This window comes from Arthrobacter sp. zg-Y1171 (assembly GCF_025244845.1).
GTDB lineage: Bacteria > Actinomycetota > Actinomycetes > Actinomycetales > Micrococcaceae > Arthrobacter_B.
Genome location: NZ_CP104264.1, coordinates 1,422,636 through 1,532,264, shown reverse-complemented (window position 1 = coordinate 1,532,264; position 109,629 = coordinate 1,422,636). Strand labels below are relative to the sequence as shown.

The following is a 109,629-nucleotide window of genomic DNA, read 5'->3' as shown; positions in this document are numbered from 1 at the left end:
GCCGAAGACCAGGCAAGGAGCGCTGCGGGGCCGGAGGGAAGAGCGGGAACCGTAGCCGTCAGTGTTGTGTAGTGCGCTGTCACTCCGGCCGTCAGCCCGTCCACACTCTGGTCCTGTGCGCTGACCGGAAGATCCAGCGTCACCGGGCCCGTGAAGTACCCGACGATTTCGGAGATTGAAAAGGCAGTGCTGACCACCGCGGCCAATGCCGCCACAATCATGAATACGGTCGCGTCCGTTCGCGAAACGATTCTCTTTTCGTCTGCCGGCGCGCCGGTGTTTTTCATCAGCTTCATGGTTCCCCCCATATCGACTTTCGTTATTAACGATTGTCGATAACCTACGGCGCTGCGGTGTCGGCGTCAATGGCGCCCTCCGACAACCGTCTCACTCTGGCGGCCCAGCCCGGCCGGCGCTAGGCTCCTGCGCCCTGGGCCCGGCGGATCCGGCAGCCCGCCATCTTCGGAAGGATCGGCATGCGCATTGTGCGGACGTGGCGCGGCGTAGTCCGCAGCGACGACCTCGAGACATACGTCGAATACGTTCAGGAGACCGGGATCGACGAGTACCGCGCCACGGCCGGCAACCTCGGCGCCTGGATTCTCACCCGGAGTCTGGACGAGGGGCGTAGCGAGATTGTCACGGCTTCCCTATGGGTTTCCTTGGAGGCGATTCGCGCTTTCGCGGGCGACGACGTCGGCGCAGCCGTCTTCTATCCCGAGGACGATCGGTACCTGCTGGAGCGTGACCGCACCGTCTCGCACTATGAGCTCGCCGATTAGTCCGCCCTAATGCATTTCGTAGGGATGGTTTGCCGCTGGAGTGGGATGTTCCTCGCAGATGGAGGCGACCACTTTGGTACCCGTTTCATCCGGGCTGATTCGGATATTGACCGCCCGCCCGTAAGTGTCGGTCGCCGGTATGTCGAAGGGATTCAGCCGGATGGTGGAATTGCCGGTCAGGATCAAAGTTTTCGGGCGGTCAACGGTGAACCCGTATTGCCACCGCAGGGATTCGGCGATGTTCCGGTTGGCTGCTGATATTGCCTTCCTGAGTTTCACGATAAGCGGGATCGCGACCACAAGACCCACAAGCGCAGCGAGGAGAAAAACCAGGAGTAATACGAACCAAAACTCTTCTGCCGGACTGCCCTCAGTCTCGTCCATAGCCACACCTGCGAGGATGAGCCCAATGCCCGGGCCACCCAGCATGCCCATCAGCAACCACGAACTGGTCACCTTCGGAACGAGGCTCTCGCTCGGCTGCACACCGGGGATTTCTTTCGCTTTTGACACTTTGAGACCTATCGATAACGGGCGGACCGGCGGATCAGCAGTAGCAGTCTCCCGGGTGGGAGACGCGATCTGAATTAGACCCGGCGTTCGCGACGGTAGCCGGCAGCCTGAAGCATCAGCAGCGCAAGGGCACCGGCCAGGCCGAAGGGCAGCAGATACACACCCATCATCTGGAAGTTCATCATCGCTACGTCCTGGGCACTCGTGACTGCACTGCCGCCGCCGTAAATGGCCGACGTGATTTGGAGGTTGCCGGAGAGCCAGATCAGTCCAAGGACAAGCATCATCGCCACAACCGCCCACGCGGCACAGAGATAGGGGTTGAACCGGCTCCTGGGGGCAGCAGCCACTCCGAGGGGCCCTTGAGCAGCGGCGCCGTCAACGTCCGCGTCACTGAACTCCGCTTCGGTATGGGTAGTACGACTGGACACCCGCGGAGGTTCCCCGCCGTCATCCACCACTTCCACCCAGTCCCCGCTTTCGCCAGGCACCGGGCGGGAGTACATCCGGTAATCCGATTCACTGGTGCTTCGCCGATTTCCCATGGCCCGAAGCCTACTACGGGGCGGCTCCGGCCTGAGGAGCGGATGGGCACAAAGGTTAAAAGCCGATGCCCGTGTTCCGGTGATGGAACACGGGCATCGACCCGAGACGGATAAGAATCAAGGCGGGCAAACCGTGCGCCGCCTAGCTCTCTTCCACCTCCGAAAACAGGGCGATGAAGGTGGTCCCGGTGGCCTTCAGCTGACCGAAGAGGTCCGCGGCCGCAGGTGTTGTTACGGCAGCGGAGGCGTCCTCATAGGTGTCGAAGTACAGGTCCAGTGTCCGGTGGGCAGGCGTGGGCGAGCCGTTTTCCTTCGGCCATACCTTTCCTGCCTCGTAGCGGAGCAGCTTCGGGAGCTGCTTGGCGCTGTCCGCGATGCCTTTGTAGGCCGCCTCAAAGGCGTCGGGGTCCGCGGGGTTATCAATGACGAAGGTGATCTTGGTGGGCATGGTGTTCTTTCCTTTCGGGGGTGGGGATGGTTGAAGTGTCCGGGCACGTGGGACGGTTGTCTACCGTGCGGCGGTCTCCAGGAGCCGGAGCCAGACTTCACTGATCGTGGGATAGGCCGGAACCGCATGCCAGAGCCGGTCGATCGGCACTTCCCCGGCGATTGCGATGGTTGCGGCGTGCACCAGCTCGGTCACGTCAGGTCCGACGGCGGTGAACCCGACAATCGTGTTGGTGTCCTCCTTGATGACGATGCTTGCCCGGCCGGTATAGCCGTCGGCATGCAGGGAGGCACCGGCAACCGATCCAAGGTCGTATTCCACGGAACGGACCCGGAGCCCGGCGTCGACGGCGCCGGCCAGCGTGAGGCCGGCGGAGGCAATCTCGGGGTCAGTGAAGATGACCTGCGGAACTGCCCGGACGTCGGCGGTCGCCGCATGACGCCCCCACGGGAAGTCCTCCACAGGAGCGCCGGTTGCCCGTGCCACGATCGAGTCCCCCGCAGCCCGGGCCTGGTACTTGCCCTGGTGGGTGAGCAGCGCCCGTCCGTTGACGTCGCCCGCGGCGTAAAGCCAGCCGCCGTCGGGCACGGTCCCGTCGGGGCCGACCACCCGGAGCGTCTCGTCCACGTTCAGCCAGCCGGAGGCCGCGAGCCCGAGGCGTTCAAGCCCGAGGTCGCCGGTATTCGGCCTGCGTCCCGTCGCAACCAGGACCTCGTCGGCGTCGATAATCCCGCCGTCGGCCAACGCTATGTGCACGGTGCCGCGGGCATCGCGGGTGACCTCGCCAGGGCTTGCACCGATCAGCACCCGCACGCCGCTGCTCCCGAGGGACGCGACAACGTGCTCGGCAGCGTACGGCTCGACCCTCGGCAGGACGCCGTCGCGCGCAATCAACGTCACCGCAGCGCCCAGCGCGCTGAAGGCCGATGCCATTTCCGTGCCGACGACGCCGCCGCCGATGATCGCGAGCCGCTCCGGGATTTTCTTCGCGGACACCGCTTCACGGCTGGTCCACGGGGCGGCGTCCGCCAGTCCGGGGATCGGCGGAAGCGCCGCGCTGGTGCCGGTGGCGACGACGACGGCGTGACGCGCCTTGATCGTGCTGACCGTGCCGTCCCGGCCCGTGACCTCCACGGTCCGCGGGGCACTGATCCGCCCGTGCCCGCGCTTCAGGGTGATGCCGGCCTGTTGCAGCCACGCGACCTGGCCCTCGTCGTTCCAGTTCGAGGCGAACCGGTCCCGGCGGGCCAGCACCGCGTCGACGTCGAGCCTGCCGGTTACCGCCGCGGCGGCCCCGGGCAGCTGCCGGACGGCGCGGAGGGCGGCGGCGTCCCGCAGCAGCGCTTTGGTCGGCATGCATGCCCAGTAGGAGCATTCGCCGCCCACCAGCTCGGATTCGACAATCACCGCGCTCAGGCCGCCGGCAACTATCCGGTCCGCAACGTTCTCCCCCACCGGACCGGCGCCGATAACAATTACGTCCGTAACTGTCCCGGTCATCGCGTGCCTGCCTTGGCGAGACGCTGCAGCCGGATCGCGGAGAGCAGGAAGAACACGCCGCCGAGGGTGGCGTATCCCGCGACGCCGGTGAGGGCCGCCGAGGAGCTGCCGGACATCAGGATGAATCCGGTGCCGGCGAGGGTGGAGATGCCGCCGCTGAGAATCATCGGCCACTGCCCGCCCAGCCGCAGGCGGGAAACGGCAACGGCGAGCTGGACGGCGCCCGCAGTAATAGCCCACACACCCCAGACGACCAGTACTGCGGACACTCCCGAGGTGACGGCCACGCCGAGGGCGACGGCGGTCAGCAGGCTGAGCGCCATATTCACCAGGAGCAACGGGCCGGGACGGGTGGCGCGGGAGGCGCGGTGGTCGACGACGGCGGCCGCGACGTCGAACAGCGGGTAGAGGATGAGCAGGGCGATGCTGAAGGGTCCGAGGGTGGAAGCGGTCAGGGCAATAAGGACTGCCCAGACGATGGCGAATCCGAAGCGGACGAAGTACAGCTTCCGGAGGACCGGCGAGATCGCCGGTGGGGTTTGGATGGTTGATGCAGTCATGACGTTCCGTTCTGTTTGAAGTGTTTGAAAGCGGGAAGGGGGCCTGTGAGGGGTCATCGGACGGTTACAGCCGACGTCGCGGCTTGGAGGATGAGGCCCGCGACGGTCGAGGGATGGCTGACCATGACGGCATGGGAGGCCTCGACCTCGATGACGGCCGCGCCGGTACGATGCGCCATCATCCCCTGCAGGTCCGGGTCGATGGCCCGATCCGCAGTGGTGACGAGTACATAGGCGGGCACGGTACGGAAGGCCTCCCGGGTGATCGGTTCCGCGACCGCCCGGACGTTGGCGGGACGCTGGACGATGCCGAGGACACCTGCCGTGCGCTGGTCGACGTCGGCGGCGAACGCTTCGCGGAAGCCCTCCGGGCTGATGTGCACCTCAGGCCCGCTTGGTGTCTCGACTGTCGCCAAGGGCAGCGGGGTCGAAGACTGAGCGGCCAGCTGGCCGACCGTCTCCCCCGCAACCGGGATAAATGCCGCGACGTACACGAGGGCTCGCACATCGAAGGCACTCGTATCGACGTTCGTGATGATTGCACCGCCGTACGAATGGCCCACCAGCACCACGGGACCCTCGACCGCCGCTAGGCAGCTGGCCAGGTAGGCCGTGTCATGTTCCACGCCCCGCAGCGGGTTCGCAACGGCCCGGACCGGGAATCCTGCGTGCAGGAGTTCGTTGATCACCGGCTCCCAGCTGGAGGAATCGGCCCACGCGCCGTGCACAAGCACTATGGTCGGCAGGCCCTGGTTTTCGCCCTGGTTTTCGGCGGCGGCGGAATCGGTGGCGGACCCCAATCGGGGTGAATTGTTGAACATCTGGGTTGTCCTTTCATCGGAGGTGAAGCCGCCCGGCGTCCATACGGAAGGCCGTTTGCGGCTGGTAGAATGACCAGTCACTCTACCTAGAAGGAGCGTAATGTGGATCACGGGGACACGCAAGGGCAACGGGAAGGAAAACCATGGCGGAGGCTGTGAAGGTATCGATGAGGGAACGACTCGTCGAAGCCGCGACTGAGCTGTTCTATGCCGAGGGGCTACGAGCGGTCAGTGTTGACAAGGTGATCGACCGTGCCGGCACGACGAAAGTGACCTTCTACCGGCATTTCAAAAGCAAGGACGACCTGGTGGTGGCCCACCTGGAACGCCGGGCAAAGATTGAGCGCGAGGGAATCGGCGCTGCAATGGAACACGCAGGCGGAGATGCCGATAAGACGTTCCAACTCATTGCCGAACACTTAGGCACGATGTCGTGCGAACCCGGATTCCGCGGGTGCCCCTTTATCAACGCCGCGGCAGAATATCCGGATCCCGCCAGTGCGGTCCGTAAAACCATCAAGGACCACCGCGAATGGTGCAAGGCTGCGTACACGGAAATTGTCCGTCCCCTGGCTCCTGCCGACCCGAGCGCTGTGGCCCAGGATCTGATGCTTCTTCACGGCGGTGCGATGGTTGCCGGCTACCTTGACGCCGACGGCGAGGACCTCGCCGCGTCCTTCCTGCGCAGCTGCCGTGCGGTCATCAAGGCCGGCTGACTGCGGACAGATTCATGAGCGCCGAAGGCGGCCAGCCGCGAACGTGTGCGGCAGCTTGCTGCCCGCCTAGATCGCCGGAAGTGTCGCCGTGTCGATGACGAACCGGTACCGAACATCGGATGCGAGAACACGTTCGTAGGCATCGTTGATGGCGTCGGCGGCTATGAGTTCAATTTCGGGTGCGATGCCGTGCTCTGCGCAGAAGTCGAGCATGTCCTGGGTCTCACGGATACTGCCGATACCAGTGCCCGCGAACGAGCGCCGGTTGCTGCACAGCGTGTACACCTGTACCGGCAATACCTCGGTCGGCGCACCGATGTTCACCATGGTTCCGTCGAGGCCGAGCAGTAAGAGGTAGGCATCCACGTCGATCTTCGCGCTCACCGTGTTGATGATGAGGTCAAAGGTGTTGGCGAGGGTTTCGAATGTAGCCGGGTCACTCGTGGCGTAGTAGTAGTCAGCACCGAACCGCAGCCCGTCCTCCTGCTTACTAAGCGGGTGCGAGAGAACCGTGGTTTCCGCTCCCATGGCATGCGAAATCTTTACGGCCATGTGACCGAGCCCGCCCATCCCAATGACGGCTACCTTCTTGCCTGGGCCGGCATTCCAGTGCGCCAGTGGTGAATAGGTTGTAATGCCGGCGCACAAGAGGGGCGCGGCCGCTTCGTACGGGATGCTCTGCGGAATACTCAGCACGAAGTCCTCCACCACGACGATATGCGTGGAGTACCCGCCCTGGGTGATAGTGCCGTCGCGGTCCACGGCGCCGTAGGTAGCGGTGTTGCCGTTGAGGCAGTACTGCTCGGCACCCGCGCGGCAATTGGCGCATTCACGGCAGGAGTTGACGAGGCACCCCACGCCGACGCGGTCGCCGACTTGGTGCTGTGTGACGTCCGCACCAATCTCGCTGACGACCCCGACGATCTCGTGACCCACCGTCAACGGGTACTGGACCGGCCCCCAGTCACCCCGGACAGTGTGGATGTCTGAGTGGCAGATCCCCACGTAGGCGATCTCGATAAGTACGTCTTTCGCGCCAACGCTGCGTCGTTCAATCGTGGTAGCGACTAGCGGATCAGTGGGCGATATCGCGGCGTAGGCACTCACGGTCCGAGTCGGACGAGTCGCGATCTGAACTGGTGAAACCATGGTGGACTCCTAGAAACAGACTAGTTTGCTAAGTTGCGTGCCGACGCTTTTCGCCGGTCCTGCACGAGGCAACCGGATTTGTGAGTCGTGAATCTACTTAGCCCTCAGAGAGTTAGCCAGTGCCCCCGCGGGCCGAGGCACTGGCAGCCCCCCTTTGCCCGCAGGTCCACGCTTTTGCCGTTCCACAACAGGTAAAGGCCCTTATCCGGGCCCGCATGGTCAGCGGCCGGAATAGCGGTTGGCCTGACGGCGACGGTCGATGCCGAGCACGGCTGTGAGCTGTGGGATCGGGTGAGCCCGGCACCTTAGTATTTCGTTCATGACCAGCGCGGCCAGCAGACCCTCCGGCAACACCCGGCTGCTGGCCGTCGCCATTCTCGCCACTTTCGTGGCCTTCCTCGATGGGTCCGTCGTCACCGTGGCGTTGCCGGCCATCAGCGGAGAACTCGGCGGCGGACTGCCCACCCAGCAGTGGACCGTGAACGCCTATCTGCTCACCCTGGGGGCGTTCATCCTGCTGGCCGGCTCACTCTCGGACTCCTTCGGCCGGCTGCGGATCCTGCGGATCGGCATCCTGGGCTTCGGGGTCTCCTCCCTCGCCTGCGCCTTGGCCTGGGCACCCGGCGTCCTGATCCTCGCCCGCGGCATCCAGGGCATCACCGCCGCACTGCTGGTGCCCGGCTCGCTGGCGCTCATTACGACGGCGTACCGCGACGCCGCGCGGGCCGCCGCGATCGGCAGGTGGACGGCGTGGACCGGCACGGCCGCGATCATCGGCCCGCTTCTGGGCGGAGTGCTCGTGGACGTGGGAAGCTGGCGGCTGATCTTCGCCGTAAACGTCCTGCCGGTGGCCGCCTGCCTGCTGCTGATGACCGGCCTGCAGGAGAGCAGCGGACCGAGGCGGGCCGCGTTCGACCTGCCCGGCGTTGTGCTGGCCGTTGCCGGACTGGCAGGTCCTGTCTATGCACTGATCGAACAGGAGCGGCTCGGCTGGGGGCATCCCGCCGTCGTCGTTCCCCTGGCCGCAGGGCTGCTGGCCCTAGTGCTGTTCCTGCTGCGCGAGGCCCGAGCACCGGCACCGATGATGCCGCTGTCCCTGTTCCGGGCGCGGAACTTCCGCTACGGCAACGTGGTCACTGCGGGCGCTTACGCCGGGCTCTCGCTGGGGACCTTCGCCGTGACCGTTTTCGTGCAGGAGACCGCGGGGTTCTCCGCGACGGCGGCCGGCTTCACTGCCCTGGCGCTGCCGGTGGCCATGCTGCTGCTGTCCGCCCGCGTCGGCAGACTGGCCGGGACTTACGGGCCGCGCCTATTTATGACCGCCGGGCCGGTGATCTGCGGGACCGGGTTCCTCCTTATGCTCATGGTCCAGCCGCCGCTGGACTTTCTTACCGAGCTGCTGCCCGGGCTGCTGCTGTGCGGGCTGGGCCTGGCGCTGATGGTGGCGCCGCTGACCTCCGCGGTGCTCGGCGCACTGAGCGAGGACGACGCCGGCATCGGCTCCGCGGTCAACAATGCCGTGTCGCGGGTGGCCGGGCTCATTGCCATCGCGCTGGCCGGCACCGTGTCCGGCGGCGCCCTGGACTTTCCGGGCTTCCAGCAGACGGTGCTGGTGACCGCGGTCCTGTTCCTGGCGGCCGGGGCGGTCGCGTTCCTGGGGATCCGGAATCCGGCGACGTCGGCCCCGCACTCCCCTGACGGTTGAGGAGGAGCGGATACGCCGTCGTCGTGCTCCCCTTCACCGGGCCATGGTGCAGGCGGGCTAGCCTATTCGCGGGACCAACGCTGCGGCATTTTCGGGCGGCATTTCCTCGCCGCTGCGGACCAGAAGCAGTGCCAACCCGGTGCAGGCAACGAAGACGGCGCCGCCTGCAGCGACCGGGAGGGCCACGTCGATGGTGGCCAGTGCTCCACCGGCAAGGGAACCGGCCATCGGGCCCAGCAGTTCCAGGGTGCGTGTTCCGGCATTCACCCTTCCGCGGAGGTTGTCCGGTACCAGCCGGGCGGTATTCCTCGTTTCAACAGCCTGAGTTCGATGCCGCTTTCCGCGGTCTGGGAAACGGCACCGGTCGCAGTGCTGGTAACGGTGGCCTATCTGGTCTTGATGCTGACATCGGTGCTGCTTTGCGCCATCCTCGTCACCGTCTCCCTCACCGCTGGCTCAACTTCCCGACGGCTCGGGACCCACCACCAGGCAGGTGCTTGACGCGGTAGCGAGAACCCGGCCGGCGGCGTCGCGCAGGTCCGCTTCGACAAACGCTGCGTTGCGTCCGGCCTTGGTCACCCATCCGTGGGCGGTGACGGTGCCCGTGTTCGCGGTGGCGGGCCGCAGGAAGGACACTTTGAGTTCGAGGCTGGTGTAGCCGGCGCCGGCCGGCAGCGTGGAGTGCACGGCGCAGCCGCAGGCGGAGTCCAGGACGGTGGCGAAAAAGCCGCCGTGGACGGACCCGATCGGGTTGTAGTGCGATTCGTCCGGTTCCGCCGTCATCACCACATCCCCCTCGCTCACGCTGACGAGGCGCAGCCCCACGTGGCTGCTGATCGGCGGGCCGGGAACCTCACCGGCGGCAAGCGCCTGCAGGTGCTCGAGTCCGGTCCGCGAGAATATGCGTGCGACGTCCCGTTCGGCAGGGGAGTATTCAAGCGTTTTCGAACGCATTTCGGAAGCGGGCATCGGAGCTCCTTCAGGGTTGGTGAGTGCTGGGACTCATAGACACAGCAATGCAGGCCATCTTGTCATGCCGGGTTCATGGCCGCAGATCCCAGCCCGCACAGCAGCCGACCAACGCCGGCGACCGCGTCCTCGACGGTCCGTTCTCAAGGCCCTCGCCCACCCGCAGCAGCGCGAGAACAGGACCGGCGGTAGCTTCTCATGGTTCTTTCCCCGGGAATCGTAGACGGTGGGGCTCTCCGACGACGGCCGCCCGGCCCCGCCGTCGTCGTTTTGCCGCGGCGCTGCCGGCTAGAACCCGGACCGCCAGTCGAGAATGATGTCCGCAACCTCGTCGAGGTGTGACTCGAGGAGGAAGTGGCCGCCGTCGAGAAGTTCCACGCGCGCCTTGGGGACATCCTGGCGGAACGCTTCGGCTCCGGCCGGACCGAAGATTTCGTCATTCCGCCCCCATACGGCAAGCACAGGAACCTGGGTGGAACGCAGCAATTCGTGGAGCGCCGGATACAGTGCCCGGTTGGTGTGGTAGTCGCCGAAGAGCGCCAGTTGGGCCTCGTCGACGCCGGGGCGGGCCAGGAGCGCCAGATCGTGCTCCCAGGCGTCCGGGTCCACTGTGGTGGGATCCGGAACGCCGTGCTTGTACTGCCACTCGACTGCCTCCCGGCCCAAGGCCGGACGCAGGACCGCCTTGTTTTCCGGCGAAGGGTCCGCACCGTAGGCCCAGATGGGCGCCCAGAAGTCGTGCACAAAACCCTCTTCGTAGGCGTTGCCGTTCTGCGAAATCACGCCTTCCACCGCTGCCGGGTTGGCCAGCGCCAGCCGCCAGGCGATGGGGGCGCCGTAGTCCTGGGTGTAGACCGTATAGGCGTCCACGCCGAGTTCCACCAGGAAAGCACGCGTCACCTCGGCCAGCCCGTCGAAAGTGTACGTAAACTCCTCCACCGACGGCGCTGACGAGCGGCCAAAGCCGATGGAGTCCGGGGCGATCACCCGGTATTGTTCGGCGAGCCTGGGGATGAGGTGGCGGAACATGTGCGAGCTGGTGGGATATCCGTGCAGGAGCAGCAGCACCGGGGCGTCCACGGGGCCGGCTTCGCGGTAAAACACGTCTAGGCCGTTGACGGAAACGGTGCGGTGATGGACGGCGACCATGGACTAACCCCTAACAATCGTTTTACTGGTTATGGGACGGTAGCATGGAACTCGTTCAGCGCACCCGCGTAACCCCTGGAAAGTGTGCCGTCCTCCGAGAAAGGAACCCGATGGTCGAGGATGAAGACCTGCTGCTGGCGCTGCTGAACAGCACACCCGTTGTCGCGGGCCGTCCCACGGATGGACTCGCGGGCGCCTCCTGCGTCGAGTTCGTTGCACGCTACGGAGGCACGGGCTCTCCAGCCGAGCTTGAACATCTTCGACGGATGCGGGAGTGCCTGCAGGACGCCGTCCGGGAATCCAATGACGCACTGTCCCGCCTTTCAACAGCGCTGGGCGACGGCGCCCTGGTCCCCCGGGTCACTCCGCAGGGACTCCACTGGGAAGTGCGTGCGCCGGAGGACGAGCGGATAGCCTTCCGTGCGGCGCTTGCCTGGTCCCGTGTTGTCCGGGAATTACCAGGCCGTCTTCGTCCTTGTGCCAACAACGAGTGCAACCTCTTCCTCATCGACAGGAGCAGGCCGGGCACCGCCAAGTGGTGTTCCATGGCAGTGTGCGGCAACCGGATGAAGGCCCGCACGCATGCCGGCCGCCAGCGGGCGGCAGCAGAGCGGCCGTAACGGGGCTGATTGTGAGTCGGCCGGGGCCCGGATCAGAGTAGCGTCCTACGACCGTTTGACCATCCTGTTAGGTTCTGACCATGGGGACAATCGAGAGCCGCACACTCCATGCCCTCGTGGATGCCGCCATTGAAGGGCTGCCGCCCGCTGCCCAAGCATCACCCGCTCAATTGTGGACATAGGGTCAGCCCACACCGTGGTCCTGCTGGACGGCACCGCCGCCGTTCGAATTGCACGGGACTCGGACACGGCGGCCGCCATGCGGAAGCGGCAGAAGCTGGTGGACAGCATCCCGGACTCGATCGGCTTCCCCGGCGGACCGTGCCCTGCAGGGGAAGGCGAACCCGGCCAGCTTCGAGACCTCGGAGGGCACAACGTGTTCTGGGAAGGGAACCGCATAGTCGGGGTACTGGATTGGGATCTGGCGTCCCGGAGCGACCGCTCCACGGATCTTGCCTGCATCGGTGTCTGGAACGGGTGGGACAAGCTGCCGCTGATCGCCGGCTCCGCGGAAGTGCGCCGTGCTGCCATCCGGCGGAACACCTTCCGGCTGCAGCAAGTCGCGTTCGCGTTATTGAACGGCCGGCCCACGGACGAGATCGGGCAAGCGGTCGCCCGGGCAAACGCGTGGCTCCGGGAAAGCTTGTAACCGGTGGACTCCAACGAACCTCGCTACCGGACAGTTGCGCTGCGGGTTGTTGTGCCCGGTGCCTGCCTGCTGCTTGGGCTCGCGTTAGTCCTGTCATCTGCCACCGGCTGGATCCTCGTGATCGGCTCCCACGTCGTCAGCCCCTGGCCGGCGGCCGCCGCGCTGCTGCTGGCCTCCGTGGCGATTCGGTGGCTCGGCTCTCGGAACCGCGTCGGCGACCGCAAAAATCCACGGTTGCACTCCCCCGTTCCGGCACTGCTGGCGGCCGCCGTCGCGGGAGTCGGAATCGCCGTCGGATCGCTGCTCGACGCAGGGACCGAGAGCTTCATTCTGGATCCCCAGGGACCGGAGGGCTGCCGCGCCGCAGTGCGTGAGTCCGCTTTCCTCATGTCAGGAAGCGGCAAGGTTTACGCGGTCGGCAGCCACGGAATCGGCAGGCTGGCCGGTGAGTGGAACAGCGACGACGGCTACCGGCCGATCGAGGCCGGCAACTACACCCTGGAATGGACCGCGTCCGGCGGGCTGCTCACCGTCGGCGGCGCCTCCACCCCCAACGGGTATCGGCTGGTTGAAGACAGTGAATACACGGTGCAGGTCGACGCCGACGGCAACGAGCTCAGCGGTTACGTGCCCGTGGGGCCCACCAGGTTTGAGCAGCAGCCGGTCGCCTGCCATTGAGCCAGGTTTCCGCTAGTCCACCGGCAGCGCGAAATAGGTCGGCAGGTCCTCGTACTTGAACATTGCCAGGCCCTCACTGGTGATCGCCGTGGGGAGGTCACGCTTCGCCTCGTCGAACTGCGGCGCCATCTGCTCCGGGAACTTCAGGTACCCGGTTCTATCCCCGGCGTTGTTCCTGCCGTACACCTCGCCCGCGTCGGAGACCATGGCGGGGTAAAAGTCTGACGCCGGGTCGATCCGCTTCTGCTCCCCCGTCCTCAGATTCACCACCCACTGCGCGTCAACGCCCTGTTCGTTCTGCCAGTGCATCAGATGCAGCTCACCATTCGGGCTGGCCGCTGTTGCGTATCCGGGCAGCCGGGCCGCCGGGAAGGCGCATCCCTGTGCCGCGCCCTCGAAGACAACCGGTTGCCCGGTGTGCACGTCGACGGACTCGCACGTCTCGTCCACTTTGCGGACGGAAACGAACGTGGAGCCGAAGACGATGGACCCGGACGGATGGTCCGCGAACGTCGTCGACCATTCGCCAATGCTGAGCGTTGCCTCCGGCAGACCCTGCTGCGGGTTCGCTGCCCGGGGTGAGCGGTACACGTCCACCCCGTCGATCCGGGCCAGCCAGGACTGCCCCTCAAGTTCCGGAATCGGTTCCAGCAGTCCTGTCTCGGCATTGAGCACCCGGACAAAACCGGCGCTGTCCGGGCCGGCTGCGACGCCGCTTTGCATGCCGAGGCCGCCGTCGGTGGCGGTGAAGGCCAGCGCACCGTTACCGTCATGCGTCGACGTCGGACGGTAGCCGGTCATATCCTCTTCGACGGCCGTTGCTTTCCCCGCCGCGTCGACGACGATCAGCTGGGCAACGGGTGCAGCACCTTGACCGGCGCCTGGCTGGAGCGGCACGCCGATCTGGTAAAACGTGAAGGACTCCTGCCCGTTCTGCCGCACCCGGTCCAGGGACGGCTCGACGCGCTGTTCCGGGTCCAGTCCGAGGGACGGCGACCGATACAGGATGTCGCCGGCGCTGTCGGTCACCACGAGGGTCTGGTCCCGGGTCTGCATATCCTGCTCAACGAAGGCAGTCAGGTCACCGATGACCTCCGCCCCGGCCCCTTTTTGGGCGTACCAACCGGCTTGGCTCAGCCACCGCGCCGGTAGGGCACCGGTCGCGTAGGGAAAGCCTTCCTCGTAGGAGGCGGGCTTGCCCAGCGTTGGCCGCTCAGTCGCGGTGGGCTCGGGTGTCCGGGAGGGGCTCGCCGGAACAGGGGCGGAGGTCCGGGACGGGGACGCATCGGCCCCGTCGGTTGAAGAGGCTGGATCCTGCGACGACGGAGCACAGGCCGTAACGAGCAGCAGCGCTGCAAGACAAGGTGCGACGACGTGCTTGTTCATGCTGATTCCCCCACGGTGGTACCCGAAAACCGGAGTGTGCCGACCACTGTCACGTTGTGCCCGTGGGACGGCCTTACTTTAGACACCCTAACGAATGGCGCAACCGTCCAATCACGGGCCCGGGGCAATATCCCCCTGTGCGCCAAAGAAAGTCCTAGCGCAAATAGCCTTCTCATTGTTGACTAATGCCCATGCCAGCCGTTGAAATCCGCCGAGCCATCGAAAATGACGCCCACAACCTCGCTCGCGTCCATGTCCACGCATGGCAATGGGCCTATCGCGGATTGATGCCCGATTCCCTCCTCGATGCACTGGACATTGAGCGGAGAGCTGCGGGCTGGAAGCGAATGATCCATGAAGGGCAGGTGCCGCAACCACATTTGGCCGTGATCGGCTCGAACGTCGTGGGGTTTTCCCATGCGGACAGCAGCAGCGACGACGACGCCGACCCGCAGGTCGGAGAGGTCACCGCCCTCTACCTCCTGGAGGAATTTGTCGGCACGGGAGTCGGGCGCCGCTTGTGGGAAGCAGCGCTGAACCAACTGCGCGAAAGCGGACACACCGCTTTGTCCGTGTGGGTGCTGGATTCCAACCAGCGGGGAAGGAAATTCTACGAACGAAGGGGAATGTCCTTGGACGGAGCAACCAAAGAAGAGTCCTTCTCCGGCTCCACCCTGACGGAGGTGCGGTACCGCTCTTCGTTGCACGATGCGGCGGGGAAGAGACAAGGGGCTATCGGCGTCGAGGGCCAGGCCCGTTAGTCGTCAGGGCGATCGATAGTCCAGTAGCTCACCTCGTCGTCGGGAAACGGCCGCTCCGCCATTCCGATCTTGCGCGCTACCCGTTTCGACTGCTCGTTGCCGGCATCGATCGTCGCGGAGATGAACTCCAGATTAGAGACCTCAAAGACGTAGGCGAGCATCGACCGGCCAATTTCGGTGGCATAACCTTTGCCCCAGAACCTTTGATGGAAAACGTATATCAGTTCGTCGAAGTCCTGGCCGGGCGCACGGATGACGCCGCAATAGCCGACAAATTCGCCGCTGTCCCGTTCAAAGACGGGTGAGGTGCCATAGCCGCGCTTCGCATACTTTTCTTTGCAGACCTGAATCCATCCTGCGACTTCGAACCGGTCCAATGTCGTCCCGTCACCGACGAACCGCATGACCGCAGGATCCGCGCAGAGCGCTGCAAAGTCCTCCAGATCCTCTCCACAAAGTGGCGGGCTTCAAGGCGGTCGGTTTCAAACATCATCCGGGAACGATAACCCACGGCAGCCCCGCATAACTCATTCCCTGTCTCCGGGGGCTTCTCCACTGCCCGGCCGTTCCGAAAGGGCACAATGACCAGTCCGAGGTGCCGTTGGTGGCCACTGTACTGGGAGAGCAGACGTTCCTCCCGCGCCATGGATTCGTCGCAGTTGTCTCTGATTCCATCGCTCGTGAGACGCTCTCAATCTCTCCGCGAGGATCTCGGTAACGGCTTTTGCCGCTCCTGCATCTTACTGTCAAGCTGATCAAATGACTGTTCAGCTCGTCCCTCTCCGCGCCCAACAATTCCCTGCCTGGATGGAACGAAGCCGCACTGAATACGCATCTGATCTCATTACGACAGGCGAATCCCCGCAAGAGGCACATCGGCGCGCTTATGAGAGCCTAGATGCCGCGTTTCCTGAGAACATTCCAACCACAGATAATGCCGTGTTCGATGTTCTTGACGGTACCGGCACAACCATTGGCTACCTTTGGGTTGGAACTGACAGTTCTGAAGATCATCGCTCTTGGTGGGTGTGGGACATAGTCGTTGATGAGGAGCATCGCGGCAAAGGGCTAGGCAGGAAGGCAATGAAGCTGGCCGAAGACTACGCGCGTTCCCAAGGCGCCCACACCCTTGGACTCAGCGTCTTCGGATTCAACCACGGCGCCCGAGGACTCTACGAATCGATGGGTTACGAAATAGTGACCACGAAAATGAAGAAGCACCTCTAAACCTTGAATCTGTGCCCCATCGAAGGATTCTTTAGCGGCCGCCCAAGGTGGGGTGGATAGTTCAGAGTCCGAGCGCTCCAGTCGGCCGAAGGAAATGGAATCGCCGTACCCGGTCGACTGGCCCTAACGGGCTGGGACGCATCCGCTGCCGGTGGGGAACGGCGACTGTCGTCAGCCGGCCCGGACGGATTCATCCTGGCCGGAGTCCGCCAGGGTCACTCCGGCGACCGACCAATTCTCACGGGGCAGCTCGTGAAGAACAACCCGAATAGTGTCCGGCCGAATCTCCATAACCCGGGCATAAGTTTCCGTAAGCGCTGCCAGCAGCTGGCGCTTCTTCTCGGTGGTGGACGGCGAGGCGTTAAGTACCTGAATAAGTGGCATTCGCAGAGTCTGCCATATTGCCGATGTCATTCCCGGAGGAAAGCTCGGTAGGGCGGTGATGCTCCGGTGGGGAGCGACTGCCTTCCCGTCATGGTTATCCTTAGCCGCATGCGCAACCTACCAACCACACAATCATGAAGATCGGAATCGTCGGCGCCGGCGGAGTCGGCGCCTACTTCGCCGCCGCCCTGTCCCGGGCAGGCCACGACGTCCACCTCCTGGTTACGCCCCGCCATGTCGATCCCCTTTCCGACCATGGGATTCACCTCACCTCGGGCGACGGACGGGATGAATTCATCGCGCTGGCCGGTGTTTCAACGGACGCTGCAGCCATCGGGGTGTGCGACGCCGTCGTCCTAGGCTGCAAAGCCGGCCAGGTCCGCGACGTCATGCAAACCGCGCTGCCGCTCCTCGGCCCCGATACCCCGGTGCTGCCGCTGCAGAACGGGGTCACCGCATCCGAACAGATCACAGCAGCCGTTGGCGGCGGGCATGCTCTGGGCGGTCTGTGCATGATCATCTCCTATCTAGTCGAGCCCGGGCACGTCCATCATGTTGGCGGGAATCCCGCTGTCACCCTCGGAGAGCTCGACGGCACACCAACAGCCCGCGTACAGGCCCTCGCCGCCGCTTTGATTTCAGCCGGCATCAGCACCCGTATCTCTGACGACATCACCACCGAGCTGTGGCGGAAGTTCATGCTCATTGCTTCCTACGGCGGCGTCGGAGCGCTGTGCCGTAAAAACGTGGGTGAAACGCGGACCCACCCGGGCACGCGGGCATTAGTTGAAGACGCCATGCGTGAAGTCGCCACGATCGCCGCAGCGGTTGGAGTGAACCTCACCGAGGATGACGTGAAAACGACAATGGCCCAGTACGACGCATTCACGCCCGACAGCACCGCTTCCATGCAGCGCGACCTCATCGCGGGTCGCCCTTCCGAACTCGAAGAACAAAACGGCGCCCTCGCCCGTATCGCCGCGAAGCACAATACCCCTGCACCTATCCACACAACCATCTATCGGGCACTGAGCATCCTGGACCGTCCCAGCTAGCCGATGCGTACGAAGGGCCCGGTACCCGTACGACGGTACCCCTCAGGGGCTGGTCGGTTCGGCGTCGTCCAGGACCGTCCCGTCACGAAGGGTGATGGTGTAGGCGAGGTCAGGTGCGGGGCCGCCGTTGCCCTCAAGCTCGGAACCGAACGCGGTTCCCGGCCACCAGGCAACGTACCGGCCGTCTTCGAGGGAGGCCTGGACCTGCTGCCCATCGGCCGTGTGAATGGTTACGGCGACAACGTTGTCCCCGATATGGCCCTGGGTGAGGGAAACCGTAGGCCGCGGCCGGCTGATCAGCGTCCTGCGGTCGTTGTATTCGGTGATGGGACCCTGCGTGAACTGATCCCCGACGGGCACTGCACCTTTTCCGCCGTTGCCCGAGGTTGCGACGTCGTCCGCCCGGCCGCTGCCTACCGGCACATGCGCCAGACAGTCCGCGGAGGTATCGTTCGCTCCGGCGTAAAGGAGCACCACCCACTCCCCCCTGCGCTCGGCGATGTCGAGTGACGGAGAGTCGATGTTCAGGCCCTGCTCGCGGCATGCCTTTTCCGTGGTGGCCAGGTCTGCGTCGGTCAGGGTCTCAGGGACGGGTGTCCAGGAAGCGTAAGCATTTTCCGCGCTAAGCAGGTTCGGGGCCAGTGCGACGGCGGCCGCCAGGACCGCCGCGACGGCCGGTACCGCTATCCAGCGGGTGCGCCGGTGCTGCCGACGCGGGGCCAGCTCGATCCGTTCGGCTGTTGTGCCCGCCCCGGCTGTGGGATCGGTGGCAAGGATCTGCTGCAGTCCCGTCTCGTACCGCCGTCGGGATTCGCCGTCCGGTGCGGAACGCGGTGCCGGGTCCAGCGTGCGCAGGGCCCTGAGATAGGTATCGGGTTTCATATCAATTCCTCCAAGGTCGAGTAGTCCGGCGCCCGGTGCCGAAGGGCACGGTGCAGGGACTGGCGTGCGCGGTGGAGACGGATACGGTAGGCGGCCGCAGAGATTCCCAGTACGCGGCCGGCCTGCGGAGAGGTCAGGTTTTCCCACACTGCGAGCGACAGCACTTCCCGGTCCTCGGGCCGGACCCTGCTCCAAGCGGCCGCCAGGTCCACTTGAAGGGCAACCAAGTCGTCCTCCGGATCAATGAATTCCGGGATATGGGAGGCTATCCGAACCTCAAGGGCACCTTGGCGCGCACGGGAACGCTGATCGTTGAGCAGACAGTTGCGGGCCGTGCCGTACAGCCATGCCCGCGCGTCCCCTGGCTCCCGAGGCAGCTCATCCAGCCGGCGCCATGCTGCCATGAAGGCTTCATGGGTTACGTCTTCGGCCCGGTGCGATTCCGTCCGGCGCTGCACAAAGCGCAGGACGTCACCGTATGTTGTCGCGTAGAGCGCGGCGAAGCGGGCCTCGCGTTCCTTAGAGCTTCGTGTTGTCCCCATACCTCTACATGTCCGGCTCGGTGCCAAGTGTTACTAACCAGAGAAGATCACTGGATCGTACAGTGCCGGTGACGGATGGCAGTCTCTGCCACACGCCAGGTTAAGTCCGAGATCCGGGGCCGCCTCAACACTCTTGACAGCGGCAAACCTGTAAAGCTAACTAGACGTGTAAAGCGAGCTGTACATCCGAGGAGGCCGGCAATGTCCGTTGAGCAAACCCGCACAAAGTGGGGATATGCCAAGTTTGGAACCGGCCGCGTACCGGCCGCAGCCATCGCTGTTCCCTGTGGATTAGCACTGGGAGCAGCAGGAGGTTGGTTGTCCGTCCTGGCCGGAATCAGCGGATCGAATCCTGCGCTCAGCTTCTGTGTCTTTGCCGCCTGCATCGCGATGCCGGCTGTGGCCCTGGTCTATGTCCTGGTCGTGGACCGGAACACGCTGATAGGAGCAACCGAACGTCCTGACGACTCCGTCGAATCCGGGTGGATCGACAAGGCTGCTGCGGCTTCCTTCATGGATTTGATCCTGGTGCTTGGGGTCGCGGCTACCGTTCTGGCCTTCATTCCCAAGGACTTTTCCGTAGATCTGAAGCTCATCCTTCCCGCTGTGATCGCTCTGGGCTTCGCCTCCTTCGGCATCCGGTACCTGGTGCTCCGGCGGAAAGGCTGACGTGAAGAACCTGGTGCATGAGTCGCGCCAGCGCCTGGCCTGGTCCCAACAGCGGCTCGCTGACGCGTTGGGCGTATCCCGCCAGACCGTCATCTCCATCGAACGCGGACGTTTTGACCCGTCGCTGCCGCTGGCCTTTCGGATCGCCGGCGTCTTCAACTGCACCATCGAGGACCTTTTCTTTCCCGACGAGCCGCAATGAGGGGCGGCGGTGCCAAAGAGGTAGAGCCGACCCTGCGTCGCTATCCGGCATTCGTCCGGTTTTGGCTCGCGTCGACGGTTTCCGACTTCGGAACTTATACGACCACTTTGGCTTTGTCCGTACTGGTACTGGTAACCATGAACGGGACGGCGCTGTCGTCGTCGATAATGAGCCTTGAGCCCGGCCAGCGTTTGTGAAGTTCCCATGTGGTGATGACGAGGCATGTCCAGTCCAGAATTGCCGCCAACAGGCAGGCAGGCAGAGGAAAACATTGGTCACCATGGTGGATGTACCAGCACACTAACTGTAGGGACGGCTAGGGAACGGGGAGGCTATGAGCGCGGAGTTGGCCATCAGTGTTCAGGGGCTCGAGAAATCTTTCGGGAAATTCCAGGCTCTGAACGGGCTGAACCTCCAAGTTCAGCGTGGGCAGGTGCACGGTTTCCTGGGGCCAAACGGCGCCGGGAAGTCAACAACTATCCGTGTGCTCCTAGGACTGTTGAAGGCCGACGCCGGAGCCCTGCAGGTCCTGGGAAAGGATCCGTGGCGAGAGGCCGTGCCGCTGCATCGCCGGCTTGCCTATGTGCCGGGCGATGTCGCGTTGTGGCCGGGCATGACCGGCGGCGAGGCCATCGACCTGCTGGGATCGCTCCGCGGCGGCCTGGACGAGGGGCGGCGGGCGGAACTGATCCAGCGGTTTGAGCTGGATCCCGCGAAGCGGGGCCGCCAGTACTCCAAGGGTAACCGGCAAAAGGTGGCCATCGTCGCCGCCCTGGCCTCCGACGTCGAGCTCCTAATCCTTGACGAGCCAACCAGCGGTCTGGACCCGCTGATGGAGAACGTCTTCCAGGAAGTGATCGGCGAGGCAAAGCAACGCGGCACCACGGTGCTGCTCAGCAGCCATATTCTCGCCGAAGTCGAAACCCTCGCGGACCGGGTGAGCATTATCCGGGACGGACGGATCGTGGAGGAAGGGACACTGGCCCAGCTTCGCGGGCATACCACCGCCGCCGTCCACGCCACTCTGGAACGTGACCCACAGCCCGGCCAGCTGGCCGCATTCGAGGACGTGCACCTGGACGGCGGCAAACTCACGGCTGTGGTGGAGTCCGCACGGGTGGGTGAGGCAATGGCAGCACTCACCCCGTTCGGCATCACATCGCTGACCGTCGAACCGCCCTCGCTGGAGAGCCTCTTCCTGCGGCTGTACGAGGACGACGCCCCCTCCACACGGGCGCGCCCATGAGCAACGCCCTGACGGGTACCGGACCGCTGCTGCGTGCTACTGTCCGGTTCGACGGACGTAGCTTTGTGCCGTGGATCCTGATCGCGACGGCACTCTCTGCGTCCTCCGTACTCGTCTACCCATGGGTCTTTCCCACCCAGCAGGACCGCCTCGGACTAGCGCTTGCCATTGGCTCCAACCCGGCACTGGGCCTGATCTTCGGACCGGCCTACGATCTGAGCACCGACGACGGTTTCAATGCCTGGCGCAGCCTCGCCCTGGGCGGTTTCCTCGCCGCACTCGGATCGATTTTCACCGTCACCCGGTCCAGCCGGGGCCAGGAGGACTCCGGACAGGCCGAGCTTCTGGCATCCGGTGTGCTGGGCCGGGGCAGCCGCCTGCTGGCGGGAGTCAGCCTGGCCCTGATCGGCTCGGCGGCTCTCGGAGCCGTCGCCGGGGTTGTCACTGCCTGGTGCGGCGGCGGCTGGAATGCCTCCCTGCTGCTGGGAGCAACGTTCGCTGCCACCGGTTGGATGTTTGCTGCGGTCGCCGCTGTGACCGCGCAGCTAGGATCCGATGCGCGGACGGCCAACTCGCTGGCCGTGGGCACCTTCGGCGCGTTGTTCCTGCTGCGCGGATTCCTGTATTCGGTGGAGGCACCGGACTGGATGTCCTGGACCAATCCGTTAAGTTGGATGACCGGAACCCGGCCGGCCAGCGGCAACCACTGGTGGCCGCTGCTTCCCGCAGTGGCCCTCGCCCTGGTCCTGCTCGGTGTAGCCTTCCTGCTGCAGTCGCGGCGCGACTTCGGGCAGGGGGCCATCGTTCCCGATCCCGGCCCGGCCCGGGGCAGAGTTGGAACTCCATGGAGCCTGGCGGTCCGGCTGAACCGCGCCCCGATCCTGACATGGACCATTGCATTCATGATTATCGGGGTGGTCTTCGGATTTTTTGCCCGCTCCTTTAAGGACATCCTGAGCGGTGACAGTGCTGCCGCCTCGGTTCTCGCCTCCGGTGCCGCCACGCCGGAGGCTCTCGCGCCGGCCTTCCTGGTGACGATTCTGAGCCTTGCCGGAATCATTGCGGCCATTCCCGGCGTGCAGATCCTGCAGAAGGTGCGGACCGAGGAGCTCGCGGGCCGGCTGGAGCCCGTTCTGGCCGCCGCCGTTCCGCGCTCCCGTTACTTCACGGCAAACGTCATGCTCGCATTGGCCACACCAACCATCTACCTGCTTCTCGCTGGAGCCATCATCACGGTGCTGGCCTCCGGAGACCTGGGCATCGACGCCGGCAAGGTTCTCCTGCAGGCCGTGGTGACCGTTCCGGCCATGTGGACGGCCACCGCCGTTTCGGTGGCGGTCATCGGTGCACGGCCGCAGGTGGTAATCGCGTCCTGGGCCGGTGTTTTTATTTCCTTCGTGCTCACGTTGCTGGGCCCGACGTTCAGGCTCTGGGACTGGGTACTGGCGATCAGTCCGTTCTGGCACGTTCCCAACGTTTCCGTCGACGACGAAGGATGGGCCGGTTTGACGGGAATTTCCGCCGTCACCGCTGTGTTCCTACTGATCGGTTTCACTGGTTTTCGCCGTCGGGACCTCGATGGGTAGCCATTCGTCGCCGGCTCAACGGCGCACCAGCCCTTCCGGCGCCGCTCGATCCACGAAAGAGGAGACATCATGCAGACACGCACTCTGGGCAGCCAAGGCCTGACCACTTCCGCCATTGGTTACGGCTCAATGGGCATCTCGCTTGCCTACGGTCCCGGTGATGAGCAGGAAGGCATTTCTGCGATCCAGAAAGCGCATGAGCTGGGCGTGACGTTCTTTGATACAGCCGAGCTGTACGGCTGGGGTGCGAACGAGGAGATCGTTGGCCGGGCCGTGAAGAGCTTCCGTGACGAGGTTGTCATCGCCACGAAGTTCGGCTTCACGCGCGACGGCGGTTTCGATAGCCGCCCGGAACACATCCGCGACGTCGTCGAGAACAGCTTGAGTCGTCTCGGCGTAGACCACATCGATGTGCTCTACCAGCACAGGGTGGACCCCAGCGTTCCCATCGAGGATGTCGCCGGGACCGTGAAGGAGTTTATCGATGCCGGCAAGGTGAAGTACTTCGGTCTCAGCGAAGCTGGCCCGGAGACCTTGCGCCGCGCCCATGCCGTGCAGCCCGTCTCGGTCCTTCAGACCGAGTACTCCCTCTTCGAGCGCGACGTGGAGGTGCTGTTCCCCGTCCTGAACGAGCTCGGCATCGGGTTCGTGCCCTACTCACCCCTCGGGCGCGGGTTCCTCACCGGCACCGCGAAGCCGGCAGCCGAGTATGACGAGACCGACATGCGCAGCTGGGACGCCCGATGGCAGCCCGGCAACTTCGAGAAGAACGTCGACGCCACCCGTAAGCTGACTGAACTCGCCGCATCCAAGGACGCCACCGTGGCGCAGCTCGCCCTTGCCTGGCTGCTCGCACAGGGTGAACACATCGTCCCGATCCCCGGCACCCGCAGTGCCAAGCGCGTCGAGGAGAACGTCGGCGCCGTTGACCTCAGTCTCACTGATGCCGACCTGGCCCGCATCAAAGAGATCCTTCCGACCGGCGGATTCGGTGCCCGCTATCCGGAAGGCATGAGCCCGACCTGGCAGTAATCAGCTAAGGGAACACCGAGGCGCGGGACCCGCAATGGGCCCCGCGCCTTCGTCTGGGACAACTGATCCTGCTGTCGTCAGTGCACAGCGCCCAGTTCGATGAGCAGCACACCGCCGGCAATAAGGACTATTCCCAGGCCCATCAGCCAGGTGAAGGGTTCCTTGAATAAGACCCTGCCGATAACCGCAGTCAGTGCAACGCCGGCGGCCGCCCAGATCCCGTAGGCGATGCCCAGCGGCAGGCCGTGGGCGAGGGTGAGGGTGAGCATGCCGAACGCCACCAGATAGCCGACGGCGACTCCTGCGTACCAGCGCTTGTCGTCGACGGCGAGACGGAGGGAAACTGTGCCGGCTACTTCGAAGAGGATCGCGCCGATCAGGAAGAGGTAGGCCATTACGCGGTTTCGGTTTTCTCATGTGCCGCTTGGGACCCGAGTTCGACGCAGAGCACCCCGGCGATGACAACGGTGATACCAATGCCCATCAGCAGGGTGAGCGGTTCGCCGAAGAAGACCAGGGAGCCGATGGCGGTCAGGGCGACGCCGCTCGCACCCCAGACGCCGTACGCGACACCCAAGGCCATGCCGGCGCGCAGGACGCCGGCGAGCAGGATGAATGAGCCTAGATAGCCGGCCGCGACCACGGCATAGAGACCGGCATGCTCCAGCGCACCTTTGAGCGAGAGCGACGCCGTCACTTCAGCCAGGATGGCGGCGGACAGGAGCAGCCACCCTTTTGCGGCGTTGTTCATCGGCCGGTTCCTTCCGGGACGTAGTAGCGGGTGGACTGCCGCATCGTATCCCGGAACTAGTTCCCCTGTTCTCCGGAGCGGCCGTGTTCCAGTCCGGTAGGAATACCGAGGAATGCAGGTTCCGGCGTCCCACAGCAGGACTCAGCAGCGGGCGTAGCAGCTGCCGGCTCCGGCACACCGCAGCAGGACTCAGCGGCAGGCGCAGCAGCTGCCGGCTCCGGCACACCGCAGCAGGACTCAGCGGCAGGCGCAGCGGTGGCGTCGGTATTGCAGCCGGCCACGGTATCGCAGCTGCCGCCCAGATCCGTGGAGCAGACCCCGGTTTCGGGCAGGACGAGTTCGACGTCGTCGGCCGCCTTCTGATCCCCGGCAAGGGCCGCGGCAATGGAACGGACCTGCTCATAGCCGGTGGCCATCAGGAACGTCGGTGCCCGGCCGTAGGACTTCATTCCGGTGATGTAGAAGTCCTTCTCGGGGTGGGACAGCAGCCGGGCGCCGTGCGGCGTCACGGTGCCGCAGCTGTGGAATTCCGGATCGATGAGCGGCCCGAGCGCCCGCGGAGCTTCCACGGCGGGATCCAGATCCAGCCGGATTTCACGGAGCATGTCCAGGTTCGGCCGGAAGCCGGTGGCCGGAACCAGCAGGTCGACGTCCAACTGCGTCTCCCCGCATGGAGTGGTCCCGATGACGGCGAGGCTGCCGGAGCTCTTGAAGCCGGTAATGGTGAACGAGGTGTGCAGTTCGATGCGGCCTTCCTCGACCAGGGTCCGCAGCCGACTGCCCAACGCGCCGCGGGCCGGCAGTCCGTCCAGGTCGCCGCCGCCGTACACGCTGGCCGCCGAGGACCGGCGGATGGCCCAGCTGATCCGGGTGTCCGGTTCCTGCTCGGCCAGCTCCCCCAGCGCCAGCAGCGTGTTGGCCGCCGAATGGCCTGCACCGACCACCAGGATGTGCTTGCCGGCGAACCGGTCGCGGTCCCGGCCGGTGACATCCGGCAGCGGCGCCGTGATGAAGCCCTCTGCATAGGCGGCGGCCTCCCCCGGTGCTGCGAGTCCGGCCGAGCCCAGCGGGTTCGGGGAGTTCCAGGTGCCGGAAGCGTCGATGACGGCGCGGACCCGGTTATCGGCGGTTGTGCCGTCGGCGTTCCGGACACGGACCAGGAACGGAGTGGCATCGCGTCCGCCGGTGCGGGTTTTGTCCAGGCCTTCCCGACTGACGGCAACTACCTCACTGTTGGTGTGCAGCACATCGCGGATGGCGGGCACGGCAGCCAGCGGCTGCAGGTACTGCTCGAGCAGTTCCGCGCCGGTCGGCAGGGTCTCGGCGTCCGGTTCCTGCCAGCCGGTGCCGGCGAGCAGGCGGCGGGCGGCGGCGTCGACGTCGTACTGCCACGGCGAGAACAGCCGAATGTGCCGCCAGGCGCGCACGGCCGAGGCGGGTGAGTCGCCGGCTTCAAAGATGACCGGAGTCAGTCCGCGTTCGAGCAGGTGCGCGGCGGCCGCCAGGCCCACGGGGCCGGACCCGATGACGGCGACGGGAAGCTGGGACAGTTCAGTGTTCATTAGTGCTTTTCCTCAATGAGTACGAAGGTTTTGCTAAGCCGGCAGGAGGTCGGCGATGAGTGCGGTGATCCGGGTCTTGATGTCGTCGCGGATGGGGCGGACCGCGGCCACACCCTGGCCGGCGGGGTCGTCGAGTTTCCAGTCCTCGTAGCGCTTGCCGGGGAAGATCGGGCAGGCGTCGCCGCAGCCCATGGTGATCACGACGTCGGACTCCTTCACTGCCTCGGTGGTCAGCACCTTGGGCAGCTCGGCAGACATGTCGATGCCCTCTTCGGCCATGGCTTCGACGGCTGCAGGGTTGACCGAGTCGGCGGGCGCGGATCCGGCGGACCGGACTTCGATCCGTCCCTCGCCGAGGTGTCGCAGGTACGCGGCGGCCATCTGCGACCGTCCGGCGTTGTGCACGCAGACGAACAGGACGGAGGGCTTGGCTGCGGTTTCGGTGCTCATCGGTTCGTCTTTTCTGTGGAGGCGTTTGGAGAGGTCGCAAGGGCTGGGGTGGCGGCGGGCCAGTATTTCTTCTGCGCCCAAAGGGCGACGTAGACCAGGGCGACCAGGACGGGGACTTCGATCAGGGGGCCGACGACGCCGGCCAGCGCCTGCCCGGAGGTCACGCCGTAGGTGCCGATCGCCACGGCGATGGCGAGTTCGAAGTTGTTTCCCGCGGCGGTGAAGGCCAGCGTGGTGGTGCGGGCGTAGCCCAAGTCCAGGAGCTTGCCCAGCAGCATGCCGGCACCGAAGACCACGAGGAAGTAGACCAGCAGCGGCAGGGCGATGCGGGCGACGTCGAGCGGGTTCGAGGTGATTTCATCCCCCTGCAGGGCGAACAGCAGCACGATGGTGAACAGCAGGCCGTAGAGCGCCCACGGGCCAAGCTTCGGCAGGAAGGTGCCCTCGTACCAGTCGCGGCCCTTCGCCTTTTCACCGAGGGTGCGGGTGAGGAAACCGGCCAGCAACGGGACGCCCAGGAAAACGAGGACGCTGGCGGTGATGGCCCAGAAGGAGAAGCCGGCGCTGGTGGTTTCCAGGCCGAGCCAGCCGGGCAGGACCTGCAGGTAGAACCAGCCCAAGGCGCCGAAGGCGAGGACCTGGAAGACGGAGTTGATGGCGACCAGCACGGCGGCGGCTTCGCGGTCACCGCAGGCCAGGTCGTTCCAGATCATCACCATGGCGATGCAGCGGGCCAGCCCCACGATGATCAGCCCGGTGCGGTATTCGGGCAGGTCCGGCAGGAAGATCCAGGCCAGGGCGAACATAAACGCCGGTGCGGCCACCCAGTTCAGTACCAGCGAGGTGATCATCAGTTTCCGGTCGGCAATCACCCGCGAGGTTTCGTCGTAGCGGACCTTGGCCAGCACCGGATACATCATCACCAGCAGGCCGACGGCGATGGGCAGCGACACATTGGACACCTTCACCGAGTCCAGCGCGGGACCGATGCCCGGGACCAACCGGCCCAGCAACAGCCCGACGGCCATTGCGGCGAGGATCCACACCGGCAGGAAGCGGTCAAGCGTCGAAAGCCGGCCGGTGACCTGACCGGTCTGGGGTGGTGCGGTGGACGTGCTCACAAAGCTCCTCGGCGGGACATCGGTACGGGACATCGACAGGGCGAACTGCATTGAAGAATATCGATATCCTTCGATGTCGAGTATCCCGGGATATATCGATACCTGTCAATCTGTGCATAATGGGCAGGTGACCTCTGCACTGACAGTTCCCGCTCCCGCCGTCGAGACCTGCTGCACGCCGCTGACTTCTGAAGCGCTGAGCATCGAAGACGCCCAGCGCTTCGCCCAGCTGCTCAAGGCCGTGGCCGAGCCGACCCGACTGCGCCTGGTCTCACTGATCGCCGCCCAGGAGAACAAAGAAGCCTGCGTGTGCGACCTCACCGAGCCGATCGGGCTGGGCCAGCCCACGGTGTCCCACCATTTGAAGATCCTGGTTGACGCCGGCATTCTGCACCGTGAGAAGCGCGGTGTCTGGGCCTACTACTCCATCGTGCCGGGCGCACTGGAACGCGCGGCTGCTGTTTTGTCGCCCCGGTGAGCCTGCAGCGCCTGGTGGTTTTGTAGATCGCTCGGTCTTCGGGTGTCGATATAACTCCCGCTTAGACTGCATCCATGTCAGCTTCCGCACAGTCCTCCTTGGTAACCCTCATCCGCTCCACCCAGCTGTCCGACGCCGCGGAGTATGCCTACGCCGCCACGGCACCCGCGGACGCCAGGCTCATCTTCCTCGCCGGGTCCTGCCCGCTGGAGGAAGACGGTTCGACGGCGGCCATCGGCGACTATGCCGGCCAGGCGGCCAAGTGCATGGCGAACCTGGAGCTTGCGCTGAAGGCCGCCGGGGCTGCACTCGAGGACGTCCTCAGCACACGGGTGCTGGTTGCCTCCAGCTCCCAGGCGGACCTGGTCACCGCCTGGGAAGTAGTCCGGGATGCCTTCGGCAGCCACGACGCCCCCAGCACTCTTCTGGGAGTCACGGTGTTGGGTTACGACCACCAACTCGTCGAAATTGAAGCCGTAGCCGCTGTCCGCAACTAGTACCTTTCCACTGCCTTGCTACGCCGGGCCCAGAACAGCACCGGGATCAGCAGCAAGGCCAGGATGCCGCCCGAGAGGGCGAGTGCGGCGTAGCTGGTGCCTGCCATCACAACGCCGGACAAGGTTCCCCCGCCGGCCCCGGCCAAGGCAACGAACACGTCGATTTTGCCTTGAACGCGTGGGCGGATCTCCGGTGACGTGTTGTCCACTACCAGCGCGGTCCCTGCGATCAGGCCGAAGTTCCAGCCCATGCCGAGCAGGGCGAGGGCCAGGATCAGCAGGCCCAGGGATTCCCCCGGCGCGAAGGCTGCAGTGACTCCGGCCAAGAGCAGGGTGACCCCGGAGGCGATAGCCATTGGAGTACGTCCGAGTTTGTCCACCAATATCCCCGTGACGAGCGACGGCAGATACATCGCGCCGATGTGCACCCCGATAACCATTCCGACCGCGGCAAGGTCATGGTGATGGGCCCGCATATGCACCGGCGTCATGGTCATGATCGCCACCATCGCGATCTGGGTCAGCACCATCACGGCGGCACCCACGTAGACTCCGGTCCCCGGACGTACCGCTGCTTCGCCGACGGTGCTCGGCATCGGATCCGCTGCCTGGTTCCGGAACCGGCGTGCCAGCAAGAACGGGTCCGGGCGCAAAAGCACCAGCAGTACGACGCCGGCGGCCAGGAACGCTGTTCCGGCAAGGAGGAAGGGGCCGGCCAGGGCGGGAATACCCAAGCCCTCGGCGAAGCGGCCCATGGGCGTCACCAGATTGGGTCCGGCAACCGCCCCGAACGTCGTCGAGACCATCGCAATGCTGATGGCCTGTCCCCTGCGGTCCGGCAGCGCCAGGTCCGTTCCGGCATATCGAGCCTGCAAATTGGTGGCCGTTCCCGCCCCATATAGGAACAAGGCCGTAAACAGCAGAACAGGGCTGTCCACCACAGCAGCCAGGACCACGCCCAGCGCACCGAGACCGCCGGCCAGGAACCCGGACCCGAGTCCGATCCGCCGTCCGGCCCGCTGGGTAACCCTTCCCACGAGGTAGGCCGCCAGCGCGGAACCCAGGGTAATCAGCCCCGCCGGCAGGCCGGCCAACCCCTCCGACCCAAGCATGTCCTGCGCCAGGAGTGCCCCCACCGTGACGCCCGCGGCCAAGCCCGCCCCACCGAGAATCTGGCTGAGGACAACCGCGGTGAGGGTACGCCGCTGCACTGCGGCACGGCGCGCCTCATCCAGCACGATGGTCTTCATCCCCCGGGTTCCTGGCCGGCATCAACGACAGCCTCGTCGGTTTCTCCCCGCCGCGCAGCGGGGAGGGTGCCGGCGCCTAGAGCACCAGATCAAACTCCAGCCGGCCGTGCCGGACCCCGTTCACCTGCACCTCCAGGGCATGAGTGCCGGCGTAATGCCGCCGGGTGGTCATCTGCCGGAAGCCGTGCCGGCCGCTCAGCTGCCGGGACTCCCCCGGTTCCAGGGACACGGTCGCCAGCTTGAAGACCTTCTCGGCCGTGGACCTGTTCGCCTTGACGTAGTGCACTGCGTAATCAACTGACAGGCGGGCCGGAGCGTCGCCGGTGTTGCTCAAGACAAAGTCGAAGGTTAGTTCGCCCGGCAGCTGCAGGACGGTTGTCTCCGTCTGCAGCCCGGTAATGCTCACCTCCGCTGGGGTGAAACCCATCAGCTCAAGCGCGCCGGGGTTTCCCTTTTTCACCAGGGTGCGCAGGCTGCGCCGCACCACCCAGATGGCACCGGGCGTGCCGGTCTGCTGCCAGCGTGCGGCCGCCTCAAGCACGAGCTCGGGCGCGTGCCGCGCGAGGTCGTTGGTGTGGTTGGCGACGGACCGGCGCACGTATTCCGACTCGTCATTGTGCATCGCATCCAGCAGCGGCAGCGTGGCTCCCGATGTAGCGAGCAGCGACGGTACCCGGACGGCCCACGGCAGGTAGGGCCGGGTTCCCTCGCTGGCCAGCCGGCGTACGTGTTCATTGGGGTGGTCCGTCCAGGTCCGGATGATCGCCAGAGCCCGCTCGTGATCGGCCTTCAGCAGCCGCCGGATGGCGAACTCGCTGGTCAGCCCCGGGGTAAGTTCCGCAAGCAGGACCAGCGCGTCGTCGAAGGCCGGGGTGCCGCCGTCGGCCAGTGCCAAAGTTACGGCAGCCTCGGTGACGGGCCACAGCACCCAACCGGTGAAGGTCGGATCGTCCAGCACGGCGCGGAACGCAGCCGCGGCGGCCGGATAGGTGCCCAGTGCGCTAACGAGGGCGTGCGCGACGGCGTCCGTCCGGCCGCGCAGCGACAACGGTTCCAGCCGGGTACGGGTGGCCAGCACCCCGCCCCAATCGACACCGGGTGCCGCGCCGGCCAGCGCATCGTGCAGGGTCTTGACCTCGTTCGGCCCCAGCAAGTCATCCATCGCACCCATGGTGGTCCCCCGTTTTCCATTGCCTCTGATATCCGACGGGCAGCCAAACTGGATCCGATTGTCCCTTTGCTCGAGCCGGGTAAGCCTATCCCTAACCTACTGGTTATCGGATTCAGCCGCCGCTGCCGAAATCATCTGCGCTGACGCGACGGTAGGACTCGGCGATGATTCCTCCGAGGATCTCGAGGTCCACCTTCGCCAAGTCCTTGATGTACAGGCAGCCCGCACCCGTCGTGTGGTCGCCGAGCCGGGACAGTTGCTCCGTGTACGCGTCCACGCCGTCAGGAAGGTAAACCGTGGTGGCGCCCTTGCGCGGAGAAAATGCCGCCGCGCCGGCGTCCCCCTCCCGGCCGCTGGCATATTTGTAGTGGTAGCTGCCGAAGCCGACGATCGACGGCCCCCACATAGCCGGCTGCTCCCCGGTGATCCGCGTCATCAGCGCGACCAGGGTTTGGGCGTCGCGGCGGCGAACGGGAGATGCCACACCGTCGATGAAGCTGCTGACGCTGGTGCTGGCTGGTTCCATGGTGCGCCTCCTCGTTTAGGTCACGGCTACCGGGTCCGCGGGTCCGGCATCATCACTTCCACCTGCGGCTTCTCGTCCCGCTTGGCCTTCCACCAGACAAAGAAACCGGCAAGGGTGAAGCCGCCGTAGAAGAGGTACATAAACGCTGTGGCGTAGTAACCGGCGCTGAAGAGCAGCGGCACGCCCACTATGTCCACGGCCACCCAGATGAGCCAGAACTCGACCCAACCCTTGGCCATGCCGTAAGTGGCCAGCAGCGAGCCGACGAAGGTCCAGGCGTCGGCCCACACCGGTTCGTAGGAACCGAGCCGGGCGAAGACCGGGGTCAGGGCAACGGTGCCCAGCAGCATGATCGTCACCAGCCCGATGCGTTCCCGGCCCGAAGCCCACTGCGGGGTCACCGCGCTCTCGCCGTGGGACTTGCTCTGCTGCCAGCGACGCCAGCCGTAGATGGACACGGCGATAAACATGATCTGCCGGCCGGCCTGGCCCAGCAGCGTGGCCGTATCGGCGCCGCCGAACATGGAGCCAAGGAAGACGGTCAGCAGGAGCAGGTTGCCCAGGATGCCGACGGGCCAGGCCCAGACTTTACGGCGCATACCGCCGAAGGCGCTGAGCAGCCCGAAGATGTTGCCCACAAGTTCGCGCACCAGCAGTGAGCTTGAGCCCACCGGAATCTGTGCCTCGAAGAGCCACCGTAGAAAATCCATGTCGTCCTATCCCTAAGCGGGTGCTCCGGGGGTACGACAGTACGATGCGTCGCCGGGGTACAACCGGTTCGAGGGGTCACCCCTGCAAAAGGGGACCTCGAAGGGTCGGCAAAGCCGGCGGAACAACAAACTGCACGTGCTTCTCCCATCCAGACTTTAACTGTCGGTATCGGAATTTCACCGATTCAACCGAACCGCTGCCCCGATTTCTCGGATCAGCAGTGCGGGTCGCGGACTATAACCGCCGGTTCGGAATTACACCGACCCCGGAGCACGTTTGTTGCTAACTATTCTTGCACAGCAGCCTCGGCAGATGCGCGCAGTTTGCGGATAGCGTCATTGGGATCACCAGCGCCGTACACTGCCGAGCCGGCCACGAACACGTTCGCTCCGGCCTCCGCGGCCCGTTCGATGGTCTCCGGGGAGATCCCGCCGTCCACCTGGATGGCCAGCGGCAGCCCGGAGCCGCGGACGGCCTCGGCAGCCCGGCGGATCTTGGGCAGCGTCACGTCCAGGAACTTCTGTCCGCCGAAGCCCGGCTCCACCGTCATGATCAGCAGCATGTCCAGTTCGGACAGCATGTCCAGGTACGGTTCCACCGGGGTGGCCGGGCGCAGGGCCATGCCGGCCTTGGCGCCGCGCTCCCGCAGGTCGCGGGCGAGCTTGATCGGGGCCGTCGATGCTTCTACGTGGAACGTGACCGAGGCGAGGCCGGCTTCGGCGTACAACGGCGCCCAGCGGTCGACGTCGGCGATCATCAGGTGCGCGTCCAGCGGCAGCGCGGACACCTGCTGGATCCGTTCCACCACGGGCAGGCCAATGGTCAGGTTCGGTACGAAGTGGTTGTCCATAACGTCCACGTGCACGGCGTCCGCGGCGCTGATCCGCTGCAGCTCGGCTTCGAGGTTCACGAAGTCGGCCGAGAGGATGCTCGGGTTGATGCAGCACTTGCTCACGAAGGGTCTCCTAGATTTTGCGGCGGATCAGTGCCAGGAACATAGCGTCGGTGGCGTGGATGTGCGGCCACAGCTGGGCGGTGGATTCGTGGCCGGCCTCCAGCGCGCCGGGCAGGCTGACGGCGTCCAGCGCGGCGCCGGCGTCGAGCAGCTCCAGGTCGTTGCGCTTGCGCATCACGTCGGCGACGACGGCGGTGGTTTCCGCGGGGTGCGGGGAGCACGTTACATAGGCCACCACTCCCCCGGGCTTAACCGCGTCCACAGCGGTGGTGAGCAGCTCGCGCTGCAGGATGCCGAGTTCGCCGACGTCGGTAGGCTTGCGCCGCCAGCGGGACTCCGGACGGCGGCGCAGGGCGCCCAGGCCGGTGCAGGGTGCGTCGACGAGAATCCGGTCGAAGGTTTCCGGGTAGTCCTCGGCGATGGTGCGGCCGTCTCCGGTACGCACGTTCCAGGTTTCCCCGGGCACGGCGTCCAGGGCCTGGCGGACCAGCTGTGCGCGGTGCGGAGCGGGCTCGTTGGCCAGCAGCACGGCCCCGGATTCGTGGGCGAGGGCGGCGAGCAGTGCGGCCTTGCCGCCGGGGCCGGCACACATGTCCAGCCACTTTTCCACGCCGTCCTCATCGACGGACGCGCCGCCGAGGTCCAGTTCGGCCAGGGCACGGGCGACCAGCTGGGAGCCGGCGTCCTGCACGCGGGTGGTGCCGGCGCGGACCGAGTCCAGCCGGCCGACGTCGCCGGCGGAGAACAGCGCCGAATCCTTCACGAGCTCGCCGTCCGTCGCTCCGGCGGCGCGGGCCTCATCGAGGTCGCCGAGGCCGGGCAGGGCGACCAGGTTCACCACGGGAGCGTCGTTGTCGGCACGCAGCAGGTCGGTGATCTCATCGACGCTGCGTCCGTGCGCCACGAGTGACTGGCGCAGGGCCCGGACGATCCACTCCGGGTGGGAATGCTCAATGGCGGAGCGCTTAACCGCGTCGGTTTCGCCTTCGGTGAGCAGTTCCACCCACTCGTCCAGGCTGCGGGCGGCGACCTTCCGCAGCACCGCGTTGATCAGCGCCGACGGTCCGGCGCCGATGACGGCGCGGGCCAGGCCGACGGTCTGGTCGAGGGCGGCATGTGCAGGGACGCGCATGGCCAGCAGCTGATGGGTGCCGATGCGCAGGGCGTCCAGGACAGCAGGGTCCAGGCGTTCCAGCGGGCGGTCCACGCACTTGGCGAGGATGGCGTCATAGGTGCCCTGGCCGCGCAGGGCGCCGTAGGCCAGTTCGGTGGCAAAGCCGGCGTCGCGCTTGTCCAGCCGGTGCTTGCGGATGCTTTTCGGCAGCACGAGGTTGGCGTAAGCGTCCTCGCCGGAGACGGCGCGGAGCACTTCAAAGGCAACCAGCCGGGCCGGATCGGCTGCGCGGGTGCGCTGGCCGGGGGCGGCGGCGGTGCGGGTCTTCACTGCGGCGCGGCGGCGTTCGTGGCCCTTGTCGTTGCGGTGCTTTTCAGGTTGGGGGGTCATTCGAAGACCACGTCCTCACGGTTGGCGAGGCCGCGGGCCCAGTCGGCCCCCGGCATCATTTTCTTGCCTGCGGGCTGGACACGCAGCAGTTCGAGTCCGTGTGAGCCGGTGCCCACGACGGCGGCGGCGTCCCCGCCGCCGGTGAAGCGGACCTGGCCGGGGCGCAGGTCGGTGACATCGGGGCGCAGTTTGGCCGCGCCGATCTTGAACCGGGAGCCGTCCCAGGTGGTCCACGCGCCGGGTTCGGGCGTGACGCCGTTGATGCGGCGGCGGATAGCCAGGGCCGGCTGCTGCCAGTCCACGCGGGCATCGTCGATGCTGAGCTTGGGTGCCAGTGTGATGTCCCCCTGCTGCGGCACCGGCACGGCGGCGCCGGCGTCGACTGCGCTGAGCGTCTGGGCCAGCAGCACGGCACCGGAGTGCGAGAGGCGTTCGAGCAGGTCTCCGCTGGTGTCCTCGGGCCGCACCGTTTCGGTGAGGGTGCCGTAGACCGGGCCGGTGTCCAGCCCGGTTTCAAGCAGGAAGGTGGACGCGCCGGTGATGTCGTCACCGGCAATGACGGCGTGCTGCACCGGGGCGGCGCCGCGCCAGGCAGGCAGCAGCGAGAAGTGCAGGTTGATCCAGCCGTGCTTCGGCACGGTGAGGGCGCGGGCCGGAACGAGGGCACCGTACGCAACGATGGCTGCGACGTCGGGCTCCAGGGCGGCGATGGCCGCGATGGCTTCGTCGTCCACCTTTGCAGCGCGGATCACGGGCAGACCCAGTTCCTCGGCGCGGGCGGCCACCGGCGATGGCGTCAGGACCTTTTTGCGGCCCAGCGGGGCATCGGGACGGGTAAGGACGCCGACGACGTCGAACCCGGCGTCAATCAGCGCGTCGAGGGACGGTACGGCGACTGCGGGGGTGCCGGCAAACAGGACGCGAAGTGCCGCGGCCACCTAGGCTCCGGCCTGGGTGCCGAACGTACCCTTGGCCGCCTGGCCGAAGGTACCGAAGCTGGAGCCCACGCTCTGGGCACGCTGCGCTGCGGTACGGTCCGCGATCGCGTCGTACTCGCGCTGCCGGATGGCCCGGAGTGCTTCCTTGCGGTGCTCGCCTTCGAGCCGGTCGATATAGAGGGCGCCGTTCAGGTGGTCCGTTTCGTGCTGGAAGCACCGGGCGAGCATGCCCTCCCCCTCGATGCTGATGGGGTTTCCGTGCAGGTCCTGGCCGGTGACGCGGGCCCAACGGAAGCGCGGTGTCTGGTAGCCAAGCCCGGGGATGGACAGGCAACCCTCCAGATGGTCCGGCTGGAGGTCGTCGCTCAGGTCAAGGACGGGATTGACCACATGCCCGGCCTGGCCGTCCACGCGGTAGGTGAATACGCGCAGGCTGACGCCCACCTGGGGCGCTGCCAGCCCGGCACCTTCGACGTCCTCCATGGTTTCCTCCATGTCCGCTACCAGCTTCGCCAGTTCGGGGCCGAAGTCGGTCACGTCTTCGGCGCGGGTCCGCAGGACCGGGTCGCCGAGCGTGCGGATAGTCAGGATGGCCATCGGGGGTTTGTTCCTTACTCTTGCTGCAGGGGATCGGAATCCAGTCTAGTTGGCTCCGCCGCCCGCCGGGACGCTCAGGCCTGAGGAGCGCCCGCTGCCACCGAAGTCTGCGGATCTGCCGTCGGTGCAGCCTGCGGGGTTGAAGCCTGTGCAGCGGGGGCTTCGTGCGCTCCGACCGGGGGCGGCGGCACGGGCAGCAGGGCCCGGCCTGCGGCAACGGCGTCGATGTTGGTCTGCCAGACCCGGCGCAGTGCGCAGAACTTGAACCAGTGCTGGGGCAGCACGTCCGGGTTGGCGCGCATGGGACGCACCTCCGTCTGGCCCACGGCGACGCCAAGCAGCAGCGGGTCCTGTCCGTAGGCCCACGGCTCCCAGGTGCCGGCACCGGCGTCGACCAGCGATTCCTGTGCCTTCATCCCGGCAACGAGCTGCATCACGACCTTGTCATCCAGCTGCTTCACCTGTCCGTCGCGGTCGGTGTTCTTGGTCTTGTAATCGATCAGGCACAGCCGGCCGCCGATCCGCGCCACCAGGTCCAGGGTGCCGGCGTAGCCAAGCTCGGCGTTCCACACGGTGATTTCCGGGGCGATGGGCTGGACATCGTAAAGCTTCCACCATTCGTCGAACCGGTCCGCGAACTGGTGCTCGCCGCGGGCCACAAGGTCCTCGCGGGCACGTTCGAGCTCATGCGGGCGGTCCAGGGCGCGGAGCGCAACCTGCTCGCAGTAGAAGTGGACGCGCGTGCCCCGCTGGGCGGCGGCGTCGCGGTAGCGTTCGGAGGCCGAGGAGGCCTCCTTGACCACGGAGCGCAGCTGCGACGGGCTCCCGAGGGCGGCGGTGAGTTTCGGATCCTTGACGACGGCGGAAGCTGCCATATAGCTGTGCCAGCCGTCCAGGGACGTTGAGCCCTGGGAAATGACCGTGGTGATGGACGGGACCGTGGGCGGCTCGGAAAGGGACCGCGAATACATGCGTCCGTATTCGGTTGCGTGTGCCAGTGCTGGTTCAGTCATGTCTCCAGTCTGCCACCCGGCGGTGACAGTCTGCTTTCGGCTCCCCGCACGGCCTGCGACTAGCGGCGTCCGCCTGCGCGGACCCGGTCCATCACGGCATCGACGCGGCTTCGAATTTCATCCTTGCCTCCGACCAGCCCGAAAGGAGGGCCGTCGTCCGTAGTGCCCCACGGCACGAGTACGTCAAAGTCCAGGTCACGGACCTGCGCGAGGCTGGCGAGGTAATCGCCTCGAAGGTGCTCGTCCAGAACCACCGCTTTCCACTCGCCGTGCTCAATCCAGATGAAGTCCCCGGTGAACAGGAAGCGCCTGTCCCCGTTGTTCCATAGGTAGCTTGTTGTGCCCGCAGTGTGTCCCGGCGTCGGAATTACCTCCAGGTCTTCGCCAATCATCTGAGGCCGGTCAAACACGGCCGACACCGGAAGCGATCCGGCCACCTCGGCACGGTCCCCCTCATGGACGTATACCGGAACATCGAATTCCGGCGCTCCGTACATCGCTTCATGGGCATGGTTGATCAGCAGCCGAGCAGCTCCGCCCCGGTCCATGATGGCCTCCGCGGAGCTGTTGATGCCCGGCGAGTTGTACACAATCATGTTGCCGCCGGGCCGCTCGAGGACGAACGAGCGAAGCAGCACGTTGTGCTGATAGGGCAGGCGCACGGCGGAAGTGGCAAGCAACCCGTCCAAGGGTGCGTGCAACGGGCTGGTTTCCGGAAGGGTCACGATTGGCTCCGTAGTCATTGGGTCCGCAGTGTGGATGCAGGACCCATAACTACGCCCCAAAAAGAGCCGGCGCCAGATAGACGCAAAAAGCCGCCACCTTCCCGAAGGAAAGTGACGGCCAGTGAAGGGTGGGCGATACTGGGTTCGAACCAGTGACCTCTTCGGTGTGAACGAAGCGCGCTACCACTGCGCCAATCGCCCTTCTTTTGCTAAATCACGTTGATGCGCCCGGAAGCACTCCAACGTCTAAAGATGCTAGCCCAGATCCCGCCCCAGTCCAAACCTGGGCCGAACCCGGGACCGATTGGACGAACCCGCAAACGTCCTATAGAGTTTTTCTTCGTTGGAAAGCGGGGGTTCGCCGCGGAAAGCGCAAGCAATCCGGGGCAATAACTCCCTCACCTGATCAACATGCGGACGTAGCTCAGCTGGCTAGAGCACCACCTTGCCAAGGTGGATGTCGCGGGTTCGAATCCCGTCGTCCGCTCGCAAGTCACTGTACAAGCCGCTCCCGGTTCGCCGGGTCCGGTTCTCCAAAGCTTTATGCGGCGGTTACGGTGGGGTGGCCGAGAGGCGAGGCAGCGGCCTGCAAAGCCGTATACGCGGGTTCGAATCCCGTCCCCACCTCCACAGTGGATTGTAAGAAACCCATTTATGGGCGCGATTGGCGCAGCGGTAGCGCGCTTCCCTGACACGGAAGAGGTCACTGGTTCGATCCCAGTATCGCGCACGAACAGTACTGTTTCAGTGCTTTTCTTGCGGACGTAGCTCAGCTGGCTAGAGCACCACCTTGCCAAGGTGGATGTCGCGGGTTCGAATCCCGTCGTCCGCTCTCCCTTCTGCTTATGGTTTTCCAGGAGTAATCCTGAACGGGCCGAGCAGTTTAGGGCGCGATTGGCGCAGCGGTAGCGCGCTTCCCTGACACGGAAGAGGTCACTGGTTCGATCCCAGTATCGCGCACGGACAGTTTCGACTGTTTGCATTTGCGGACGTAGCTCAGCTGGCTAGAGCACCACCTTGCCAAGGTGGATGTCGCGGGTTCGAATCCCGTCGTCCGCTCTCCCCGGCGAATTGCCGGCTTAGAAGGAACAGGTTATTGCCTGTTCCTTCTTTTTGTTTAACCCGCAGTTCATACCAGCCGGATCTGCTCAGCAATAAAAGCTAAGTTTGCTTATTATCCGGCCTATCGATAAAGTCTTTCCAGTAGAGAAAATGTCGACATGGTTTCAGTAGCGGGATCAAAGTTGCATGGCCACCAGGCCGCTCACACCACTACTTGAGGAGAACCACATGGCTAATACGCAGACTCACAACGATCACACGAACACCACCGTTCGCAACGCCAACGACATCAAGGTGTCCACGCGGACCCTCGAATTCGCCGTTTACGTCCTGGCCGTTATCGCCACGATCATCACGGCAGCAGTTGTTGGCGACAACGCCAACGAAAACGGCCTTGACGTGTTCAACGCCGCACAGGCAATGCAGTACATCACCTTCCTCACGGTCGGTCTGATGGTTGCCCGCGGCCTGGCCAAGTCCGGCCACCGCGGTAACAACAACCACAACGCGTAACACGCGTTTCCGGCCTTGAGCCGGACGCTTATTCCGGCGTGGAGCTCCTTGAGCTTCACGCCGGTTTTGCTTTAAATGCACATGTTTCCGGCGTCGGCATCAGCAACTCCCCCGCGGTTCTTTGCCGATAAACATCCCTGAAGACCTTAGAGTGTGGCCTATGGAAATCCGCCCGCTGGACCTCGATAATGACAGCGCCATGGCCGAGGCCTACCGCATTGAATGCGCGGCAAACCAAAGCGTAAGGCCCGGCTGGATTTCCCCCAACAAGGAAGCCCGGATTCTTGGCTGGCGTACACCCAACGGATGGCAAAACCATTTGCTGGGTGCATGGAACGGCACCACATTGATTGGTTTCGCAGCCGGCATGCATTCACCCGATACTCCGGACACCACGTGGATATTCGTTTGGGTCGACCCCGTCCACCAAAACGCAGGGGTTGGGTCGGCATTGGCTCGTGCCGCCGAAGACGCCGGTCCTGCATCCACGGCCAGGTTCGTGGCAAGCGCCATCCGGTCGTCCTCGGTCGAATTGGACGCGCTGATGCAGAATTTTGCTTTCCCCCTGGGTTATTCCCCGGCAACCACCGAAACCGTCGTCGAGCTGGATCTCCGTGACGCACAGCTTGCCGGTCCGACGACGGCGCCCGGCTACGAAATTTCAACGCACGTCAACGGCGTCCCGGAGCGGTTCCGGGAACAGGTTGGGCAGATCAAGGGCCTCGTGGATGCCGAGGCGCCCAACGGCGAGCTCGGCTGGGGTGAGACACCTGTATCGCCCGATGAGTATGCCGCCGAGATGGACCTCTGGATCGCGCAGGGGTCCACGGTATTCGAGTCGATCGCCGTGGACACCGCCGGAAACGTTGCCGCCTGGACCTGCCTGGTCGTTGATGCCGATACCGAACGGCCGGCGCACATCGAAGGGACCCTCGTGGTCTCCGGCCACCGCGGCCACGGCCTCGGAGCGGCCGTGAAGCTGGCTTCCCTGCACCGCGCCGTCGAACTGGGAAACGTCCGCAAAGTCAGGACCAGCAGCGATGACCGGAATGTATGGATGCGTTCCATCAACACCCGCCTCGGTTTCACTCCCGTGGAGACCGAGATCATCCTGCAGAAGGAAACCGTCAGCCCGTGACCGCGTCCGCTGCCACGCGTGCGGCATACAACGTCTCGAAAGTGGCATGCAGCGGCCAGAACCGGGACGCAGGAATGGCGCCCCCGGCAATGGCGGCTTCCAGATACGTCAGGTCGGTAATCCAGCCGGGGCCGTAGGAATCGACGAGGGCTCCGAGGTCGTGGTGCGTGAAGTCCATCAGTGTCCCCTCCTCCGCGTCCTGCAGCCGGATCTGGATCCGTGATTCGTGTTCCTCGGGAAACTCCCAGCTCATGGCCAAATGGCGCGGCTCCTCCACGTCGGTGATAACGCTGCGGGACAGGTAGCCGCCGCTATGGTCGACGACGATTGATCCGTCCGCTCGAACGTCGCATTCCACGGGACGGCCCAGCCACTGGGACAAAAGGGCTGCATCAGCGAACCCCGCCCAGACGGCCGGCGCCGGGGCGGGAAACGTCCAGGAAATCCGAAGCGAACCGTCGGCGGTCGAAACTGAAGTGAGCGGCATGGCCACGATTGTGGCACACCGTCATGTTCGCCGCACCGATCAGTTTCCGATGGCGAGTGCCAGCTGTTCGGCGGACGGGAGATCAGCCAGCACCACCTGGTACCGGTGGCCGCCGGCGTCGGAGAACGTGACTGCACCGGCGCCGCCCATGTTCAGTCTCGTCAGGGAGCCGCGTCCGTGCCGCGTCACGGGCCAGTTCACCAGTCCGGTGTTCAGTCCGTGGTCTTTGGCGACCATGATGTCCTGTACGTTTCGGCGCTGAATGGAGCGCTTCCACAGGGGTCCCCTTAAGGTGACGTACTGCTGGTCTACTGCGACCGTAATCCGGGCAAGGAAACACCACCAGCCGGCAGCGAGCAGGAACGCTGCGGCTGCAAAATACAGCGGCCACACCGACTCGACGGCTGCCCCTACGCCCAGCGCGGCACCCACGGCGGCCAGCAAGGCTCCGCCTCCCCACCGCAGCCAACCGGGCGAACGTTCCACGAACCTGACACTGCTTGCCGGTGCCTGCGGCGCCATGCCTTCCCCCTCATCGTTTGCGCGGGCGGTCCTGATTAGGGAACGCTACCTCATTCTCCTGGCACCCTGAGAGGCTGCCGCCTACCCCATCCGCTCTTCCAGTCCGCAACTGTCTCGCTGGTGATCCAGCCGGTCCGCGCATAGTCTTTCACCACTCCCGCTGGCCCACCTGAAAGGATCCTTCCGTGACCATTGCCATCTTCGGCGCGACCGGACAACTCGGCGGCCTCGTGATTGACTCCCTGATCGCACGCGGTGTCGCGCCGGGCGACATCCTTGCCCTGGGCCGCAACCAGGACCGCCTGTCCCAGCTCGCCGGCCGCGGCCTGCGTACGGCACGGGTTGACCTCGACGACGCCGCCACCACAGCCGGTGTGCTGGACGGCGTCGAAAAGGTCCTGCTCATTTCCATGAGCGAACCGGGACGCCGCGTTGCGCAGCATGCAAACGCAATCGAGGCAGCACGGAACGCCGGCGTCCGCCAGCTGGTTTACACCTCAGTTCTTGAGGCGCCGACGACGATTCTCGCCCTCGCTCCGGAGCATCGAGCGACCGAGGAACTCATCACTGTGTCCGGCCTTCCGGCGACCTTTCTGCGCCATGGCTGGTACACGGAAAACCACAGGCAGGAGTTCGACGCCGCGCGGCAAACCGGCGTCGTCGCCAACAGTGTGGGTCCAGGGCGCATTGCCAGCGCCCCGCGCCGGGACTATGCCGAGGCAGCCGCTGTCGTGCTCAGCACTCCAGGCCACGAAGGCAAGGCCTATGAACTATCCGGGGATACGGCCTGGACCTACACGGAATTCGCTGCGGCCGCTCAGGAAGTGCTTGGAACCCCCGTGCGCTACGAGGTCCTGGCACCGGAGGAAGAACAGAAACAGCTGGTCGCCCTCGGACTTGATGAGGCGACCGCAGGCTTCCTGGGTACGCTCAATGCCAATATGCGCGACGGTGCGTTGGCTCCGGCGCCCGGCGACCTGGCCAAACTGATCGGCGGGCCTACCGAGCCGCTGATCGAGACTATGCGCGCCTGGGTCCGCTGAGCTGCGTCTTACGCTGACGTGCGGCGGCACCTGACATTCACGAATTCGAAAGCAAGAAAAGCGCCGATTCCCAACGGACCCATTGCGCCGCCGCAATACCAAGAGAAAAACGGGCGCAATACTATTGGGTGAGGCCGCGAATACCGTCAAGCCCTACAGCTGGCTGCGGTGTCAGGAATCGTTTAGCGCAGTGTCGATAATCTCTCGGCTTGGCAGGTGCAATGCTTCCGCCGCACTGAGCCCGGTGGCCGCCAGGAAACGGTCAACGAGGCGGTTCCCTGCGGCGTAGCCTGCCCCCGCCGGAAGACCTACCGGTTCAGCCCCGAACCGACGGGCTGCTTCATCGCCGTGCACCCAGGCGGTGAAGTTGTTCATCCCGCCGATATCCAGCCCGGATAGGACCTTCTCGAACACTGCGTCATCGTGAAGGTGCGGTAGACCCATGGGCGTGTAACCCAGTTGGTCCCCGTCGAGCTGGCGGGCAAAGGCATCCGCCATGAAGTATTCGTCCGCAGGGTCGCCAAGCACCATAAGGACGGTAATCTCCGGCACCTTGACTTCAGGAACGGCTTGGACCTGCAGGTCAACTGCGTTCGCCAGCGCGTTTTCGATCCGCCCCCAGGCATCCGCCGTCGTCAACCGGGCGAGCCCCTCACGACAGCTTTCACTGTCGCGGTCCAAGGGGAAGCCAAAACTCAGACCGTGCATTGCCGCCAGGTCCACCTGCCCCGGAAAGTACCGGCACATGCCTTCCATCGGAGCAAGCATCGAACGCAGCAACCCGCTGCGCTCCCCCTCGGCGGCCTGGAGCACCGCTTCCATTCCCGCGGCGCTGTCCAGCACGATGATTGTCATACCGGCACCCTAACGCCTCCCCCGTTTACCTGCCGGCCCAGGGCGCCTCCGCCATAGCGGATCTGAAGATTAACGAACCAAATGGTTTGTTAGTCTTGGGGCATGAGCGCACTTCCCTCCATCTCTCCCACCAAGGCGGGGCGCAAGGAATGGCTCGCCCTCGTCGTCCTCATCCTCGCCGTAACCCTGCTCGCCATCGACGGCACCGTCCTTTATATGGCGGTCCCTGCCCTGACAGCGGACCTGTCGCCGTCAGCCACCCAGATCCTCTGGATCGGCGATATCTACTCGTTCGTCCTGGCCGGCCTCCTCGTGACGATGGGGAACCTGGCGGACCGCATCGGACGTAAACGTCTTCTAATGATCGGCAGCATCGCCTTCGGCGTAGCTTCCCTGCTGGCTGCCTTCGCGCCGTCCGCGGAGGTGCTGATTACGGCACGTGCCCTGCTGGGCATCGCCGGCGCGACCATCATGCCCTCCACCCTGTCGATCATCCGCAACCTGTTCCACGACCCAGTCCAGCGGACACGCGCCATCGCCATCTGGTCTGCGGGAGCGATGGCGGGCGGCGCCGTCGGGCCGTTGGTCGGCGGCGCCCTGCTGGAATTCTTCTGGTGGGGTTCAGTCTTCCTGATCAACGTTCCGGTGATCGTCCTTATTGTGGTGCTCGGCATCTGGCTTCTGCCCGAGTCCAAGAACCCCAATGCCGGAAAAATCGACCTGGTTTCCGCCGCGCTCTCAGTACTGGCCATTGTGCCGGTGGTGTACGCCGTCAAGCAGGTGGTGGGCCACGGACTGGATTGGTCCGTCCTTCCAACCCTTCTCCTGGGTCTGGGCGCAGGATGGTTGTTCCTCCGGCGCCAGCAAAAACTGGAAACGCCCCTCGTGGACATCAGCCTGTTCCGCATCCCTGCCTTCGGCGGAGCAGTGGCGGCCAACGCCCTGTCCATCTTCGCCTTCTTCGGGCTGCTGTTCTTCTTCTCCCAGTACCTGCAACTGGTCCGCGGTTACTCCCCCTTCTGGGCGGGAATGGCGGAAATGCCCGCAACCATCGCTTCCCTGGCCGTAGTAGGAGTAGTCGGTTTCGCTTTGTCCAAGCTGGGCTTGGGCCGTGCCATTGCAGCCGGCCTGCTTATCGGTGCCCTGGGGCTGGCACTGCTTGGCCTGACCGAAGGATTGCCCAGTTACGCGGGCATCGGCATTGCCCTTGCGGTAATCGGTCTGGGAACGGGCCTGGCCATGACGCTTTCCACGGATGCCGTTGTGGCTGCGGCCCCGCCGGCACGGGCGGGTGCGGCGTCGTCCATCGCGGAAACCGCTTACGAGCTGGGCGTCGCGCTGGGCATCGGCGTCCTCGGATCGGTCCAAACCGCCCTCTACCGAGCACAGCTGGAGATCCCTTCGGACACCTCCCCTGAAGCGGCGGCAGCCCTGCAGGATTCCCTGGCCAGTGCAGCCGGTGAGCTGGGCAAAACCGATGATACTTTGCTGGTCGTGGCGCAGCAGGCGTTCACGCATGGCATGCAGGTGACGTCGTTTATTGCTGCCGCACTGCTGGTGGTGGCAGCGGTCATCGCCTGGCGCCTCATCCCGTCGGATATCTCTCTGGACAAGAGCACTGGAGAACCTCATGAAACCCACTGAATCGACGGCGACGCGCGACAAGGAACGGACTCGGCGGGCAATCATCGATGCCGCGTCCCAGATGATTTATTCCCACGGCGCAAACGTCAGCCTGGCTGACATCGCTTCAGCCGCCGGGGTATCCAAGGGAGCGCTGACCCACCATTTCACCAGCAGGAGCGCCCTCGAGGAAGCAATCCTGGTGGACGTGTCGCAGCGTTTATGGGACGTGGTGCACGAGCGCCTGGATTTTTCGGAAGACCGGCCGGGGAAACTGCTCCGCGCGTACATCCGTGCACTAACCGACGACGACGCCGCCGTACGGGACGTTGTCTCTCCCGGTTCGCTTCTGCTCATTATCGGCGGTGGCCAACCCGGGCAGGAGGCGCTTAAAGCCGATGCGGGGAAATGGCGGAAGGCTTTCGACGCCGACGGTATCGATCCTGCGCTGTCGCTGACCATCCGCTACGCAGCCGAAGGGCTCGCGGCGTCCATCGGAACCCCATATCTCACTCCGGCTGAACTCCGGTCAGCTCGAACCCGCCTCCTCGCGATGGCGGAACCTGCCTAACGGGGACCGGTTCCCTAGGCTGCAGCGCCGGCTCGTCCGGCCCGGCGCTGCAGCCGCCGGCGTACGGCAATGAAGGCAACGCCGGCAAGGATGATGTGCACCAAGACCATGGCGATCGCATCCGGTTCAACCCAGACGATGGTCCATCCTGAGTCGAGCCATCCCGTTCCCCCGAGAATCGTGCGGGTGACGGTTAGCTGCGTCCAGTGGAAGGCCACTGCCACCAACAACGCGCCGGGCACGGGGATGCGCCGGGCCGCCACGAGCGCCAGCCCGAACAGCACCAGCTGCACGATGTAGACAATCGGGTCGTTGCCTGCAGGGAACACCTCGATTCCTCCTCCGTCGCCGCCGAGCACCGTGGTGATAGCCCACCGCACCGGTCCCACCACCACTCCCACGAATGGGAACAACGCAGTGGTCACCAGCGTCGCAACCGCCAGCCCCCAGCCGTCCCGCAGGTTCGTCCAGACATACCCGCGCAGGGCAAGTTCCTCCGGAAGCGCCTCGTAGAGAGCCAGCACCACGCCGTTCAGGAGCAGGAAGCCCAGGAACGCGGCAAGGTCGAGCTGTTCCACCCGTATCCACCCGGCCAGGCCGGCGGGTAGCCAGACGAGGAGGCCGGTGAGCGCGCCGACGGCCATGCCCAGGGCCAGCGGCCGGGCGGCTGACCTGCTGAGGCCGAGTCCCTCCAGGTCGCGGTGGTCGAGCCGCCGACGCAGCAGCACGATACCCGGCACCACGACGGCGGACATCAGCACTGCCTGCAACAGGACTTCAGGAAGCCGTCCCCAACCAAATGCCTGGCCCAGGGCTTCGGCAATTCCTATGGCGGTTCCAAGGCCGATGCCGAGAAACGCCCATCCAAGGACTGCAGCCTGAAGTGCGCGCCACCGCGGAATCGGTTGCCGCGTCTGGTCCGGCAGGTGAGACGTCACTGCAGTCGGTGTGCGTGCAGGCATATCGAGGGTCCTCATTTATCGCGTCGGGGCGGTAGTGCAGGATCGACGCCAGTCCACCACGAAGACCCGGGCAACCTACGCAGCCACGCCCGCTGGGTTGATTGCCGCGGCGACCGTAGCGGTGGCAGCGTACATCCGAGCAGCAACGGCGTCCTTGTTCGTCGACTCGGACTCGTGGATAAAGGCGGTTTTGCCGCGTCGTATTCCACAGAAGTCGATGATGCCGTGCTCCGCCGAGGTGCTGAAGGACTGCGTGTAGCCGTGCCTGGCAAAAGATTCAAAGCCCTCCTGTGCCAGGTGGACGATGCGGGTCGGCTCCTCCCCCAGCAGGTTGTGCAGCTGTGCCGCGGTGGCGTGCGTCAGCGATCCCGGATCCGGATGCGCGGTAACGATCAAGGTGCTCATGGCTGCTTACTCCTATCACCTGTCCCCCGGCCTCGCACCGGGCCCCGAAAAATTACTCGCTTCGGCACCCCGGAAACTACTTGGTTTTTCTGAACGGCGGGCCGGCGCATGTGCCAAAACTACGTGTTCGCAGAGCCCGGCCGTCCCTAGGCTTTGAATGCCTTGGCCGGGGGCGTGGCCGGGATCCACGGGAGGCCAAGAGGCGAGTCTCGCATTGCACCGCACCAATGCTGAGGAGATCACCGTGAAGAAATCATCACCTGCCCTCGCCGTTCTTGCCGCAACCGCAGCGCTGGGGCTGGCAGCCTCACCTGCGACCGCCGGCGGACGGCACCACCCACCATCACCATCCTCAGTACCTGTTGCCGGGGAAGTTACCACCGTTGCCGAGGGGCTGCTCGGTCCCTTGAGTTTCGCCGTCGGCCGTGGCGGCACCCTCGACGTAGCCCAATCATTCACTACGCTCCTGACCCGCATTACTGACGGCGGAGAACCCGAGGTCCTGGCAACGGCACCCGACGGCTATTCCCCGGGTTCCGTTTCCCGCGACCGTGGAGCTACCTATTACACGGTTGCCACCGGCGCCGGAAGCAACGACCCGGTCGCCAACGTCACCTTGCTGCAGTTCATTGACCGGGACGGCAACATTGAGACCGTCGCGGACATTTCCGCCTACGAATTCGCTGAGAATCCGGACAGCATCAACACTTACGGCTTCGAGGAGGCGCTTCCCGCCGAATGCGCGGCCCAACTGCCGCCTGGTGTTGCCCCTGCTCCCTACACCGGGCTCCCGGACTCCAACCCCGTGGCTTCGCTTCCCGGCAGGTACGGCGGAACCATCGTGGCCGACGCGGGAATGAACGCCCTCATCCAGGTGAACGACGACGGCGGCATCCTGACGGTCGCGGTGCTGCCTCCTGTGCCGCTCACCATTACCGCCGAAACGGCCGCGGGGTTCGGGCTGCCGGCGTGCACGGTGGGACTCACCTACAACCTGGAACCGGTGCCGACCGACGTCGAACGCGGTCCCGACGGCGCCCTGTACGTGACCTCGTTGCCGGGCGGCCCGGAGGGTGGAGCTCCGGGTTCCGTGTTCCGGGTCGAGGGATCCACCGGTGCTACGGAGCTTGTGGCCACCGGCTTTGCCGGAGCCACCGGACTGGCCGTCAACGACAACGGGGACATCTTCGTGGCTGAGCTGTTCGGCAACCGGATTTCGGTGGTGCCGGCCGGATCAGACACTCCGGAGCTGTTTCTGGAGGCGAACCAACCGGCCGCCCTGGAGCTGCGCGGCGACGCGCTGTACGCATCGGTTGATGTACTGGCCAGCGGACCACCGCTTGGAGCAGGCGCCGAAGAGCCGCCAACAGTGGAACCTCCGGCCGAGCCGGCTCCTCCAACCAGCGGCAGCATCATCCGGATCGAACTGGACGACAACTGCGCCGGATACCACCATCACCACGGCGGTTCAAATCGGCACTCGGGTGACGGCGTCCGGGAGGACGGGTCCGGGGAATAGTCGGGATATGCCCGCAGAGGAAAGTCCTTTCCTCCAACCCCTGCGGGACCTAACATGGAGGCGAACGGGAAACGAGCGGGTTTCCCCTGTGAAAGGAGGTGATCCGTGTCTGTATTTGACGAGCTCAAAGGCAGGGCCGGTGAGCTGAAGGAAAAGGCCACCGGATTTGTCGGACAGAATGCCGACAAGATCAAGGGCGGCATCGATCAGGCAGGCAACTTCGTCGACCAGAAGACCGGTCGCAAGTACTCCAGCAAGATCGATGGTTTCCAGAGCAAGGCCTCGGAAGCAGTTGACAAGACCAACCGCAACCGCGAGCCGGGAACCGGCAACGGTCCCGGACAGACGCCTCCGGCCTAACGACCCGAGAGCACGACAAAGAAGCGCCGGTCCCGCCGAGAGGCGGCACCGGCGCTTCCGCCGTTTAAGCAGGTCCTGCTACGACGCTTCACCCGTCTGGCCCTCGCGGGCCAGTGCGGTCAGGCGCGAAACAGCTCGGAAGTACTTCTTCATGTACCCGCCGGCCATCATTTCCTTGGTGAACAGCTGATCGAACGGCACCCCGCTGGCCAGGATCGGCACGTCCTTGTCGTACAGCCGGTCGGCAAGGACCACAAAGCGCAGCGCCACGGACTGTTCGGTGATGGTCTGCACGTTGTGCCAGGCAACCGCTTCCACCCCGTCGAGCATCTGCCGGTACCGGCTCGGGTGGACCTGGGAAAGGTGGTTGATGAGTTCGGAGAAGTCGTCAACAGCCACGGTCCGGCCGGAGAATTCGGTTTCCATCCGCGCTTCCAGTTCCCCGTCCTGCAGCGGCTGGGGCGACTCGGGCAGACCGCGGTGACGGTAATCCTCACCGTCAATGCGGACGACGTCGAACTGGTCCGCCAGGACCTGGATCTCGCGCTGGAAGTCGACGGCGGCAAAGCGGCCCTCACCCAGGGAACCCGGCAGGGTGTTGGACGTAGCCGCAAGCTTCACGCCGGCGTCGGCCAGTTCACGCATCAGGCGGGACATCAGCACCGTGTCACCCGGATCGTCGAGTTCGAATTCGTCAATGCAGACCAGCTTGTAGGCGCTCAGCGCATCCACGGTCTTGCGGAAAGTGAGCGCACCCACGAGGTTGGTGTACTCCACAAACGTGCCGAAGGCCTTGGGCCCTTCCACGGCATGCCAGAGCGAGGCCAGCAGGTGGGTCTTGCCGACGCCGAATCCGCCGTCCAGGTAGAACCCGGCTTTGCTCTCGGGTTTCCTGCCGCCGAAGAACTTCCGCAGGCCGCTGGGCTCGGGAGTGTCGACGTCGGCCGCGAAGGAACGCATGGCGCCCACGGCTTTGGCCTGGGAGGGCTGCTCCGGATCGGGACGGTAGGAATCAAAGGACACGCTGCCGAACCGGGGCGAGGGGAAGAATCCCTGCAGCAGTTCATCCACCGATACCTGGGGAGTCCGTTCTGTCAGGTGCTCGAGTTGTGCCACTGCGCGCTTTTCCGTCCGTTTGATGCCTGCTTCCGGCACGAAACGTGCCGGTTCTGCGGCGTTCTGCCGCCCTCGCTACGATACGCCAACGCGTTCGGGAATCTGGAACTGCCGCCGGTGGACTGCGGCTGTGTCTGCGGTCCATAGTCGGAGCATGATGCAGCAGCAGGACACGGCGGGCGCTCAACGGTATTCAGGCGAAGAGCTGACCCTGATGAGGCTGGAGTTCGGCACAGCTGGAGCGGCGCTTGGCGGTGGCATCCTCCTGGCCCTGCGCCCCGACGGGGCCTTCCTGCACGCTGACCCGTCCGTGCTGCGGCGGACCCCGTTTCGGGACTGGCGGCTTCCGGGCCTTCTCCTCGCCATGGGTTGCGGCGGTGGTTACCTAGGCGCTGGGATGCTGCACCTTCGACGCCACCGGGCCGCACAGCCGCTGTCCGTCGCCGCCGGGCTCGCCCTGATCGGTCTCGAGGCTTGGGAGATGGCGTTCATTGAGTTTCAGCCGCTGGAGGCGGCGTTCGTGGGTATCGGTGCCGCCGTCGTCGTGCTGGCGCTGCGCCTTCCGCCGGAGACGCCCGCTCCAGGGGCACTAGGTGCTGCAGGTGCACTCCCGGCGGCACATTCCCTGCACCGCAGGCGGCGCTGCAGAGGGCGCCGGATGAAGGCTGGCCTTGCGTCGACCGAAGCGGATGTCCGCCTGCATCCCTGAGGGGATCGGGTCAGAACGGCGGCACCTGTTCCTGCAACGAATCTTCCACGTCTGACTCCTCCCGTTCCTCTCGGGTGGAGTACATACCCGGATCCGGTGCCGTGTCCGGTAAGCCAAATTCCAGGAAAGGTTCCGTGCGGTAGACGCGTCCGGTCGGCGAGGTCCACTCGATGACTCCGGGAGCTGGCTGGCAGGCTTTCCAGTAACCGAGGGTCTTGAACCGGTGGTGGCGTCGGCAGAGGTGCTCCAGGTTTCCGTGGTCCGTGGGTCCGCCCCGAGCCCAGTCGATGGTGTGGTCGATGTCCGCGTTCGCGGTGTTGACCCGGCAGCCGGGGAATCGGCAGGTTCCGTCCCGTGCCCGGAGCCAGCGGCGGAGTCCGGCCGGGACTTTTCGGCGTCGTCCTACGCCCAGAATCTCTCCGGTGTGCGGATTTTGGGCCAGTCCGGTCCATCCGACGGCGTTGCGGGCCAGTCGGCGGGCTTCTTCGGCGCTGATGGGTCCGTAGCCATGCAGCTCGGCGGGCTGCTCGTCGGCGCCGAAGAGGGTTTCGGCGCTGATCAGGACCATTATTTCCGCTCGAGGGACGATTCCCTCGTCCGGTCCTGCGTCTTGGCTCGTCGCGGTTTCGCCCGCTGCCGCATTTCTGTCCGCACTTCCACCGCCCGCCGCTCCAACACGGGCTGAACCGCTACCCGCAACACCGCCAGTCCAGCTAGTCCTGCCGGTCCCGCCTGCACCGTCCTCCACCCTGCCAGTCCCAGCAGCATTCCTGACACGAGCCGTTCCGAACCCTCCCATCAGCAGCTGCGCGAGAATGTCCGCACGCAGCTGATCCGTAGTCCGGGAATCGCCGGCTACCTGCTCACCCCGTGCTGCGGTACTCAAGGTCGTGTAGATCTGCTGGGCTTCTGCGGCCCGCAGATAGGCGGACAGGCAGGACACGCCGTCTTCCTCGCGGTCCAGGGTGACCTTGCGCTGCTCGAACGCGCTCAAATGCCGTTTGCTGATGGTCTCCGGATACCGGTTCTCGCGCAGCCGGCGGGCCTTGGCGGAGAAGCGGGACCGGGTCTGGCCCTCCGCTGCTGCCAGCAGGTCTGCCTCAAATTCCGGTAGCGCCGCGGCTGGAACGTTCACGCATTGTTCCAGCACCACTTGGGCATGCTGGTAGGAAAGGCGCCCCTCTTCCAGTCCGGTCAGGGTTGCCGTGTGGGAAGTGCATAGGCTCGTCGCTTCGTTCAGGAGCCGCTGACCGGTGACCTGCGGAACGTTTAGGATGGCCGCGCATTCGGAAGCTGCGAGGCTGAAAGCCAGACCCGGTTCGATCCGCTCGGAAGGGGCATACGTGTCGTCCCGGAAGAGTTCCCCCATGCGGTTGATCAGGCGGGCCTCCAGGGCCTGCCCCCAGGAAATCAGGTGCGCCACCCGGGAAAGGGCTTCGCCGACCGTCTGCTCGTCAAAGGCTTCAAGGTTCTGCAGCGCCAGTGTCCCGGTGAAACCGTCCGGGAAACCGCCCGCAGCCTCTCCACCCGGACCCACATGGTCAGTGCCTTCAGGTTCTGCAGATGCGGTTTCTGAGTCGTCGGGAGTGGAAATGTCCTCGGTATTTTCGTTCGGGGTGACCCCGGGCTTGGAGCTACCGGTCTCCGGAACGGGATGGCCGGCGTCGGCGTTGCCCTTCGGAGTGGCGGCGGTGGAAGTTTCGGCACTCGCCTCGGCAGGCCCGGCAGGCCCGGCAGGCTCGGCTGCCGGTTCAGCCCGGTACACCGTCAGGGTACAGGCCGTGCGGGGCTCATCCGTTTCACCAGCTGTGCCATCCGGCTGCTGGTCTTCACTGCTTGGTTCTTCGGTTGTCCATTCGGTGTTCCCGAGCTGATCCATACCTCAGGATTTCATCCCGCACTGACATTTCCGGACCAAAAACAGGCTCAAACGAGCCTCCGCGGAAACCCAAAATACGCGTCTTTTTGAGACGACTACGTGCTGGGAAAACCGAGCATTTTGACCTGACAGCAGGACCACACAGACCCCAACCGAATATTGCCCTCCGGCCCTCCGCCTCGGCTCGATTCGCGGCGCGTGGGGAAGCTGGCGTACCCCACCCGTCCAGGGCAGCAGCACAGCATCCCACCGGGTGGTGCTGGTGGTGTCGGAGGGACCTCAGCGACACCAGCAACCCCAAACCGTGGGACAGCGTGCCGAATGGCTTCACCTCCAAGGTTCGGCGCATGGAAGTTTTAGGCCGCCGTCATCGTTAGGCTAGAAGGAAGCCCAATTGCCGAGGAAAGAAGTTCCGCGTATGTCGATCGCAGCTGACAGCAGCCCCAAGTTCTCCGCCTATGCCCACCCGGAACGCCTGGTCTCCACGCAGTGGCTGGCCGACAACCTGGACGCTGAGAACCTGGTGGTCCTTGAATCCAACGAGGACATCCTGCTGTACGAAACGGGACACATCCCCGGTGCCCGGAAGATCGACTGGCACACCGACCTCAACGATGCCGATACCCGGGACTTCGTAGACGGTAAGGCGTTCGCCCAGCTGATGGCCCGCAAGGGCATCACCCGGGACTCCACCGTGGTGATCTACGGCGACAAGAGCAACTGGTGGGCCGCCTACGCCCTGTGGGTCTTCACCCTCTTCGGCCACGAGGATGTCCGCCTGCTCGACGGCGGCCGCGACAAGTGGATTGCCGAAGGCCGTCCGGTCACCACCGACAAGGTCTCCGTGGAACCCGCCGAATACCCCGTGGTGGAGCGTGACGACGAGAAGATCCGCGCGTTCCTGCCCGACGTCGTCGGACACCTGGGCAAGGGACCGCTGATCGATGTCCGCTCCCCCGCCGAATACACGGGCGAACGCACCCACATGCCCGATTACATGGATGAGGGCGCCATGAAGGGCGGCCACATTCCCACCGCGAAGTCCGTTCCGTGGAGCAAGGCCGCAGCCGAAGACGGAACCTTCCGCGCCCGCGAGGAACTCGAAGCGCTCTACAAGGACGACGCCGGGCTGAAGGAAGGCGACGACGTCGTGGCCTACTGCCGCATCGGCGAACGTTCCAGCCATACCTGGTTTGTGCTCAAGCACCTGCTCGGTTTCGAGTCCGTGCGTAACTACGACGGGTCCTGGACCGAATGGGGCAACGCTGTGCGCGTCCCGATTGCCCGCGGTGAAGAACCCGGCAACGCCCCCAGCTGAAGCACCAAGTAAGAGAGATTTACTCATGACTGCCACACCCGAAAACGCTGTCCCGGACTCCCTGGCCGAGATCATCGACGACTTCCAGGCCATGGAGGAATCCGACCGCCTGGAGCTGCTGCTGGAATTCTCCCGCAGCCTGCCCGATCTGCCGGCTGAAATCGCCGACCGGCCCGAGCTCCTCGAACAGGTGGTGGAATGCCAGTCGCCGGTGTTCCTCAGCCTGGACGTGGACGACTCCCCCGAGCACCTGGTCTCGCTGTTCTTCAAGGCACCGCGGGAGGCTCCCACCACCCGCGGGTTCGCGAGCGTGCTTTACGAAGGCCTGAACGGTCTTCCGGCCGCCGCCATCCTGGCTGTTCCGGCCGATGTTCCTGACCGTCTGGGCCTCACCCGGGCCATTACCCCGCTGCGCATGCGGGGAATGTCCGCCATGCTGGGACGCATCAAGCGTCGGCTCGCCCAGCACGAAAAACTGGCACAGCAGCCGGCGTAGCCCGTAACCGGCCGGGTGTGCGGCCGCAGGAGCACAGGAGACGCAGCCATGGCAGGGAACCGCGACAAGCATCCGGGTAAGGGCGCGACGCCGGCCACCAAGGTACTGGACGACGCCGGGGTCACGTACACGGTGCACCACTATGAGCACGACGCCGGCGCGCCGTCGTACGGCCTGGAAGCCGCCGAAAAGCTCGGGCTGCCGCCCGAAGCCGTCTACAAAACGCTGATGGTGGATCTGGGCGGGCATCTGGCGGTGGCCATGGTTCCGGTAGCCCTGAACCTGGACCTGAAGAAGTTCGCCGCCCTGATGGGGGCGCGCAAGGCCGTGATGGCGGACCGGCGGGACGCGGAGCGGCGCACCGGCTACGTGGTGGGCGGCATTTCACCGCTGGGGCAGAAACACTCCTCCCCTGCCGGAATCGAATCCCGGGTGGAGCTGCTGGACACCGTGTATGTCTCCGGCGGCCGGCGGGGGCTGCAGATCGGACTCTCACCCTTTGACCTGCTCCGCCTCACGCACGCCATCACGGCCCCCATCGCCGCCGCACCTGCCTAGCGGCGGTTCCACTCTCCTTTGGAGAGGTGGTGCAGGGCGTAACCGTAGCTCAGCCGGACCCGCTGCGGATCCTCGTTTAGCCATGCATCGGCGGTCCCGTTGGGGAATTCCATGCTGATCACGTCGATCAGGTCCTGCGGCTTGTCAAAGGTCCAGCTGCTCATGACCGGGGTCGTGGAGGCACCCTGCCGTGCCCACCAGTCCTTGATGTATTTGCCCTCGCCTTGATGCGCCGATGCGTTGGCCGCCTCCAGCAGGGCCGCAAAGTCGCCGTCGCACTGATCATTGTCGATGACGACCAGTGATCCGCCCGGACGCAGGACCCGCAGGACTTCCGCCAGCCCCGCCGTGCAGTCGCTCTGGGGCGAAGGAAAGAAATAGGCGAACCGGGCATGGACAACATCCACCGAGGCGTCCGGCAGCGGGATGTGTTCAGCCGAGCCGTGCAGGACCTCGGCTCCGCCGGGCCTTGACCGGGCGGCCGCGAGCAGCTCCGGATCGGGTTCGACGCCGATGACGGACTTTGCGAGTTCGGCATAGCGCGGCAACCAGAAGCCGGTGCCGCAGCCGAGATCGAGGAGAGTCCGCCCGGCCCAGGGCGCCAGGCCCGCAAGTGCATTCCAGACCACCCCTTCCCGGTCAAAGGCCTCATTCTCCAGCTCATACAGCTCGGGATGTGCACCCTGGTTCCAGGCCGGAAAAAAGTCGTCCAGCGGAGCGGTTCCCTGTTGGTCCTGCATTCTTTGCTCCCCCCGTGAATGTGTCAGTGCGCCTCTAACCTACTCTGTGCCTGCCCTGGCTTTGTGCGGGTCCGGTCCGACGCCCGGCCTGCATTTCCCTGCGGTTTGTGCATTTCCCTGCGCCGCGCCGCGCAGGGATGGTCACAAACCGGAGGGTTCTTCCCAAAGCGCAGGAAAACCACCGGCAGTAATGGCAGGATGAACCAACGCCATCGCGCTTGCGGGCCACACCGGCACCATCATCGGGGGAATCTTGTTGTCAGTCAGCGAAACACGCCAGCCAGCCAGCGAGCGGCCCGTGGCGACCCTCGGGCAGGCCGCCTGGGCGTCGATGTTCGTCGCCCTGTACGTTCTCGCCGCCTCCGGCGCGCTGGTAGCGCTCGGACTCTCCGGCGTCGTTGACTTCACCCTCGAGTCGCTTCTCCCCGCTGCCTTCGGCTCCGTCACGGCCGCGGCAATGCTGGCCCTTTACGTCCACCTGTTCCGCCGCAATTCGATGACACCCGCGGACCTCGGGTTTCGCCGGCCCGGGCTGAGAATACTGCACCTGCTGTGGCAAATCCCCGCGGCGATCATCGTGTGCATGCTGGCACAGGGCCTGTTCCTCGGGCTGCTGTCCCTCATCGACTTCGATACGGCCACGGCTCGGTCCACCAGCGACCCGCTGAAGGATCTCGGCGGCCTGTCCACTCCGCTGACCGCCGTCGTCGTGCTTGTCGTAACGGTCCTGACGCCGCTGTGGGAGGAAGTCCTGTTCCGGGGCGCCCTCCTCGACGGGCTCTCGCGGCGCTTCCGGCCCTTCACCGCCGTCGCCCTGTCCGCAGCACTCTTCGCTGTGGTGCACCTGGTCCTGGTGGGATTCGCCTACCTCTTTATGCTGGGACTTGCGCTGGCACTGCTGCGGCGCTTCCACGGGAACATCTGGGCCCCGATTCTGCTCCACGCCGCAAGCAACGCCCTCGTCACCCTTGTAGTCCTTACCGCGATCTAACTACCCGCTACTCCGCGTCGAGACGGTGCTCCGCCGGATGCCGGGTGCGGCCCAGGGCTTCGTTGAGCCACCCCAGGACCAGGCGCTCCCACCGCTCGGGGTCCACGTTGTATTCCTTGGTATGCCGGGCCTTGGTGAAAGCCTCGAACGTGATGACGTCCGGGTTTTTCTCCGCAAGTTCCGCGGACGGCCCGTACGGCACAAAGTCGTCATCCTTGCTGTGCAGGATGAGGGTGGGGATCCGGATTTCCTCCGCACGGGTCACCCAGTCCATGCTCTTGAGGTCCAGGGGAGCAGCCAGCCCGGTCAGCGCCCGTCCGGCGGCGTTGGAAATCAGCCACTGTCCCAGCCGGCCGGCCTGGGCAGGAATCCGGTTGACTCGGGCATGGTGGGCCAGCACGTCCACCCAGTTGATCACCGGCCCGTCCAGCACCATGGCACGGATATACCGGCGCAGCGGCGAGCGGTCCGCGGCCTGCAGGCTGATCGCCCCGCCCATGGACCAGCCGAACAGCACCACATCCTGGGCGCCGTGGTCCAGGGCGTAACGGATGGCCGCCTCCACGTCCTGCCACTCGGTCAGGCCCAGCCCGTACCGGCCGTCGGAGGCGTAGGGGGCCTCGCCGTCGTTCCGGTAGGAAATGACCAGGCTGGTGAGCCCGGCTTCGCGGGCGGTACGCAGCGCCCGCAGGCATTCGGTCCGCCGGGCGCCTCGGCCGTGGACCATGATGGCCCACGTGTCGGCACCGGGAGTACGCACCAGCCAGGCCGGCGCCGTTCCGTTTTCCACCGGGATGTCGACTTCCTCCTCGGGAAGCCCGACGGCGGCCGGCGAGGGATAGATGGAACCGCTCCACCAACCGCGGCGCGCCTTGCTTAGGTCGCCGCTGTACACCTCTTCCACGTCCCGCTGCACGGTGCCCTCACGGGGCACATAGGAACGAATGGCTCCGATCCGGGCATGCCCGTTGCCGTTGTCGAAGTACAGGCTGTACGTGCCTTCGACCGTGGTGTCCAGGTTTGCCGGCAGGATGACCTGCCGGCCGTGCTCGCTGTCCATAACGGCCAGGATCTCCAGGTTCGCATCCCGCGTGCGCGCCGGGGTGACCACCTGGCGCGCGAAGTAGATGCCGAGTCCGGAGGCGGCCGCTACGACGGCGGTGGAAGCCGCAGCACCGACGCCGGCGCCGAACGCCGTCCAACGGACCCACGGAACCGAGAGAACCGGGGTGGTGCCGGAGGATGCATCGGAAGGAACGGAGATAGCCATAGAACATTTTTACCGGATGGGTGCCGGGTCCGTGTAACGGCAGGCCGGTGCGGCCTTGGGCGGCCTGCCCGGACAGGCGTACTAGGCTGGTGCGCATGACTTCGACAATTGTGGTGCTGACGGAAGAATCGCTGGGTAGCCGCGACATAGACAACCTGCGTGCCGTTGCAGGAGAGAACCCCGTCCGCTTTGAGGTTCTGGTGCCCGCTGATCCGGGCCGGAACCTGCTGGTGGACGTGCTGGACAACCTCAGCCTGCTGGATTTTGCAGAGGCCTTCCGGAACCTGACCGGCGGCCGCCCGTCCAAGGCCGACGAGGTGAAGGAAGCGGTCACCTCGCTCGCCGACTCCCTGGAACAGCTGCAGGCAGCCGGCCTCGAGGCCACCGGCACGGTCACCGGCGAAGACCCGGTGGCCGCCGTCGTCGAAACCGCCAAGCGCACGCACGCGGACCAGGTTGTAGTGATCACCACGCCGCACGCCGTCGAGGACACCTTCCGCACGGACTGGGCCAATGAGGCGCAGGACCGGCTCGGCGTTCCCGTGCTGCATCTGTACAGCGGCTCGGGATTTATTGGCGACTCTTAAGCGTTGACGCTGACATGACTACCGAAGAGAACACCGGAACCGTCCCGGTCCAGAAAACCGACGAGCAGTGGCGCGAGGAACTCACTGAGCAGGAGTACGCCGTGCTGCGCAAGGCCGGCACCGAACGGCCGTACACCGGCGAGTACTGGGACACCAAGACCGCCGGCGTTTACCAGTGCCGTGCCTGTGGCAGCGATCTGTTCACCAGCAGCGAGAAGTTCGATTCACACTGCGGCTGGCCGTCCTTCTTCGCTCCGCTGGCCGAGGGCAAGGTCCGCTACCTGCATGACCGCAGCATGGGCATGGACCGGATTGAAGTCCGCTGCGCCAACTGCGATTCGCACATGGGACACCTGTTCGAAGGCGAAGGTTTCGACACGCCCACCGACCAGCGGTTCTGCATCAACTCCGTCTCCGTGAAGCTGGTCCCCGCCGCCGACACCGCGGAATAGGGAGCCATGGAGCACGGAGTCTTCCCCGGGGAAACGGTTGCCGGGCCCGACCTCCCTGATGAGGTCATCGACCGGTACCGGGAGCTGAGCGCGGACATCGCGTCCGGCGTCGGCGTGGTGTCCACCCGCCTTCGCGGACGCGACTACGCGGCGACCGTCAGCGGGTTCCTCTCCGTCTCCTACGATCCGCCCACCCTGCTCGTGAGCCTGTACGCCGAGGCACGCATTGCCGAGGCAGTGATCGACGCCGGCAGCTGGGCCCTGAGCCTGCTGCCGGCTCGGCTGCGGGGCACTGCCAACTGGCTTGCCAGTCCCGGCTCGCCCCTCGAAGGGCTGCTGAACCAGGTGAACTACGGCCGGGCGCCGGAAACCGGTGCCGCCGTCATCGAGGACTCCATCGCCTGGTTCGAGGTGCGCACCACGCAGGTGACGACGGCGGCCACCCACCAGCTGATCGTGGGCGAGGTGGTGTCCATGGGCCGGCGCGCGGGGGCCGACGACGAGGCCGACCCGCTGCTGCACTTTGCCTCCGCCTACGCCCGGCTGGCCCGCTGACCTTTCGTTCCTTCCGCTGCGGCCGCCCGACCCAGTCGAACCATTGTTTCCCTCCCGTGCCCCACGTAACGTCGATGAACGGGGGAACGTTTCGCAGCCGGATGGACGCTGCGGATCCACCGGGCCTGAGGAGATGCAAATGGGCACAGACCAGTACCATGAGCCGCCTTCCGAACTTCCCGCAGAGACGCGGACCTTTGCGCGCATGTGCGCCAGCCTGGCGGAGGAAGCCGAAGCCATCGGCTGGTATGTCCAGCGGATGGCCGTGGAGCCCGACGCCGAGTCGCGGGCCATCATGCTTGATTCGCTCGGTGAGGAGTTCAAGCACTTCAGCATGGAACTTGAATTCCTGCTGCGCCGCACTCCCCTCTGGCGGGAAATCGCCCACGGCATCCTCTTCACGGACGGCGACATAGTCCGGCACGGCGAGGCCTCGGAAGCCGAAGCCACCGGAGACTAGCTTGCAGGAACCCGCAACCGCCCCTCCGCTCAGGGAGATGCCGCATGGCACGCAACAGCTTGCTGGACCGTTTCCGACCCGTCGGCGCGCCAGGACCGGCCGGTCCTGCCGGCGTCCCGGCTACTGACGACGAAGGCACAGCCGCCGAGCTTATCCCCGTCTTCGAAGCACTTGACCCCACGATCGCCGAGGGCAGCGAGGAGACCGGATCCGCCGGTGCGCAGGCACAGCAGACGGTCGCTGCCGCCCGGCGCCAGGCCGCTGCCCTGGTGGAACAGGCCCGGTTGGACAGCGGTGCCGTGCGCGCCGAAGCCGCAGCGCGGGTCTCCGCCGAAGCCGCAAGCGAAAATGAACACCTGCTCGACGAAGCCCGGGAAGAGGCACAAAGACTCCGCAGCCACGGCGAATCGCGGGTGCCGGAACTCGCCTCCGCCATTGTGGCGGACCTGGTGCAGGACCTGCTGGGCCGAGGAACGGACACCGGCTGATGCGAGCGGACTGGGTGGCGGCCACCGTACGGGCACGGTCCATGGCGCAGCGGCGGGTGGGCGCCGGCACCTGCAGGGAACTCTCCGCACTGCCGGACCTCCCGGCAGCCGTCGAGGCCTTGGAAGGATCGGTGTACGCCGATCAGCTGACCGGCGCCCGAACACTTGGAGCCGCGCAGCAGGCCACCCGGCGTACCGTGCTCTGGCAGCTGCGTGTCCTGGCGGGCTGGCTGCCGGCCGGCCAGGACACGCAGCTGGTCCGGGCTGCCGCCGCACGGTACGAGGCGGACAACATCGTTGCCCTGGCCGCCGCACTGCGGCGGAACGTCGACAGCGGGACGGACCCGGAACCAGCGTCTGATTCCGCACCCATGTTCGACCTGGGCGGGCTGGCCACGGCCTGGCCGCGGCTGCAGACCGCCGACTCCCCCGAGACGCTGCAGGCCATGCTGGCCGCGTCGCCCTGGGGCGACCCCGGGTCCGCCGTGTCCCTGCCGGATATGCTCACCGCCGTCTGGCTGCGCCGGCTGGCCTCGGCCGCCCCTGCAACACGCCCGTGGGCCGTTGCCGGTGCCGTGCTGCTGGCCGCCCGCCTGCTGCTGGTGACCCGAACCGGAACCACGGACCGGCTGGTATCCCTGCTCCGTCCGCTGATCGGCACCGGATGGACCGAAGCTGCGTCGCTGCCGGAACTGACAGCGGCACTGAGCCCGGCGGCCGGACAGGCCCTGGCCGAGGTGCAGGAACCGCACGAGCTGTGGCGGGCAGAGGCCCGTCTCGCCGCGCAGGTCGAAGACGACGGTTTCGGCCTGCTGCGGGCCGGGCTGCCCGGCCCGGACGTCGTTGTCGGGGCCATGGCGGTCCTGGCCGCCGATGCCTGGCGGGTCCGGGCCGCCCTGGCCGCCGCCGCGACCGGCAACGGGAGAAGCGAGGTGCTTGATGCCGTGGCGTGAAACCCTCAGTCCGGTTCGGATGGAACGTATTGCCCTGGTCTGGCCCTTGGACGCCGGCCGTCCCGTGCTGACCGAGGTGGCGGGCAGCGCCGCCGTCGAACTGGATCTTCCCTACGAGCCCGGTGATGGACCCGACGAGCTGGAGCGCGCTGAAGACGCCGCCGTCGTGCACGGTCCCGTGGCCGCACTGGTTGGCTGGTCCCCCACCCGGCAGCTGCCGGAACTCCGGAAAGCCCTGGAACCGCACGGTGCCTCAGCGGTTCCCCTGCGCCGGCCGCACGGCGTGCAGCCACCCACCCAGCTGACCGGCGAGGAACGACGCCGGCCCCGGCTGTCACGGCTGCTGGTGGACACCTACACCACGGTCCCCTATGCGGATCTGGACCCTGCACGGATAGCCGCGGTGGCGTACGTGGTGATGTTCGGCATGATGTTCGGTGACGCCGGGCAGGGTGCGCTGCTGGTGATTGCCGGGCTGCTGGTCCGGTTCCTTCGCGTGCCCTGGCTGGACCGCTACCGCCGGACGTGGCTGTTCATTACCGGCGCGGGTGCCGCTGCGGTGTTTTTCGGGTTCCTTTACGGGGAGTTCTTCGGTCCCACCCACGTGCTGCCGGTGCTGTGGCTGGAACCGCTCGAAGAACCCATCCCGCTGATCGTCGCCGCCCTGGTGCTGGGCGCCGTCCTGCTGGCCGGGTCCTACGCGCTGGGGACCATCAACCGGGTCCGCGAGGGCGGCTGGGCGTATGCCCTCTACGCCCGCTCGGGGTTGGCCGGCGCGTTGCTGTTCGCGGCAATCGGGCTGGTGGCCTGGGGGCTGCTGGCCGGCAGCCCAGTAATCCTGGTGGCCGCCGGAACCGCAGCACTGATCGCACTGGTGTTCATCTTCATCGGTTTGTTCGTGGAATCCGGCGGCGGGCCCACCGGCGGGCTGCAGGCCACCGTGGAGCTGGTGGACACAGTGGTTCAGCTCGCTTCCAACCTGGTGTCCTTTACCCGGCTGGCCGCGTTCGGCCTCACCCACGCCGCCCTGATGATGGTGGTCTGGCAGGCAACCACGGCCATCTGGGAACCGGGCTGGAGGATCATTCCCGCCATCCTGATGTTCGTGCTGGGCAACGTGCTCACCTTCGCCCTGGAAGGCCTCGTTGCCGGAATCCAGGCCCTGCGGCTGGAGTACTACGAGCTCTTCTCCCGCGTCTTCACCGAGGAGGGACGCCCGTTCCGCCCCTGGACCCCCGATCTTGGCGCCGCCCCTGCCCCCGCCCCTGCTGAAAGGCCTCTGCCGTGAATCCCTGGTTTGCCGTCCTTCCACTGGCCCTGTTCCTCACCGTCCTGCTGGCCGGGGGCGCCCTGGCCCTGATGCGCCGCCGCCGCCGGGCGGGGATCCGCGCGCTGCTCGGGTTGAACGGCGTCCTGATGGCCGGAGCACTGGCCCTGCTGGTCTCCGCCCTGAACGCGGCACCGGCCACGGCGGGCGACGGCGGAGCCGCCGCCACCGCTGTCGCTGCAGCGACCGACGGCAGCGACAGCAGCGGTGCGGCCCTGATCGGCGCCGCCATAGCCGTCGCCGGGTCCTCCATCGGTGCGGCCATCGCCGTGGCCTACACCGGATCGGCTGCCCTGGCGGCAATGAGTGAGCGGCCGGAAATCTTCGGACGCGCCATGGTGGTGGTCGGGCTGGCGGAAGGCATCGCGATTTACGGGCTGATCATTTCCATCATCCTCATTGGCCAGGCATGAGCCGCCGGGAAGGAAGTGTTGCAGCGGTGGGCAACCCTGCCCTGCTGGAGGGGTACCGGCTGGCAGGGGCCGTGCTCTACCCGGCCGCGGGAGCAGCCGATGTGCGGGCGGTCTGGGCCAACCTTCCCGACTCGGTGTGCGTTGTCCTGCTCACGCCCGACGCCGCCGCGGAGCTGGGCATCGAACTGGCCGATCCGGCGTCGCCCCTCACCGCGGTGCTGCCTTCATGACCCGGCTGCCGCAGGGCGCCGAGGCAGCCCTTGACCCGGTGCGCCAGGCACTGCGCCGAAACGCCGGGACGGAAGCCGCCCGACTGGATGCCGAGGCCAGGCAGCAGGCCGCGGATCTGCTCGGCCGGGCGCAGGCGGAGGCGGACGCCATCCACCTAACGGCGCAGCGCGAGGGGGCCGAGGCCGCCAGGGCCGACGCCGCTGCATCCTCCGCACGCGCCCGCAGGCAGGCACGCCGGACAGTGCTTGCCGAACAGGAACACCTGCGGTCGCTGCTGGCCGAGCAGGTGCAGGAGCAGGTGCATGAAGTCCGGAGGGACCCGCGCTACCCGCAGATCCTGCGGCGGCTGACCGCGCAGGCGGACCGCGTCCTCGGCCCCATGGCATCCGTGACCGAAAGCTACAAGGGCGGCGTCATCGGAACAGCCGGTTCGCGGCGGCTGGACCTGTCGCTGCCCACCCTGGCCGACCAGGCGCTGGAGGACCATGCCGGGGAGGTGCGGCGGTTATGGGACGACGCGTGAGGACTTCGGGCCCGGCTGAATCAGCAGGCGGCGGCCGGATCACCCGGGTGAGCGGACCGCTCGTGGAAATCAGCGGCCTGCCGGGATTGTCCATGCTTGAGGTGGTCAACATCGGTCCGGACGGCATTGCCGCGCAGGCGGTCGCCATCAACGGCGACGAAGCCACCCTGCAGGCGTATGAGTACACCGGCGGATTGAAGGCCGGCGACCGCGCCGAGCGGACCGGCCATCAGCTGGCCGGACTGCTGGGGCCGGGGCTGCTGGGCACGGTCTTCGACGGGCTGCTGCGACCCCTGTCCTCCGCTCCCCTGTGGCTCACGCAGGAGCGGCAGAGTTCGGCCGAAGACCCGGCAGTGCTGGAGACCCGGTGGGAGTTCGCGCCGACGGTGGCCGTCGGCGACGTGGTGCGGGCCGGCCAGGTGCTGGGAACCGTCCCCGGAGTGGGGACGATCGAGTTCCGCGTGCTGGCACCGCCGTCGGTCTCCGGGGAGGTGACCTGGCTGGCCGAGGGCAAGGTCCGGCCGTTGGATCCCGTGGCCCGGATCGGCGGCGTGGAAGTGCCGCTGGCGCAGCGCTGGCCGGTACACAGCCCCCGGCCGTTCGGCGAGCGCATCACCGATGTGGTTCCGCTGCAGACCGGGCAGCGGGTCCTGGACCTGCTCTTCCCGGTTCCCCGCGGCGCGGCAGCCGCGGTACCCGGCGGCTTCGGCACCGGCAAGACCCTCACCCTGCAGCAGATCGCCAAGTGGTCGGACGCGGATGTGATTGTCTATGTAGGCTGCGGCGAGCGCGGCAACGAGATGGCCGACGTCCTGGAAGGGCTCTCCGGGCTGGACGATCCCCGCACCGGCGGGAAGCTGATTGACCGGACCGTCATCATCGCCAATACCTCCAACATGCCCATGATGGCCCGGGAAGCATCCATCGCCACCGGCGTCACCGTGGCGGAGTTCTTCCGGGACATGGGTTACGACGCCGTCGTGATTGCCGACTCCACCTCCCGCTGGGCCGAGGCGCTGCGCGAGTTCGCCAACCGCAACGGCGACCTCCCCGCCGAGGAAGGCTATCCGGCTTCCCTCGCCAGCGAACTCGCGGCGTTCTACGAACGCGCCGCCCGGGTCCGCACGTTGGGCGGTGCGACGGCGTCGGTCACCGTGATCGGGGCGGTCTCCCCTCCGGGCGGGGACATGAGCGAACCTGTGACCACCGGCACCCAGCGCTTTGTCCGCTCCCTGTGGCTGCTGGACCGGGACCTTGCCTACTCCCGGCATTACCCTGCCGTCAGCTGGCGCGGCTCCTTCTCCCGGGATGCGGAGTCGCTGGGCCGCTGGTACTCCGCCCACGGGGATCCGCAGTGGGCACAGCGCCGCGCCTCCGCCTCCCTGCTCCTCTCGGAAGCTGACCGGCTGACCGCCCTGGCGGAAATCATCGGCGCCTCCTCCCTCCCCGGGCATGAGCAGATGGTCCTCCTGGGCGGGCGGCTGATCCGCGACGGGGTGCTGCTGCAGAATGCGCTCAGCCCCAATGACGGCTACAGCTCCGCCGACAAGGGTGCCGCCCTGCTGCAGGCGGTCCTGGATGTGGTGGACACCTGCCAAACCCTGGTGGCCCGCGGGGTGCCGCCGGCCGACGTCGACCGCTATGACTTCTCCCCCATCCTGCGCCTGCGCGAGGACACCGGGCCCACCGACGCCGCCGGGGTGCAGGAGCGCGGCCGGGCCTTCGTGCGGCAGCTTACCGAGACACTGGACCAGCCATCGACGGGAGATGCCCATGGCTAGCGGCAACCGAGCACGGGTGGGACACAGCGATGTGCGTGAACTGCGCGGACCCCTGCTGGTTCTGGGCGACACGGAGGGTGTGGGCTGGGACGAGTTCGCCACCGTCGACGTCGACGGCGGTCCCCAGCGGCACGGGCTCGTGCTGGAGATAGACGGCGACGAGACCACCCTGCAGGTGCTCGAAGGCACCGAGGGCATGGCACTGGGCGGAGTGGAGGTCCGGTTCCAGGGCCGGCCGCTGGCGGTGCCGGTGGGTACCGGCTGGCTCGGCCGGGTGTGCAACGGGCGGGGAGAGCCGCTCGACGGCGGCCCGCCGGTCACCGCGGAGCACACCTCCCCGGTGAGCGGCTGGCCGCTGAACCCCGTCTACCGGGAACCGCCGCAGGACCCGGTGATCACCGGCATCTCCGTGGTGGACGCCCTCACCACCCTGGTCCGCGGCCAAAAGCTGCCGATCTTCTCCATCCCCGGGCTGCCGCACCTGACCCTGGCCACGCAGATCGCCGCCCAGGCGACCGCATCCTCCGGGAGGGCCTTCCGGGTGGTGTTCGCGGCCATGGGCATGACGCATGCCGATATCGCCTATATCCGCGACCGGCTGGAGGAACGCTCCGCCGCCGGTGAGCTGGTCCTGCTGCTGAACGCGGCCGATGATCCGGTGATTGAACGCATCCTGACCCCGCGCATCGCCCTGACCATCGCGGAGTCCCTGGCCTACGACGACGGTTCCGACGTGCTGGTGGTGATGTCAGATATGACCAGCTACGCCGAGGCGGTGCGCGAAGTGTCCGCGGCCCGCCGGGAAATCCCGGCCCGGCGCGGCTATCCGGGTTATCTCTACAGCGACCTGGCCACCCTGTACGAACGCTGCGGACGCGTCCGGGGCCGGGAGGGATCGGTGACCATTGTGCCGGTGCTGACCATGCCCGCCGGGGACATCACTCACCCGGTGCCGGACCTCACCGGCTACATTACCGAGGGGCAGGTGGTGCTCGACGGCGACATCGACGCCCGCGGCATTTATCCCCCGGTGGATGTGCTCTCCTCCCTGTCACGACTGATGCGCAGCGGTGCCGGGCGGGGACGCACCCGGGAGGACCACCTCGACGTCGCCGCGCAGATCCTGTCCGCCATGGCCCGCGCCCGATCCGCAGCGGAACTGGCCGAACTGGTGGGGGCCGCGGCGCTGAGCGAAACCGACAAGGCCTACATCGAGTTCCGCACAGTGGTGGAGAAGGAACTGCTCAACCAGGGGCGGGACGAACTGCGCACCCTGGAACAGACGCTGGACCTTGCCTGGCAGGCATTGTCCCTGCTGCCGCGGCGGGAACTGACCATGCTGTCCGCCGAATTCCTGGACCGGTACCTGCCCGGGACGGGCGCGGACGTGCCATGAGCGGAGTCCAGCTGTGAGCGGGTTCCGGTCCGGCGGCAGCCGCGCCGAGCGGTCCGAGGTGCAGCGGCGGCTCGCCACGGCCCGGCGCGGGGCCGAGCTGCTGGACCGGAAGCAGCGCATCCTGCAGGCGGCCATCGACGGCCTGCAGGAACGCGCCGATGAGGGCATCCGCGTCTGGGAAACCAGCGCCCGTGAAGCCGCGGTGTGGCTGCAGCGCAGTACCGGGCTGGACGGTGCGGACCGGCTGCTGGGGGCGGCCCCGCCGGACCCGGCGGTCGCCGTCGTGCAGTGGGGCGGGGCGATGGGCATCTCGTATCCCGAATCCGCATCCTGCACGGTGCCGACGTCTCCGCCGGCCGGCGGCAGCTCTGCCCTGGCGTTTGCGGCGTCGGCGCACCGGGCAGCCCTTGAGGCGGCCGTGGCCGCGGCGGCCGGGCAACGGGCGTTGCTGCTGGTGTCGGAGGAACTCGCCGCCACCCGGACGCGGCAGCGGGCAGTAGAGAATCGGTGGATCCCCCGGCTGGAGGAACAGTTGACCGCTATCGAACGCCGCATCGCGGAGCAGGAACTGGAGGAGAGCCTGCGGCTGCGCTGGGCTGCCGGGCTGATGTGAGGGCGCGGGCGGCCCTCAGCGGAACAAGGACCCGTTCAGGGCACGTTGTGGCCCGCTGCCTGAAGGAGTCCGTACCACTCGCCCCTGGTCAGCTGAATGTCCGATCCCTGTGCCGCATCGGTGACGCGCTGCGGCGTCGTGGTCCCGAGGACCACCTGCATCCCGGCCGGATGCCGGGCGATCCAGGCGACCGCGATCGCGGTAGGCGTCACCCCGTATTTCACCGCGAGCCGGTCGAGTTCGGCGTTCAACTCCGGGTAGTCGGGCGACCCGAAGAAGACGCCCCCCTGGAACCCTCTCTGGAACGGTGACCAGGCCTGCAGGGTGATCTTATTGATCCGGGCATAGTCGACCAGGCCTCCGCCGTCGCGGGTGATCGAGTCGTCATGGCTGGCCATGTTCGATGACAGGCCCTGGGCGATAATCGTGGAGTGCGTGATCGAGAGCTGCACCTGGTTAGCCACGATCGGCTGCCGCACCGCGGTCTTCAGCAGGTCGATCTGGCGCGGGGTGTGGTTGGAGACTCCGAAGGAGCGGACCTTTCCGCTGGACTCCAGGTGGTCGAAGGCACGGGCGACTTCCTCGGGTTCGACCAGGGCGTCAGGCCGGTGCAGCAGCAGCACATCGAGGTAGTCGGTGCGCAGCGCCTTCAGGGATTCCTCTGCCGAGGTGACGATGTGTTCGTACGACTGGTCGTAGCCCCATGGGTCGTCGACGATGCCCGTCTTGGTCTGCAGGCTGATCTGCCCGCGCTCTGAGGAGGTCAGCTGCAGCGCCTCGGCGAAACGGCGCTCGCACAGGTGGTAGCCACCGCCTGGGTGGTTGAACCCGTACAGGTCGGCGTGGTCGAAGAAGTCGATCCCCGCCTCGCGGGACGCCGTATACAGGGCACGGATCTGCTCATCGGTGTCGCCGGCGATGCGCATCATTCCCGCAATGACGTTGGGCACCAAAAGGTCGGTACTGCCGAAGGGCACAGTCTTCATTGGTTCCTCCAGGTGGGCTTTGGTCGGGGAGGCGTGTCCCGGGGCCCCAGCCTACCGGGTTGGTGCCGGGCAGGGTGCTGGACCGCCGGAACCGGGAACAGGTCAGGGCTTAAACGCCACCGCGCGCACGGGCGAACCGTCCAGCCCCTCCAGCCGCAGGGGCAGCGCCGAGAACCACGGTTCCGGCCACGGCACCTCGTCCAGATTCGTCAGGTTCTCGACGATCCCGCCTCCTGAGCCCAGGAACACATCGTGGAACGGCAGGAACGTTCCGCCCTGGGCCTGTCCGGGTTCCGCCGGTCCGGGAGTTGGATCCGGATTCAGGGTGTCGACGCCGACCAGCCGCACCCCGGCCGCCACCAGACGCTCGGCGATTTCGGCATCGAAGGTCGGGTGCTCCAGGTAGGCGGGCGTGTTGAAGTGCCGGGACCAGCCCGTGGAGAACAGCACGATGGTTCCGGGCAGCAGGCCCGCCAGTTGCCCGCTCACGTCCTTCCAGCTCAGGACGGTGTTGGCGGCGGACCCGGGCAGGGAAACGATCCGCGCGGGACCCATGAGGGCCTCCAACGGCATCGCGTCCACGGCAGTACCGTCCTGCACCGTATGCAGCGGCGCGTCCAGATGCGTTCCGGTATGGCTGCCCAGGTGCAGCTGCGCCACGGCGAAGCCGTCTGCAGCCACGGTGGCCGCACTGCGCAGCTCCACCGACGGGTCGCCCGGGAAAACCTGCATTCCGGTGCGGACCGGATGGCTGAGGTCAACAACCTGCATCGGCTACACAGTTCCGTCCGCAACCGGGGCGGGCTCGCTCAGGTGGAGGGACTGCGGCCGGCCTGAAACCACGCGGCCGGTCACCGCACACCAGCCGAGGTAGAGGACAAAGGTGAGCGCAAAGGTGGGAATGGTGGCCCCGAGCGGACTGGGCAGCACATAGGTCAGGAGCACGGAGGCACCCGCACCCACCAGCCAGGCCACCAGCGCCGCCGCGTTGACACCGCTCCGGAACCAGTAGCGCCCGCCGTCGCCAAGCAGGATGTCCGCGCTGTACGAACGTTTCTGCACTACGTAATAGTCCGCGATCATCACCGCGAACACCGGAATGAACAGTGCGCCGATGACGGTCAGGAAGGACGTGAAGCTGTCCAGCAGGCCCAGCCAGGTGGAACCGAGGACGGACACGGCACCCAGCACGACGGCCGTGGGAAGGAAACGGATCCGCCGGGACGGCACCATGTTCACCACGGAGGAGACCATGCCGTACACCACCATGGTGTTGGTCGCCATCACGGACAGGAAAATCACCACGGCCAGCGGCGCGCCGAAGATCGCCACGATCAGGGCCGGATCGAAGCCCACCGCCTCGCCGCCGTCGAGCACAACATAGCCGATCGCGGTGGCGCCCAGCGCCATGGCCAGAACTGTCGAGACCACGTAACCGACGGCGGAGCCGGCCACGCCGGCGGTCTGGGACTTCGCCAGCCGGTTGAACTCGGCGGAAAGGACCGTCCAGGAGATGGCCGTGGCAATGACGACGTCGAGCACGGAGATCGCTGACATCCCGGCATCGGCGTCCCGCGGAATGGCAGCGAAGTCAGCCACCGGGAATTCCCGGAACGCGACGGCGAAGACGTAGGCCATGATGGCCAGGATCACCAGGGCCAGCCACGGCTCCACGCGGGCGATGCCCTTGTGGCCGAAGATGGCCAAGGCCACCACCAGCAGCTGGCAGAGCACGGAGAAGAGGACGGGGCTGGAGAAACCGGTGGCGCGTTCCACCAGGAAGTTCACCGTGACTCCGGCAAGCATGGCCTGGACCCAGCTCCAGCCCATCAGGATGACCACGTTTGCGGCCACGGGCAGGAACGAGCCACGCAGTCCGAAAGACCCCTTGGTCAGGGACATGGTGGGCAGCCCGGTGCGCGTGCCCATGTTGCCCACCAGCACCAGGACGCCTCCCCCGATCAGGGTGCCCAGCACGATCATGCCCAGGGCCATGGGCCAGCTGACGCCGGGAACGAAGAGGGTTCCGGTGAGCAGGGTGGTGACCACCAGGTTGGCGGCCAGCCAGATCATGCCGATGCGTCCGACGCCGAGGGTGCCGCGGAGCGGGCCGTAGCCCTCGGCGTCCTTGTCGAGGCGGCGGGAGAGACGGGTCCAGGCGGACGGCTGCCCGGTTGCTGACATTGGATTCCCCTTAGGCAACGACGACGACGGGCGTGGGGCCGGCTTCGGCGCCTTCTGCGGCGCCCGCATCCGCCGGCTCGAGACTGAAGCCGGGGTCCGGCACCGGGGAAAGATGCTCGTGAACTGCCAGGATCCGGCCCCCGGACCGGGTGAAGACGATCGTTTCCCGTTCCCGGGTGGTCGCCGTGGCGCCGGGGGTGCCAGCCGTTGTCAGCACCGTGTGGCTGAACACCGCGCTGGTGCCGTACACCTGTACATGTGCCTCGGTACTCTCACACGACGTGACCGACCAGCCGTCAGCTAGCCAGAATGCCCAGAGCGCCTCGTATTCGGCACGGCTTTCAAGCCTGGCCGGCTCAGTGTGGAAGACGAACGTAGCGTCCGGAGCGAACGCCGCGAAGTACTCCTGCGTGTCTGTGCGGGAGAACGCGGCGACCAGGCGGGCCGCCGCGTCCACGACGTCGGTTTCGGACAGGGACTGGGCCGGAGTGGGGGTATCCATGGGCCAGCCTTTCAGAACGGGCTGCGGGCAGCGTTAGCGGATGGGGCGATCCTGAAACGCACCCTTAGGAAACAAGTGGTGCGTATTAGAAAACCTGCTCCAGTCTGATGTGAGCGCTGTCACGTGTCAAACGAGCGGGACCCGCTCGGTGGTGGCCGGCCCGCGCGTGCCGCCCGTCGCCCGCCGCGTGTGCCGCCCGTCCCGCCTACAGACGGAAGCCCTCGTCCAGCCGCTCGATGATGGTGACGTTCGCCTGGCCGCCGCCCTCGCACATGGTCTGCAGGCCGTAGCGGCCGCCCGTGCGTTCGAGTTCATGCAGCAGGGTGGTCATGATCCGCGCACCGGTGGCGCCGATCGGGTGGCCCAGGGCGATGCCGCCGCCGTTGACATTGACCTTGTCCATATCCACGCCGAGCTCACGCTGCCAGGCCAGCACCACGGAGGCGAACGCCTCGTTGATTTCAAGCAGGTCCATGTCATCGATGCTCATCCCCGTGCGCTTCAGTGCATGGCGGGTCGCTTCGATGGGGGCACTGAGCATCATGACCGGATCATCCCCGCGGGCGGAGATGGAGTGGATGCGGGCCCGCGGCTTCAGGCCGTAACGGCGCACCGCGTCCTCGGAGGCGAGCAGCAGGACGGCGGCGGCGTCGGAAATCTGCGAAGAGGTGGCGGCCGTGAGGTGCCCGCCCTCGGCCAGCGGGGCCAGGGTGGCGATCTTCGCGCGGTCGGGATCTCGGGGGCCCTCGTCCGCGGTGACCCCGTTCATGGCGAGGATTTCCCGGTCAAAGCGCCCCTCGGCCTGCGCGGCGATGGCCCGGACGTGGGATTCGACGGCGAAGTCCTCCATCTCCTCACGGCTCAGCCCCCACTGCTTCACCATCATTTCCGCGCCGATGAACTGAGAGATCTGCTGGTTCCCGTAGCGCTTCTCCCATCCCACGGAACCGGCGAACGGGTTCGGGAAGCCCAGCTCCTTGGCCGCGGAGTTGGCGAAGGACAACGGGACGGAGGACATGCTCTGCACGCCGCCGGCAATCACCAGATCACTGGTGCCGCTCATAACGGCCTGCGCCGCGTAGGACACGGCCTGCTGGCCTGAGCCGCACTGGCGCTCCACGGTGGTGCCGGGGACACGTTCGGACAGGCCTGCCGCGAGCCAGGAGGTGCGGGCAATATCCATGGCCTGCGGTCCCACTTGGTCGATGGCACCGAGGATGACCTCGTCATACTCTTCGGAGTCGATTCCCGTGCGCCGAACCGTTTCGGCAATCACGTGCGCGGCGAGGTCGGCAGGGTGGATCTTGCTCAGCCCCCCGTTGCGCTTGCCGACGGGAGTGCGGACGGCGTCGATGATGAACGCTTCAGCCATGGTCGAGGGCCTTTCGTCGTTGTAAGGCAGGTTGGCACCAAGTCTTCGGAACCCGGGGCGGCACTCGATGCACAAGGCATGTGCCGTGCACCACAATAAGCGATTCTGACGCGCCGGTAACCAGACCGGCGGTATGTGTCCGGCCGTGCCGCCTTCCGGCCTGGCCAGCCCTCCGGTTTGTCCAGATCCCCGGCCCGAGTCCCTCCGGTTTGTCCAGATCCCTGCGGTTTGTCCACAGCCCAACCCGGCCCGAGTCCCTCCGGTTTGTCCAGATCCCTGCACTTTGTGACATTCCCTGCGCTGCGCGGCGTAGGGATCGCGACAAACCGGAGGGATTGCGACATAACGCAGGGATTCAGCGCCGGGCCCCGCACCGTCCGCACGATCGCCGCGGCCCCAACACAGCAACGGGCGGACGCAGGCCCCGCACCATCTACCCAGCCCCAGCACCGAGCCACACCGGCCCCGCACCCGAGCACTTGCTCGATTTCCTCCTCCCGGAACCCAATCTAAAGAACCCTTGCTAAAGATTCCTTTAGGACCTAGCCTCAACCCATGAACCAAACCCCGGACCCGGCGGAACCCGGCATCAAACGGCACGCGGCAACCCCGGGAGCGCCCGGCGAGCAGGTGTTCGCCGATCCGGTGCAGATCCGCGCACTGGCGCATCCGGTCCGGCTGGAACTGCTCGGCCATCTGGACGACGCCGGAACGGCCACGGCAACTCAGTGCGCCGCCGCCATCGGCGAATCCGTAGCCAGCTGCTCCTACCACCTGCGCATCCTGGCCAGGCACGGCTTCATCGAACAGGTCCAGCAGGCCGGGCGCGAAAAACCGTGGAAGACGGTTGCACTCCACCGCTCGCACGTCATCGATCCGAAGGCGCCCGGCTCCGTACACGCGGTTTCCGCCGTGGCCGCCATAGAGGTGGACCGCCAGCTGGCACGCATCCAGTCCTGGCTCCGCCGCTCCCCCGCACTCCCTCCGGAGGACCTCGAGGTTTCCACGGTGCACGAGGCCCGCACCTACGCCACCCACGAAGAAATCCTGCAGCTGCGCGAAGACCTGTGGCAGTTGGCCCGACGCTTCGAAGGCCGCTGGGAGAACCCGGATCAACGCCCCGAAGGAGCGGTCCCGGTCCGCCTGTTCTCCGTCCTCAATGTCGATCCGGGGCAGGAATGACCACGGCGCCGCCGGCAGTGGGCACCAACCGCGACGTCCTGCGCGTTCCCGGCTTCCGGAGACTGGCGTTGGCCTGGGTGTTCTCCAACTTCGGCGACTCGGTGCTGTTCCTGACCGCCGCCATCTGGGTCAAGCAGCTCACCGGCAGCGACGCCGCCGCTGGCCTCGTCTTCGCGGCCCTCGGCCTCCCGGCCCTGCTGGCGCCCTTCACCGGGCGGCTGGCAGACCGTTACCGGCGTCGACCGCTGCTCATCATCAACAACCTGGGCGCCGGCGTCGTCGTCCTGGCCCTCCTGGCTGTCCGCGGCGTCGACACCGTGTGGCTGGTCTATGCAGTCATCTTTGTTTACGCCATTTCCTCCTACATCACTGCAGCCGCCCAATCCGGACTGCTCCGCGACCTGCTGGACACCCGCCTCCTCGCCCCCGCAAACGGCATCCTGAGCAGCATCGACCAGGGCCTGCGCATCGTCTCGCCGCTGGCAGGCGCCGGGATGCTCGCCCTCTGGGGAATGCACACCGTTGTACTGCTCGCCAGCACCTGTTTCCTTGCGGCCGCGCTGATCCTGGCCACCTTGAAACTGGCCGAAACGGTCTCTGTCCGGGACGCCGGTGAGACGTTCTGGCAGAGCACGACGGCGGGTGTCCGGTTCATGGCACGGCATCGCCTGCTCGGCCGCGCCCTGCTGACCCTGGGTATCGCCATGGGCGCCACCGGCATCCTCAACGTGACCGTCTTCGCCACGGTGGAGCAGGGCCTGGGGAAGCCGCCGGAGTTCCTCAGCGTGCTGCTGGGCGCACAGGGAGTCATGGCGGTATTGGGCGGGCTCACGGCCAGCCTGCTGATCCGGCGATTCGGGATCCGCCGCTGCATGGTCTTCGGCGTCGCCCTGCTCGCCGGCGGCGTACTGACCACCGCGCTGACCGTCCTGCCCCTGGTGATGGCCGGCGCCGCGGCGGTCGGCACGGGCGCTTCGTGGATGATCATCGCCTTTGTCACGCTGCGCCAGGAGGAGACACCGCCCGGCATGCAGGGGCGGACCGCGGCCGTAACGCAGGTAATGACCAACCTTCCCCAGGTCGGGGCCTCGGTGCTTGCGGCGGTGCTCATCGGGATCCTGCCTTACCAAGTGCTGGTGGCGGCCATGGCCGCCGCCAGCCTGCTTGCGGTGATGCCCCTGCTCTCCCGGCGCGCACGGTCGGTCGGAGACGCGCGTGGCGACGGCGACGACGGCGGCACCGACACACCCGTCCGGGTGCCCGAGAGAGGACGGGTAGAATGAAAAAGCTGTGTTCTGAGCAGCCGACTGCCCGGCAGCAAGCAGTTCCCCCGCCGGCAGTCCCACCCACCAGAGTCTGAAAGCAGCGGAGTGTCCCAACAGGTTTCCACCCCCGTCAGCGCCACCGCCACCAAAGAGATCATCAAGGAGTCCGCCCGGCGGCGTACCTTCGCCGTGATCTCGCACCCCGACGCCGGTAAGTCCACGCTCACCGAAGCGCTGGCTCTGCACGCCCGGGTGATCGGCACGGCCGGTGCCACCAACGGCAAGGAAAACCGCCGCGAAACGGTCTCCGACTGGATGCAGATGGAAAAGGACCGCGGCATCTCCATCAGCTCCACGGCCCTGCAGTTCGCGTACCGCGACACCGTGATCAACCTGCTGGACACGCCCGGCCACGCCGACTTCTCCGAGGACACGTACCGCGTCCTCGCCGCGGTGGACTGCGCAGTGATGCTGGTGGACGCCGCCAAGGGCCTGGAAACCCAGACCATGAAGCTCTTCGAGGTCTGCCGCGCCCGGAACCTGCCCATCATCACCGTGATCAACAAGTGGGACCGGCCCGGCCTGGATCCGCTGGCCCTGATGGACGAGATCACCGAACGCACCGGCCTCGAGCCGATGCCGCTGACCTGGGCCGTGGGCATCGCCGGCGATTTCCGCGGCGTCTGGGACCTGCAGAAGGACGAATACGTCCACTTCGAACGGCAGAACTCCGGCGCCTCGCTGGCGAAGGAAGAACACTTCAGCCCCGAAGACGCCCTGGCCCGCGAAGGCGATGTCTGGACCGATTCGCTGGACGAAGCCGAGCTGGTCATCGACGGCCGCGAGTTCGACCGCAACAAGTTCCTGGACGCCAAGGCCACCCCCATCCTCTTCTCCTCGGCAGCCCTGAACTTCGGCGTCAAGCAGATCCTGGACGCCCTGGTGGATCTGGCGCCGTCGGCCTCCGCCCGCGAGGACAAGGACGGCGGGCTCCGGCCCGTCGAGGCGCCGTTCTCTGGCTTTGTGTTCAAGGTGCAGGCCGGCATGAACAAGGCCCACCGCGACCACGTGGCGTTCATCCGTGTCTGCTCCGGCATCTTCGAACGCGGCATGGTGGTCACGCATTCCAACACCGGCAAGACCTTCGCCACCAAGTACGCGCAGCACCTGTTCGGCCGCGAACGCGAGGTCATCGACCAGGCGTACCCGGGCGACGTCGTCGGGCTGGTCAACGCTTCCGCCCTGCGGGTGGGCGACAGCCTCTACGTCGAGGAACCGGTGGAATACCCGCCCATTCCGTTCTTCTCCCCCGAACACTTCCGCGTGGCCCGGTCCCAGGACCCCAGCCGCTACAAGCAGTTCCGGCGCGGCATCGACCAGCTCGAGCACGAGGGCATCATCCAGGTGCTGCGCTCGGACCGGCGCGGCGATCAGGCACCGGTCCTGGCCGCCGTCGGCCCGATGCAGTTCGAAGTGGTCGAGGACCGCATGACGCAGGACTTCAATGCGCCCATGCGCTACGAGCAGCTCTCCTACTCGCTGGCCCGGCTCACCACGGCAGACGCCGCGGAAATCCTGTCCAACGTGCATGGGGCCGAGGTCCTGGTCCGCACCGACGGCGCCTACGTGGCCGTCTTCAACGACGTCTGGGCGCTGCGGCGGGTGGAAAAGAACCACCCGGAGGTGTCCCTGACGGTCATCGGTACCGAATCGCCCAACAGCAGCCGCGGCTACTAGGCGCTGCTGCCCGCACGCCTTCGGACTCCGTGAAGGGATTCCTCCCAGGCGCACCGTTCGGTGCCAATCTGCGCTAGCCTGCCCGAATGATGCGCAAAGGGATAGCGGGATGCTGGGTACTCCTGGCTGCCTCACTGCTAACGACGGGGTGCGGGGGCGGCGCGGGCGCGGCGCCGGCTGACCCGGCCGGAACGATGGATCCCGCACCGGCAGTGCATCCTGCCCCGCAGATCGAGTGCACGAGCGGCGCGGACGCGGCGCCCGCCGGACCGGTGGAGGTCGTAGAACCCGCACCTGCGGGCCAGTCTGCCACTCCGGAACAGCCCACCCCGCCGGACCAGGCTGCCCCCGAGGCAACGCCTACTGACCCCGATCCCTGCGCGCTGTCCGTCTCCCACGCGGCGGAACCCGGCGAGGCTGCCGAGGCGTTGGAGTACTGGACACCCGAGCGCATGGAAAGCGCCATCCCCGAGATGCCCACGGTGGACAAATAGCACCGGACCACTGTCTGACCCCAAACAGAAGCAAAGCTACCGGAGTGACCCCGGCCACATTGCCCGAGCATAAGTATTCCTAATCTTTAGGCGGCTTTCAGGTAAGCGTTAGGAATTTGTGAGTATGCTGGCCGCAACTACTCCACCTGCCGCCCCCGGTCTCACGGGAAGGCCCTTCCCGGAAGGCACTGCACCATGTCCTCCCCTGTTTTCCCCTCACTCTCCCGCCCGGTTTTCGCTGCCGTTACCGCGGACGTCCGGCCCGAGGAATCCGAAGCCTGGACGGCGCTCAAGCAGGCGGCCACGGCCCTGCAGCCCCTGCAGAACAAGAACGGATCCGTGGACCCCGAGCACCACGGGCAGGCGGTTGAACTGATCGGAACCATTGCCGCTGCCGTCACGGCCCTGGCTCCGGCCTTCCCGCACGACGCCGGGTATCTGCATCTCGTAGTGGAAGACTTTGAACGCTGGGTGGACGGCGGACTGGACAAGGAACCGGATTTCCTGGATTCGCTGATGGCCTTCGCCCCGCAGCAGGACCGCGTGAACGGCCTCTCCCATCTGGTGGTCTTCCCCATGTACACCCAGAACGGCAGCACCAACCGCCTCGTGGAAGCCGTGCTGATCGAGGTTATCTGGCCTGAATTTGTCGCCGAGCTCGAGGCCGGCGAGTACTCCAACGGGCTCTTCGTCCCCATCCGCTTCCTGGACTTCACCCCCGGCTACGACACCAACTCCGCCGTACTCTTCCCGGAAACCGTGGCCGTGCGCGAAACCCCCGCCTTCACCTGGGGCGCCATCTTCGCCGACCGCGAGGCCGCCCGCTTCCGCAAGGTCCTGGCCGCGGCCGCGGACATCACCTCGCTGCAGCTTCCCGCCGAGGCCGCCGAACTGCTGAACAACCAGCAGCTCACCGAGGAAACCTTCATCATGTGGGACCTCATCCACGACCGCACCCACATGCGCGGGGATCTCCCGTTCGATCCGTTCATGATCAAGCAGCGCATGCCCTACTTCCTCTACTCCCTGGAGGAACTGCGCTGCGACCTCACCGCCTTCCGCGAAGCCGTGAAGATCCAGCGGAACGAGGACGCCCCCGAGGAAACCCGCCGGCACGCCCGGCTGGTCCAGTACGCGGTGATCTTCGACCGCATCTTCCGCTTTGCGATCACCGGCAGCCGGGTGCGCAACTACGACGGCCTCGGCGGCCAGCTGCTCTTCGCCTGGATGCACCAGAACCACGTACTCCACTGGACCGACGGAAAGCTCAGCATCGACTGGGAGGAAACGGCCGACGTCGTCGTCCGGCTGGGTGCCGAAATCGAGGAGCTCTACTGGCGTTCCATCGACCGCCCCAAGACCGCGCACTGGCTTGCGGCGTACGATCTGGTGGCAGGAACACTGACGCCGAACCCGGCCTCGGTCTGGGCCCGCGGCCCGCAGGCCCTGCCGCTGGACGGGCCGCCGCGCGGCCTTACCGACCAGGTGCTCGACGACGAATTCCCGCTCTCCATGTTCTACGAAGCCCTGTCCAAGAAGATGGCCCCGGTAATCGAATCCACGGCCGGGATCACCGGCTACAGCACGGGAGGCACCCCCGAATGAGCACTGAACCCGGCACGGCAGCCCCGGTCCCGCTGAAGGGCCGGACTGTCCTGGTGGCCGGCGCCGGAAGCCCCTCGGGCACCGCCGTCTGTAAAGCCCTGGAGGCGGCGGGTGCCAAGGTGGTTGCGGTAGGCCGCGATGCGGCACGGCTCGAGAACACGCTGTTCCAGCTGTACGACGCCGACCTGCGCACCTGCGACCTCAGCGACGCCGGCGAAGTGGCGGCCCTGGCGGCCGACGTGCAGGAAATCTACGGCGGGATCGACGGACTGATCCACCTCGTGGGCGGCTGGCGGGCCGGTACCGGCATCGGCTCCCAGAGCGAGCAGGACTGGGACTTCCTGGAAACGAACATCCTGCGCACCCTGCGCAATGTCAGCCGCAGCTTCTACGACCAGCTCGAGGCCTCCCCGGGCGGGCGGCTGGCGATCGTCTCCTCCACGGCCGTGGAGTCCCCCACAGCCGCCGGCGCGGGATATGCGGCTGCCAAAGCCGCGGCCGAAGCCTGGGTCCGGGCCATCGCCGCGGGTTTCCGCGGCGCCCAGTCCGGACGGAAGGAAAACTCGGAACCCCAGCGCGCCGCCGCCGTCGTTTTCGTGGTCAAGGCATTGGTGGACTCCGCTGAGCGCGCCGCAGCCCCGGACCGCAGGTTCCCCGGCTACACCGACGTCGCGGACCTGGCCGCCGCCGTCGTCCGGCTCTTCCAGCAGGATGCCGCAGAGGTCAACGGGCAGCGGATTCGCCTCGTACCGGCGACGTGACCTGAACTACATCAAGGTAAGAGATACTAGGAACCGTGACTGACATACTCCCCCTGCACGACACCGCAATTAAGGCTTTTGCTTCCGACAACTACTCCGGTGTCCATCCGGAAATCCTCGCCGCACTGACCGCCGCGAACCAGGGCCACCAGGTGGCCTACGGCGAAGATGTGTACACCGCGAAGCTGCGCGAGGTTTTGACCGACCAGTTCGGCAACCACATCCGCGCGTTCCCGGTCTTCAACGGCACCGGCGCGAACGTCATCGCCCTCCAGTCCCTGCTGCCCCGCTGGGGTGCGGTCATCTGCCCGACGACGGCGCACATCAACGTGGACGAGAACGGCGCACCGGAGCGGATCGGCGGCATGAAGCTGCTGGGCATCCCGACCGACGACGGCAAGCTCACGCCCGAGCTGATCGACCGTGAGGCGTGGGGCTGGGGCGACGAGCACCGCGCGCAGCCGCTGGCCGTTTCCATCACCCAGTCCACCGAGCTCGGCACGCTGTACACGGTGGAGGAGATCGCCGCGATAGCGGACCACATCCACGCACGCGGAATGAAGCTGCACATGGACGGCGCCCGGCTGGGCAACGCCGCCGCAGCGCTGGGCGTTTCCTTCAAGGAAATGACCGCCGACGCCGGCGTGGACATCCTCTCCCTGGGCGGCACCAAGAACGGGATGATGTACGGCGAGTGCATTATCACCTTCGACCCGGAAGCCTCCCCCGGACTGGATTACCTGCGCAAGATGAACATGCAGCTGGCCTCCAAGATGCGCTTCATCTCCGCCCAGTTCGTCGCCCTGTACGGTACGGACCTGTGGCACCGCTCGGCCTCGCACGCGAACGCCATGGCGAGTCGCCTCCGCGCCGCCGTCGAGCAGATCGACGGGGTGGAAATCACCCAGCCCAGCCAGGTCAACGCTGTCTTCGCCAAGCTGCCTGCCGGTGTCGCCGACCGCCTGCGCGGCGACTTCCGGTTCTACGACTGGGACCAGTCCACCGGTGAAGTGCGCTGGATGTGCACCTTCGATACCTCCGAGGATGATGTTGATGCCTTCGCTGCGGCCATCGCCCGCGAAGTCGCTGCGGATCCGGCACCGCTGGCCGCCCGCTGAGCCGCGGTTACCTGCCGTCCGGCCGCTTCCGCGGCATGGACGGCAGGTAACGAAACGGCCACAGCGGCGAGCCTGCCCCGCCCCCGGCCCTGCACAGCCCGTAGTCTGCGGAGGTGAGTGCAATAGGTGACCTGTCCCAGGTACCCCCGGATTTCCTGACCGCGCTCGGTGCCCTGCGCCGGGCGGCCTGCCGGTCGGAGCTGAAGCTGGAAGAAATCCCGGCACCCACGCGGCTGGCCCCGTATGCCGTTTCCCTCGGCGCCGAGGTTCTGGCCCCCGGCCCCGTCGGTCCGGGCAGCCTGCACGGACCCGCCGCACCGCCGGTCCCCGACCAGCTTGAGCTGGCCACCGGACGCTTCATCCTGCTCCACGATCCCGCCGGCTCCCCCGTCTGGAACGGCACCTTCCGCATCGTCACCTATATCCGCGCGGAGCTGGAACCGGACATGGGCAATGACCAGCTGCTCGGCTCCGTCGCCTGGACCTGGCTGGTGGAAGCGCTGGAGCAGCACGACGCCCGATATTCCATGGCCGGCGGAACGGCCACCCGGGTGCTGTCGGAGAGCTACGGCACCCTCGAGCGCCGGGACGATTCGATCGACATTGAACTCCGCGCCTCCTGGACCCCGGCCGACGCCGATGTGCAGTCCCATCTGGAAGCCTGGTCGGACATGGTGTGCACCTTCGCCGGCCTGCCCCCGCTGCCCGACGGCGTCACGCCCCTTCCCGGCCGACGCCGGAGCTGAGCGCTGCACCTGCCGGAGGCGCGGACCCGCGGGCTGTCCCCGCTGTCCGCAGCCGCCGGCTTCCTCGGTAGAATGGAATCCTTATGACCGCGCACATACCCGGCACGACCGAAAACCAGTCCAGCACCACATCCGATTCAGCCGCGGAGCAGCCGGAGCCACAGCCGATTCCGGTGCTGGAAATACCGCGGGACGGCGTGCCGCTGGTCATTGATTCCCAGCGCGGCCTCGAACGGGCCGCAGCGGCCCTGGCCGCGGGCACCGGCCCCGCCGGTGTCGATGCCGAACGCGCCTCGGGATTCCGCTACGGCCAGCGCGCGTTCCTGGTCCAGATCCGCCGTGAAGGCGCCGGTACCTGGCTGATCGATCCGGAAGCCTTCGATGACCTGCGCATCATCAACGACGCCCTGAGCGGCGTCGAGTGGATCCTGCATGCGGCGACCCAGGACCTGCCCTGCCTTTCGGCACTGGGCATGTGGCCCGACAAGCTTTTCGACACCGAACTGGCCGCGCGCCTCGCCGGACTGCCCCGCGTGGGCCTGGCGGCCGTCATCGAAGCCCTGCTCGGCTTCTCGCTGGCCAAGGAACATTCGGCTGCGGACTGGTCTACCCGCCCGTTGCCCGAACCGTGGCTGCGTTACGCCGCGCTCGACGTCGAGGTCCTCGCCGAGCTGCGCGTGGAACTGATCCGCGTCCTGGCGGAAGCCGGCAAGCTGGAACTGGCCGAGGAGGAATTCGAAGCCATCCGTACCGCTCCGCCGGCGCCTCCGCGGGTGGATCCCTGGCGCCGCACCTCCGGCATGCACCAGCTCCGGGACCGCCGCCAGCTGGCCGCCGTCCGCGAACTCTGGACCGAACGCGAGCACCTGGCCGAGCTGCGGGACACCGCACCCGGCCGGCTGATTCCGGATTCGGCCATTGTCGCCGCCGCCCGGGCCATGCCGACGACCGTGCCGCAGCTGCTCAAGACCCCCGGCTTCCACGGCCGCGCGGCACAGAAGGAAGCTCCGCGCTGGCTCCGCTGCATCTCCGCGGCGCGCTCTACTGCGGACCTGCCCCCGCTGCATATCCCGACCCATGCACCGCCGCCTCCCCGCGTCTGGGCCAAGAACGATCCGGCAGCCGCTGCCCGCCTGCAGACCGCCAAACCGCGGCTCACCGCGCTGGCGGAGAAGCTGAACCTGCCGCTGGAGAACCTGCTCACGCCGGACCATCTGCGGCGCCTGGCCTGGCGTCCGCCCGCCGAAATCAACCTGGAGACCGTGGGCGCCGCACTGCGCGACCTCGGTGCCCGGGAGTGGCAGATCGAGCAGACCGCCGCTGTCCTCACCGTGGCCTTCCTCGATCCGGACCCGCTGGAGGAAAAGCCGGCTGAGGACAAATCCGCCGGCCACCGCGGCCGCTAGCGGGTAGAGCCTGGTTCCCTACTGCTTCCAGGTGGTAATCCGGTGGGCATGCTCCGGCAGCCACTCCTGAAGGGGAGCCACCAGTTCCGGGTCCACAACCACGTCAAGGTCCATGGAGGACTCCAGGATCGGCTTGATGGCATCGGGTACCCGGTTCGGGCCCTTGTACAAGGGCTTCAGCATGGAAATCGCCGGCTGAACGCCTTCTGACCAGATACCCTGCAGCGTCAGCGACCACTGCGCCATCAGCAGCGGATCAGTGCCGACGTCGTGCCCCACATAGATAAACGGCTGCCTGCCTGGAACGGCCATGGCCTCGAGCTTCTCGATTGACTTAGGGAGACGCCCGGACAGTGACTCGTCCTGGTTGACGGCAACCTCCGAGCCAAACGCCGAGGCCTTCAATCCCTTTTCGTCCAGGCCCGTGTACGGGGCACCGAAGAAATGTGTGGCGCAGAGAGTCGCGACGACAGATGCCGCGGTGACCATGCGCCGGTCAGAGACTACGCGGATTCGCGGGAGCAGAAGTTCAGCGGCACCAATGACTGCGCAGGCCACCGCAACCAGTTCCACTGCCAGCATCGACTTGTGGAAGTAATACGTGATCTCGTCGGCGCTTGCGAGCTGGAACACTGCCAAGGCAATGAGCAGCACGGCGGCATAGAGCGGTGTGGCAAGAAGCCAGCCCGAATGCTCAGCCCTCTGGATGGTGCGGGACCGGGTCCCGCGTGACGCTGCCAGGGCCCAGACCACCACGACATTCGCCATAACGAAAATAAGGGTATGGCCGGGATCCGCTTCACTCATCCCGCCGTCAGTGTTCAGCACTTCGCCTGCAGACAGTTTCCGAAGCTGCCAGGCGGCAGCCAGTACGCCTGCGAAGCCAATGGCGATAATCAGGACCTGGCCTGTGAGTTCCGGCCAGCGCCAATCGCGGCGATGCGACAGCAGATACGCGGCATAGACGATAACCGCCGGGAGGCAAAGGACGAGCAGCAGGATCCAGCCATGTGCCACTCCAACAACGGCAAGCACCAGAGCCGCTGACGAGACAAGAGGATGCAGGAGTGTCCGCAGGTGCACCAGCGCTATAACGGCAATGCAGAGGGCCACAGCAAGTCCGAAGTTCGGGAACGCGTTGAACACCGGGATGGCCCCCGGGCCCACAACCCAGGCAGTGCAGGCCAATGCCGTCAACGGTGCCGTCACTGCAAGACGGCGCCGGAACACCGGCAGGGCAGTCAGTGCCGAAACCACCAAAACCGTCCCGAGGATGGAACTGACCCCCACAAGCTTGAGGAACAGGGTAGCTTCCCCGGCGGCGTCCATGGCTTCACTGCCCATGGAAATCTCCGCAAGGGACGCCAGCAGGGCGTGATAGCCCTGCGGATACGACGAGGCGGTCCACGAGCTGCCGTCGAATGCCGGTGGAAGCACCGCGATCACCGAGCCGTGGTTCCGGATCATGTTGAACATGTTGAAGTGCGGCACAAAATCCCAGGACCGCGTCAGGAGGAACAGGGTGGACTCGAGACTTCTCGAGAAGAGGTAATTATGGACAATCCAGGTTGACGCAGCGCCGGCAAGGAGCGGAAGAACGTCCATCGAACGGAACTCCGGCAGCAGCCTCCGCAGGGACAAGCCCCTGGCAGCCACAGCACCGGCCGAACCACACAGGACCCCCGCTGCCAGCGCCAACAGGATAGTGCCCCGGTCCGTAAACAGCAGGTCGGCTCTGACCCACCACAGGAACGGGGAAATGCCGGCAAGTCCAATGATGCCAAGCAGGATCCGAAGCGAAAAAGACCTGGCGACGGGCGTAAGGATGATCATCCCGGCCAACAGGACCAAACTGCCCCACCCGACCAGTCCTCCGGCTGCCCGGACTGCCACGACTGTCCCAAACCCGGCAGCGGAGCAAAGCAGGGAGACCAACACCCACGTGAATGTGGCACTGCGGGTGCGGCGCGCGGCCCGATGGGAGGACGACAAATGACGCGGGAGCGCAGTGCTCTGTTCGTCGGTGGCTGTTGTTCTGATCTCGTCCCCCGTTAACTATCCCGAAAAATCCCGGCGTCTTACAATACCAGCAGTGTGCCATCGGCCTGCCCCCTCCGTGATGCACGGAACGCCGCCCGCTCCTAGCCAGTGGCTGCTGACCCTCCCAGATCCAGTTCAAGCACCCATGCCTGCGCGGTTTCCCCGCGTGGATCGATCACGAATCCCAGCCCCTGGTAGGCCCGCAGGGCGACGGCGTTCCCCTTGGCGACCCTCAACCCCGCGCTTCGGGCGCCCTCGGCGCGGGCCCGTCCCAGGACCAACCGCATCAGCCGTTTCGAAAGCCCCTGCCCCCGGAACATCGGGTCCACGATGACCCGGGCAATATGCGCGTGCCCGTTCTGCACGGTCAGCTCGGCATGCCCCAGCGGCGAACGCCCGGCACACATTACCCAAGAGCTAAGTCCCGGCACGGCTGCCGGTTCCGCGAACTGTGCACCGGTTGGCGGCCACGACAGCCGGGGTCCGGCAAACATCAAAAGCGCGGCATCGTCGGGAATCCAACTGATGACGGTGTCCAGGTCCCGGGAAGTACGTGGGCGCAGGGATAGCGGTTCAGGCATGTATGGATTATCGTCACCCGCGACGGCACCCGGTAGTGCCACCCCTCAGGAAAGCGGATCCACTATGGACGAGACAGCTTCGACGATCTACCGCACGCACATCGCAGCCACTCCCGGCCGGGTCTGGGCAGAGCTGACTGCTGCCGGCACCCCGAAGGCCTGGATGTGGGACTCGGTCCTGACCGGATCGTTCGCGGAGGGTAGTTCCTATGCCTTCCGCTACGACGGCGAGGACCTGATCACCGGAACGGTCCTGACGGTGGAGGCTCCCGTACGCCTGGCCCTGACCTTCAACCCGGAATGGGATGGAACGGTGGCCGCCGAACCTCCCGGTGTCCTCGAATACACCCTGGAACAAGCCGGAGACGGGTGTGATCTCACCGTCCGCATCACCGGACTGCACGGTGCCTCCGCCATCTCCGTGGACCATGACACACCGGGCATCTACGCGGGACTGAAGACACTGTTGGAAGCAATACCCGTGGCCGGACAGGCGGAACCTGTCTAGGGGTTGGGCAGCCCTGTCCCAGGGCGCAATAATTGCGGATGCCACTTCTCGCGCAGACCCCGGACACACTCCAAGTGGGGAGGTTCACCCTCCACATCCTGACGGCGGCGGACTGGCGCCTTGAGCAGGCCCTGTCCAGGGACGGCGACGTCATCCGCTGGACCCTCTTCCCGCCGGACCTCAGCGAGGATCGGGCCCGCTACCGGATGAGCCGGGCAGCGGAAGCCCGCGGCGAGAGCCTCCTGGCCCGGTACTCGCTGCGGGAGGGCAAGGAGGTGCTGGGCACAGCGGGAATCTCATCCACGGTGGACGGCACGCCGGAGCTTATGTATGCACTGTTGCCCTCCGGCCGCGGCCGGGGCGCCGCCACTGCCGCCACGCGCGGACTCAGCGACTGGGCCCTGGCCAGCGGCATTCCCAAGGTCGCCCTGCGCACCATTTACGGAAACAGCCTGAGTGAGGCTGTTGCGCGCAGGGCCGGATTCCATCCGGTGCGGACCGAGCAGCAACGCCAACGCGGTGCACTCGTCAAGATGTACTACTGGACCCGGTCCGGTTCGGACGGCACTCGGCTGACGGACTAGTCGCCGGTGGAGCCGTCCAGCAGCTCGCGCAGAATGTCCAAATGGCCGCAGTGCCGGCCGGTTTCTTCAATCATGTGCACCAGCACCCAACGCACGCTCTGTTCCCCATTGCCGCCCCGGCAGCGGTCCTCCAGGCCATACCGCGCCAACACTTCCCGCGACCGGCGGCAGGCAGCGTCATAGTCGGCAAGCAGCCGGTCCAGGCTGTCTGACTCGGAGACGCGGAACTCGCCGTCCGGGTCCTCGTCGGACCACCGTGTCCGCACCCCCTGCTGCCCGTCTATCCGGCCCTGGAACCAGAACTGCTCGACGTCGGTCAAGTGCTGAACGAGTCCGGAGACCGTTGTCAGGGAGGGCAGTAGCTGTTTGGCGCCGTCGGAATCGCTGAGTCCTGCCGCCTTCAGGTGCACTGTGGCCCGGAAGTAGTCCAGGAAACCGATCAGGGTCTCACGTTCGCCTGCTGTCTCGGGCGGGTCCACCCGGATGTCATTTTCCATGGCCCCAATCTAAGTGTTCTTCCCCTTATCGGCCGTATTTACATAGGGTGCCGAACAGGTTAGGGTGGTAATCCCTTGGTTTAGACGCGGGCCCGGGTTCCTCTGTTTAGGATTCTCAATGACCCAACGTCCCATTGTTTCCATTGACCTGTTCGCGGACTTTTCCGCAATGACGGACAGCACGCTTGAATCCCTGTGCGATCAGGCGTTTATCCAACTTGAAGACGGCCCCCTCGTTGAAGGGCTTCTTGCCTTCTACCTCTCCCTCCAAGCGGAGATTCGAGATCGTGAGGCCCAAGCCGTTCCGAGGACGATGCTCCCGGCGGAGCAGCAGAGCGGCTGGCAGCCCGTTTCGGCCTAGACCGGGCCCGGCCCCTAGGCATTTTTCCGGCTGGCAAAGCAGCCTTAAACCAAGCCGTCCCGGCACCCAGCGCGTTGTACGCGCCGGGTGCCGGGACGGCTTGGTTAATGGTGCGGTCTAGCGGCGTACCTGGTTGCCCTTGCCGCGGCCGGCAACGCCCTCGGCGACGCCGATCAGCAGGACGGCGGCAACAACGGAGACGATGAAGCCAAGGATGTTGAGCTCCCAGATGTCTCCGGTGCCCAGCAGGCTGGCGATGACTCCGCCGATGACGGAGCCGACAAGGCCGAGAAGGAGGGTCGCAACGATTCCCAGGTTCTGCCGGCCCGGCTTGATCAGCCGCGCGAGGGCTCCGATGACAAGCCCTGCAATGATGAATCCGATCATGGTTCTGGTCCCTTCGTAGCGGTGCAGGCAACGGGAGCACGAGGCGCCCGCGCGTTCTGCAGTTAAGCTTAGACAAAACCCGCTGGATTTCCTAAGCGTGCTGTCTAATTCGGCTTGGACAGGCCGGGATAACCGGACGATTGGGTCCGGCCAGCCCGGCAGTGTCAGCTGCCCTGCTATCCGAAGACAGGCACCCCGTTGCGAACCAGTCGCCAGTTGTCCTCGGCGAAATCAGCCGGATCCACGGTCCCCTGGGCCACCACATAGTCGATGAGCAGCTGCCGGATTTCCGTCTGCTGGTTCACCAGCACCGGAGCCGTGGAAATGTGCGGGAAATTCCCGCCGCCTGACTGCCGGTAGTTGTTGGTTGCCACGGCAAACCGCTGGGCCGGATCCACCGGAGCCCCGTTGAAGCTCAGGTTGACGATGCGCTCCCCCACCGGGCGGCTGATGTCGATGTCGTAGTCGACGCCGGACATCATGTCGTAGTTGTAGTCGGGAGTGCCGCCTGCGTTGGTCAGGGTGGCGGGATCCACCGGTGCGCCGGGGGCGGTCTGGGTGAAGTACTTCGCCGAGTACTCCAGGTAATCCTTGACCTGTGCGCCGGTCATTTCCACGCCGAACAGGGTGTTCGGGAAGACGTACAAACCGGCGAGGTCCCGGATGGTGACCGGACCGGCGGGGATTTCCGCGGTGCGGCTGAAGGGTGCCACCAGCGAGAGCACCGGCAGGTCGGCGTTGGGGCCGCCGTCGAGCGCCCGGTCCACCGCCTGGGCCTGGACGGAATTCACGAAGTCCATCACGGCGGTGTCGCGGTACCGGGACTCCTCCGCGGGCATTGACTCGGTGGCGTTGCCGACGGGCGTGTTGACGTAGTCGATCACGCGCTGGTGCTGTTCGGCCACCAGTTTGGAGACCACGGGGTCCGCCTCGACGGTGTTGGCGTTCAGCAGGGATGCCGACGCCGAGGTCACGTCCCACTGCCCCCGCACCTTGGTCAGTTCGAAGTCCATAACGGACAGGCGCATGCCCCAGTTCAGCGGCTCGGTCAGCAGTACCTTCTCGCCGGTGGTCTTGTTGGCGACGAACCGTTCAGGGATTTCCTGATGGGCATGGCCCACCAGGATGGCGTCGATGCCGGGCACGGTTTCAGCCAGCTGGGTGGAGGCGTTTTCCAGCGGCAGGTCGTCGCCGTAGGAGGAGGTGCCGGAGGTTCCCGAGTGGGAGCTGACCACCACCACGTCGGCGCCGCGTGCCTTCATTTCGGGAACGTATTTCTGTGCCTGCTCCACGATGCCGGGAAATTCGAGCTTCCCGTCAACGTTGTTCTTGTCCCAAATGGCCACCCCCGGATTCGTGAGTCCCAGGATCCCGACCTTCACGGGTTTGTTGCCCTTCGTCTTGACCGTCTTGATGATGTACGGGGTGAAGGCAGGTTTGTCCGTTGCTGCGTCCACGGCGTTGGCCCCGAGCAGCGGGAAGTCCAACTGGCCTTCAAACTCGCGGAGCAATTCGAGGCCGTAATTGAATTCATGGTTGCCCAGTGCGGCGGCGTCGTAGTCCATGGAATTCATTGCCGCAGCCATGGGATGGATTTCCCCGGTCTCCGTGATCGGCTCCGTGTTGGCGAAATAGTCGGTCAGGGAAGTGCCTTGGATGGTGTCGCCGGCATCTATAAGCATGGTGGATTCCACGCCGCGGTCGGCGCGGACGGAGTCCACCAGTGTGGAGACCTTTGCCAATCCGACGTCGTTGTGTGCTGCGTCGTCGTATTCGCCGTCCTTGAAGTAATCCCAGTTCTCGACATAGCCATGCATGTCGGAGGTCCCCATGACCGTGACACTGGTCTTCTGGTCCTTGCCGGCATGCTCGGGCGGCGCGGCTGCTGCGGGTGTCATCGACACGAGTGTAACTGCCACGGCCGCGGTGACTGCGGTGGCAGTGCCCCGGCGGCGGACGGATGAATGCATCAATCTAAACAACTCCTCATAGTGCGTGTGAATGTCCCCTTAGGCACCCTTACAGGTAAAAGTTCCATTCCGGAAGACCTCGGCGTTCTTTTGCTTCCACTTTTCTCCAAATAAAAAAACTCCAGTCTGTCCGGCCTGAAAGGCGACATCCAAAACGTAACGTAATCCCACCTCACTCACACGCTGCACTAAGGGGAAGCCTTGAAAAACGAAAACAGGCGCCGGAGTTTCCGGTGCGCATTGGTATTGGCCATCGGCAGTGCCGTTGCCCTCTCCCCGGTGGCGGCCGTGGCCGCCCCGGCCAAACCTGCGCTGGCACCCAGCGGGTTCTCCGGTGCGCCGGGACCGGACGGGAACGCCGCCAAATCAGACGACCGTTCCGATCCGGCGGCCGACGAACGCCGTCAATTGAACCAGCAGGCTATTGAAAAGGTCCTCCGCTCAGAAGCGCCCGTGCAGACGCGCGGCGGTTCAAAGGCCGTGCAGGTGGCGCCCGGGCAGTGGGCGGAGTACGGACTGGAGGACAGCGACCAGATCCTGTCCTTCCTCATCGACTTCGGCACCCAGGTGGATCCGCGCTTCCCGACTGCGCCCGCCGGGCCGCAGCACAACCAGATTCCGGAACCGAACCGCGCGGTGGACAACTCGACGTACTGGGAGCCGGACTTCGACCGGCAGCACTATCTCGATATGTTCTTCGATCCCCAGGGGGAATCGTTGAAAACGCTCTATGAGGAGATGTCCAGCGGCCGCTACACGGTCGACGGCGATGTCAGCGACTGGGTTACGGTCCCCTACAACTCCGCCAGCTACGGGGAGACCGAGAGCCAGCAGGACATGACCCGCTTCGTGCAGGACGCCGCCGACGCCTGGTACGAGGCGCAGATTGCTGCCGGGAAGACTGCCGCGGATATCGACGCCTACCTGGCCGGGTTCGACCAGTGGGACCGCTACGACTACAACAACAACGGCAACTTCGATGAGCCCGACGGCTACATCGACCACTTCCAGGCCATCCATGCAGGCGAGGGCGAAGAGGCCGGCGCTCCGACGTCGACCATCTGGTCGCACCGCTGGTCAGTGGGCCAGGCCGGCGCCGGCACGCAGGGACCCGCGACCAACCCGTTCGGTGGTATCCGGATCGGTGATTCCAAGGTCTGGATCCGCGACTACACCACGGAACCGGAAAACGGCGGGCTCGGCGTGTTTGCACACGAGTACGCCCATGACCTCGGACTTCCGGATCTCTACGACACCAGCGGCGGCGAAAACAGCACCGGGTTCTGGACGCTCATGAGCTCCGGTTCCTGGCTGGGCCACGGCAACGGAACAATCGGCACCACACCGAACCATATGGGGGCCTGGGAAAAGCTGCAGCTCGGCTGGCTGGACTACGACACCGCGGCCGCCGGCACAAAGTCCACCCACAAGCTCGGCCCGGCCTTCCACGCAACCAAGAAACAGCAGGCCCTGGTGGTCACGCTGCCGCGGGATGCCGCCGGAAACGGCCGTTACTACATTGCCGAAAACCGGCAGTACATGGGTTATGACGACACGCTGCGGACCGGCCCGTACAACTTCGGCTGGGCGGTCAGCGCCCCGGACCGGGTAGAGCACTACCCGTACCAGGACGGCTTGCTGGTCACGTACTGGAACGCCGGACAGCGGAACAACAACACCCAGCAGCACCCGGGTGCGGGTCTGATTCTTCCGGTTGATGCGCATCCGCAGACCCTGCGGTGGTCCGACGGCACCATCGCCCGCAACCGCATCCAGAGCTTCGACGCCACCTTCGGCAAGGAAGCCACCGACCCGATCCTCCTGCACCGGGAAACGGCCACCGGAATGACGACTCTGCAGGCACCGTCCCGTCCCGGTGTTCAGGTATTCGATGACACCAACCCGAACGCCTACTACGATCCGGCGAACCCGCAGGCGAGCGTGGTGGTGGCCGGGACGGGCACGAAGATTACCGTCGTGAACAGTAATCCGAAGGGCATGATGACGGTGCGGGTGAACTAGGCCGCCCTTTGCTGGAACCGTTTTCCAGGCTTGGCCCCGGCTACGGGGCCTGGCTCCGGCGGCAACGAAATTCCAGAGCTCGCAGAGCTCGCTTGGAATATTAAAGCCGCCTCCGCCAGACCCCTACGGCTAACCCGGCAGCGTCACCGCACAAGCGAAGTCACCACACAAGAGAAACGGCAGGGCCTCGGTATCGTCCGAGGCCCTGCCGTTTCGTTGTTGCTTCATCCTTAAGCCGTTGGTGGGGAGTCTTCCCAGTATTCTTCGCCGTCCTCGTCAAAACGGCCGGTCGGGGTGAGGCCCAGGTGACGGGCGACAGCCGATGAGGCAGTGTTTTCCGGATGGATCGATGCCGTAATCCGGACCGGTGGTTGTTGGTGCCGCAGCCAGGTGACCATGGCTCGGGCGGCCTCGGTGGCAGCACCCCGGCCCTGGAACGCCTCACCCACCACCCACGCAACGTCCGACGTCGGCCCGTCCGTCTCCACCGTGGCCTGGACAAACCCGATGCTTCTGCCCTGTTCACGGATAATCCAGTTGAGCCACGCCTCACGGCCGTCCGGCGATGATCCAATCGATTGGGCGGCATACCGCTTCTCCAGCTCCTCAGCTGTCGGTGCCCGACCGCCGATGTACTGGTAGATGGCTGCGCCGGCCAAAACGTTCACCATGTCGGCCGCGTGGTGCACGCCCAAAGGTTCCAGCGTGAAGCGCTCAGTTGGGATCAGGGCGGCCCGCAGGATGTCCGGCATCGCTTCCTCCTAAAGGATCCGCTGGAAGAGCAGATGGTCCTGCCACTCGCCGGCAATTCGCAGGTAGTCCGGTGCCATGCCGATCCGCTCGAACCCGGAGCGGTCCAGGACTCTCTGCGACGCGGCGTTCTCAAGCAGGGTTGCCGCCTGGATCCGGTGCAGCCCCAGCTGGCTTCGACCCAATTCGACGACTGCCGCCACCGCTGCAGTGCCGATCCCCCGTCCGGCGTAGTCGCCGTCCACCCAGTAGCCGAGGTTGGCCGATTGGAAGGGACCTCCAACGATCCCGGTGAGGGTAATGGTCCCGATGATCCGCTCGTGATGAACCAGGACCCAGGGCACCTCCGTACCGGCGGCATGCTGGACCAGCTTTGACCGGATGACCGAGCGTTGGCCGGCAGGAGTGAAGAACGAATCCTCCCGGAGCGGTTCCCAAGGCGCCAAGTAGGTCCGGTTCCGTTGGTACGCGGCGGCGAGCGCATCGGCGTCGGACAAGTCCGCGACTCGAAGCCGGACACCGTGCAGCAGCTGTGTGGCGGGGAAAGGTTCGCTAAGCACACTTCAGGGTAGCTGCCGTGTTCCCGGTCACTGCGTTAACCGCATACCGCCGCGCGTCGCCTCTGGATCGCCGGTGCAGGCCCCGCACAATGCCAACCGTCTCCCACGCGGCCAACTCGCAGGTTGGTGTGGAAAGCTGGCCCCATGAATAGGACGGAACGGATTCCAGCGTGGCTGCGCCGCACCGGCATTGAGGTGGCCGGATGGTCCCTGGTGATCCTGGGCCTGGCCGCCCTGGTGCTCCCCGGCCCGGGGCTGCTTATGGTGGTGGCCGGGCTGGCCGTCCTGTCCCTGCGCTATGCGTGGGCCCACCGCTGGCTGCATCCCGTGAAAGCACGCGCTTTCCGTGCGGCCGCCCAGGGGGTGCAGACCACGCCGCGGATTGTCGCGACTGTCTGCGGCGGCCTGGCGGTCATGGCCGCCGGCGTGATCTGGGGGCTTTGGCGGCGGGTGCCGCATTGGTGGCCGCTGCAGGATTCCTGGTGGCTGCCCGGCGGGTGGGTCACCGGTGGAACGCTCATTGGGTCGGGCGTCATCGGCCTGGCCCTGATTGTTTACAGCTATGTGCGCTTCCGCCGTCCGGGGTCAACCCGTCATTAGGTCCTCGACGACGGGGCGTGCCCGTCTAGCGGGACCCGGCCAGCGACTTGGTAAAGGCAACCGGCAGCGCGGCCAGCCCGGCCAGCACTGCCCACAGCCAAAGCACCGGCAGGGTGCCCGCTGCCGCTGCCGCCAGCCCGGCCAGCAGCGCTGCCACGGGCATCACGCCGAGGGTCAGCGTCCGTTGCGCGGCACCCACCGTGGCCAGTTCATTCCGCGGCACCGTCCGGGGCAGCACTTCCGCACCGGCGACGCCGGACAGAGCCACGAGGCAGCCCCAGGCCAGGGTGGAACCCGCTAGCCACACCAGCGCCGGACCGGGGAGGGCGGAACAGAACACCGCCAGCAGGACGGCGGGCACCGACAGCAGGGCGGCACCGGTCCTGACCGCTTTCAGCCCCAGCCGGCCGGTGAGGTACGGCGCGGCCGCAGCACCGGAAACCGCTCCGAGAGCGGACAGCACCCCCAGGGCAGCAAAGGCCGACGGCGCAACAGCCAGGTCTCTCAGCACGTAGACCGGCAGGACGGTGTTGCCGACCATGGCACCGGCATTCGTCAGGCAGGCGGACAGGGTCAAGGCCCGCAGCGCCGGGGTGCGCCGGAGCGTGGCGAATCCATGGCGGGCCCGCCCACGTGCAGGGCGCCCGGGAGCCGGTGCAGCCGCAGGCAGCCGGATCCCGAGTTGAACCAGCCAGGACGAGGCATAGGCCGCAGCACCGGTCAGGAGCAGCACCGGCATGCCCAGCAGACCCAGAACAGTGCCGGCCGCGGCAGCGCCGCCCGCAGTAGTCGCCTGGTTGATCATGGCCAGCCGGGAGTAGGCCCGCTTCATTCCCTGCGGACCAGACACCACCGGGACAACGGTGGAATGGGCGGTGGTGAAAAGGAGGTCCGCGATGCCGATCAGCACGGCAGCAGCGAACAGCCCGCTTCCGGAGAGCCACCCCTGCCAGGCGCCGGCGGCGAGGAACAGCAGGACTCCGCAACGCAGCAGGGAAGCTGCACCCATCGCAAGCAGCGGTTTGCCGATGCGGTCCACGGCCACTCCGGCGCTCATACCCAGCAGCAGGAAGGCTGCAATTCCGGTGGCGTTGAGAATACCCACGAATACCGGCCCGAGACCCAGCACCGCAACCGCAAGAATGGGCAGGGCCGTGCGGGTCAGGGCGTCGCCGAAACCTTCCGCCGCACCCGTGGAGGCGAGGAAGCGGAAAGGGCGTCCGCTCCGCCCCCCGTCGGCCGTCACCGGATCCGGAAGTTGATCAGTAGCCACGCGATTCCCCCTCATGTGTCAGGTAATGCCTGACACATACTGTCAGGGGTTGCCTGACAGCACAAGGGGTAGGTTCGATGGACCGCTGGCTAGACTGGGGCCATGCCTTCTGAGCTGAGCGGTACGGACCGCGGTCACACGGGAAATGAGCCCTTTATGTGTTCGTTCTGTCTTCGGCCAAGGGAGGAAACCGGAGTATTGGCAGCGGCCCCCACCGCAGCCATCTGCCGGGACTGTGCGGAAGGTGCCCGGAAACTGCTGGATACACCTCGTCCGGCGGACCCCGATCCGCTGCCGGCCACGCCCTGGGAGGCGCTGAGCAACGACGAGTTGCTGGAACGGCTCCCCCGCGTGGCGGAAGCACGGGACCAGGTGGAGGAGCAGCTACGTCGCTGGGTGGCAGCGGCCCGCGGCAGGAGCATCAGCTGGGCCGCCATCGGCTCGTCGCTGGGGATGTCCCGCCAATCCGCATGGGAGCGTTTCCGGACCGCGCCCTAGGCTACGGGAGCAGCTTGAGCGCCGCCGACAGGTAGGGTGCCGTCCGGCTGGCGTCGCACGCGGCGACGTCGTCGGCGGTGCCGGCGCAGATGATCCGGCCGCCTTCCTCGCCGCCGGAGGGGCCCATGTCGATGACCCAGTCCGAGGACGCCACCACATTCATGGAGTGCTCCACCACCACCACGCTGTTGCCGTTATCCACCAGCCGGTTCAGCTGGCGCAGCAGCAGCTGCACGTCCTGCGGGTGCAGGCCGGTGGTCGGCTCGTCGAGCAGGAACAGCGTATGGCCGCGGCGGGCGCGCTGCAGTTCGGTGGCGAGCTTGATCCGCTGTGCTTCGCCGCCGGAGAGCTCGGTGGCGGGCTGGCCCAGGCGGAGGTAGCCCAGCCCGACGTCGAGCAGTGTCCGCAGGCTCCGGGCTGCCGCCGGAACGTCAGCCAGGAACTCGGCGGCGGTTTCCACCCGCATCGCCAGGACGTCGGCAATGCTCTTGCCCCGGTAGGTGACCTGCAGGGTTTCCTCGTTGTAACGGGCGCCGTGGCAGACCGGGCAGGGGCCGTAGGTTCCGGGCAGGAACAGCAGTTCGACGGCGAGGAAGCCTTCACCCTGGCAGGTCTCGCACCGTCCGCCGGCCACATTGAAGGAAAAGCGTCCGGCGTTGTAGCCGCGGGCGCGGGCTTCCTCGGTACCCGCGTACAGCTTCCGCACCGCGTCGAAGAGTCCGGTATAGGTGGCGAGGTTGGAGCGCGGGGTGCGGCCGATGGGCCGCTGGTCCACCCGGACCAGCCGGTCCAGGTGTTCCAGTCCGGCAATGCTGCGCACGTGGGCCCCCGGATCATGTTCTTCGGGAGCCTCCGGGTCTTCGGGTTCAGTCGGCACGCCGTTCACCTGACGGCCCACCGTTTCGGCCAGGACCTGGCTGACGAGGGTGGATTTGCCGGAGCCGGAGACGCCGGTCACCGCGGTGAAGACCCCGAGCGGGATCTCGGCGTCCAGTCCGCGCAGGTTGTGCCGGGTGATTCCCTTCAGGCTCAGCCACTGGTCCGGCGTGCGGCGGGCCGGCTTTGCCGTTTCGGCCTCCCCGAACAGGAACGGACGGGTGGCGCTCTCCTCAACCTCGGCCAGGCCCTCGACCGGTCCGCTGTAGAGCACGGTTCCGCCGCCGTCACCGGCCTGGGGACCTACATCGACAATCCATTCGGCGCTGCGCACCACATCCATGTTGTGCTCAACGACGAACACGGAGTTGCCGGCGTCCTTGAGTTCCTGCAGCACGGTCAACAGCGGCTCGGCGTCGGCCGGGTGCAGTCCCGCGGAGGGCTCGTCCAGGACATAGATAACCCCGAAGAGGCCCGAGCGCAGCTGGGTGGCGATCCGGAGACGCTGCATTTCACCGGGTGAAAGGGTGGGGGTAGCACGGGAGAGGCTGAGATAGCCGAGGCCCAGGCCGATCAGCACCTCCAGCCGGCCCAGCAGGTCCCGTGTGATGGTCACTGCAACTTCAGTGTCTTCGTTGGAGGCCGCCGCACGGGAGGCGGTGCCCGCAGACTTCAGTTCCGCCGTCGGCCGGATGATTTCGGCCAGCTCCGCCAGCGTGGCGCCGTTTAACTCGGCAATGTTCCGGCCGGCGAACGTGACGGCGAGAGCCTCGGGACGCAGGCCCGCTCCACCGCAGACGGGGCAGGGACCGGACACCATGTAAGCCAGGACGCGTTCGCGCATCTGGGCGCTGCCGGAATCCGCGAGGGTGTGCATCACGTAGCTCTTGGCACTCCAGAACCGCCCTTTGTACGGTTTGGCTACGCGGTCGCGCTGCGGGGTGATCATGACTACCGGCTGTTCTTCCGTGAACAGGATCCAGTCACGGTCCTTCTTCGGCAGCTTCTTCCAGGGCACGTCGACGTCGTAGCCGAGCTGGATGAGGATGTCACGCAGGTTCTTGCCCTGCCAGGCGCCGGGCCAGGCGGCAATCGCGCCGTCCCGGATACTGAGGCTGGGATCCGGGACCAGGGACTCTTCGGTGACGGTATGCGCAATGCCCAGTCCGGAGCACTCCCGGCAGGCGCCGGCGGCTGTGTTCGGCGAGAAGGCGTCAGAGTCGAGGCTGCCCGGTTCGGCATTTGCCGGATAGGTGCCGCCGCGCGAATACAGCATCCGCATCGAGTTGGAGAGCGTGGTGAGGGTGCCGACGGTGGAGCGTGAGCTGGGGGCTCCGCGGCGCTGCTGCAGGGCGACGGCGGGCGGCAGCCCGGCGATTTCCTCCACCTTCGGGTTGTGCCCCTGCGAGAGCAGGCGGCGCGCGTAGGGGGCCACCGACTCGAAGTAGCGCCGCTGCGCCTCGGCGTAGATGGTGCCGAAGGCCAGGGAGGACTTACCTGAACCTGAAACGCCGGTGAAGGCGACAATCGCGTCGCGGGGGATGTCGACGTCGACGTTGCGCAGGTTGTTCTCCTGCGCTCCGCGCACGCGCACCATGCCGCTGGCGTGCAGATTAGGGGCAGATTCCGGGGAAGTTTTCGCGCTAGTCATCATCAACAGGTTACCGAGCCCGTGCTCCCGGGACTAAATCATCAGCATGCTTTCCGCCTAGAGCGTGAGCTGCCGGACTGGCACGTTCTTACCCCTTGGCATCATGGGCGTGCCGCAGCGCCGTCCCGTACCGCCGCAGCAGGGCATCGCCTGCCTGCCGGGCAGCCGGCGAGACAGTGTCCAGGGTCAGGAAGCCGTGCACCAAACCGGGGTGGGGCACATAGTCGACGTCGGCTCCACCGCGCACCAGGGTTTCAGCCAGCAGCTGCCCCTCGTCCCGCAGCGGATCATGCTCTGCCGTAGCGAGCAGGGTCCGCACGGACATCAGCCGCCGTCCGCCGGCAGCGGCAACAGCCAACGGGCTGTACTCGGCAAACATCTGCGGGGACGCCGCCGGCACCCACTGTGAAATGAAGAACGTCAGCTCCCGCACCGACAGACCCCATCCCTCACCCTTTTCGCCGGCACTGGGCAGGGCCAGGGCCAGGTCGGCGTTGGGATAGGCCAGCAGGAGCAACTGAGGCTGCAACGCGGTACCTGCCAGCCTGTCTGCGGCCAGGAAAGCGATCAGGCCGCCGGCACTGTCACCGGCCAGCCCGACGCCGGGACGGACGGACCCCAGTTCCCCCGGACCCTCCGCAACCCAGGCCAGGGCACACACAATGTCATCCACTGCCGCCGGCGCGGCATGCTCGGGGGCGAGCCGGTAGTCCACCGCCAGGACCGCGGTGTTGGCCAACAGTGCGAGGCGGCGGCAGAGCCTGTCGTGCGACTCAAGCCCGCCGAACACGAACCCGCCGCCGTGCACAAACACCGTCAGCGGCTGAATTCCGGCACCACAGCGGTACAACCGGGCCCGCAGCGCAGGCCTTCCGGGGATGGTGACGTCGGTGACGCTGGCAAGCTCCGGACCGGGAGGCCGGGCTCGGTCCTTCCTCAACAAACGGATGGTTTCGAGTGAGGGCTCCACGCTTTCGCCGGTACGTATCTCCTCCAGCCAGGCAGCCAACGCTGGATCGGCTATGGACTCCATGCGCCAAACCTACCAGCGCCGTTTGCGGGACATCTTCCACCCGGCGGACGCCGGGAGGAAAATGAGGACACCAGCGGACTCCACGATTGCTCTTCGATGTGCACATGGCCACGTACGGCGGGCCCGCCACGCACCCCGGGGAATTATCAAAGGAGATTGACATGAGCTTCTGGGAATCCATGTGGAGCATCGTTGTGGCGTTCTTTTTCGTGGCCTATCTAATCCTGCTGTTCCAGATCCTGTCGGATCTGTTCCGTGACCGGGAACTCGGCGGTTTCGCCAAGGCGGCCTGGATTTTCTTTCTGTTCATCGCCCCCTTTATTACGGCGCTGGTGTACATCATCGCCCGGGGCGGAGGCATGGCTGCGCGAAGTGAGGCCCGGGTCCGGGAGGAGGCGGAGGCAACGGACAGCTATGTACGGCGGATCGCCGGAACGGCTTCTCCCGCCCAGCAGATTGAGTCCGCGCGCAGCCTCCTTGCCGACGGGAGCATCACCGAGTCCGAGTTTGACCGGCTGAAGTCCATGGCGCTGTCCGCCTAACCCCCGGTCGCATGAAAAACCTGCTGATGACGTGCCTGCTGCAGATACTTGCGGCAAGCGCAGCCCTTCTGCTGAGTATGTGGTGGGTGCCCGGATTCCGCGTCCAGTGGCCCGGATTCGTCGCCACGGTACTGGTTGTGGTGCTCGCCCAGGCACTTATGACGCCGCTGACCAACTGGGCGGCAAAACGCTACGCACCCGCGTTCCTCGGCGGGACGGGGCTCGTCGCTGCCCTGTTGGCGTTGGTGATTGCCAGTACCATCCCCGCTGGAGTCAGCAACACCGGGATTGGCAACTGGATCCTTTCGGCACTCATCCTCTGGGTCGCATCGGCGGCCGGAACAGCGGTTGCCCAGGTTTTGGCCTCACGTCGCGGGGGCTCCCCGGACCAGGCTGCCGGACGCGCATAGCCCTGCTCCCCGCCTAACCTGCTCCGTTGCTGCCCGGTGCGCCGGAATCCCGGCACGGACCACGGGTTTGTCGAACGCCGGTATGTGGGTAGGGTCGATTCGGAAGCGGCGTGATCCACGCCATAGCGGTCAGTCCACGGCTGTCCGCCGGCGTCCTTGCGGCCTATGTTACTCACGAGTAACATCGACTCGGACGTTGTTCCGTTTCATATCTCAAAGAGGAGTAAGTACGTGAGCCCACAAAGCCGATCACGGCAGATCAGGGACGTAGTTTTCGTTGACGGAGTGCGGACCCCGTTCGGCAAAGCAGGCGAAAAAGGCATCTACGCCGGCATGCGGGCTGATGACCTGGTGGTCAAGTGCATCCGCGAACTGATGCGCCGCAACCCCTCCCTTCCTCCGGAACGCATTGACGAGGTTGCCATTGCAGCCACCACCCAGTCCGGCGACCAGGGCATGACCATCGGGCGCACCGCCGCGCTGCTGGCCGGCCTGCCGCGCACCGTCCCGGGCTTCGCCATTGACCGCATGTGCGCGGGTGCCATGACGGCCGTGACCACCACTGCGTCCGGCATCGGCTTCGGCGCCTACGACGTCGTCATCGCCGGCGGTGTGGAGCATATGGGCAACCACCCGATGGGTAAGGACGCCGATCCGAACCCCCGCTTCATGACCGAGCGGCTGGTGGACCCGGCCGCCCTGAACATGGGCAACACCGCGGAAAACCTGCATGACCGCTTCCCTCACATCACCAAGGACCGCACCGACGCGTACGCCGCCGCCAGCCAGGAGAAGCTGGCCAAGGCCTACGCCGGTAATGCCATCCAGCCGGATCTGGTCCCCGTCGCCACGAAGAAGCCCGGCTCCGGTTGGACGCTGAACACCGTGGACGAACCGCCGCGCCCGGGCACCACCGTTGAAGACCTCGCCCAGCTGCGGACCCCATTCCGTGCCCACGGCCGGGTCACCGCCGGCAACGCCGCCGGCCTGAACGACGGCGCCACCACCGCCCTGCTGGCCTCCGCCGAAGCGGCCGAGGAACTGGGTTTGGGCGTCAAGATGCGCCTGGTCGGCTACGCCTTCGCCGGCGTCGAGCCCGAGGTCATGGGCTACGGCCCGGTCCCCGCCACCGAAAAGGTGCTGGAGCAGACCGGACTGTCCATCGAGGACATCGGCCTGTTTGAGATCAACGAGGCCTTCGCCATCCAGGTGCTGGCCTTCCTGGACCACTTCGGCATCGCCGACGACGATCCCCGCGTGAACCGCTACGGCGGCGCCATCGCCGTCGGCCACCCGCTGGCCTCCTCGGGCGTCCGCCTGATGAACCAGCTGGCCCGCCAGTTCGAGGAAGACCCGAGCGTGCGTTACGGCATGACGACCATGTGCATCGGCCTGGGCATGGGCGCCACCGTGATCTGGGAAAACCCGAACCACCCCGACTACAACACCGATTCCACGGAGGCCACGAAGTAATGTCTGCTCCTGACTACCAGCGCCTCGCGGGACTCTTCCCCACCGAGGTCATCACCCACTCGTACGTCTCCGACATCCAGCTGCCGGGCAACCAGGGCACCTTCGCCCTGATCACCCTGGACAACGACGTCGACCACTCACGTCCCACCACGCTCGGCCCGAACACGCTCCTTGAGCTGGGCGCGAAGCTCGACGAGCTCAAGGCCCGTGCGGACAAGGGCGAGATTGTCGGCGTCGGCGTCACCGGCAAGCCGTTCTACCTCGTCGCCGGCGCCGATCTTTCCGCTGTGAAGTCCATCTCCGAATATGAAGACGGCGCCGCCATGGCCCACCTGGGCCATGACGTCTACGCCAAGCTTGGCAACCTGGGCGTGCCCAGCTTCGCCTTCATCAACGGCGTTGCCCTCGGCGGCGGCCTGGAGATCGCCCTGCAGTCGGATTACCGCACGGTCTCCACCGGCGCCGGCGCCCTGTCGCTGCCGGAGGCCTTCATCGGCCTGGTTCCGGGCTGGGGCGGCGTGTACCTGCTGCCGCGCCTGATCGGACCCGAGAACGCCGTGAAGGTGATGATCGAGAACCCGCTCAGCAACAACCGCACCCTCTCCGGGGCTGCCGCTTACAAGCTGGGCATTGCCGACGCCCTGTTCGAGCCGGCCGACTTCCTGGAGCAGTCCCTGGCCTGGGCCTCCCGCGTGATCAGCGGCGAGGAGCAGGTTTCCCGGCCCAACGCCGTCGAACCCGCCGACGCCGGCGAAGCCTGGGACGCCGCCGTCGCCAAGGGACGTGCGTTTGTGGAGGCCAAGACCTCCAACGCGGCCCCCGCCCCGGCCCTGGTCCTGGACCTGCTTGAAGCCGGCAAGACCTGGACCCGCGAGGAATCCCGCGAGGCCGAGTGCAATGCCTTGGCCGAGCTCATGCAGACCCCGCAGTTCCGTTCCACGGTCTATGCCTTCCTGGACCTGGTCCAGAAGCGCGGCAAGCGCCCCGCCGGCGCGCCGGACAAGAAGCTGGCCCGCCCGGTCACCAAGGTGGGCGTGGTCGGCGCCGGCCTGATGGCCAGCCAGCTCGCCCTGCTCTTCGCCCGGCAGCTCAAGGTGCCCGTGGTGATGACGGACATCGACCAGGCGCGCGTGGACAAGGGCGTGGGCTACGTGCACGCCGAGGTGGACAAGCTCCTGGCCAAGAAGCGCATCTCCCCCGACGCCGCCAACCGCACCAAGGGCCTGGTCACCGGTTCGGTCTCGAAGGAAGCGTTCTCCGACGCCGACTTCGTCATCGAGGCCGTCTTCGAGGAACTCTCCGTGAAGAAGCAGGTGTTCGCCGAGGTGGAGGCCGTGGTCTCCCCCGAATGCATCCTGGCTACCAACACCTCCTCGCTCTCCGTGACGGAAATGGCCGCGGACCTGCAGCACCCGGAGCGGGTAGTGGGCTTCCACTTCTTCAACCCGGTCGCCGTTATGCCGCTGCTGGAAATCGTGCGCGCTCCCAAGACCGACGACGCCGTGCTGGCCACCGCCTTTGTCCTGGCCAAGCAGCTGAAGAAGACGGCCGTGCTGGTCAAGGATGCCGCAGCCTTCGTGGTCAACCGCATCCTGGGCCGCATGTTCGGCGAGATCACCATGGTCTTCGATGAGGGCACCGATGCCGCCACCGCAGACAACGCGCTGCGTCCGATGGGCCTGCCCATGTCTCCGTTCACCCTGCTCGCCCTCGTGGGCCTGCCGGTGGGACAGCATGTGCAGGAATCACTGCACTCGGCCTTCGGTGAGCGCTTCTGGCTCTCGAAGAACTCGCAGAAGCTCATCGACGCCGGCATCAAGTCCCTGTGGCAGAAGGACGAGGACGGCAACGCCTACATCCCCGAGGAAACCCTGGCGATGCTGGACTTCGGCACCACGCCGTCCACCTCCGAGGAAGTCCTGCGCCGGACGCAGGATGCCCTGGCCGAGGAAATCGGGCTCATGCTCGAAGAGGGTGTTGTGGCAGCTCCCGAAGACATCGACCTGTGCATGATCCTGGGTGCCGGCTGGCCGATGCACCTGGGCGGCATCACGCCGTACCTGGACCGTGTCGGGGCTTCCGAGCGCGTGAACGGCAAGAAGTTCCATGAGGCTGCTGTGGCTGCTCCAGCCTAGCTAGGCCGTTTGTTTCGCCCGCGCCGGGCGGACCGGAACGGCGGCAACGAAAATCCTTTGCTCGCAGAGCTCGCAAGGATTATTAAAGCCGCCTAACCCGGTCCGTCCGGCGCTTTCGCGTTCCTGTCCCGGTACATTTCATTCGGGTCTGGTCAGCGGGCAGCGGCCGCGCTAGCCTCCCTGCATGAGTCAGGGCCCAGCATGGTCGCAGACGCGTACAAAGCGAATGGTCGTGTTCATGCTCAGTGCTTGCGTCTCGTTGTGGCTGGTTCTTCTCCTACCGTTCGACGAGCCGTGGAATTGGCTATTGATAGGTCTTTTCCTGGTACTGGGCGCTGCTTTCATTAGGCTGCTGGCAAGCTTCGTCCTAAATCAGCGTGAGGGTTACCGGCAGGAACGCCGGGAAGAGACGGGCGGCTAGCGACCCCGGGAATCCGCAAAGTCAGTTCAGGATTTAGGAGAACAACCATGTCTTTCCAGGCTTATCTAGACGCAGTTGAAGAAAAAACAGGATTGACGCCCCGCCAGCTCATGGATATCGCCGCAGCCAAGGGGTTCAGCGGCGGCAACGTCAAGGCCGGCGAAATCCTCGAATGGCTGAAGACCGATTACGGAATCGGACGCGGTCACGGGATGGCGCTCGTCCACGTCATCAAAAACGGCCCCCAAATAGATCAGAAACACGTCGGAACAACAGGAGCACACCGGGACGACTCCGACACCCTCTGGCTCGACGGCAGGGCAACCAAACCGGAATGAACCTCCCGAACCACGCAGGCCAGGAGCCGGCGGCGGGTCTGCATGCTCCGAAGGCGCCGCAGGGTCCGGGTTAGGCGGCGGGTCTGGATGCTCCGAAGGAGCCGGAGGGTCCGGGTTAGGCGGCTTTAATAATCCCGGCGAGCTCTGCGAGCAAGGGATTTTCGTTGCCGCCGTTCCGGACCTCCGGACCACCCAAGGTGACGGGAGGAACCTAGAACAAAGCGACCTTCGGCGTCCGCGGGAAGATCCGGTCCAGTTCTTCCAGATCCTTCTCGGACGGGACCCAGGAAACGGCGTCGGCATTCTGCTGCACCTGCTCCACCTTGGTGGCACCGGCAATCACTGACGCCACGGACGGCTGGGCGGCAAGCCAGGAGAAGGCCACCTGGACCTCGGTAAGGCCGCGCTCGGCAGCGAACCGGCCAAACTCGCCAAGCTGCTCGAAGTCAGCGTTCTCGAGCAGGTTAGTCCGGGAATGCGTCAGCCGGCTGCCCTCGGGAGCCTTGCCGCTGCTGTACTTGCCCGTAAGCAGGCCGTTGGCCAGCGGGAAGTAGGGCAGCACGCCCAGTCCGTAGGCTTCGGCGGCCGGAGTGACCTCCAGCTCGGCCCGGCGGTCCAGCAGGTTGTAATGGTTCTGCGAGGAGATAAACGGAGTGAAACCGCCCATCCGGGCCACAAACTCGGCTTCGGCAATCTGCCAGCCCGCCCGGTTGGAGTGTCCGATGTACCGGACCTTGCCGCTGGTCACCAGATCATCCAGGGCCGCGAGGGTCTCCTCGATGGGCGTCAGCGGATCCGGGGTGTGGAACTGGTAGAGGTCAATCCAGTCCGTGTTCAGGCGGCGCAGGGAAGCCTCCGCAGCCTTGACGATGTAGCGGCGGGATCCCCGGGCGCCGAAGTCTGCGCCGTTGACGCCCTTCATGTCCATGCCGAATTTGGTGGCTACCACCACGTCGTCGCGGCGGTTGCCCAGCGCCTTGCCCAGCATTTCCTCGCTGAGCCCCGGGGTGCGCCCGTAGGCGTCCGCAACGTCAAACAGCGTAATGCCGGCGTCGACAGCGGCGTTGACGACGGCGTCGGTGCCCTCCTGCGATTCGGTGGGCGTCCCCGGACGGCCCAGATTGTTGCAGCCCAGTCCGACCGTGGAGACGGTCAGGCCGGAATTTCCGAGTCTGTTGTAAGAAGTCATGCAAGCTACGGTACTCCCGTGTAGTGCTCTCCTTGTGCGTCCCCTGGATCCCTGCGGTTTGCGCAGAATCCCTCGGTTTGTCCGGCTTCCTGCTCGGCGCGGCGCGGGAATCCGGACAAACCGCAGGGATTCGGACAGAAGGCAGGGATTCGGGCTGCCGCTGCGCCGCGGAGGCTTTTCCCAAACCGGCAGCAAAGTCCCGGACCGGCAGCAGAACGCGCTAGCCCAGGAAGGTGTCCAGGCTGTTGTTGGGACCCGGGGCCTTGTCCGTTTCCAGGATGTACTGGATGGGAATGGCTCCGGTGGGAAGCAGTCCGGTGTAGACCTGCTCGCTGCGGCGGCGCTCGGCCTCGATGCCCTCTTCCTGGACGGCGGCGGAGAACGCCTGCACTGCCAGCGGCTCGGTCCCCTGCTGCTCGCTCCAAATAATGTACATGCCGTACAGGTCCGCTACGGGTGTTGTTTCGTCATCCAGATCGCCCACCGTGCATTCAGCGAGAAAGCGTGGGACGTCCGAGGGCATGTGGTGTTCCATACATTCGAGCCTATCCCCTGAAGGCCCCGCCGGGCACTCCCCTGCGGTGATCAACTACTGGTTTGCTGCAGGTAATCCTCGAGCCCCAGCGGGGCAATACCGGTGAGCTGTTCGATGTCCGGGGTGGCCGGTGCCAGCTGGCCCTCGGCAATGGCCCGGTAGCTGCTGGTCCACGCCTCGGCCTGCCATCGGGCGGCGCCCGCCTTCATTCGGGAAGCCATGGCCTCGTCCTCGGTTTCCGCCTGGTAGCTCACGGGTCTTCCGGTGACCCGGGCCAGGATGCCGGCAACATCCTCCATGGTCAGCTCATCAGGGCCGGTCAGGGTGTAGGTCCGGTTCCGGTGCTGCTCCGGCGACAGCAGGATCTTCACGGCGGTGCGGGCAATGTCCCTCCGCGCCACCGGGGCGAAACGCCCCTCTCCCGCCGGGCCGCGGATGACGCCGTCGGGCTGGACAAAGGTGGGAAGCACGTCCTGGTAGAGGCAGTCGCGCAGGAACGTGTGCTCCAGGCCCTGCCGGGACGCGATGTACTCCTCGGTGGCGGCGTGGTCTCGGGCCAGCGTGAAGACGGCGTCGGACGCCGCACCCATGAAGGACGTGTAGACGATGTGCTCCACACCGGCGTCGACGGCCGCGTCCACAAAGGTGCAGTGGTCCTCCACCCGGTGCGGGCTCTCAGCGGCTGACACCATAAACAGGGTCTGCACCCCGCGCAGGGCACTGACCGCCTGCGGCCTATCAAGGTAGGAGGCCGCGAAGACGGGGGTATCCGGCAGCTCGGGCAGGCGGGCGGTGCGCCGCGCGAGCAGCCGCTGCCGGACCCCTGCCTCTGCGAGCAATCGGGCAACCGCGCCGCCCAAGGCACCGGTGGCTCCCGTAACGGCAAGGGCAGGAACATTATCCGCCATGGCTTACACCCCTTCAGAGTGGTCCGGCCTCGCCGGACCCTGCGCGGCTACTGGATCTTCGGTACCTGCCCCGTCGGCATTTCGGAGCCCGGCAGCGGCCGGGCAAACGGCACCTTCGTGCCGAGGACCTGGGCGACGACGTCGTTGGCGATCTGCCGCGCGGTCAGCCCCACGCGCTCGAGCACCTCGCTGCGGCTGCCGTGGTCGAGGAACTCGGCCGGCAGTCCCACCTCGTTCAACGCGGTATCCACGCCAGCGGCCCGCATTTCCTGCCGGATCCGCGAGCCCACGCCGCCGGCCCGGACGCCGTCTTCGATCACGATGACAATCCGGTGGTCGGCGGCAATGCGGATGATGGACTGCGGCACGGGCAGCACCCAGCGCGGATCCACGACGGTGGAACTGATGCCCTGCGCGCCGAGCCTGTCGGCGACGTCGAGGGCCATGCCCGCCATGGCACCCACGCTGACGATCAAAACGTCATTGGAGCTGTCCTCGGTGGGGCGCCGGGCCAGGATGTCCACGCCGTCGGAGGTCCGTTCCACGGCGTCGATGTCGCTTCCCACGGTGCCCTTGGAGAAGCGCACTACGCTGGGGGCGTCGGAGATGGCCACGGCTTCGCGCAGCTCCTCCTTCAGCCGGGTGGCATCGCGCGGCGCGGCCAGGTGCAGCCCGGGGACGATCTGCAGCATGGACATGTCCCACATGCCGTGGTGGCTGGCCCCGTCCGGACCGGTAACGCCGGCCCGGTCCAGGACGATGGTCACGCCGGCCTTGTGCAGGGCGACGTCCATCAGCAACTGGTCGAAGGCACGGTTCAGGAAGGTGGCGTACAGCGCCACCACCGGGTGCAGACCGCCGAAGGCCATGCCGGCGGCGGACGTGAGGGCGTGCTGCTCGGCGATGCCGACGTCGAACACCCGGTCCGGATGCCGCTCGGCAAAACGGTGCAGGCCCACCGGGATGAGCATGGCACCGGTGATCCCCACGATGTCCGCGCGTTCGTCGGCGATTTCGGCGATCTCGGTGGCGAATACGGACGTCCAGGATTCCTTGCCGCCCGGTTCCACGGGGGCGCCTGTTTCCGGGTCGATGATCCCGACGGCGTGGAACTGGTCCGCTTCGTGGGCGCGCGCCGGAGCGTAGCCGCGTCCCTTCTCGGTCATGGCGTGCACAATGACCGGGCCGGCGTAGTTCTTCGCTTTGTGGAGGGCGCGTTCGACGGCGTCGAGGTCGTGGCCGTCGATCGGTCCCACGTATTTCATGCCCAGGTCCTCGAAGAGGCCCTGGGGGGACCACCAGTCCTTGATCCCCTTCTTCGCGGCGTGCAGGCTGCGGTAGGCGAAACGGCCCGCAGGACCGCCCTGCTGCAGGCGCTTCCGCCACCAGTCCAGGGTGTTCTCGTAGGCGTGATGGGTGCGGACGGCGTCGATGGTCGGACGCAGGGACGCCAGGTAGTCGGCAAGGCCGCCGATGGTCGGGGCGTAGGAGCGGCCGTTGTCGTTGACCACAATCACCACGCGGCGGCGCTGGTCCGCGGCAATGTTGTTAAGGGCTTCCCAGGCCATGCCGCCGGTCAGGGCGCCGTCGCCCACCATGACCACGGTGTAGCGGTCGCCTTCGCCGCTGAGCTGCCGGGCACGGGAGATGCCGTCCGCCCAGGACAGGGAGGATGAGGCGTGGGAGCTTTCCACGATGTCGTGGACCGATTCGGCCCGCGACGGATAGCCGGACATGCCGCCCTGCTGGCGCAGCGTAGCGAAGTCCTGGCGTCCGGTGAGGATCTTGTGCACGTAAGACTGGTGCCCGGTGTCAAAGACAATGCTGTCCCGCGGCGAATCGAAGACCCGGTGGATGCCCATGGTCAGTTCCACCACGCCCAGGTTCGGCCCGAGGTGCCCGCCGGTCTGCGCGACGTTAGTGATCAGGAATGAACGGATCTCCTCAGCAAGCCGCTTCAGCTGTGTCAGCGAAAGCCTGCTGAGGTCCCGAGGATCCCGGATTGTTTCCAGAAGTCCCAACAGGGGTGCCTCCCTTGAGTCGTATCGGCGGCACTGCACACCGTCGCAATGGATTAACTCTAACGCGCGGCGTGCGCTCCGCGGTTCCTACCCAACGCTTCAGGGCCCCGTTTCCCTCCACCGCCCTTTGGACGGATCGGGGAAACGGGGCCCTGAACGTGGTGCGT

The 109,629-nt window shown here is 66.1% G+C and carries 119 protein-coding genes, 7 tRNA genes, 1 pseudogene and 1 riboswitch (1 of these 128 cut by a window edge); of the genes and pseudogenes, 67 read left to right on the top strand and 60 right to left on the bottom strand.

The window, feature by feature from the left end:
* On the bottom strand, positions 1-296 hold the 5' end (the start) of the coding sequence (locus N2L00_RS07200; RefSeq protein ID WP_255863133.1) for a hypothetical protein. Its footprint begins 340 nt before the window's first position; 296 of the gene's 636 nt are visible here — the first part of the coding sequence; it begins with the start codon at positions 294-296; the stop codon falls past the left edge of the window.
* A gap of 180 nt (positions 297-476) precedes the next feature.
* Between N2L00_RS07200 and N2L00_RS07195 the strand changes: the two genes are divergently transcribed.
* Positions 477-782: a hypothetical protein gene (locus N2L00_RS07195; RefSeq protein ID WP_255863134.1), complete on the top strand. Its 306-nt coding sequence runs from the start codon at positions 477-479 to the stop codon at positions 780-782.
* A 6-nt stretch (positions 783-788) separates the two neighbouring features.
* Here the strand turns inward: N2L00_RS07195 and N2L00_RS07190 are convergent, their stop codons facing one another.
* From N2L00_RS07190 to N2L00_RS07165, 6 genes are all read right to left on the bottom strand, one after another.
* Positions 789-1,295: a hypothetical protein gene (locus N2L00_RS07190; RefSeq protein WP_255863135.1), complete on the bottom strand. Its 507-nt coding sequence runs from the start codon at positions 1,293-1,295 to the stop codon at positions 789-791.
* A gap of 74 nt (positions 1,296-1,369) precedes the next feature.
* Entirely contained in the window at positions 1,370-1,840 is a 471-nt protein-coding gene (locus N2L00_RS07185) for a hypothetical protein (RefSeq protein WP_255766003.1), read from the bottom strand.
* A gap of 142 nt (positions 1,841-1,982) precedes the next feature.
* Positions 1,983-2,288, bottom strand: a complete 306-nt coding sequence (locus N2L00_RS07180) for an EthD family reductase (protein ID WP_255766002.1) — start codon at positions 2,286-2,288, stop codon at positions 1,983-1,985.
* A 60-nt stretch (positions 2,289-2,348) separates the two neighbouring features.
* Positions 2,349-3,788 (bottom strand): NAD(P)/FAD-dependent oxidoreductase, encoded by a 1,440-nt coding sequence (locus N2L00_RS07175; RefSeq protein ID WP_255863136.1) that lies wholly within the window; start codon positions 3,786-3,788, stop codon positions 2,349-2,351.
* A complete protein-coding gene (locus N2L00_RS07170; RefSeq protein ID WP_255863137.1) occupies positions 3,785-4,348 on the bottom strand; it encodes a hypothetical protein in 564 nt (187 codons plus the stop codon). Before N2L00_RS07170 ends, N2L00_RS07175 begins: the two co-directional genes overlap by 4 nt.
* A gap of 53 nt (positions 4,349-4,401) precedes the next feature.
* Entirely contained in the window at positions 4,402-5,169 is a 768-nt protein-coding gene (locus N2L00_RS07165) for an alpha/beta fold hydrolase (protein ID WP_255863138.1), read from the bottom strand.
* Positions 5,170-5,312: 143 nt separating this feature from the next.
* Between N2L00_RS07165 and N2L00_RS07160 the strand changes: the two genes are divergently transcribed.
* On the top strand, positions 5,313-5,885 hold the full coding sequence (locus tag N2L00_RS07160) for a TetR/AcrR family transcriptional regulator (RefSeq protein ID WP_255863139.1): 573 nt from the start codon (positions 5,313-5,315) through the stop codon (positions 5,883-5,885).
* A 66-nt stretch (positions 5,886-5,951) separates the two neighbouring features.
* On the opposite strand, the gene N2L00_RS07155 is transcribed toward N2L00_RS07160, so the two are convergent.
* Positions 5,952-7,034, bottom strand: a complete 1,083-nt coding sequence (locus N2L00_RS07155) for an NAD(P)-dependent alcohol dehydrogenase (RefSeq protein ID WP_255863140.1) — start codon at positions 7,032-7,034, stop codon at positions 5,952-5,954.
* Positions 7,035-7,353: 319 nt separating this feature from the next.
* Here N2L00_RS07155 and N2L00_RS07150 point away from each other — a divergent pair, with 319 nt between their 5' ends.
* On the top strand, positions 7,354-8,739 hold the full coding sequence (locus N2L00_RS07150; RefSeq protein WP_255863141.1) for an MFS transporter: 1,386 nt from the start codon (positions 7,354-7,356) through the stop codon (positions 8,737-8,739).
* 57 nt (positions 8,740-8,796) lie between these two features.
* Here N2L00_RS07150 and N2L00_RS07145 read toward each other — a convergent pair whose 3' ends face one another.
* The 3 genes from N2L00_RS07145 to N2L00_RS07135 form a co-directional block, all read right to left on the bottom strand.
* A complete protein-coding gene (locus tag N2L00_RS07145) occupies positions 8,797-9,006 on the bottom strand; it encodes a hypothetical protein (RefSeq protein ID WP_255863142.1) in 210 nt (69 codons plus the stop codon).
* Between the two features lie 189 nt (positions 9,007-9,195).
* Positions 9,196-9,708 carry a PaaI family thioesterase gene (locus N2L00_RS07140; protein ID WP_227921193.1) on the bottom strand — a complete coding sequence of 171 codons (513 nt, stop codon included), beginning with the start codon at positions 9,706-9,708 and terminating at the stop codon, positions 9,196-9,198.
* A gap of 288 nt (positions 9,709-9,996) precedes the next feature.
* Positions 9,997-10,857, bottom strand: a complete 861-nt coding sequence (locus N2L00_RS07135) for an alpha/beta fold hydrolase (protein WP_255863143.1) — start codon at positions 10,855-10,857, stop codon at positions 9,997-9,999.
* Between the two features lie 110 nt (positions 10,858-10,967).
* Here N2L00_RS07135 and N2L00_RS07130 point away from each other — a divergent pair, with 110 nt between their 5' ends.
* The 3 genes from N2L00_RS07130 (at position 10,968) to N2L00_RS07120 (ending at position 12,804) form a co-directional block, all read left to right on the top strand.
* Positions 10,968-11,477, top strand: a complete 510-nt coding sequence (locus N2L00_RS07130; RefSeq protein ID WP_255863144.1) for a CGNR zinc finger domain-containing protein — start codon at positions 10,968-10,970, stop codon at positions 11,475-11,477.
* A gap of 172 nt (positions 11,478-11,649) precedes the next feature.
* Positions 11,650-12,126 carry a phosphotransferase gene (locus N2L00_RS07125; protein ID WP_255863145.1) on the top strand — a complete coding sequence of 159 codons (477 nt, stop codon included), beginning with the start codon at positions 11,650-11,652 and terminating at the stop codon, positions 12,124-12,126.
* 3 nt (positions 12,127-12,129) lie between these two features.
* Entirely contained in the window at positions 12,130-12,804 is a 675-nt protein-coding gene (locus N2L00_RS07120) for a hypothetical protein (protein ID WP_255863146.1), read from the top strand.
* A 12-nt stretch (positions 12,805-12,816) separates the two neighbouring features.
* Here N2L00_RS07120 and N2L00_RS07115 read toward each other — a convergent pair whose 3' ends face one another.
* The gene (locus tag N2L00_RS07115; RefSeq protein WP_255863147.1) at positions 12,817-14,190 is read right to left on the bottom strand and encodes a hypothetical protein; all 1,374 of its coding nucleotides are present in this window, start codon (positions 14,188-14,190) and stop codon (positions 12,817-12,819) included.
* Positions 14,191-14,477: 287 nt separating this feature from the next.
* Here N2L00_RS07115 and N2L00_RS07110 point away from each other — a divergent pair, with 287 nt between their 5' ends.
* Complete coding sequence (locus N2L00_RS07110) at positions 14,478-14,951, top strand: GNAT family N-acetyltransferase (protein ID WP_255863148.1); 474 nt, start codon at positions 14,478-14,480, stop codon at positions 14,949-14,951.
* On the opposite strand, the pseudogene N2L00_RS07105 reads toward N2L00_RS07110, so the two are convergent.
* Positions 14,948-15,400, bottom strand: a pseudogene (locus tag N2L00_RS07105) (GNAT family N-acetyltransferase); the annotation flags it as partial. The gene N2L00_RS07110 and the pseudogene N2L00_RS07105 overlap by 4 nt on opposite strands.
* A 310-nt stretch (positions 15,401-15,710) precedes the next feature.
* Between N2L00_RS07105 and N2L00_RS07100 the strand changes: the two are divergent.
* On the top strand, positions 15,711-16,178 hold the full coding sequence (locus N2L00_RS07100; RefSeq protein WP_255765984.1) for an N-acetyltransferase: 468 nt from the start codon (positions 15,711-15,713) through the stop codon (positions 16,176-16,178).
* 171 nt (positions 16,179-16,349) lie between these two features.
* On the opposite strand, the gene N2L00_RS07095 is transcribed toward N2L00_RS07100, so the two are convergent.
* On the bottom strand, positions 16,350-16,562 hold the full coding sequence (locus N2L00_RS07095) for a tautomerase family protein (RefSeq protein ID WP_255765983.1): 213 nt from the start codon (positions 16,560-16,562) through the stop codon (positions 16,350-16,352).
* A 134-nt stretch (positions 16,563-16,696) separates the two neighbouring features.
* Here N2L00_RS07095 and N2L00_RS07090 point away from each other — a divergent pair, with 134 nt between their 5' ends.
* Entirely contained in the window at positions 16,697-17,617 is a 921-nt protein-coding gene (locus N2L00_RS07090; protein ID WP_255863149.1) for a ketopantoate reductase family protein, read from the top strand.
* A gap of 42 nt (positions 17,618-17,659) precedes the next feature.
* On the opposite strand, the gene N2L00_RS07085 is transcribed toward N2L00_RS07090, so the two are convergent.
* Positions 17,660-18,499, bottom strand: coding sequence for a hypothetical protein (locus N2L00_RS07085; RefSeq protein WP_255863150.1), 840 nt, complete (start codon positions 18,497-18,499; stop codon positions 17,660-17,662).
* Entirely contained in the window at positions 18,496-19,041 is a 546-nt protein-coding gene (locus tag N2L00_RS07080) for an RNA polymerase sigma factor (protein ID WP_255863151.1), read from the bottom strand. Before N2L00_RS07080 ends, N2L00_RS07085 begins: the two co-directional genes overlap by 4 nt.
* A gap of 201 nt (positions 19,042-19,242) precedes the next feature.
* On the opposite strand from N2L00_RS07080, the gene N2L00_RS07075 reads away from it, so the two are divergent.
* The 5 genes from N2L00_RS07075 (at position 19,243) to N2L00_RS07055 (ending at position 23,776) form a co-directional block, all read left to right on the top strand.
* Entirely contained in the window at positions 19,243-19,710 is a 468-nt protein-coding gene (locus tag N2L00_RS07075; protein ID WP_255863152.1) for a hypothetical protein, read from the top strand.
* A gap of 1 nt (position 19,711) precedes the next feature.
* Positions 19,712-19,912, top strand: a complete 201-nt coding sequence (locus N2L00_RS07070) for a helix-turn-helix transcriptional regulator (RefSeq protein WP_255863153.1) — start codon at positions 19,712-19,714, stop codon at positions 19,910-19,912.
* Positions 19,913-20,246: 334 nt separating this feature from the next.
* Positions 20,247-21,158: an ABC transporter ATP-binding protein gene (locus tag N2L00_RS07065; protein ID WP_255863154.1), complete on the top strand. Its 912-nt coding sequence runs from the start codon at positions 20,247-20,249 to the stop codon at positions 21,156-21,158.
* Positions 21,155-22,744 (top strand): ABC transporter permease, encoded by a 1,590-nt coding sequence (locus N2L00_RS07060; RefSeq protein WP_255863155.1) that lies wholly within the window; start codon positions 21,155-21,157, stop codon positions 22,742-22,744. The genes N2L00_RS07065 and N2L00_RS07060 overlap by 4 nt, the downstream gene beginning before the upstream one ends.
* A gap of 69 nt (positions 22,745-22,813) precedes the next feature.
* Complete coding sequence (locus tag N2L00_RS07055; RefSeq protein ID WP_255863156.1) at positions 22,814-23,776, top strand: aldo/keto reductase; 963 nt, start codon at positions 22,814-22,816, stop codon at positions 23,774-23,776.
* Between the two features lie 77 nt (positions 23,777-23,853).
* Here the strand turns inward: N2L00_RS07055 and N2L00_RS07050 are convergent, their stop codons facing one another.
* From N2L00_RS07050 to arsB, 5 genes are read right to left on the bottom strand one after another with little or no spacing between them, the layout of a single operon-like run.
* Positions 23,854-24,171 carry a multidrug efflux SMR transporter gene (locus tag N2L00_RS07050; RefSeq protein WP_255863157.1) on the bottom strand — a complete coding sequence of 106 codons (318 nt, stop codon included), beginning with the start codon at positions 24,169-24,171 and terminating at the stop codon, positions 23,854-23,856.
* On the bottom strand, positions 24,171-24,527 hold the full coding sequence (locus N2L00_RS07045; RefSeq protein WP_255863158.1) for a multidrug efflux SMR transporter: 357 nt from the start codon (positions 24,525-24,527) through the stop codon (positions 24,171-24,173). The genes N2L00_RS07050 and N2L00_RS07045 overlap by 1 nt, the downstream gene beginning before the upstream one ends.
* Before the next feature lie 56 nt (positions 24,528-24,583).
* Positions 24,584-26,089 (bottom strand): FAD-dependent oxidoreductase, encoded by a 1,506-nt coding sequence (locus tag N2L00_RS07040; protein ID WP_255863159.1) that lies wholly within the window; start codon positions 26,087-26,089, stop codon positions 24,584-24,586.
* A 33-nt stretch (positions 26,090-26,122) separates the two neighbouring features.
* Complete coding sequence (locus N2L00_RS07035) at positions 26,123-26,539, bottom strand: arsenate reductase ArsC (RefSeq protein WP_255863160.1); 417 nt, start codon at positions 26,537-26,539, stop codon at positions 26,123-26,125.
* A complete protein-coding gene (gene arsB, locus N2L00_RS07030; RefSeq protein ID WP_257795062.1) occupies positions 26,536-27,693 on the bottom strand; it encodes an ACR3 family arsenite efflux transporter in 1,158 nt (385 codons plus the stop codon). The genes N2L00_RS07035 and arsB overlap by 4 nt, the downstream gene beginning before the upstream one ends.
* Positions 27,694-27,733: 40 nt before the next feature.
* Between arsB and N2L00_RS07025 the strand changes: the two genes are divergently transcribed.
* Together N2L00_RS07025 and N2L00_RS07020 are read left to right on the top strand one after the other, a co-directional pair.
* The gene (locus tag N2L00_RS07025; RefSeq protein WP_257794957.1) at positions 27,734-28,138 is read left to right on the top strand and encodes a metalloregulator ArsR/SmtB family transcription factor; all 405 of its coding nucleotides are present in this window, start codon (positions 27,734-27,736) and stop codon (positions 28,136-28,138) included.
* Between the two features lie 74 nt (positions 28,139-28,212).
* Positions 28,213-28,635, top strand: a complete 423-nt coding sequence (locus N2L00_RS07020; RefSeq protein ID WP_255863163.1) for a RidA family protein — start codon at positions 28,213-28,215, stop codon at positions 28,633-28,635.
* Here N2L00_RS07020 and N2L00_RS07015 read toward each other — a convergent pair.
* From N2L00_RS07015 to N2L00_RS06965, 11 genes are all read right to left on the bottom strand, one after another.
* The gene (locus N2L00_RS07015) at positions 28,632-29,885 is read right to left on the bottom strand and encodes an MFS transporter (protein ID WP_255863164.1); all 1,254 of its coding nucleotides are present in this window, start codon (positions 29,883-29,885) and stop codon (positions 28,632-28,634) included. The two genes, N2L00_RS07020 and N2L00_RS07015, sit on opposite strands and share 4 nt — an antisense overlap.
* A 76-nt stretch (positions 29,886-29,961) precedes the next feature.
* Positions 29,962-31,047 (bottom strand): DNA alkylation repair protein, encoded by a 1,086-nt coding sequence (locus N2L00_RS07010; RefSeq protein WP_255863165.1) that lies wholly within the window; start codon positions 31,045-31,047, stop codon positions 29,962-29,964.
* Between the two features lie 121 nt (positions 31,048-31,168).
* On the bottom strand, positions 31,169-31,582 hold the full coding sequence (locus N2L00_RS07005; RefSeq protein ID WP_255863166.1) for a DUF1801 domain-containing protein: 414 nt from the start codon (positions 31,580-31,582) through the stop codon (positions 31,169-31,171).
* 26 nt (positions 31,583-31,608) lie between these two features.
* Positions 31,609-32,292, bottom strand: a complete 684-nt coding sequence (gene pnuC, locus N2L00_RS07000; protein WP_229952129.1) for a nicotinamide riboside transporter PnuC — start codon at positions 32,290-32,292, stop codon at positions 31,609-31,611.
* A gap of 132 nt (positions 32,293-32,424) precedes the next feature.
* Positions 32,425-32,571, bottom strand: a riboswitch (FMN riboswitch).
* Between the two features lie 8 nt (positions 32,572-32,579).
* Entirely contained in the window at positions 32,580-33,248 is a 669-nt protein-coding gene (gene rpe / locus N2L00_RS06995) for a ribulose-phosphate 3-epimerase (protein WP_229952130.1), read from the bottom strand.
* A gap of 10 nt (positions 33,249-33,258) precedes the next feature.
* Entirely contained in the window at positions 33,259-34,752 is a 1,494-nt protein-coding gene (locus tag N2L00_RS06990) for an RsmB/NOP family class I SAM-dependent RNA methyltransferase (protein ID WP_227933336.1), read from the bottom strand.
* Complete coding sequence (gene fmt, locus N2L00_RS06985; protein ID WP_255863167.1) at positions 34,749-35,690, bottom strand: methionyl-tRNA formyltransferase; 942 nt, start codon at positions 35,688-35,690, stop codon at positions 34,749-34,751. Before fmt ends, N2L00_RS06990 begins: the two co-directional genes overlap by 4 nt.
* Positions 35,691-36,287: a peptide deformylase gene (gene def, locus N2L00_RS06980; protein WP_255765958.1), complete on the bottom strand. Its 597-nt coding sequence runs from the start codon at positions 36,285-36,287 to the stop codon at positions 35,691-35,693.
* Between the two features lie 74 nt (positions 36,288-36,361).
* The gene (locus N2L00_RS06975) at positions 36,362-37,300 is read right to left on the bottom strand and encodes a cytochrome (RefSeq protein ID WP_255863168.1); all 939 of its coding nucleotides are present in this window, start codon (positions 37,298-37,300) and stop codon (positions 36,362-36,364) included.
* A gap of 59 nt (positions 37,301-37,359) precedes the next feature.
* Positions 37,360-38,043, bottom strand: coding sequence for an MBL fold metallo-hydrolase (locus N2L00_RS06970; protein ID WP_255863169.1), 684 nt, complete (start codon positions 38,041-38,043; stop codon positions 37,360-37,362).
* A gap of 111 nt (positions 38,044-38,154) precedes the next feature.
* A tRNA-Val gene (locus N2L00_RS06965) sits at positions 38,155-38,226 on the bottom strand.
* Between the two features lie 212 nt (positions 38,227-38,438).
* Between N2L00_RS06965 and N2L00_RS06960 the strand changes: the two genes are divergently transcribed.
* From N2L00_RS06960 to N2L00_RS06925, 8 genes are all read left to right on the top strand, one after another.
* Positions 38,439-38,512: transfer RNA gene (locus N2L00_RS06960), tRNA-Gly, on the top strand.
* 69 nt (positions 38,513-38,581) lie between these two features.
* A tRNA-Cys gene (locus N2L00_RS06955) sits at positions 38,582-38,655 on the top strand.
* A 28-nt stretch (positions 38,656-38,683) separates the two neighbouring features.
* Positions 38,684-38,755, top strand: a tRNA-Val gene (locus N2L00_RS06950).
* Positions 38,756-38,783: 28 nt separating this feature from the next.
* A tRNA-Gly gene (locus N2L00_RS06945) sits at positions 38,784-38,857 on the top strand.
* 56 nt (positions 38,858-38,913) lie between these two features.
* Positions 38,914-38,985, top strand: a tRNA-Val gene (locus N2L00_RS06940).
* A 25-nt stretch (positions 38,986-39,010) separates the two neighbouring features.
* Positions 39,011-39,084: transfer RNA gene (locus N2L00_RS06935), tRNA-Gly, on the top strand.
* Positions 39,085-39,315: 231 nt separating this feature from the next.
* A complete protein-coding gene (locus N2L00_RS06930) occupies positions 39,316-39,600 on the top strand; it encodes a hypothetical protein (protein ID WP_255765955.1) in 285 nt (94 codons plus the stop codon).
* A gap of 160 nt (positions 39,601-39,760) precedes the next feature.
* Positions 39,761-40,738: a GNAT family N-acetyltransferase gene (locus tag N2L00_RS06925; RefSeq protein ID WP_255863170.1), complete on the top strand. Its 978-nt coding sequence runs from the start codon at positions 39,761-39,763 to the stop codon at positions 40,736-40,738.
* Here N2L00_RS06925 and N2L00_RS06920 read toward each other — a convergent pair.
* Both N2L00_RS06920 and N2L00_RS06915 read right to left on the bottom strand, forming a co-directional pair.
* On the bottom strand, positions 40,728-41,225 hold the full coding sequence (locus tag N2L00_RS06920) for an SRPBCC domain-containing protein (RefSeq protein WP_255863171.1): 498 nt from the start codon (positions 41,223-41,225) through the stop codon (positions 40,728-40,730). The genes N2L00_RS06925 and N2L00_RS06920 overlap by 11 nt on opposite strands.
* Before the next feature lie 39 nt (positions 41,226-41,264).
* Positions 41,265-41,711 carry a hypothetical protein gene (locus N2L00_RS06915; protein WP_255863172.1) on the bottom strand — a complete coding sequence of 149 codons (447 nt, stop codon included), beginning with the start codon at positions 41,709-41,711 and terminating at the stop codon, positions 41,265-41,267.
* Positions 41,712-41,932: 221 nt separating this feature from the next.
* On the opposite strand from N2L00_RS06915, the gene N2L00_RS06910 reads away from it, so the two are divergent.
* Positions 41,933-42,790, top strand: a complete 858-nt coding sequence (locus N2L00_RS06910) for an SDR family oxidoreductase (protein WP_255863173.1) — start codon at positions 41,933-41,935, stop codon at positions 42,788-42,790.
* A gap of 171 nt (positions 42,791-42,961) precedes the next feature.
* Here N2L00_RS06910 and N2L00_RS06905 read toward each other — a convergent pair whose 3' ends face one another.
* A complete protein-coding gene (locus tag N2L00_RS06905) occupies positions 42,962-43,645 on the bottom strand; it encodes a DUF2268 domain-containing putative Zn-dependent protease (RefSeq protein WP_255863174.1) in 684 nt (227 codons plus the stop codon).
* Positions 43,646-43,747: 102 nt separating this feature from the next.
* Here N2L00_RS06905 and N2L00_RS06900 point away from each other — a divergent pair, with 102 nt between their 5' ends.
* Together N2L00_RS06900 and N2L00_RS06895 are read left to right on the top strand one after the other, a co-directional pair.
* Complete coding sequence (locus N2L00_RS06900) at positions 43,748-45,289, top strand: MFS transporter (RefSeq protein ID WP_255863175.1); 1,542 nt, start codon at positions 43,748-43,750, stop codon at positions 45,287-45,289.
* Positions 45,276-45,839, top strand: a complete 564-nt coding sequence (locus tag N2L00_RS06895; RefSeq protein ID WP_255863176.1) for a TetR/AcrR family transcriptional regulator — start codon at positions 45,276-45,278, stop codon at positions 45,837-45,839. The genes N2L00_RS06900 and N2L00_RS06895 overlap by 14 nt, the downstream gene beginning before the upstream one ends.
* A 14-nt stretch (positions 45,840-45,853) precedes the next feature.
* Here the strand turns inward: N2L00_RS06895 and N2L00_RS06890 are convergent, their stop codons facing one another.
* Positions 45,854-46,801 (bottom strand): CPBP family intramembrane metalloprotease, encoded by a 948-nt coding sequence (locus N2L00_RS06890; protein ID WP_255863177.1) that lies wholly within the window; start codon positions 46,799-46,801, stop codon positions 45,854-45,856.
* A 75-nt stretch (positions 46,802-46,876) separates the two neighbouring features.
* Positions 46,877-47,206: a hypothetical protein gene (locus tag N2L00_RS06885; RefSeq protein WP_255863178.1), complete on the bottom strand. Its 330-nt coding sequence runs from the start codon at positions 47,204-47,206 to the stop codon at positions 46,877-46,879.
* Positions 47,207-47,450: 244 nt separating this feature from the next.
* On the opposite strand from N2L00_RS06885, the gene N2L00_RS06880 reads away from it, so the two are divergent.
* Both N2L00_RS06880 and N2L00_RS06875 read left to right on the top strand, forming a co-directional pair.
* Positions 47,451-48,725, top strand: a complete 1,275-nt coding sequence (locus tag N2L00_RS06880; RefSeq protein ID WP_255863179.1) for a ScyD/ScyE family protein — start codon at positions 47,451-47,453, stop codon at positions 48,723-48,725.
* 105 nt (positions 48,726-48,830) lie between these two features.
* Positions 48,831-49,085 carry an antitoxin gene (locus N2L00_RS06875; RefSeq protein WP_229952144.1) on the top strand — a complete coding sequence of 85 codons (255 nt, stop codon included), beginning with the start codon at positions 48,831-48,833 and terminating at the stop codon, positions 49,083-49,085.
* Positions 49,086-49,163: 78 nt separating this feature from the next.
* On the opposite strand, the gene zapE is transcribed toward N2L00_RS06875, so the two are convergent.
* Positions 49,164-50,201: a cell division protein ZapE gene (gene zapE / locus N2L00_RS06870; RefSeq protein WP_255863180.1), complete on the bottom strand. Its 1,038-nt coding sequence runs from the start codon at positions 50,199-50,201 to the stop codon at positions 49,164-49,166.
* Positions 50,202-50,355: 154 nt separating this feature from the next.
* Between zapE and N2L00_RS06865 the strand changes: the two genes are divergently transcribed.
* The gene (locus N2L00_RS06865; RefSeq protein ID WP_255863181.1) at positions 50,356-50,910 is read left to right on the top strand and encodes a hypothetical protein; all 555 of its coding nucleotides are present in this window, start codon (positions 50,356-50,358) and stop codon (positions 50,908-50,910) included.
* A gap of 10 nt (positions 50,911-50,920) precedes the next feature.
* Here N2L00_RS06865 and N2L00_RS06860 read toward each other — a convergent pair whose 3' ends face one another.
* Positions 50,921-52,789: an HNH endonuclease signature motif containing protein gene (locus N2L00_RS06860; protein ID WP_255863182.1), complete on the bottom strand. Its 1,869-nt coding sequence runs from the start codon at positions 52,787-52,789 to the stop codon at positions 50,921-50,923.
* Between the two features lie 418 nt (positions 52,790-53,207).
* Between N2L00_RS06860 and N2L00_RS06855 the strand changes: the two genes are divergently transcribed.
* The 3 genes from N2L00_RS06855 to ybaK are packed head-to-tail and all read left to right on the top strand — an operon-like array spanning position 53,208 to position 55,161.
* A complete protein-coding gene (locus N2L00_RS06855; protein WP_255863183.1) occupies positions 53,208-54,107 on the top strand; it encodes a sulfurtransferase in 900 nt (299 codons plus the stop codon).
* A gap of 25 nt (positions 54,108-54,132) precedes the next feature.
* Positions 54,133-54,603, top strand: coding sequence for a SufE family protein (locus N2L00_RS06850; protein ID WP_255765943.1), 471 nt, complete (start codon positions 54,133-54,135; stop codon positions 54,601-54,603).
* A 48-nt stretch (positions 54,604-54,651) separates the two neighbouring features.
* Positions 54,652-55,161, top strand: coding sequence for a Cys-tRNA(Pro) deacylase (gene ybaK, locus N2L00_RS06845; protein WP_255765942.1), 510 nt, complete (start codon positions 54,652-54,654; stop codon positions 55,159-55,161).
* On the opposite strand, the gene N2L00_RS06840 is transcribed toward ybaK, so the two are convergent.
* Positions 55,158-55,901 carry a class I SAM-dependent methyltransferase gene (locus tag N2L00_RS06840; protein ID WP_255863184.1) on the bottom strand — a complete coding sequence of 248 codons (744 nt, stop codon included), beginning with the start codon at positions 55,899-55,901 and terminating at the stop codon, positions 55,158-55,160. The two genes, ybaK and N2L00_RS06840, sit on opposite strands and share 4 nt — an antisense overlap.
* Positions 55,902-56,157: 256 nt before the next feature.
* On the opposite strand from N2L00_RS06840, the gene N2L00_RS06835 reads away from it, so the two are divergent.
* Positions 56,158-56,892, top strand: a complete 735-nt coding sequence (locus N2L00_RS06835; RefSeq protein ID WP_255863185.1) for a CPBP family intramembrane glutamic endopeptidase — start codon at positions 56,158-56,160, stop codon at positions 56,890-56,892.
* Positions 56,893-56,899: 7 nt separating this feature from the next.
* Here the strand turns inward: N2L00_RS06835 and N2L00_RS06830 are convergent, their stop codons facing one another.
* A complete protein-coding gene (locus N2L00_RS06830) occupies positions 56,900-58,162 on the bottom strand; it encodes a S9 family peptidase (RefSeq protein ID WP_255863186.1) in 1,263 nt (420 codons plus the stop codon).
* 95 nt (positions 58,163-58,257) lie between these two features.
* Here N2L00_RS06830 and N2L00_RS06825 point away from each other — a divergent pair, with 95 nt between their 5' ends.
* From N2L00_RS06825 to N2L00_RS06765, 13 genes are all read left to right on the top strand, one after another.
* Positions 58,258-58,749 carry a hypothetical protein gene (locus N2L00_RS06825; RefSeq protein WP_255863187.1) on the top strand — a complete coding sequence of 164 codons (492 nt, stop codon included), beginning with the start codon at positions 58,258-58,260 and terminating at the stop codon, positions 58,747-58,749.
* A 14-nt stretch (positions 58,750-58,763) separates the two neighbouring features.
* Complete coding sequence (gene msrB, locus N2L00_RS06820) at positions 58,764-59,201, top strand: peptide-methionine (R)-S-oxide reductase MsrB (RefSeq protein ID WP_255765936.1); 438 nt, start codon at positions 58,764-58,766, stop codon at positions 59,199-59,201.
* Positions 59,202-59,207: 6 nt separating this feature from the next.
* Positions 59,208-59,756: a flavin reductase family protein gene (locus N2L00_RS06815; protein ID WP_255765934.1), complete on the top strand. Its 549-nt coding sequence runs from the start codon at positions 59,208-59,210 to the stop codon at positions 59,754-59,756.
* 139 nt (positions 59,757-59,895) lie between these two features.
* Positions 59,896-60,216, top strand: a complete 321-nt coding sequence (locus N2L00_RS06810) for a hypothetical protein (protein WP_255863188.1) — start codon at positions 59,896-59,898, stop codon at positions 60,214-60,216.
* 44 nt (positions 60,217-60,260) lie between these two features.
* A complete protein-coding gene (locus tag N2L00_RS06805; protein WP_255863189.1) occupies positions 60,261-60,704 on the top strand; it encodes a hypothetical protein in 444 nt (147 codons plus the stop codon).
* The gene (locus N2L00_RS06800) at positions 60,704-61,657 is read left to right on the top strand and encodes a hypothetical protein (protein WP_255863190.1); all 954 of its coding nucleotides are present in this window, start codon (positions 60,704-60,706) and stop codon (positions 61,655-61,657) included. Before N2L00_RS06805 ends, N2L00_RS06800 begins: the two co-directional genes overlap by 1 nt.
* A 19-nt stretch (positions 61,658-61,676) precedes the next feature.
* Positions 61,677-62,945, top strand: coding sequence for a V-type ATPase 116kDa subunit family protein (locus N2L00_RS06795; protein WP_255863191.1), 1,269 nt, complete (start codon positions 61,677-61,679; stop codon positions 62,943-62,945).
* Positions 62,942-63,397 carry an ATP synthase subunit C gene (locus N2L00_RS06790; RefSeq protein WP_255765929.1) on the top strand — a complete coding sequence of 152 codons (456 nt, stop codon included), beginning with the start codon at positions 62,942-62,944 and terminating at the stop codon, positions 63,395-63,397. The genes N2L00_RS06795 and N2L00_RS06790 overlap by 4 nt, the downstream gene beginning before the upstream one ends.
* Positions 63,398-63,423: 26 nt before the next feature.
* Positions 63,424-63,627 carry a hypothetical protein gene (locus N2L00_RS06785; protein WP_255863192.1) on the top strand — a complete coding sequence of 68 codons (204 nt, stop codon included), beginning with the start codon at positions 63,424-63,426 and terminating at the stop codon, positions 63,625-63,627.
* A complete protein-coding gene (locus N2L00_RS06780; protein ID WP_255863193.1) occupies positions 63,624-64,151 on the top strand; it encodes a hypothetical protein in 528 nt (175 codons plus the stop codon). The genes N2L00_RS06785 and N2L00_RS06780 overlap by 4 nt, the downstream gene beginning before the upstream one ends.
* A complete protein-coding gene (locus tag N2L00_RS06775; RefSeq protein WP_255765926.1) occupies positions 64,148-65,932 on the top strand; it encodes a V-type ATP synthase subunit A in 1,785 nt (594 codons plus the stop codon). Before N2L00_RS06780 ends, N2L00_RS06775 begins: the two co-directional genes overlap by 4 nt.
* Entirely contained in the window at positions 65,925-67,328 is a 1,404-nt protein-coding gene (locus tag N2L00_RS06770; protein WP_255863194.1) for a V-type ATP synthase subunit B, read from the top strand. Before N2L00_RS06775 ends, N2L00_RS06770 begins: the two co-directional genes overlap by 8 nt.
* Positions 67,329-67,341: 13 nt before the next feature.
* Positions 67,342-67,941 carry a V-type ATP synthase subunit D gene (locus N2L00_RS06765; RefSeq protein WP_255863195.1) on the top strand — a complete coding sequence of 200 codons (600 nt, stop codon included), beginning with the start codon at positions 67,342-67,344 and terminating at the stop codon, positions 67,939-67,941.
* Positions 67,942-67,976: 35 nt separating this feature from the next.
* On the opposite strand, the gene N2L00_RS06760 is transcribed toward N2L00_RS06765, so the two are convergent.
* The 5 genes from N2L00_RS06760 to N2L00_RS06740 all read right to left on the bottom strand — a co-directional run bounded on the left by N2L00_RS06760 (position 67,977) and on the right by N2L00_RS06740 (position 72,985).
* The gene (locus tag N2L00_RS06760; protein WP_255863196.1) at positions 67,977-68,927 is read right to left on the bottom strand and encodes an aldo/keto reductase family oxidoreductase; all 951 of its coding nucleotides are present in this window, start codon (positions 68,925-68,927) and stop codon (positions 67,977-67,979) included.
* A gap of 102 nt (positions 68,928-69,029) precedes the next feature.
* The gene (locus N2L00_RS06755; RefSeq protein WP_255863197.1) at positions 69,030-69,698 is read right to left on the bottom strand and encodes a cyclase family protein; all 669 of its coding nucleotides are present in this window, start codon (positions 69,696-69,698) and stop codon (positions 69,030-69,032) included.
* Between the two features lie 3 nt (positions 69,699-69,701).
* Positions 69,702-71,111, bottom strand: coding sequence for a cytosine permease (locus N2L00_RS06750; RefSeq protein ID WP_255863198.1), 1,410 nt, complete (start codon positions 71,109-71,111; stop codon positions 69,702-69,704).
* A gap of 10 nt (positions 71,112-71,121) precedes the next feature.
* On the bottom strand, positions 71,122-71,613 hold the full coding sequence (locus tag N2L00_RS06745; protein WP_255863199.1) for a nuclear transport factor 2 family protein: 492 nt from the start codon (positions 71,611-71,613) through the stop codon (positions 71,122-71,124).
* A gap of 205 nt (positions 71,614-71,818) precedes the next feature.
* Entirely contained in the window at positions 71,819-72,985 is a 1,167-nt protein-coding gene (locus tag N2L00_RS06740; protein WP_255765919.1) for an acetyl-CoA C-acetyltransferase, read from the bottom strand.
* A 555-nt stretch (positions 72,986-73,540) separates the two neighbouring features.
* Between N2L00_RS06740 and N2L00_RS06735 the strand changes: the two genes are divergently transcribed.
* From N2L00_RS06735 to N2L00_RS06695, 9 genes are all read left to right on the top strand, one after another.
* Complete coding sequence (locus tag N2L00_RS06735) at positions 73,541-74,167, top strand: helix-turn-helix domain-containing protein (RefSeq protein WP_255765918.1); 627 nt, start codon at positions 73,541-73,543, stop codon at positions 74,165-74,167.
* Positions 74,164-75,450 (top strand): MFS transporter, encoded by a 1,287-nt coding sequence (locus N2L00_RS06730; protein ID WP_255863200.1) that lies wholly within the window; start codon positions 74,164-74,166, stop codon positions 75,448-75,450. Before N2L00_RS06735 ends, N2L00_RS06730 begins: the two co-directional genes overlap by 4 nt.
* An 87-nt stretch (positions 75,451-75,537) precedes the next feature.
* Positions 75,538-77,169 carry a peptide chain release factor 3 gene (locus tag N2L00_RS06725; protein ID WP_255765916.1) on the top strand — a complete coding sequence of 544 codons (1,632 nt, stop codon included), beginning with the start codon at positions 75,538-75,540 and terminating at the stop codon, positions 77,167-77,169.
* 194 nt (positions 77,170-77,363) lie between these two features.
* Entirely contained in the window at positions 77,364-77,663 is a 300-nt protein-coding gene (locus N2L00_RS06720) for a hypothetical protein (RefSeq protein ID WP_260554475.1), read from the top strand.
* Positions 77,664-77,858: 195 nt separating this feature from the next.
* Positions 77,859-79,268: a DUF6421 family protein gene (locus N2L00_RS06715; protein ID WP_255863202.1), complete on the top strand. Its 1,410-nt coding sequence runs from the start codon at positions 77,859-77,861 to the stop codon at positions 79,266-79,268.
* The gene (locus tag N2L00_RS06710) at positions 79,265-80,029 is read left to right on the top strand and encodes an SDR family oxidoreductase (protein ID WP_255863203.1); all 765 of its coding nucleotides are present in this window, start codon (positions 79,265-79,267) and stop codon (positions 80,027-80,029) included. Before N2L00_RS06715 ends, N2L00_RS06710 begins: the two co-directional genes overlap by 4 nt.
* A gap of 35 nt (positions 80,030-80,064) precedes the next feature.
* The gene (locus N2L00_RS06705; protein WP_255863204.1) at positions 80,065-81,147 is read left to right on the top strand and encodes a low specificity L-threonine aldolase; all 1,083 of its coding nucleotides are present in this window, start codon (positions 80,065-80,067) and stop codon (positions 81,145-81,147) included.
* Between the two features lie 122 nt (positions 81,148-81,269).
* Positions 81,270-81,893 carry a DUF3000 domain-containing protein gene (locus N2L00_RS06700; protein WP_255863313.1) on the top strand — a complete coding sequence of 208 codons (624 nt, stop codon included), beginning with the start codon at positions 81,270-81,272 and terminating at the stop codon, positions 81,891-81,893.
* An 83-nt stretch (positions 81,894-81,976) separates the two neighbouring features.
* Positions 81,977-83,299, top strand: coding sequence for an HRDC domain-containing protein (locus tag N2L00_RS06695; protein WP_255863205.1), 1,323 nt, complete (start codon positions 81,977-81,979; stop codon positions 83,297-83,299).
* A gap of 18 nt (positions 83,300-83,317) precedes the next feature.
* Here N2L00_RS06695 and N2L00_RS06690 read toward each other — a convergent pair whose 3' ends face one another.
* Entirely contained in the window at positions 83,318-85,132 is a 1,815-nt protein-coding gene (locus tag N2L00_RS06690; protein WP_255863206.1) for a hypothetical protein, read from the bottom strand.
* 308 nt (positions 85,133-85,440) lie between these two features.
* The gene (locus N2L00_RS06685) at positions 85,441-85,920 is read right to left on the bottom strand and encodes a GNAT family N-acetyltransferase (protein WP_255863207.1); all 480 of its coding nucleotides are present in this window, start codon (positions 85,918-85,920) and stop codon (positions 85,441-85,443) included.
* Between the two features lie 64 nt (positions 85,921-85,984).
* On the opposite strand from N2L00_RS06685, the gene N2L00_RS06680 reads away from it, so the two are divergent.
* Both N2L00_RS06680 and N2L00_RS06675 read left to right on the top strand, forming a co-directional pair.
* On the top strand, positions 85,985-86,428 hold the full coding sequence (locus N2L00_RS06680) for an SRPBCC domain-containing protein (RefSeq protein WP_255863208.1): 444 nt from the start codon (positions 85,985-85,987) through the stop codon (positions 86,426-86,428).
* 38 nt (positions 86,429-86,466) lie between these two features.
* A complete protein-coding gene (locus N2L00_RS06675; RefSeq protein ID WP_255765907.1) occupies positions 86,467-87,012 on the top strand; it encodes a GNAT family N-acetyltransferase in 546 nt (181 codons plus the stop codon).
* Here the strand turns inward: N2L00_RS06675 and N2L00_RS06670 are convergent.
* On the bottom strand, positions 87,009-87,509 hold the full coding sequence (locus tag N2L00_RS06670; protein ID WP_255863209.1) for a DinB family protein: 501 nt from the start codon (positions 87,507-87,509) through the stop codon (positions 87,009-87,011). The two genes, N2L00_RS06675 and N2L00_RS06670, sit on opposite strands and share 4 nt — an antisense overlap.
* A 118-nt stretch (positions 87,510-87,627) precedes the next feature.
* Between N2L00_RS06670 and N2L00_RS06665 the strand changes: the two genes are divergently transcribed.
* A complete protein-coding gene (locus N2L00_RS06665; protein ID WP_255863210.1) occupies positions 87,628-87,870 on the top strand; it encodes a hypothetical protein in 243 nt (80 codons plus the stop codon).
* Between the two features lie 117 nt (positions 87,871-87,987).
* On the opposite strand, the gene N2L00_RS06660 is transcribed toward N2L00_RS06665, so the two are convergent.
* On the bottom strand, positions 87,988-88,257 hold the full coding sequence (locus tag N2L00_RS06660) for a GlsB/YeaQ/YmgE family stress response membrane protein (RefSeq protein ID WP_255798001.1): 270 nt from the start codon (positions 88,255-88,257) through the stop codon (positions 87,988-87,990).
* Positions 88,258-88,433: 176 nt separating this feature from the next.
* On the bottom strand, positions 88,434-90,155 hold the full coding sequence (locus tag N2L00_RS06655) for a bifunctional UDP-sugar hydrolase/5'-nucleotidase (RefSeq protein WP_255863211.1): 1,722 nt from the start codon (positions 90,153-90,155) through the stop codon (positions 88,434-88,436).
* A gap of 273 nt (positions 90,156-90,428) precedes the next feature.
* Here N2L00_RS06655 and N2L00_RS06650 point away from each other — a divergent pair, with 273 nt between their 5' ends.
* Positions 90,429-92,249, top strand: a complete 1,821-nt coding sequence (locus N2L00_RS06650; RefSeq protein ID WP_255863212.1) for an immune inhibitor A domain-containing protein — start codon at positions 90,429-90,431, stop codon at positions 92,247-92,249.
* 230 nt (positions 92,250-92,479) lie between these two features.
* On the opposite strand, the gene N2L00_RS06645 is transcribed toward N2L00_RS06650, so the two are convergent.
* Positions 92,480-93,001 (bottom strand): GNAT family N-acetyltransferase, encoded by a 522-nt coding sequence (locus tag N2L00_RS06645; RefSeq protein WP_255863213.1) that lies wholly within the window; start codon positions 92,999-93,001, stop codon positions 92,480-92,482.
* 9 nt (positions 93,002-93,010) lie between these two features.
* Entirely contained in the window at positions 93,011-93,559 is a 549-nt protein-coding gene (locus N2L00_RS06640; protein ID WP_255863214.1) for a GNAT family N-acetyltransferase, read from the bottom strand.
* Between the two features lie 144 nt (positions 93,560-93,703).
* Here N2L00_RS06640 and N2L00_RS06635 point away from each other — a divergent pair, with 144 nt between their 5' ends.
* Positions 93,704-94,159: a PGPGW domain-containing protein gene (locus tag N2L00_RS06635; RefSeq protein WP_255863215.1), complete on the top strand. Its 456-nt coding sequence runs from the start codon at positions 93,704-93,706 to the stop codon at positions 94,157-94,159.
* Positions 94,160-94,184: 25 nt separating this feature from the next.
* Here N2L00_RS06635 and N2L00_RS06630 read toward each other — a convergent pair whose 3' ends face one another.
* Positions 94,185-95,432, bottom strand: coding sequence for an MFS transporter (locus N2L00_RS06630; RefSeq protein ID WP_255863216.1), 1,248 nt, complete (start codon positions 95,430-95,432; stop codon positions 94,185-94,187).
* Between the two features lie 102 nt (positions 95,433-95,534).
* On the opposite strand from N2L00_RS06630, the gene N2L00_RS06625 reads away from it, so the two are divergent.
* Entirely contained in the window at positions 95,535-95,930 is a 396-nt protein-coding gene (locus tag N2L00_RS06625; protein ID WP_312847311.1) for a ClpX C4-type zinc finger protein, read from the top strand.
* 1 nt (position 95,931) lies between these two features.
* Here the strand turns inward: N2L00_RS06625 and uvrA are convergent, their stop codons facing one another.
* Both uvrA and N2L00_RS06615 read right to left on the bottom strand, forming a co-directional pair.
* Positions 95,932-98,457 carry an excinuclease ABC subunit UvrA gene (uvrA, locus tag N2L00_RS06620; RefSeq protein WP_255863217.1) on the bottom strand — a complete coding sequence of 842 codons (2,526 nt, stop codon included), beginning with the start codon at positions 98,455-98,457 and terminating at the stop codon, positions 95,932-95,934.
* 88 nt (positions 98,458-98,545) lie between these two features.
* On the bottom strand, positions 98,546-99,490 hold the full coding sequence (locus N2L00_RS06615; RefSeq protein WP_255863218.1) for an alpha/beta hydrolase fold domain-containing protein: 945 nt from the start codon (positions 99,488-99,490) through the stop codon (positions 98,546-98,548).
* Between the two features lie 161 nt (positions 99,491-99,651).
* Between N2L00_RS06615 and N2L00_RS06610 the strand changes: the two genes are divergently transcribed.
* From N2L00_RS06610 to N2L00_RS06590, 5 genes are all read left to right on the top strand, one after another.
* Positions 99,652-100,032 (top strand): PLDc N-terminal domain-containing protein, encoded by a 381-nt coding sequence (locus tag N2L00_RS06610; RefSeq protein ID WP_255863219.1) that lies wholly within the window; start codon positions 99,652-99,654, stop codon positions 100,030-100,032.
* An 11-nt stretch (positions 100,033-100,043) separates the two neighbouring features.
* Positions 100,044-100,442, top strand: a complete 399-nt coding sequence (locus N2L00_RS06605) for a phage holin family protein (RefSeq protein ID WP_255863220.1) — start codon at positions 100,044-100,046, stop codon at positions 100,440-100,442.
* A gap of 231 nt (positions 100,443-100,673) precedes the next feature.
* On the top strand, positions 100,674-101,915 hold the full coding sequence (locus N2L00_RS06600; protein ID WP_255765892.1) for an acetyl-CoA C-acyltransferase: 1,242 nt from the start codon (positions 100,674-100,676) through the stop codon (positions 101,913-101,915).
* Positions 101,915-104,050: a 3-hydroxyacyl-CoA dehydrogenase NAD-binding domain-containing protein gene (locus tag N2L00_RS06595; protein WP_255863221.1), complete on the top strand. Its 2,136-nt coding sequence runs from the start codon at positions 101,915-101,917 to the stop codon at positions 104,048-104,050. Before N2L00_RS06600 ends, N2L00_RS06595 begins: the two co-directional genes overlap by 1 nt.
* A 468-nt stretch (positions 104,051-104,518) precedes the next feature.
* The gene (locus N2L00_RS06590) at positions 104,519-104,809 is read left to right on the top strand and encodes a DUF4287 domain-containing protein (RefSeq protein ID WP_255863222.1); all 291 of its coding nucleotides are present in this window, start codon (positions 104,519-104,521) and stop codon (positions 104,807-104,809) included.
* A gap of 211 nt (positions 104,810-105,020) precedes the next feature.
* On the opposite strand, the gene N2L00_RS06585 is transcribed toward N2L00_RS06590, so the two are convergent.
* The 4 genes from N2L00_RS06585 to dxs all read right to left on the bottom strand — a co-directional run bounded on the left by N2L00_RS06585 (position 105,021) and on the right by dxs (position 109,462).
* Positions 105,021-105,998, bottom strand: a complete 978-nt coding sequence (locus N2L00_RS06585) for an aldo/keto reductase (RefSeq protein ID WP_227922411.1) — start codon at positions 105,996-105,998, stop codon at positions 105,021-105,023.
* Between the two features lie 220 nt (positions 105,999-106,218).
* Positions 106,219-106,521 (bottom strand): hypothetical protein, encoded by a 303-nt coding sequence (locus tag N2L00_RS06580; protein ID WP_227922413.1) that lies wholly within the window; start codon positions 106,519-106,521, stop codon positions 106,219-106,221.
* Between the two features lie 62 nt (positions 106,522-106,583).
* A complete protein-coding gene (locus tag N2L00_RS06575) occupies positions 106,584-107,441 on the bottom strand; it encodes an SDR family oxidoreductase (protein ID WP_255863223.1) in 858 nt (285 codons plus the stop codon).
* A 47-nt stretch (positions 107,442-107,488) separates the two neighbouring features.
* Positions 107,489-109,462 carry a 1-deoxy-D-xylulose-5-phosphate synthase gene (gene dxs / locus N2L00_RS06570; protein WP_255863224.1) on the bottom strand — a complete coding sequence of 658 codons (1,974 nt, stop codon included), beginning with the start codon at positions 109,460-109,462 and terminating at the stop codon, positions 107,489-107,491.
* Between the last annotated feature and the right edge of the window lie 167 nt (positions 109,463-109,629).

Bases quoted from the DNA above. Each gene is read 5' to 3' on its own strand.
- ybaK (WP_255765942.1), top strand. From the start codon at position 54,652: ATGGCAGGGAACCGCGACAAGCATCCGGGTAAGGGCGCGACGCCGGCC.
- N2L00_RS06840 (WP_255863184.1), bottom strand. From the start codon at position 55,901: ATGCAGGACCAACAGGGAACCGCTCCGCTGGACGACTTTTTTCCGGCC.
- N2L00_RS07160 (WP_255863139.1), top strand. From the start codon at position 5,313: ATGGCGGAGGCTGTGAAGGTATCGATGAGGGAACGACTCGTCGAAGCC.
- N2L00_RS07185 (WP_255766003.1), bottom strand. From the start codon at position 1,840: ATGGGAAATCGGCGAAGCACCAGTGAATCGGATTACCGGATGTACTCC.
- N2L00_RS07155 (WP_255863140.1), bottom strand. From the start codon at position 7,034: ATGGTTTCACCAGTTCAGATCGCGACTCGTCCGACTCGGACCGTGAGT.
- N2L00_RS07005 (WP_255863166.1), bottom strand. From the start codon at position 31,582: ATGGAACCAGCCAGCACCAGCGTCAGCAGCTTCATCGACGGTGTGGCA.
- N2L00_RS06760 (WP_255863196.1), bottom strand. From the start codon at position 68,927: ATGAAGACTGTGCCCTTCGGCAGTACCGACCTTTTGGTGCCCAACGTC.
- N2L00_RS07050 (WP_255863157.1), bottom strand. From the start codon at position 24,171: ATGGCCTACCTCTTCCTGATCGGCGCGATCCTCTTCGAAGTAGCCGGC.
- pnuC (WP_229952129.1), bottom strand. From the start codon at position 32,292: ATGGATTTTCTACGGTGGCTCTTCGAGGCACAGATTCCGGTGGGCTCA.
- N2L00_RS06740 (WP_255765919.1), bottom strand. From the start codon at position 72,985: ATGGCTGAAGCGTTCATCATCGACGCCGTCCGCACTCCCGTCGGCAAG.
- N2L00_RS07025 (WP_257794957.1), top strand. From the start codon at position 27,734: ATGTCGAGTATCCCGGGATATATCGATACCTGTCAATCTGTGCATAAT.
- N2L00_RS07065 (WP_255863154.1), top strand. From the start codon at position 20,247: ATGAGCGCGGAGTTGGCCATCAGTGTTCAGGGGCTCGAGAAATCTTTC.
- N2L00_RS06610 (WP_255863219.1), top strand. From the start codon at position 99,652: ATGAGCTTCTGGGAATCCATGTGGAGCATCGTTGTGGCGTTCTTTTTC.
- N2L00_RS06975 (WP_255863168.1), bottom strand. From the start codon at position 37,300: ATGACTGAACCAGCACTGGCACACGCAACCGAATACGGACGCATGTAT.
- uvrA (WP_255863217.1), bottom strand. From the start codon at position 98,457: ATGACTAGCGCGAAAACTTCCCCGGAATCTGCCCCTAATCTGCACGCC.
- N2L00_RS06685 (WP_255863207.1), bottom strand. From the start codon at position 85,920: ATGCCTGAACCGCTATCCCTGCGCCCACGTACTTCCCGGGACCTGGAC.
- N2L00_RS06865 (WP_255863181.1), top strand. From the start codon at position 50,356: ATGATGCAGCAGCAGGACACGGCGGGCGCTCAACGGTATTCAGGCGAA.
- N2L00_RS06735 (WP_255765918.1), top strand. From the start codon at position 73,541: ATGAACCAAACCCCGGACCCGGCGGAACCCGGCATCAAACGGCACGCG.
- N2L00_RS07150 (WP_255863141.1), top strand. From the start codon at position 7,354: ATGACCAGCGCGGCCAGCAGACCCTCCGGCAACACCCGGCTGCTGGCC.
- N2L00_RS06690 (WP_255863206.1), bottom strand. From the start codon at position 85,132: ATGATCATCCTTACGCCCGTCGCCAGGTCTTTTTCGCTTCGGATCCTG.
- N2L00_RS06770 (WP_255863194.1), top strand. From the start codon at position 65,925: ATGGCTAGCGGCAACCGAGCACGGGTGGGACACAGCGATGTGCGTGAA.
- N2L00_RS06595 (WP_255863221.1), top strand. From the start codon at position 101,915: ATGTCTGCTCCTGACTACCAGCGCCTCGCGGGACTCTTCCCCACCGAG.
- N2L00_RS07085 (WP_255863150.1), bottom strand. From the start codon at position 18,499: ATGAAACCCGATACCTATCTCAGGGCCCTGCGCACGCTGGACCCGGCA.
- N2L00_RS06575 (WP_255863223.1), bottom strand. From the start codon at position 107,441: ATGGCGGATAATGTTCCTGCCCTTGCCGTTACGGGAGCCACCGGTGCC.
- N2L00_RS07075 (WP_255863152.1), top strand. From the start codon at position 19,243: ATGTCCGTTGAGCAAACCCGCACAAAGTGGGGATATGCCAAGTTTGGA.
- N2L00_RS07095 (WP_255765983.1), bottom strand. From the start codon at position 16,562: ATGCCACTTATTCAGGTACTTAACGCCTCGCCGTCCACCACCGAGAAG.
- N2L00_RS07170 (WP_255863137.1), bottom strand. From the start codon at position 4,348: ATGACTGCATCAACCATCCAAACCCCACCGGCGATCTCGCCGGTCCTC.
- N2L00_RS06695 (WP_255863205.1), top strand. From the start codon at position 81,977: ATGACCGCGCACATACCCGGCACGACCGAAAACCAGTCCAGCACCACA.
- N2L00_RS06830 (WP_255863186.1), bottom strand. From the start codon at position 58,162: ATGGCTATCTCCGTTCCTTCCGATGCATCCTCCGGCACCACCCCGGTT.
- N2L00_RS07055 (WP_255863156.1), top strand. From the start codon at position 22,814: ATGCAGACACGCACTCTGGGCAGCCAAGGCCTGACCACTTCCGCCATT.
- N2L00_RS06670 (WP_255863209.1), bottom strand. From the start codon at position 87,509: ATGGAAAATGACATCCGGGTGGACCCGCCCGAGACAGCAGGCGAACGT.
- N2L00_RS06780 (WP_255863193.1), top strand. From the start codon at position 63,624: ATGACCCGGCTGCCGCAGGGCGCCGAGGCAGCCCTTGACCCGGTGCGC.
- N2L00_RS06890 (WP_255863177.1), bottom strand. From the start codon at position 46,801: ATGCCTGCACGCACACCGACTGCAGTGACGTCTCACCTGCCGGACCAG.
- N2L00_RS06665 (WP_255863210.1), top strand. From the start codon at position 87,628: ATGACCCAACGTCCCATTGTTTCCATTGACCTGTTCGCGGACTTTTCC.
- N2L00_RS07080 (WP_255863151.1), bottom strand. From the start codon at position 19,041: ATGGGGACAACACGAAGCTCTAAGGAACGCGAGGCCCGCTTCGCCGCG.
- N2L00_RS06825 (WP_255863187.1), top strand. From the start codon at position 58,258: ATGACTTCGACAATTGTGGTGCTGACGGAAGAATCGCTGGGTAGCCGC.
- N2L00_RS06990 (WP_227933336.1), bottom strand. From the start codon at position 34,752: ATGACCCCCCAACCTGAAAAGCACCGCAACGACAAGGGCCACGAACGC.
- N2L00_RS06635 (WP_255863215.1), top strand. From the start codon at position 93,704: ATGAATAGGACGGAACGGATTCCAGCGTGGCTGCGCCGCACCGGCATT.
- N2L00_RS06850 (WP_255765943.1), top strand. From the start codon at position 54,133: ATGACTGCCACACCCGAAAACGCTGTCCCGGACTCCCTGGCCGAGATC.
- N2L00_RS07015 (WP_255863164.1), bottom strand. From the start codon at position 29,885: ATGAAGACCATCGTGCTGGATGAGGCGCGCCGTGCCGCAGTGCAGCGG.
- N2L00_RS07010 (WP_255863165.1), bottom strand. From the start codon at position 31,047: ATGGATGACTTGCTGGGGCCGAACGAGGTCAAGACCCTGCACGATGCG.
- N2L00_RS06855 (WP_255863183.1), top strand. From the start codon at position 53,208: ATGTCGATCGCAGCTGACAGCAGCCCCAAGTTCTCCGCCTATGCCCAC.
- N2L00_RS06675 (WP_255765907.1), top strand. From the start codon at position 86,467: ATGCCACTTCTCGCGCAGACCCCGGACACACTCCAAGTGGGGAGGTTC.
- N2L00_RS06720 (WP_260554475.1), top strand. From the start codon at position 77,364: ATGGATCCCGCACCGGCAGTGCATCCTGCCCCGCAGATCGAGTGCACG.
- N2L00_RS07135 (WP_255863143.1), bottom strand. From the start codon at position 10,857: ATGGTCGCCGTCCATCACCGCACCGTTTCCGTCAACGGCCTAGACGTG.
- N2L00_RS06970 (WP_255863169.1), bottom strand. From the start codon at position 38,043: ATGACTACGGAGCCAATCGTGACCCTTCCGGAAACCAGCCCGTTGCAC.
- N2L00_RS06920 (WP_255863171.1), bottom strand. From the start codon at position 41,225: ATGCCGCTCACTTCAGTTTCGACCGCCGACGGTTCGCTTCGGATTTCC.
- N2L00_RS06925 (WP_255863170.1), top strand. From the start codon at position 39,761: ATGGAAATCCGCCCGCTGGACCTCGATAATGACAGCGCCATGGCCGAG.
- N2L00_RS06715 (WP_255863202.1), top strand. From the start codon at position 77,859: ATGTCCTCCCCTGTTTTCCCCTCACTCTCCCGCCCGGTTTTCGCTGCC.
- N2L00_RS07060 (WP_255863155.1), top strand. From the start codon at position 21,155: ATGAGCAACGCCCTGACGGGTACCGGACCGCTGCTGCGTGCTACTGTC.
- def (WP_255765958.1), bottom strand. From the start codon at position 36,287: ATGGCCATCCTGACTATCCGCACGCTCGGCGACCCGGTCCTGCGGACC.
- msrB (WP_255765936.1), top strand. From the start codon at position 58,764: ATGACTACCGAAGAGAACACCGGAACCGTCCCGGTCCAGAAAACCGAC.
- N2L00_RS07035 (WP_255863160.1), bottom strand. From the start codon at position 26,539: ATGAGCACCGAAACCGCAGCCAAGCCCTCCGTCCTGTTCGTCTGCGTG.
- N2L00_RS06795 (WP_255863191.1), top strand. From the start codon at position 61,677: ATGGAACGTATTGCCCTGGTCTGGCCCTTGGACGCCGGCCGTCCCGTG.
- N2L00_RS06580 (WP_227922413.1), bottom strand. From the start codon at position 106,521: ATGCCCTCGGACGTCCCACGCTTTCTCGCTGAATGCACGGTGGGCGAT.
- N2L00_RS07090 (WP_255863149.1), top strand. From the start codon at position 16,697: ATGAAGATCGGAATCGTCGGCGCCGGCGGAGTCGGCGCCTACTTCGCC.
- N2L00_RS06745 (WP_255863199.1), bottom strand. From the start codon at position 71,613: ATGGATACCCCCACTCCGGCCCAGTCCCTGTCCGAAACCGACGTCGTG.
- N2L00_RS07020 (WP_255863163.1), top strand. From the start codon at position 28,213: ATGTCAGCTTCCGCACAGTCCTCCTTGGTAACCCTCATCCGCTCCACC.
- N2L00_RS07175 (WP_255863136.1), bottom strand. From the start codon at position 3,788: ATGACCGGGACAGTTACGGACGTAATTGTTATCGGCGCCGGTCCGGTG.
- N2L00_RS06750 (WP_255863198.1), bottom strand. From the start codon at position 71,111: ATGTCAGCAACCGGGCAGCCGTCCGCCTGGACCCGTCTCTCCCGCCGC.
- N2L00_RS06660 (WP_255798001.1), bottom strand. From the start codon at position 88,257: ATGATCGGATTCATCATTGCAGGGCTTGTCATCGGAGCCCTCGCGCGG.
- N2L00_RS06655 (WP_255863211.1), bottom strand. From the start codon at position 90,155: ATGACACCCGCAGCAGCCGCGCCGCCCGAGCATGCCGGCAAGGACCAG.
- N2L00_RS07045 (WP_255863158.1), bottom strand. From the start codon at position 24,527: ATGAACAACGCCGCAAAAGGGTGGCTGCTCCTGTCCGCCGCCATCCTG.
- N2L00_RS06625 (WP_312847311.1), top strand. From the start codon at position 95,535: ATGCCTTCTGAGCTGAGCGGTACGGACCGCGGTCACACGGGAAATGAG.
- N2L00_RS06860 (WP_255863182.1), bottom strand. From the start codon at position 52,789: ATGGATCAGCTCGGGAACACCGAATGGACAACCGAAGAACCAAGCAGT.
- N2L00_RS06730 (WP_255863200.1), top strand. From the start codon at position 74,164: ATGACCACGGCGCCGCCGGCAGTGGGCACCAACCGCGACGTCCTGCGC.
- N2L00_RS07140 (WP_227921193.1), bottom strand. From the start codon at position 9,708: ATGCCCGCTTCCGAAATGCGTTCGAAAACGCTTGAATACTCCCCTGCC.
- N2L00_RS07100 (WP_255765984.1), top strand. From the start codon at position 15,711: ATGACTGTTCAGCTCGTCCCTCTCCGCGCCCAACAATTCCCTGCCTGG.
- N2L00_RS07040 (WP_255863159.1), bottom strand. From the start codon at position 26,089: ATGAACACTGAACTGTCCCAGCTTCCCGTCGCCGTCATCGGGTCCGGC.
- N2L00_RS06590 (WP_255863222.1), top strand. From the start codon at position 104,519: ATGTCTTTCCAGGCTTATCTAGACGCAGTTGAAGAAAAAACAGGATTG.
- N2L00_RS06930 (WP_255765955.1), top strand. From the start codon at position 39,316: ATGGCTAATACGCAGACTCACAACGATCACACGAACACCACCGTTCGC.
- N2L00_RS06885 (WP_255863178.1), bottom strand. From the start codon at position 47,206: ATGAGCACCTTGATCGTTACCGCGCATCCGGATCCGGGATCGCTGACG.
- N2L00_RS07110 (WP_255863148.1), top strand. From the start codon at position 14,478: ATGCCCGATTCCCTCCTCGATGCACTGGACATTGAGCGGAGAGCTGCG.
- N2L00_RS06755 (WP_255863197.1), bottom strand. From the start codon at position 69,698: ATGCAGGTTGTTGACCTCAGCCATCCGGTCCGCACCGGAATGCAGGTT.
- N2L00_RS07165 (WP_255863138.1), bottom strand. From the start codon at position 5,169: ATGTTCAACAATTCACCCCGATTGGGGTCCGCCACCGATTCCGCCGCC.
- N2L00_RS06900 (WP_255863175.1), top strand. From the start codon at position 43,748: ATGAGCGCACTTCCCTCCATCTCTCCCACCAAGGCGGGGCGCAAGGAA.
- N2L00_RS06810 (WP_255863188.1), top strand. From the start codon at position 59,896: ATGGGCACAGACCAGTACCATGAGCCGCCTTCCGAACTTCCCGCAGAG.
- N2L00_RS06605 (WP_255863220.1), top strand. From the start codon at position 100,044: ATGAAAAACCTGCTGATGACGTGCCTGCTGCAGATACTTGCGGCAAGC.
- N2L00_RS06710 (WP_255863203.1), top strand. From the start codon at position 79,265: ATGAGCACTGAACCCGGCACGGCAGCCCCGGTCCCGCTGAAGGGCCGG.
- N2L00_RS06805 (WP_255863189.1), top strand. From the start codon at position 60,261: ATGGCACGCAACAGCTTGCTGGACCGTTTCCGACCCGTCGGCGCGCCA.
- N2L00_RS06815 (WP_255765934.1), top strand. From the start codon at position 59,208: ATGGAGCACGGAGTCTTCCCCGGGGAAACGGTTGCCGGGCCCGACCTC.
- N2L00_RS07180 (WP_255766002.1), bottom strand. From the start codon at position 2,288: ATGCCCACCAAGATCACCTTCGTCATTGATAACCCCGCGGACCCCGAC.
- N2L00_RS06645 (WP_255863213.1), bottom strand. From the start codon at position 93,001: ATGCCGGACATCCTGCGGGCCGCCCTGATCCCAACTGAGCGCTTCACG.
- N2L00_RS06680 (WP_255863208.1), top strand. From the start codon at position 85,985: ATGGACGAGACAGCTTCGACGATCTACCGCACGCACATCGCAGCCACT.
- N2L00_RS06615 (WP_255863218.1), bottom strand. From the start codon at position 99,490: ATGGAGTCCATAGCCGATCCAGCGTTGGCTGCCTGGCTGGAGGAGATA.
- N2L00_RS06800 (WP_255863190.1), top strand. From the start codon at position 60,704: ATGCGAGCGGACTGGGTGGCGGCCACCGTACGGGCACGGTCCATGGCG.
- N2L00_RS06895 (WP_255863176.1), top strand. From the start codon at position 45,276: ATGAAACCCACTGAATCGACGGCGACGCGCGACAAGGAACGGACTCGG.
- N2L00_RS06585 (WP_227922411.1), bottom strand. From the start codon at position 105,998: ATGACTTCTTACAACAGACTCGGAAATTCCGGCCTGACCGTCTCCACG.
- N2L00_RS07130 (WP_255863144.1), top strand. From the start codon at position 10,968: ATGGTCGAGGATGAAGACCTGCTGCTGGCGCTGCTGAACAGCACACCC.
- N2L00_RS07195 (WP_255863134.1), top strand. From the start codon at position 477: ATGCGCATTGTGCGGACGTGGCGCGGCGTAGTCCGCAGCGACGACCTC.
- arsB (WP_257795062.1), bottom strand. From the start codon at position 27,693: ATGTCCCGTACCGATGTCCCGCCGAGGAGCTTTGTGAGCACGTCCACC.
- N2L00_RS06905 (WP_255863174.1), bottom strand. From the start codon at position 43,645: ATGACAATCATCGTGCTGGACAGCGCCGCGGGAATGGAAGCGGTGCTC.
- N2L00_RS07115 (WP_255863147.1), bottom strand. From the start codon at position 14,190: ATGAACAAGCACGTCGTCGCACCTTGTCTTGCAGCGCTGCTGCTCGTT.